The 110350-nt window shown below is 53.6% G+C and carries 119 protein-coding genes and 6 pseudogenes (2 of these 125 running past the window's edge); 39 read left to right on the top strand and 86 right to left on the bottom strand.

Annotated elements, in window-relative coordinates; all coding sequences use genetic code 11:
• Together znuB and znuC are read right to left on the bottom strand one after the other, a co-directional pair.
• Positions 1-500, bottom strand: the 5' portion of a protein-coding gene (gene znuB, locus KTJ90_RS08005) for a zinc ABC transporter permease subunit ZnuB (RefSeq protein ID WP_003849211.1). Its footprint begins 286 nt before the window's first position; 500 of the gene's 786 nt are visible here — the first part of the coding sequence; its start codon is at positions 498-500; its stop codon lies off the left edge, out of view.
• A complete protein-coding gene (gene znuC / locus KTJ90_RS08010; RefSeq protein WP_003849212.1) occupies positions 497-1252 on the bottom strand; it encodes a zinc ABC transporter ATP-binding protein ZnuC in 756 nt (251 codons plus the stop codon). The genes znuB and znuC overlap by 4 nt, the downstream gene beginning before the upstream one ends.
• 77 nt (positions 1253-1329) lie before the next feature.
• On the opposite strand from znuC, the gene znuA reads away from it, so the two are divergent.
• The 3 genes from znuA (at position 1330) to lpxM (ending at position 4722) form a co-directional block, all read left to right on the top strand.
• Complete coding sequence (znuA, locus tag KTJ90_RS08015) at positions 1330-2277, top strand: zinc ABC transporter substrate-binding protein ZnuA (protein WP_003849214.1); 948 nt, start codon at positions 1330-1332, stop codon at positions 2275-2277.
• A gap of 13 nt (positions 2278-2290) precedes the next feature.
• Positions 2291-3622, top strand: coding sequence for a murein DD-endopeptidase MepM (mepM, locus tag KTJ90_RS08020; RefSeq protein WP_003849215.1), 1332 nt, complete (start codon positions 2291-2293; stop codon positions 3620-3622).
• A 125-nt stretch (positions 3623-3747) separates the two neighbouring features.
• Positions 3748-4722 (top strand): lauroyl-Kdo(2)-lipid IV(A) myristoyltransferase, encoded by a 975-nt coding sequence (gene lpxM / locus KTJ90_RS08025; RefSeq protein WP_499026196.1) that lies wholly within the window; start codon positions 3748-3750, stop codon positions 4720-4722.
• A gap of 125 nt (positions 4723-4847) precedes the next feature.
• Here the strand turns inward: lpxM and KTJ90_RS08030 are convergent, their stop codons facing one another.
• The 3 genes from KTJ90_RS08030 to KTJ90_RS08040 form a co-directional block, all read right to left on the bottom strand.
• Positions 4848-6080: an MFS transporter gene (locus KTJ90_RS08030; protein WP_003849218.1), complete on the bottom strand. Its 1233-nt coding sequence runs from the start codon at positions 6078-6080 to the stop codon at positions 4848-4850.
• 84 nt (positions 6081-6164) lie between these two features.
• Positions 6165-7607 (bottom strand): pyruvate kinase, encoded by a 1443-nt coding sequence (gene pyk / locus KTJ90_RS08035; RefSeq protein WP_003849220.1) that lies wholly within the window; start codon positions 7605-7607, stop codon positions 6165-6167.
• 107 nt (positions 7608-7714) lie between these two features.
• Positions 7715-8593, bottom strand: a complete 879-nt coding sequence (locus KTJ90_RS08040) for a MurR/RpiR family transcriptional regulator (RefSeq protein ID WP_499026199.1) — start codon at positions 8591-8593, stop codon at positions 7715-7717.
• Positions 8594-8956: 363 nt separating this feature from the next.
• On the opposite strand from KTJ90_RS08040, the gene zwf reads away from it, so the two are divergent.
• Entirely contained in the window at positions 8957-10432 is a 1476-nt protein-coding gene (gene zwf / locus KTJ90_RS08045; RefSeq protein ID WP_003849222.1) for a glucose-6-phosphate dehydrogenase, read from the top strand.
• A 214-nt stretch (positions 10433-10646) separates the two neighbouring features.
• Entirely contained in the window at positions 10647-11285 is a 639-nt protein-coding gene (locus KTJ90_RS08050) for a bifunctional 4-hydroxy-2-oxoglutarate aldolase/2-dehydro-3-deoxy-phosphogluconate aldolase (RefSeq protein WP_499026201.1), read from the top strand.
• A gap of 34 nt (positions 11286-11319) precedes the next feature.
• Here KTJ90_RS08050 and purT read toward each other — a convergent pair whose 3' ends face one another.
• Complete coding sequence (purT, locus tag KTJ90_RS08055; RefSeq protein WP_033761624.1) at positions 11320-12498, bottom strand: formate-dependent phosphoribosylglycinamide formyltransferase; 1179 nt, start codon at positions 12496-12498, stop codon at positions 11320-11322.
• Positions 12499-12663: 165 nt separating this feature from the next.
• Between purT and KTJ90_RS08060 the strand changes: the two genes are divergently transcribed.
• Positions 12664-13320: a tellurite resistance TerB family protein gene (locus KTJ90_RS08060; RefSeq protein WP_039660047.1), complete on the top strand. Its 657-nt coding sequence runs from the start codon at positions 12664-12666 to the stop codon at positions 13318-13320.
• 125 nt (positions 13321-13445) lie between these two features.
• Positions 13446-15509 carry a prolyl oligopeptidase family serine peptidase gene (locus KTJ90_RS08065; RefSeq protein ID WP_154926359.1) on the top strand — a complete coding sequence of 688 codons (2064 nt, stop codon included), beginning with the start codon at positions 13446-13448 and terminating at the stop codon, positions 15507-15509.
• On the opposite strand, the gene exoX is transcribed toward KTJ90_RS08065, so the two are convergent.
• Entirely contained in the window at positions 15503-16174 is a 672-nt protein-coding gene (exoX, locus tag KTJ90_RS08070; RefSeq protein WP_499026203.1) for an exodeoxyribonuclease X, read from the bottom strand. The genes KTJ90_RS08065 and exoX overlap by 7 nt on opposite strands.
• Positions 16171-16404, bottom strand: a complete 234-nt coding sequence (locus KTJ90_RS08075) for a DNA polymerase III subunit theta (protein ID WP_008925353.1) — start codon at positions 16402-16404, stop codon at positions 16171-16173. Before KTJ90_RS08075 ends, exoX begins: the two co-directional genes overlap by 4 nt.
• Positions 16405-16554: 150 nt before the next feature.
• Between KTJ90_RS08075 and copC the strand changes: the two genes are divergently transcribed.
• The 3 genes from copC to KTJ90_RS08090 are packed head-to-tail and all read left to right on the top strand — an operon-like array spanning position 16555 to position 18188.
• The gene (copC, locus tag KTJ90_RS08080) at positions 16555-16932 is read left to right on the top strand and encodes a copper homeostasis periplasmic binding protein CopC (protein ID WP_003849236.1); all 378 of its coding nucleotides are present in this window, start codon (positions 16555-16557) and stop codon (positions 16930-16932) included.
• Positions 16933-16936: 4 nt separating this feature from the next.
• The gene (gene copD, locus KTJ90_RS08085; RefSeq protein ID WP_078804481.1) at positions 16937-17812 is read left to right on the top strand and encodes a copper homeostasis membrane protein CopD; all 876 of its coding nucleotides are present in this window, start codon (positions 16937-16939) and stop codon (positions 17810-17812) included.
• A 28-nt stretch (positions 17813-17840) separates the two neighbouring features.
• The gene (locus KTJ90_RS08090; RefSeq protein WP_003849240.1) at positions 17841-18188 is read left to right on the top strand and encodes a YebY family protein; all 348 of its coding nucleotides are present in this window, start codon (positions 17841-17843) and stop codon (positions 18186-18188) included.
• A 300-nt stretch (positions 18189-18488) separates the two neighbouring features.
• Here the strand turns inward: KTJ90_RS08090 and KTJ90_RS08095 are convergent, their stop codons facing one another.
• From KTJ90_RS08095 to KTJ90_RS08135, 9 genes are all read right to left on the bottom strand, one after another.
• The gene (locus KTJ90_RS08095) at positions 18489-19553 is read right to left on the bottom strand and encodes a site-specific integrase (protein ID WP_499026206.1); all 1065 of its coding nucleotides are present in this window, start codon (positions 19551-19553) and stop codon (positions 18489-18491) included.
• Between the two features lie 105 nt (positions 19554-19658).
• Positions 19659-19874, bottom strand: coding sequence for an ogr/Delta-like zinc finger family protein (locus tag KTJ90_RS08100; RefSeq protein WP_069026604.1), 216 nt, complete (start codon positions 19872-19874; stop codon positions 19659-19661).
• Positions 19875-19953: 79 nt separating this feature from the next.
• Complete coding sequence (locus KTJ90_RS08105) at positions 19954-21129, bottom strand: phage late control D family protein (RefSeq protein ID WP_499026209.1); 1176 nt, start codon at positions 21127-21129, stop codon at positions 19954-19956.
• Complete coding sequence (locus KTJ90_RS08110; protein ID WP_499026211.1) at positions 21126-21653, bottom strand: phage tail protein; 528 nt, start codon at positions 21651-21653, stop codon at positions 21126-21128. The genes KTJ90_RS08105 and KTJ90_RS08110 overlap by 4 nt, the downstream gene beginning before the upstream one ends.
• 3 nt (positions 21654-21656) lie before the next feature.
• Entirely contained in the window at positions 21657-24119 is a 2463-nt protein-coding gene (locus KTJ90_RS08115) for a phage tail tape measure protein (RefSeq protein WP_499026213.1), read from the bottom strand.
• A complete protein-coding gene (locus tag KTJ90_RS08120; RefSeq protein WP_111207766.1) occupies positions 24109-24234 on the bottom strand; it encodes a GpE family phage tail protein in 126 nt (41 codons plus the stop codon). Before KTJ90_RS08120 ends, KTJ90_RS08115 begins: the two co-directional genes overlap by 11 nt.
• A gap of 32 nt (positions 24235-24266) precedes the next feature.
• Entirely contained in the window at positions 24267-24545 is a 279-nt protein-coding gene (locus KTJ90_RS08125; protein WP_499026215.1) for a phage tail assembly protein, read from the bottom strand.
• A 58-nt stretch (positions 24546-24603) separates the two neighbouring features.
• Positions 24604-25113 (bottom strand): phage major tail tube protein, encoded by a 510-nt coding sequence (locus tag KTJ90_RS08130; RefSeq protein WP_010246672.1) that lies wholly within the window; start codon positions 25111-25113, stop codon positions 24604-24606.
• 12 nt (positions 25114-25125) lie between these two features.
• Entirely contained in the window at positions 25126-26295 is a 1170-nt protein-coding gene (locus tag KTJ90_RS08135; protein ID WP_499026217.1) for a phage tail sheath protein, read from the bottom strand.
• A gap of 187 nt (positions 26296-26482) precedes the next feature.
• On the opposite strand from KTJ90_RS08135, the gene KTJ90_RS08140 reads away from it, so the two are divergent.
• On the top strand, positions 26483-27430 hold the full coding sequence (locus KTJ90_RS08140) for a hypothetical protein (protein WP_499026219.1): 948 nt from the start codon (positions 26483-26485) through the stop codon (positions 27428-27430).
• Between the two features lie 232 nt (positions 27431-27662).
• On the opposite strand, the gene KTJ90_RS08145 is transcribed toward KTJ90_RS08140, so the two are convergent.
• From KTJ90_RS08145 to KTJ90_RS08170, 6 genes are read right to left on the bottom strand one after another with little or no spacing between them, the layout of a single operon-like run.
• Positions 27663-28253 (bottom strand): tail fiber assembly protein, encoded by a 591-nt coding sequence (locus KTJ90_RS08145; protein WP_499026221.1) that lies wholly within the window; start codon positions 28251-28253, stop codon positions 27663-27665.
• Positions 28253-29266, bottom strand: a complete 1014-nt coding sequence (locus KTJ90_RS08150; protein WP_499026223.1) for a phage tail protein — start codon at positions 29264-29266, stop codon at positions 28253-28255. Before KTJ90_RS08150 ends, KTJ90_RS08145 begins: the two co-directional genes overlap by 1 nt.
• A complete protein-coding gene (locus tag KTJ90_RS08155) occupies positions 29263-29871 on the bottom strand; it encodes a phage tail protein (RefSeq protein WP_499026225.1) in 609 nt (202 codons plus the stop codon). The genes KTJ90_RS08150 and KTJ90_RS08155 overlap by 4 nt, the downstream gene beginning before the upstream one ends.
• Positions 29864-30772, bottom strand: coding sequence for a baseplate assembly protein (locus KTJ90_RS08160; RefSeq protein WP_499026227.1), 909 nt, complete (start codon positions 30770-30772; stop codon positions 29864-29866). The genes KTJ90_RS08155 and KTJ90_RS08160 overlap by 8 nt, the downstream gene beginning before the upstream one ends.
• A gap of 4 nt (positions 30773-30776) precedes the next feature.
• The gene (locus tag KTJ90_RS08165) at positions 30777-31127 is read right to left on the bottom strand and encodes a GPW/gp25 family protein (protein ID WP_499026229.1); all 351 of its coding nucleotides are present in this window, start codon (positions 31125-31127) and stop codon (positions 30777-30779) included.
• A complete protein-coding gene (locus KTJ90_RS08170; protein ID WP_499026231.1) occupies positions 31124-31708 on the bottom strand; it encodes a phage baseplate assembly protein V in 585 nt (194 codons plus the stop codon). The genes KTJ90_RS08165 and KTJ90_RS08170 overlap by 4 nt, the downstream gene beginning before the upstream one ends.
• A 107-nt stretch (positions 31709-31815) precedes the next feature.
• On the opposite strand from KTJ90_RS08170, the gene KTJ90_RS08175 reads away from it, so the two are divergent.
• Positions 31816-32433, top strand: a complete 618-nt coding sequence (locus KTJ90_RS08175; protein WP_499026232.1) for a hypothetical protein — start codon at positions 31816-31818, stop codon at positions 32431-32433.
• A gap of 16 nt (positions 32434-32449) precedes the next feature.
• On the opposite strand, the gene KTJ90_RS08180 is transcribed toward KTJ90_RS08175, so the two are convergent.
• The 11 genes from KTJ90_RS08180 to KTJ90_RS08230 form a co-directional block, all read right to left on the bottom strand.
• Positions 32450-32902 (bottom strand): phage virion morphogenesis protein, encoded by a 453-nt coding sequence (locus tag KTJ90_RS08180; protein ID WP_499026234.1) that lies wholly within the window; start codon positions 32900-32902, stop codon positions 32450-32452.
• Complete coding sequence (locus tag KTJ90_RS08185) at positions 32899-33366, bottom strand: phage tail protein (RefSeq protein ID WP_157353732.1); 468 nt, start codon at positions 33364-33366, stop codon at positions 32899-32901. The genes KTJ90_RS08180 and KTJ90_RS08185 overlap by 4 nt, the downstream gene beginning before the upstream one ends.
• On the bottom strand, positions 33299-33571 hold the full coding sequence (gene lysC, locus KTJ90_RS08190; protein WP_418797863.1) for an Rz1-like lysis system protein LysC: 273 nt from the start codon (positions 33569-33571) through the stop codon (positions 33299-33301). Before lysC (KTJ90_RS08190) ends, KTJ90_RS08185 begins: the two co-directional genes overlap by 68 nt.
• Positions 33468-33890 carry an Rz-like lysis system protein LysB gene (gene lysB / locus KTJ90_RS08195; RefSeq protein WP_499026237.1) on the bottom strand — a complete coding sequence of 141 codons (423 nt, stop codon included), beginning with the start codon at positions 33888-33890 and terminating at the stop codon, positions 33468-33470. The genes lysC (KTJ90_RS08190) and lysB (KTJ90_RS08195) overlap by 104 nt, the downstream gene beginning before the upstream one ends.
• Positions 33887-34396, bottom strand: coding sequence for a lysozyme (locus KTJ90_RS08200; protein WP_010256694.1), 510 nt, complete (start codon positions 34394-34396; stop codon positions 33887-33889). Before KTJ90_RS08200 ends, lysB (KTJ90_RS08195) begins: the two co-directional genes overlap by 4 nt.
• On the bottom strand, positions 34380-34598 hold the full coding sequence (locus KTJ90_RS08205) for an HP1 family phage holin (RefSeq protein WP_010255079.1): 219 nt from the start codon (positions 34596-34598) through the stop codon (positions 34380-34382). Before KTJ90_RS08205 ends, KTJ90_RS08200 begins: the two co-directional genes overlap by 17 nt.
• 2 nt (positions 34599-34600) lie before the next feature.
• On the bottom strand, positions 34601-34804 hold the full coding sequence (locus tag KTJ90_RS08210) for a tail protein X (RefSeq protein WP_499026240.1): 204 nt from the start codon (positions 34802-34804) through the stop codon (positions 34601-34603).
• Complete coding sequence (locus KTJ90_RS08215; RefSeq protein WP_086905976.1) at positions 34804-35274, bottom strand: head completion/stabilization protein; 471 nt, start codon at positions 35272-35274, stop codon at positions 34804-34806. The genes KTJ90_RS08210 and KTJ90_RS08215 overlap by 1 nt, the downstream gene beginning before the upstream one ends.
• Positions 35275-35366: 92 nt before the next feature.
• Positions 35367-36035 (bottom strand): phage terminase small subunit, encoded by a 669-nt coding sequence (locus KTJ90_RS08220; protein ID WP_499026242.1) that lies wholly within the window; start codon positions 36033-36035, stop codon positions 35367-35369.
• Between the two features lie 3 nt (positions 36036-36038).
• Positions 36039-37148: a phage major capsid protein, P2 family gene (locus tag KTJ90_RS08225; protein ID WP_499026244.1), complete on the bottom strand. Its 1110-nt coding sequence runs from the start codon at positions 37146-37148 to the stop codon at positions 36039-36041.
• A 52-nt stretch (positions 37149-37200) separates the two neighbouring features.
• Positions 37201-38049: a GPO family capsid scaffolding protein gene (locus tag KTJ90_RS08230; protein ID WP_499026247.1), complete on the bottom strand. Its 849-nt coding sequence runs from the start codon at positions 38047-38049 to the stop codon at positions 37201-37203.
• Between the two features lie 144 nt (positions 38050-38193).
• On the opposite strand from KTJ90_RS08230, the gene KTJ90_RS08235 reads away from it, so the two are divergent.
• On the top strand, positions 38194-39957 hold the full coding sequence (locus KTJ90_RS08235) for a terminase ATPase subunit family protein (RefSeq protein WP_499026249.1): 1764 nt from the start codon (positions 38194-38196) through the stop codon (positions 39955-39957).
• Positions 39957-40991: a phage portal protein gene (locus KTJ90_RS08240; RefSeq protein WP_499026251.1), complete on the top strand. Its 1035-nt coding sequence runs from the start codon at positions 39957-39959 to the stop codon at positions 40989-40991. The genes KTJ90_RS08235 and KTJ90_RS08240 overlap by 1 nt, the downstream gene beginning before the upstream one ends.
• Before the next feature lie 38 nt (positions 40992-41029).
• Here KTJ90_RS08240 and KTJ90_RS08245 read toward each other — a convergent pair whose 3' ends face one another.
• The 10 genes from KTJ90_RS08245 to KTJ90_RS08290 all read right to left on the bottom strand — a co-directional run bounded on the left by KTJ90_RS08245 (position 41030) and on the right by KTJ90_RS08290 (position 46783).
• Positions 41030-41626 (bottom strand): hypothetical protein, encoded by a 597-nt coding sequence (locus tag KTJ90_RS08245; RefSeq protein WP_499026253.1) that lies wholly within the window; start codon positions 41624-41626, stop codon positions 41030-41032.
• Position 41627: 1 nt separating this feature from the next.
• Entirely contained in the window at positions 41628-42008 is a 381-nt protein-coding gene (locus KTJ90_RS08250) for a hypothetical protein (RefSeq protein ID WP_499026255.1), read from the bottom strand.
• 293 nt (positions 42009-42301) lie between these two features.
• Positions 42302-42478, bottom strand: a complete 177-nt coding sequence (locus KTJ90_RS08255; RefSeq protein WP_182685716.1) for a hypothetical protein — start codon at positions 42476-42478, stop codon at positions 42302-42304.
• A gap of 109 nt (positions 42479-42587) precedes the next feature.
• Complete coding sequence (locus tag KTJ90_RS08260) at positions 42588-44816, bottom strand: replication endonuclease (RefSeq protein ID WP_499026257.1); 2229 nt, start codon at positions 44814-44816, stop codon at positions 42588-42590.
• Positions 44816-45040 carry a TraR/DksA family transcriptional regulator gene (locus KTJ90_RS08265; protein ID WP_182685720.1) on the bottom strand — a complete coding sequence of 75 codons (225 nt, stop codon included), beginning with the start codon at positions 45038-45040 and terminating at the stop codon, positions 44816-44818. Before KTJ90_RS08265 ends, KTJ90_RS08260 begins: the two co-directional genes overlap by 1 nt.
• Positions 45040-45270 carry a DUF2732 family protein gene (locus KTJ90_RS08270; protein ID WP_499026259.1) on the bottom strand — a complete coding sequence of 77 codons (231 nt, stop codon included), beginning with the start codon at positions 45268-45270 and terminating at the stop codon, positions 45040-45042. The genes KTJ90_RS08265 and KTJ90_RS08270 overlap by 1 nt, the downstream gene beginning before the upstream one ends.
• Before the next feature lie 67 nt (positions 45271-45337).
• Positions 45338-45679: a DUF5347 family protein gene (locus tag KTJ90_RS08275; protein ID WP_499026261.1), complete on the bottom strand. Its 342-nt coding sequence runs from the start codon at positions 45677-45679 to the stop codon at positions 45338-45340.
• Complete coding sequence (locus tag KTJ90_RS08280) at positions 45643-45831, bottom strand: phage filamentation protein Fil family protein (protein ID WP_499026263.1); 189 nt, start codon at positions 45829-45831, stop codon at positions 45643-45645. Before KTJ90_RS08280 ends, KTJ90_RS08275 begins: the two co-directional genes overlap by 37 nt.
• A gap of 9 nt (positions 45832-45840) precedes the next feature.
• Complete coding sequence (locus KTJ90_RS08285; protein ID WP_499026265.1) at positions 45841-46350, bottom strand: phage regulatory CII family protein; 510 nt, start codon at positions 46348-46350, stop codon at positions 45841-45843.
• A gap of 31 nt (positions 46351-46381) precedes the next feature.
• Entirely contained in the window at positions 46382-46783 is a 402-nt protein-coding gene (locus KTJ90_RS08290) for a hypothetical protein (protein WP_003854592.1), read from the bottom strand.
• Between the two features lie 108 nt (positions 46784-46891).
• Here KTJ90_RS08290 and KTJ90_RS08295 point away from each other — a divergent pair, with 108 nt between their 5' ends.
• From KTJ90_RS08295 to KTJ90_RS08305, 3 genes are all read left to right on the top strand, one after another.
• Positions 46892-47731, top strand: coding sequence for a phage repressor protein CI (locus KTJ90_RS08295; RefSeq protein WP_499026267.1), 840 nt, complete (start codon positions 46892-46894; stop codon positions 47729-47731).
• Between the two features lie 98 nt (positions 47732-47829).
• Positions 47830-49041: an HNH endonuclease gene (locus KTJ90_RS08300; protein WP_499026269.1), complete on the top strand. Its 1212-nt coding sequence runs from the start codon at positions 47830-47832 to the stop codon at positions 49039-49041.
• Positions 49042-49303: 262 nt separating this feature from the next.
• Positions 49304-50812: a P-loop ATPase, Sll1717 family gene (locus KTJ90_RS08305; protein WP_499026271.1), complete on the top strand. Its 1509-nt coding sequence runs from the start codon at positions 49304-49306 to the stop codon at positions 50810-50812.
• A 143-nt stretch (positions 50813-50955) separates the two neighbouring features.
• On the opposite strand, the gene KTJ90_RS08310 is transcribed toward KTJ90_RS08305, so the two are convergent.
• Positions 50956-51195 carry a hypothetical protein gene (locus KTJ90_RS08310; protein ID WP_499026273.1) on the bottom strand — a complete coding sequence of 80 codons (240 nt, stop codon included), beginning with the start codon at positions 51193-51195 and terminating at the stop codon, positions 50956-50958.
• Here KTJ90_RS08310 and KTJ90_RS08315 point away from each other — a divergent pair.
• From KTJ90_RS08315 to KTJ90_RS08325, 3 genes are all read left to right on the top strand, one after another.
• The gene (locus KTJ90_RS08315) at positions 51182-51514 is read left to right on the top strand and encodes a hypothetical protein (RefSeq protein ID WP_499026275.1); all 333 of its coding nucleotides are present in this window, start codon (positions 51182-51184) and stop codon (positions 51512-51514) included. The two genes, KTJ90_RS08310 and KTJ90_RS08315, sit on opposite strands and share 14 nt — an antisense overlap.
• Before the next feature lie 589 nt (positions 51515-52103).
• On the top strand, positions 52104-52724 hold the full coding sequence (locus KTJ90_RS08320; RefSeq protein WP_261766303.1) for a hypothetical protein: 621 nt from the start codon (positions 52104-52106) through the stop codon (positions 52722-52724).
• A gap of 72 nt (positions 52725-52796) precedes the next feature.
• The gene (locus tag KTJ90_RS08325; RefSeq protein ID WP_003854558.1) at positions 52797-53237 is read left to right on the top strand and encodes a WapI family immunity protein; all 441 of its coding nucleotides are present in this window, start codon (positions 52797-52799) and stop codon (positions 53235-53237) included.
• 54 nt (positions 53238-53291) lie between these two features.
• Here KTJ90_RS08325 and KTJ90_RS08330 read toward each other — a convergent pair whose 3' ends face one another.
• The 6 genes and pseudogenes from KTJ90_RS08330 to KTJ90_RS08355 all read right to left on the bottom strand — a co-directional run bounded on the left by KTJ90_RS08330 (position 53292) and on the right by KTJ90_RS08355 (position 57358).
• Positions 53292-53684 (bottom strand): tail fiber assembly protein, encoded by a 393-nt coding sequence (locus KTJ90_RS08330; protein ID WP_008925349.1) that lies wholly within the window; start codon positions 53682-53684, stop codon positions 53292-53294.
• Complete coding sequence (locus KTJ90_RS08335; RefSeq protein WP_499026278.1) at positions 53684-54916, bottom strand: phage tail protein; 1233 nt, start codon at positions 54914-54916, stop codon at positions 53684-53686. Before KTJ90_RS08335 ends, KTJ90_RS08330 begins: the two co-directional genes overlap by 1 nt.
• On the bottom strand, positions 54913-55521 hold the full coding sequence (locus KTJ90_RS08340; protein ID WP_008925347.1) for a phage tail protein I: 609 nt from the start codon (positions 55519-55521) through the stop codon (positions 54913-54915). Before KTJ90_RS08340 ends, KTJ90_RS08335 begins: the two co-directional genes overlap by 4 nt.
• Positions 55514-56422 (bottom strand): annotated as a pseudogene (locus KTJ90_RS08345) (baseplate assembly protein). The gene KTJ90_RS08340 and the pseudogene KTJ90_RS08345 overlap by 8 nt, the downstream one beginning before the upstream one ends.
• A gap of 4 nt (positions 56423-56426) precedes the next feature.
• Positions 56427-56777, bottom strand: a complete 351-nt coding sequence (locus KTJ90_RS08350; protein ID WP_499026280.1) for a GPW/gp25 family protein — start codon at positions 56775-56777, stop codon at positions 56427-56429.
• Complete coding sequence (locus tag KTJ90_RS08355; protein ID WP_499026282.1) at positions 56774-57358, bottom strand: phage baseplate assembly protein V; 585 nt, start codon at positions 57356-57358, stop codon at positions 56774-56776. Before KTJ90_RS08355 ends, KTJ90_RS08350 begins: the two co-directional genes overlap by 4 nt.
• Positions 57359-57448: 90 nt before the next feature.
• Between KTJ90_RS08355 and KTJ90_RS08360 the strand changes: the two genes are divergently transcribed.
• Entirely contained in the window at positions 57449-58519 is a 1071-nt protein-coding gene (locus tag KTJ90_RS08360) for a hypothetical protein (RefSeq protein ID WP_499026284.1), read from the top strand.
• A 4-nt stretch (positions 58520-58523) separates the two neighbouring features.
• Here the strand turns inward: KTJ90_RS08360 and KTJ90_RS08365 are convergent, their stop codons facing one another.
• From KTJ90_RS08365 to KTJ90_RS08415, 11 genes and pseudogenes are all read right to left on the bottom strand, one after another.
• Positions 58524-58967, bottom strand: a complete 444-nt coding sequence (locus KTJ90_RS08365; RefSeq protein WP_499026286.1) for a phage virion morphogenesis protein — start codon at positions 58965-58967, stop codon at positions 58524-58526.
• A complete protein-coding gene (locus KTJ90_RS08370) occupies positions 58964-59431 on the bottom strand; it encodes a phage tail protein (RefSeq protein ID WP_499026288.1) in 468 nt (155 codons plus the stop codon). Before KTJ90_RS08370 ends, KTJ90_RS08365 begins: the two co-directional genes overlap by 4 nt.
• Entirely contained in the window at positions 59364-59636 is a 273-nt protein-coding gene (gene lysC / locus KTJ90_RS08375) for an Rz1-like lysis system protein LysC (protein WP_499026290.1), read from the bottom strand. Before lysC (KTJ90_RS08375) ends, KTJ90_RS08370 begins: the two co-directional genes overlap by 68 nt.
• A complete protein-coding gene (gene lysB, locus KTJ90_RS08380) occupies positions 59533-59955 on the bottom strand; it encodes an Rz-like lysis system protein LysB (RefSeq protein ID WP_499026292.1) in 423 nt (140 codons plus the stop codon). The genes lysC (KTJ90_RS08375) and lysB (KTJ90_RS08380) overlap by 104 nt, the downstream gene beginning before the upstream one ends.
• Positions 59952-60461: a lysozyme gene (locus KTJ90_RS08385; RefSeq protein ID WP_499026294.1), complete on the bottom strand. Its 510-nt coding sequence runs from the start codon at positions 60459-60461 to the stop codon at positions 59952-59954. The genes lysB (KTJ90_RS08380) and KTJ90_RS08385 overlap by 4 nt, the downstream gene beginning before the upstream one ends.
• The gene (locus KTJ90_RS08390) at positions 60445-60663 is read right to left on the bottom strand and encodes an HP1 family phage holin (RefSeq protein ID WP_010255079.1); all 219 of its coding nucleotides are present in this window, start codon (positions 60661-60663) and stop codon (positions 60445-60447) included. The genes KTJ90_RS08385 and KTJ90_RS08390 overlap by 17 nt, the downstream gene beginning before the upstream one ends.
• A 2-nt stretch (positions 60664-60665) precedes the next feature.
• Complete coding sequence (locus tag KTJ90_RS08395; RefSeq protein ID WP_182630319.1) at positions 60666-60869, bottom strand: tail protein X; 204 nt, start codon at positions 60867-60869, stop codon at positions 60666-60668.
• Positions 60869-61318 (bottom strand): annotated as a pseudogene (locus KTJ90_RS08400) (head completion/stabilization protein); the annotation flags it as partial. The gene KTJ90_RS08395 and the pseudogene KTJ90_RS08400, both read right to left, overlap by 1 nt.
• Positions 61319-61436: 118 nt before the next feature.
• The gene (locus KTJ90_RS08405; protein ID WP_499026296.1) at positions 61437-62105 is read right to left on the bottom strand and encodes a phage terminase small subunit; all 669 of its coding nucleotides are present in this window, start codon (positions 62103-62105) and stop codon (positions 61437-61439) included.
• A gap of 3 nt (positions 62106-62108) precedes the next feature.
• On the bottom strand, positions 62109-63188 hold the full coding sequence (locus tag KTJ90_RS08410; protein WP_499026298.1) for a phage major capsid protein, P2 family: 1080 nt from the start codon (positions 63186-63188) through the stop codon (positions 62109-62111).
• Between the two features lie 52 nt (positions 63189-63240).
• Positions 63241-64089 carry a GPO family capsid scaffolding protein gene (locus tag KTJ90_RS08415; RefSeq protein ID WP_499026300.1) on the bottom strand — a complete coding sequence of 283 codons (849 nt, stop codon included), beginning with the start codon at positions 64087-64089 and terminating at the stop codon, positions 63241-63243.
• A gap of 144 nt (positions 64090-64233) precedes the next feature.
• Here KTJ90_RS08415 and KTJ90_RS08420 point away from each other — a divergent pair, with 144 nt between their 5' ends.
• A complete protein-coding gene (locus tag KTJ90_RS08420; protein ID WP_499026481.1) occupies positions 64234-65997 on the top strand; it encodes a terminase ATPase subunit family protein in 1764 nt (587 codons plus the stop codon).
• Positions 65997-67040: pseudogene (locus KTJ90_RS08425) on the top strand (phage portal protein). The gene KTJ90_RS08420 and the pseudogene KTJ90_RS08425 overlap by 1 nt, the downstream one beginning before the upstream one ends.
• A 30-nt stretch (positions 67041-67070) precedes the next feature.
• Here the strand turns inward: KTJ90_RS08425 and KTJ90_RS08430 are convergent.
• The 5 genes and pseudogenes from KTJ90_RS08430 to KTJ90_RS08450 form a co-directional block, all read right to left on the bottom strand.
• On the bottom strand, positions 67071-67370 hold the full coding sequence (locus KTJ90_RS08430; protein ID WP_003854584.1) for a DUF1493 family protein: 300 nt from the start codon (positions 67368-67370) through the stop codon (positions 67071-67073).
• On the bottom strand, positions 67364-67822 hold the full coding sequence (locus KTJ90_RS08435; protein ID WP_039660063.1) for an STM2901 family protein: 459 nt from the start codon (positions 67820-67822) through the stop codon (positions 67364-67366). Before KTJ90_RS08435 ends, KTJ90_RS08430 begins: the two co-directional genes overlap by 7 nt.
• Positions 67823-68227: 405 nt before the next feature.
• A complete protein-coding gene (locus KTJ90_RS08440; protein ID WP_008925343.1) occupies positions 68228-68404 on the bottom strand; it encodes a hypothetical protein in 177 nt (58 codons plus the stop codon).
• Positions 68405-68513: 109 nt separating this feature from the next.
• Positions 68514-70742: pseudogene (locus KTJ90_RS08445) on the bottom strand (replication endonuclease).
• Entirely contained in the window at positions 70742-70915 is a 174-nt protein-coding gene (locus KTJ90_RS08450; protein ID WP_071778541.1) for a TraR/DksA C4-type zinc finger protein, read from the bottom strand. The pseudogene KTJ90_RS08445 and the gene KTJ90_RS08450 overlap by 1 nt, the downstream one beginning before the upstream one ends.
• 336 nt (positions 70916-71251) lie before the next feature.
• Here KTJ90_RS08450 and KTJ90_RS08455 point away from each other — a divergent pair, with 336 nt between their 5' ends.
• Entirely contained in the window at positions 71252-71692 is a 441-nt protein-coding gene (locus tag KTJ90_RS08455; RefSeq protein ID WP_008925341.1) for a WapI family immunity protein, read from the top strand.
• Positions 71693-71745: 53 nt separating this feature from the next.
• Here KTJ90_RS08455 and KTJ90_RS08460 read toward each other — a convergent pair whose 3' ends face one another.
• On the bottom strand, positions 71746-72072 hold the full coding sequence (locus KTJ90_RS08460) for a tail fiber assembly protein (RefSeq protein ID WP_105099113.1): 327 nt from the start codon (positions 72070-72072) through the stop codon (positions 71746-71748).
• 32 nt (positions 72073-72104) lie between these two features.
• Positions 72105-72465: pseudogene (locus tag KTJ90_RS08465) on the bottom strand (phage baseplate assembly protein V); the annotation flags it as partial.
• 1489 nt (positions 72466-73954) lie between these two features.
• Between KTJ90_RS08465 and adhP the strand changes: the two are divergent.
• A complete protein-coding gene (gene adhP, locus KTJ90_RS08470) occupies positions 73955-74977 on the top strand; it encodes an alcohol dehydrogenase AdhP (RefSeq protein ID WP_003852659.1) in 1023 nt (340 codons plus the stop codon).
• A 426-nt stretch (positions 74978-75403) separates the two neighbouring features.
• Here the strand turns inward: adhP and KTJ90_RS08475 are convergent, their stop codons facing one another.
• From KTJ90_RS08475 to betI, 7 genes and pseudogenes are all read right to left on the bottom strand, one after another.
• On the bottom strand, positions 75404-75589 hold the full coding sequence (locus tag KTJ90_RS08475; RefSeq protein WP_003852661.1) for a hypothetical protein: 186 nt from the start codon (positions 75587-75589) through the stop codon (positions 75404-75406).
• Positions 75590-75819: 230 nt separating this feature from the next.
• Positions 75820-76962, bottom strand: coding sequence for an acyltransferase family protein (locus KTJ90_RS08480; protein ID WP_499026305.1), 1143 nt, complete (start codon positions 76960-76962; stop codon positions 75820-75822).
• A gap of 199 nt (positions 76963-77161) precedes the next feature.
• A complete protein-coding gene (gene mdtI / locus KTJ90_RS08485; protein WP_105099115.1) occupies positions 77162-77491 on the bottom strand; it encodes a multidrug/spermidine efflux SMR transporter subunit MdtI in 330 nt (109 codons plus the stop codon).
• Positions 77478-77828: pseudogene (gene mdtJ / locus KTJ90_RS08490) on the bottom strand (multidrug/spermidine efflux SMR transporter subunit MdtJ). The gene mdtI and the pseudogene mdtJ overlap by 14 nt, the downstream one beginning before the upstream one ends.
• Positions 77829-78261: 433 nt before the next feature.
• Complete coding sequence (betA, locus tag KTJ90_RS08495) at positions 78262-79944, bottom strand: choline dehydrogenase (protein ID WP_003852665.1); 1683 nt, start codon at positions 79942-79944, stop codon at positions 78262-78264.
• 23 nt (positions 79945-79967) lie between these two features.
• Positions 79968-81440 (bottom strand): betaine-aldehyde dehydrogenase, encoded by a 1473-nt coding sequence (betB, locus tag KTJ90_RS08500; RefSeq protein ID WP_003852666.1) that lies wholly within the window; start codon positions 81438-81440, stop codon positions 79968-79970.
• 14 nt (positions 81441-81454) lie between these two features.
• Complete coding sequence (gene betI / locus KTJ90_RS08505) at positions 81455-82048, bottom strand: transcriptional regulator BetI (protein ID WP_110411350.1); 594 nt, start codon at positions 82046-82048, stop codon at positions 81455-81457.
• Positions 82049-82303: 255 nt separating this feature from the next.
• Here betI and KTJ90_RS08510 point away from each other — a divergent pair, with 255 nt between their 5' ends.
• The 4 genes from KTJ90_RS08510 (at position 82304) to KTJ90_RS08525 (ending at position 87108) form a co-directional block, all read left to right on the top strand.
• A complete protein-coding gene (locus KTJ90_RS08510) occupies positions 82304-84334 on the top strand; it encodes a choline transporter (RefSeq protein WP_003852668.1) in 2031 nt (676 codons plus the stop codon).
• 141 nt (positions 84335-84475) lie between these two features.
• A complete protein-coding gene (locus tag KTJ90_RS08515; RefSeq protein ID WP_078804473.1) occupies positions 84476-85825 on the top strand; it encodes an MFS transporter in 1350 nt (449 codons plus the stop codon).
• 145 nt (positions 85826-85970) lie between these two features.
• On the top strand, positions 85971-86183 hold the full coding sequence (locus tag KTJ90_RS08520; protein WP_003852670.1) for a DUF1272 domain-containing protein: 213 nt from the start codon (positions 85971-85973) through the stop codon (positions 86181-86183).
• A 277-nt stretch (positions 86184-86460) separates the two neighbouring features.
• Positions 86461-87108 (top strand): metallophosphoesterase, encoded by a 648-nt coding sequence (locus tag KTJ90_RS08525; RefSeq protein ID WP_003852671.1) that lies wholly within the window; start codon positions 86461-86463, stop codon positions 87106-87108.
• Between the two features lies 1 nt (position 87109).
• Here KTJ90_RS08525 and rsmF read toward each other — a convergent pair whose 3' ends face one another.
• The 3 genes from rsmF to yebS form a co-directional block, all read right to left on the bottom strand.
• Positions 87110-88537: a 16S rRNA (cytosine(1407)-C(5))-methyltransferase RsmF gene (rsmF, locus tag KTJ90_RS08530; protein WP_197711772.1), complete on the bottom strand. Its 1428-nt coding sequence runs from the start codon at positions 88535-88537 to the stop codon at positions 87110-87112.
• 304 nt (positions 88538-88841) lie between these two features.
• Positions 88842-91475 carry a PqiB family protein gene (locus KTJ90_RS08535; protein ID WP_003852673.1) on the bottom strand — a complete coding sequence of 878 codons (2634 nt, stop codon included), beginning with the start codon at positions 91473-91475 and terminating at the stop codon, positions 88842-88844.
• On the bottom strand, positions 91444-92688 hold the full coding sequence (yebS, locus tag KTJ90_RS08540; RefSeq protein WP_003852674.1) for a membrane integrity lipid transport subunit YebS: 1245 nt from the start codon (positions 92686-92688) through the stop codon (positions 91444-91446). The genes KTJ90_RS08535 and yebS overlap by 32 nt, the downstream gene beginning before the upstream one ends.
• A 213-nt stretch (positions 92689-92901) precedes the next feature.
• On the opposite strand from yebS, the gene KTJ90_RS08545 reads away from it, so the two are divergent.
• From KTJ90_RS08545 to htpX, 4 genes are all read left to right on the top strand, one after another.
• Complete coding sequence (locus tag KTJ90_RS08545) at positions 92902-93402, top strand: free L-methionine (R)-S-oxide reductase MsrC (RefSeq protein WP_003852675.1); 501 nt, start codon at positions 92902-92904, stop codon at positions 93400-93402.
• A 96-nt stretch (positions 93403-93498) separates the two neighbouring features.
• Positions 93499-94203, top strand: coding sequence for an RNA chaperone ProQ (gene proQ / locus KTJ90_RS08550; RefSeq protein ID WP_003852676.1), 705 nt, complete (start codon positions 93499-93501; stop codon positions 94201-94203).
• A gap of 19 nt (positions 94204-94222) precedes the next feature.
• Entirely contained in the window at positions 94223-96262 is a 2040-nt protein-coding gene (gene prc / locus KTJ90_RS08555; protein ID WP_003852677.1) for a carboxy terminal-processing peptidase, read from the top strand.
• A gap of 244 nt (positions 96263-96506) precedes the next feature.
• Positions 96507-97388, top strand: coding sequence for a protease HtpX (gene htpX, locus KTJ90_RS08560; protein ID WP_003852678.1), 882 nt, complete (start codon positions 96507-96509; stop codon positions 97386-97388).
• A gap of 352 nt (positions 97389-97740) precedes the next feature.
• Here the strand turns inward: htpX and KTJ90_RS08565 are convergent, their stop codons facing one another.
• On the bottom strand, positions 97741-99111 hold the full coding sequence (locus KTJ90_RS08565; protein ID WP_008925327.1) for an MFS transporter: 1371 nt from the start codon (positions 99109-99111) through the stop codon (positions 97741-97743).
• Between the two features lie 187 nt (positions 99112-99298).
• Here KTJ90_RS08565 and kdgR point away from each other — a divergent pair, with 187 nt between their 5' ends.
• Positions 99299-100090, top strand: a complete 792-nt coding sequence (gene kdgR / locus KTJ90_RS08570; RefSeq protein WP_003852680.1) for a DNA-binding transcriptional regulator KdgR — start codon at positions 99299-99301, stop codon at positions 100088-100090.
• 30 nt (positions 100091-100120) lie between these two features.
• Here kdgR and KTJ90_RS08575 read toward each other — a convergent pair whose 3' ends face one another.
• Entirely contained in the window at positions 100121-100357 is a 237-nt protein-coding gene (locus KTJ90_RS08575) for a YobH family protein (protein ID WP_003852681.1), read from the bottom strand.
• Between the two features lie 202 nt (positions 100358-100559).
• Here KTJ90_RS08575 and KTJ90_RS08580 point away from each other — a divergent pair, with 202 nt between their 5' ends.
• The 4 genes from KTJ90_RS08580 to rlmA all read left to right on the top strand — a co-directional run bounded on the left by KTJ90_RS08580 (position 100560) and on the right by rlmA (position 103659).
• Positions 100560-100832: a YebO family protein gene (locus tag KTJ90_RS08580; RefSeq protein WP_008925326.1), complete on the top strand. Its 273-nt coding sequence runs from the start codon at positions 100560-100562 to the stop codon at positions 100830-100832.
• Between the two features lie 18 nt (positions 100833-100850).
• Positions 100851-101861, top strand: a complete 1011-nt coding sequence (locus tag KTJ90_RS08585) for an MBL fold metallo-hydrolase (RefSeq protein ID WP_008925325.1) — start codon at positions 100851-100853, stop codon at positions 101859-101861.
• A gap of 641 nt (positions 101862-102502) precedes the next feature.
• Positions 102503-102712, top strand: coding sequence for a transcription antiterminator/RNA stability regulator CspE (gene cspE, locus KTJ90_RS08590; RefSeq protein ID WP_003852684.1), 210 nt, complete (start codon positions 102503-102505; stop codon positions 102710-102712).
• Between the two features lie 137 nt (positions 102713-102849).
• Positions 102850-103659 (top strand): 23S rRNA (guanine(745)-N(1))-methyltransferase, encoded by an 810-nt coding sequence (gene rlmA / locus KTJ90_RS08595; protein WP_008925324.1) that lies wholly within the window; start codon positions 102850-102852, stop codon positions 103657-103659.
• Here rlmA and KTJ90_RS08600 read toward each other — a convergent pair.
• The 4 genes from KTJ90_RS08600 to manX form a co-directional block, all read right to left on the bottom strand.
• Entirely contained in the window at positions 103656-104114 is a 459-nt protein-coding gene (locus KTJ90_RS08600; protein WP_003852686.1) for a DUF986 family protein, read from the bottom strand. The two genes, rlmA and KTJ90_RS08600, sit on opposite strands and share 4 nt — an antisense overlap.
• A 91-nt stretch (positions 104115-104205) precedes the next feature.
• Positions 104206-105051, bottom strand: coding sequence for a PTS mannose transporter subunit IID (locus tag KTJ90_RS08605; RefSeq protein WP_003852687.1), 846 nt, complete (start codon positions 105049-105051; stop codon positions 104206-104208).
• A gap of 15 nt (positions 105052-105066) precedes the next feature.
• Complete coding sequence (locus KTJ90_RS08610) at positions 105067-105867, bottom strand: PTS mannose/fructose/sorbose transporter subunit IIC (RefSeq protein ID WP_033743088.1); 801 nt, start codon at positions 105865-105867, stop codon at positions 105067-105069.
• A 63-nt stretch (positions 105868-105930) separates the two neighbouring features.
• The gene (gene manX, locus KTJ90_RS08615; protein WP_003852689.1) at positions 105931-106893 is read right to left on the bottom strand and encodes a PTS mannose transporter subunit IIAB; all 963 of its coding nucleotides are present in this window, start codon (positions 106891-106893) and stop codon (positions 105931-105933) included.
• Between the two features lie 509 nt (positions 106894-107402).
• Here manX and KTJ90_RS08620 point away from each other — a divergent pair.
• On the top strand, positions 107403-108983 hold the full coding sequence (locus KTJ90_RS08620; protein ID WP_003852691.1) for a TerC family protein: 1581 nt from the start codon (positions 107403-107405) through the stop codon (positions 108981-108983).
• Positions 108984-109072: 89 nt separating this feature from the next.
• On the opposite strand, the gene pdeD is transcribed toward KTJ90_RS08620, so the two are convergent.
• Positions 109073-110350 carry the 3' portion of a cyclic di-3',5'-guanosine monophosphate phosphodiesterase PdeD gene (gene pdeD, locus KTJ90_RS08625; RefSeq protein WP_003852692.1) on the bottom strand. The gene runs 285 nt beyond the window's last position, so the window shows 1278 of its 1563 coding nt (coding positions 286-1563); the start codon falls outside the window, past its right edge; the stop codon is at positions 109073-109075.

The following is a 110350-nucleotide window of genomic DNA, read 5'->3' on the forward strand; positions in this document are numbered from 1 at the left end:
CGCTGGATATTGACGCCATCGACCTGCGCCAGCTCCGGGCTGATGGTCATCGACAGCAACGACCGCCACTGCCACGCCATCACCAGCAGCACGATCACCACGCCGCCACCCATCATCCAGAGATCGTCGGGTGTGACCGCCAGCAGGTCGCCAAACAGATACGCCATCAGATCGACGCGCACGTTCTTCATCAGGCTGACCACCACCAGACCCAGCGACAGCGCACTGTGCGCCATAATGCCCAGCAGGGTATCAATAGCCAGATGCGGACGACGCTCCAGCCAGACCAGGCCTAGCGCCAGGCAGACCGTGACCAGAATCACCGCATAGTAAGGATTCACATTTAACAGCAGGCCAAATGCCACCCCGAGCAGAGAGGCGTGCGCCAGGGTATCGCCGAAATAGGACATCTTGCGCCAGACCACAAACGAACCCAGCGGACCGGCAGCCAGCGCTAACATCACACCGCCTATCCAGCCCGGTAATAGCAACTCAATCATGATGAACCCTGTCCTTTGCGTAAAACGATACGTCCCTGAAGGTCGTGACGGTGATTATGATGATGACGGTAAATCGCCAGCTCTTCTGCGCCCCGCGGGCCAAACATCGCGATGAATTCCGGATGTTGCGAGACCGCTTCCGGGGTACCGGAACAGCAGATGTGGTGGTTAAGGCACAGCACTTCGTCAGTTTTTGCCATGACCAGATGCAGATCGTGGGAGACCATCATCACGGCGCAGTTCAGTTCCACGCGTAACTGATTAATAAGGTCATACAGCGCAACCTGACCGTTCACATCCACACCCTGCGTTGGCTCATCAAGCACCAGCAGCTGAGGCTGATTCAGCAGCGCGCGGGCCAGCAGCACACGCTGAGTTTCCCCACCCGACAGTTTTTGCAGCGGCGAATGAAGCAGGTGGCCCGCCTGCACCCGTTTCAGGGCCGGCAGAATCTCCGCGTTTTTACTGCCACGCGTCAGGCGCATAAAACGCTCTACTGTTACCGGCAGAGTAGGATCGATGTGCAGCTTCTGAGGGACATAACCAATACGCAGGCCGGGATCACGCTGAACGGAACCGGACGTCGGGGCAAGCAGGCCAAGCACCACACGCACCAGTGTTGATTTACCGGCACCGTTGGGACCCAGCAGAGTGAGGATGCGACCAGGCTGCAGGGTCAGGCTGACGCCAGACAGCACATTGCGCTGGTTAAACTTTATCGAAACGTTATCGAGTGTGACAAGTGGGGTCATAGTATTTACAGGTTGCACAGAATTTCGAATGTTATAATATCACATTCCACCTCATGGTCACGATGGAATGACGCAATATGTTACACAATAAAAAGGGCGCAATTTTCGCCTTAGGGGCTTTAACTGTTTCAGCTTTATTAACCCTTCCTGCCCAGGCAAATGTCGTGGCTTCACTCAAACCGGTAGGTTTTATCGCTGCGGCCATCGCCGATGGCGTCACGCCGGTAGAAGTGCTGCTGCCGGACGGGGCATCTGAACACGATTACTCCCTGCGACCTTCTGATGCAAAACGCTTAAAAAACGCGGACTTAGTTGTCTGGGTCGGGCCTGAAATGGAAGCCTTTATGGCGAAATCTGCAGCCGAACTTCCAGCCCAAAAAAACCTCGCCATGGTGAACATCGACGGGGTAAAACCGTTATTGATTAGCGGTGGTGAAGATGAAGAGGAACATGCAGCGGAAAAATCCGAAGATCAGGACGCAGATGCTCATCACCATCATCACGGCGAGTTTAATATGCACCTGTGGTTGTCGCCAGAGATTGCGCGCAAAACCGCGGTTGCAATCCATGGAAAATTATTGGAACTTATGCCGCAAGATAAAGCCAAACTTGACGCCAACCTACAGCAGTTTGAGGTAGCTTTGGCGGACACGGACAAACGCGTTAGCGCACAACTTGCTCCGGTTAAAAATAAAGGATATTTCGTTTTTCACGACGCTTACACGTACTTTGAAAAGCACTACGGTCTTTCGCCCACCGGGCACTTTACCGTCAATCCTGAAATTCAACCGGGCGCTCAGCGTTTACACCAGATACGAACACAGTTGGTTGAGCAAAAGGCGGTCTGCGTCTTTGCTGAGCCACAATTCAGGCCAGCAGTCATCGATGCTGTCTCCCGTGGAACGCAGGTGCGTAAAGGCACACTCGATCCTCTGGGCACAGACATCAGCTTAGCCAAAGACAGCTATGTGAAATTCCTCTCACAACTGTCGAGCCAGTATGAAAGCTGCCTGAATGGAGCATGAGGAATAGGTAAAAGTGCAGCAGATAGCCCGCTCTGTCGCCCTCGCATTTAATAATTTGCCGCGCCCCCACCGCGTAATGCTGGGATCGTTAACTGTCGTCACTCTGGCCGTCGCTGTCTGGCGGCCTTACGTTTATCATCCCACGGATGATGTGACGCCCATCGTTAAAAACATTGAGCTGGATAAGAACACCCTCCGCACGCTGTTGCCGGAAGCCAGTGAGCCGATCGATCAAAGCACACCGGAACCGGACGAAGAGCTGCCAGCGGACGATGTGGACACCGACGCGCCGGAAACGGCTGGGGTTCACGACTACACCGTCTCATCCGGCGATACCCTGAGCAGCGCACTGAATCAGTATGGCATCGACATCAGCGACATTAACGCGCTGGTGGTAAGCGACCGGGATCTGCGTAATCTGCAGGTGGGTCAGCAACTGAGCTGGACGCTGGATGATGATGGCGGCCTGAAAACCCTGAGCTGGGAAATTTCCCGCCGCGAAACCCGCACCTATGAGCGCACCCCATCGGGTGGCTTTAAGATGGAAGCGGAGATGCAGAAGGGTGAATGGCGCAACAGCGTAATGCAGGGTGAAGTGCGCGGCAGTTTTGCCGCCAGCGCCATGCGGGCGGGATTGAGCAGTGCCGAAGCCAGCGCCGTCATTAAAGCGATGCAGTGGCAGATGGACTTCCGCAAACTGCGTGCGGGAGACCAGTTCAGCGTTCTGATGTCACGCGAAATGCTGGAGGGTAAGAGTGCACAGAGCCAGTTGCTGGGTGTGCGCCTGCGTAGCGGCGGGAAAGACTATTACGCCTTCCGCGCTGAAGATGGCAAGTTCTACGATCGCAACGGCTCCGGTCTGGCGCGCGGCTTTATGCGTTTCCCGACGGTTAAGCAGTATCGTGTCTCATCGAACTTTAATCCGCGTCGTCTTAATCCGGTGACCGGTCGCATTGCGCCGCATAAAGGCGTCGACTTTGCGCTGCCAATCGGTACGCCCGTGCTGGCAGTCGGGGATGGTGAGGTTGTCGTGGCGAAGAACGGCGGCGCTGCGGGTAACTATGTAGCTATCCGTCATGGCCGTCAGTATATGACCCGCTATATGCACATGAAGAAAGTGCTGGTGAAACCCGGTGAGAAAGTGAAGCGTGGCGACCGTATCGGGCTGTCAGGTAATACCGGACGCTCTACCGGCCCGCATCTGCATTTCGAAATCTGGATCAACAATCAGGCGGTTAACCCATTAACGGCGAAACTGCCGCGCATGGAAGGTCTGACCGGCAAAGATCGCAGTGATTATATGGCGCAGGTGAAAGCCTGGTTGCCTCAGCTGGGTCTGAAGTAAGCGAATTTCGTCAAATCGCACAAAAACCGACGGCATCTCCGTCGGTTTTTTGCTATCTGGCGCAGGATGATTGCAAATTTTCAGGTCGTCACTATCATAAGCCGGTCATTGCTTGAGGCGAGTGCATGGAAACCCGTAAAAAAAATAACACTGAATTTATTCCCGTTTTTGAACGTTCTTTTCTCAAACCTAAGTACTGGGGCAGCTGGCTGGCAATTGGTGCGCTGGCGGGTCTGGCTTATTTACCGCCGAAAGTGCGCGATCCGCTGCTGGGCCGTTTAGGCCGTTTTGCCGGTAAGCTGGCAAAGGGTGCACGTCGCCGTGCACTGATTAACCTCTATTATTGTCTGCCGGAACTGAGTGAAGCGCAGCGGGCAACGCTGGTCGATGAGATGTTTGCGACCGCACCGCAGGCAATGGCAATGATGACCGAGCTGGTGCTGCGCGATCCGGCGAGTATCCGTGAGCGTGTTGAGTGGCACGGCCGTGACATTATCGATCAGATGATGGCTGACCAGCAGAATGTGATTTTCCTGGTGCCACACGGCTGGGCGGTGGATATCCCCGCGATGTTGCTGGCGTCAGAAGGGCAGAAGATGGCGGCGATGTTCCATAATCAGAGCGACCCGCTGATGGATTATGCCTGGAATACGGCACGTCGCCGTTATGGAGGCCGGTTGCATGCCCGCAATGACGGGATTAAGCCGTTTATCAGTTCGATTCGGCAGGGGTACTGGGGCTACTATCTGCCCGATCAGGATCATGGCCCGGAGCACAGCGAGTTCGTCGATTTCTTTGCCACGTACAAAGCAACATTGCCTGCAGTCGGTCGACTGATGAAGGTGTGTCGTGCCCGCGTGGTGCCACTGTTCCCGGTTTATAACAGCGACGCGCACAAGCTTGAGATTTATGTGCGTCCACCGATGGATGACCTGCTGGAAGCAGATGATCGTCAGCTGGCGCGCCGGATGAATGAAGAGGTGGAAGTGTTTGTCCGTCCGCATCCCGAGCAGTACACCTGGATCCTCAAGCTGCTGAAAACCCGCAAAGAGGGTGACATCGAACCTTATTCGCGCAAAGAGCTTTATCCGCGCAAATAGATAAAGGCCGCTCTCGCGGCCTTTTTTGATCATGAAGTTTGCGCTACGGAGCATGCTTTGCACTAGGCCTATGCTCCATCGCTTTGGCCAGGGTCGCCGTCTGAGAAAAACGACCGCGCAGCTTGTTATAACGCCTCGAGCCGGCTGCGGCGTTTACGCTCACGCATAAACAGAATAACCAGCCCAAACCACAGCACGCCGCTGATAAAGTTAATCAGACAGAACCACAGCGTGCCGCCACTGAAATAGCCACTTTTCGCCAGTTCAATTCCTACCGCCAGCGTCAGAATACTGATCATACCCAGCATCGCGGCTACGCTACCTTTACCTTCATTACTGGCGTAAAGCGTCAGGCGATACAGCCCGGCATTTACCATTCCGGCACCAAAAGCGTAGAGACTCAGGCCGGCGGTAATCAGCAGATAACTATGACTGTTGAGCAGGCTTGCGGCCAGCGCAAGACTCAGGCCAATCAGAATGGGCCAGGCGGCGAACTTCACCGGCTGTTCAATCGGCACCCGTCCCGCCAGCTTACTCAGCGTCAGGTTACCGGCGATCATCGCCAGAAACACCGGCAGCTGCAGCAGGGCGTACTGCATGCGTGACAGACCTTCATCATGCATCAGGATCACCGGCGAAAGGGCAACCCAGGTGAGGATTGGAATAAACACCAGCCCGATCGCAAAAGAGCCAGACACCACCAGACGGTCTTTCATTAACCGGCCATAGTTGCGCGCCAGATTGGGCAGGGCGATAGAATGACTGCGGTCGCCTGCAGTTTCGGGCATCACACGCCACAGCACCACAAAAGCGACCAGGCTGCAGGCGGCAAACAGCCAGAACATGCTGCGCCAGCTGCCAACAGTGAGCCAGGCGGCACCAGCCAGTGGGCCTGCCAGCGGAGCCAGTAACGCTACGTTAGCCATCAGCGCCATCATCCGCACCGCCAGCGCCTCATCAAAGGCTTCCTGGATCGCGGCATAGCCAACTGCACCGATAAAGCAGAGGCTGATGCCCTGAATGAAGCGCAGGCTGACAAATTCCTCAATCGAGCTGACCCAGTGCGTCAGCATGCAGGCGACAGCAAAAAACAGGATGCCAGACAGCATCACCGGTCGCCGGCCAAACTTATCAGAGAGCGGACCCAGCAGCCATTGCAGCACTACACCACCAATCAGGTAGGCGGTTAGCGAAGTAGAGACCCACTCAGGGCCAACAGAGAACTCACTGGTGACGATCAGCATACCAGGCTGGATCATGTCGTGAGCAATATAGGTAGCAAACTCGAATAGCACTAACGCCAGAGGAAAAAGTAAAATTCGGCCGGTAAGCTGGCTGATAGGCTGGAAACGGGGCATCTTGCCTCCTTGTCAGAAAAGAAAACGCGACTGCCTGGCAGTCGCGTCATTGATTCTACACCGACAATGTCAACCCAGACTCAATTAATCCACGCGAAGCACACGGGTGGTGTTGGTGGTGCCGGTGGCGCCCATCACATCACCCTGCGTCACGATGACCAGATCGCCGGAGACCAGGAAGCCTTTATCACGCAGCAGGTTAACCGCGTCGTGTGCAGCAGCGACGCCGTCGTTGTTGCTGTCGAAGAACACCGGCGTGACACCGCGATAGAGTGCGGTAAGGTTCAGGGTGCGTTCATGGCGCGACATCGCAAAAATCGGCAGGCCTGAAGTGATACGCGAGGTCATCAGCGGCGTACGGCCAGACTCGGTCATGGTGATGATGGCGGTCACGCCCTGCAGATGGTTCGCAGCATACATAGAAGACATAGCGATCGCTTCTTCGACGTTGTCGAACTGCACATCCAGACGGTGTTTGGAGACGTTAACGCTTGGAATCTTCTCTGCACCCAGGCAGACCTTCGCCATCGCTGAAACGGTTTCAGCCGGATACTGACCTGCGGCGGTTTCCGCAGACAGCATCACGGCATCGGTACCATCCAGCACGGCGTTTGCCACGTCCATAACTTCTGCACGGGTCGGCATCGGGTTAGTGATCATCGACTCCATCATCTGGGTCGCGGTAATGATAGTGCGGTTAAGCTGGCGGGCACGGCGAATTAACGCTTTCTGAATGCCGACCAGTTCCGGATCGCCAATCTCAACGCCCAGGTCGCCACGCGCAACCATCACCACGTCAGAGGCCAGAATGATGTCATCCATCGCTTCCTGGCTGGCAACCGCTTCGGCACGTTCCACTTTAGCCACCAGTTTGGCGTCGCAACCGGCTTCACGCGCCAGGCGACGTGCCAGGTTCATATCTTCACCACAGCGGGGGAAGGAGACAGCCAGATAATCGACACGGATTTTAGCGGCGGTGATGATATCCGCTTTATCTTTTTCGGTAAGCGCTTCAGCCGACAGGCCGCCGCCCAGCTTGTTAATGCCTTTGTTGTTCGACAGTGGGCCACCGACAGTAACTTCGGTGAACACTTTCATCTCCTGAACTTCCAGCACTTTCAGCTGCACGCGACCATCATCCAGCAGCAGAATATCGCCTGGCACCACATCTGCAGGCAGGCCTTTGTAGTCGATTCCGACACGCTCTTTATCGCCTTCGCCTTTACCCAGATTGGCATCCAGCAGGAAACGGTCGCCGATATTCAGGAAAACTTTGCCTTCTTTGAAGGTTGAAACGCGAATTTTTGGGCCCTGAAGGTCACCGAGGATAGCCACATGGCGACCCAGTTTTGCCGCGATTTCGCGCACTTTATCAGCACGCAGCTGGTGGTCTTCTGGCGTGCCGTGAGAGAAGTTGAGTCGTACAACGTTCGCGCCGGCAGCGATGATTTTTTCCAGGTTATTATCACGATCGGTAGCCGGGCCGAGGGTTGTAACGATTTTGGTTCTTCTGAGACGTCTTGACATCGAGGACTCCGTAAACATTTAAGCGTGTCATGGACAGTGGACACAGCAAGGTTATCTATTCTATATGATCGATGGGTTGTGATACGACTCACATTGTAAATGTGATGTTAATTTTTTTGCTGATCATCCTTTTCCCGAAGGGTGTTCTTTTCGTAACGCGACGCTTTCAACGCCTCTTTCACGCGTTTCAGGTTTTCCCGGAAGGGCGCACCCCGTTCCAGAGTAAAACCAGTCGCCAGCACATCAATCACGGTCAACTGCGCCAGGCGCGACACCATCGGCAAATAGACATCAGTATCTTCCGGTACATCAAGCACTAAAGCTATCGCTGCTTCATGAGCAAGGGGTGAATCGGGAGAGGTGATGGCAATAACGGTGGAACCGTTTACACGGGCCAGGCGAGCCAGTTCTACCATATTTTTTGTGCGTCCAGTATGCGAAATAAGAACAAATACGTCACCGGCTCGACTATTTATGCAACTCATGCGCTGGATCACAATATCGTCCGACCAGATGACCGGCAGATTAAAACGCAGAAATTTGGTGAAAGCGTCATGCGCCACTACAGCGGACGCACCGAGCCCGAAAAAGGCGAGTTTATCGGCCTGCGCGAGCAGGGTTACCGCCTGTTGCAGATGCGCGCTGTTCAGCTGATCGCGCACCCGCTGCAGTCCTGCAAGCGCTGAGTCGAAGATTTTGTGGCTGTAGTTCTCTGCTGTGTCGTGGTCTTCAACGCCCCGGCTGACCCAGTTGCTGCCCTTCACCAGGCTCTGCGCCAAATGCAGTTTAAAGTCGGGAAAGCCCCGTGCACCCAGTCGGTGGCAAAAGCGGTTCACGGTGGGTTCACTGACGCCGGCAATGCCGGCGAGTGTTGCGATGCTGGAGTGCATCGCCGCCTGCGGTTCAGCCAGAATCTGCCGGGCGACTTTCATTTCCGCTTTGCTCAGCGCTGCATACTGCGCCTCAATTTTTTCCAGCATATTCATAAGCTGATGACCATAATCACTTTTATCATTTCAATTATCACTGTCGCAGGAGCCGATTAACAGAGACTATATCGCGCCAGCACCTGGCAAGCGCAACGGCTGACAAGTTGATTGCTCTTTTTTTTGGGATACTTTGACCGGTGCCAGATTTTCCTGACACCAACAGAAACAGAAAAAAACGGCAATCCGCACGTGTCATCACACGTGTTTAGCACATCCGGTACAGAGTTAATGCGGTTGACCCGGCGAGTCGGTTTACCTGGCGCAGGGAAAAAAGTACATTGTGCTGAAAGAAAATAATAACCTGGACCCGGTGGCAGAAGATGCATCACCACCGGATTATCCTGCAACGAGGAGAGGAAAATGGCGGTAACACAAATAGCCCAGGCATGCGATCTGGTGATTTTCGGTGCCAAAGGCGATCTTGCACGCCGTAAACTGTTGCCTTCACTGTACCAGTTAGAGAAAGCGGGTCAGATCCATGAAGAAACCCGCATTATTGGTGTCGGCCGTGCTGAGTGGGATAAAGCGGAATACACCAAAGTGGTACGTGAAGCGCTGGAAACCTTCATGAAGGAGAAGATTGACGAAGCGCTGTGGGATAAACTCAGCAACCGTCTCGACTTCTGCAACCTCGATGTTAATGACACCACGCACTTCCCGAAACTGGGCAAGATGCTGGATCAGAAAAACCGCACCACCATCAACTATTTTGCGATGCCACCCAGCACCTTTGGCGCGATCTGTCAGGGCCTGGGCACGGCGAAGCTGAATGCCAAACCGGCGCGCGTGGTAATGGAGAAGCCGCTGGGCACCTCACTGGAAACCTCTCAGGAGATCAACGACAGCGTTGGCGAATACTTTGAAGAGAGCCAGGTGTTCCGTATTGACCACTATCTCGGCAAAGAGACCGTGCTTAACCTGCTGGCGTTGCGCTTTGCTAACTCCATCTTCGTCAACAACTGGGATAACCGCACCATCGACCATGTGCAGATCACCGTGGCCGAAGAAGTGGGCATTGAAGGCCGCTGGGGTTACTTCGATAAAGCGGGCCAGATGCGCGACATGATCCAGAACCATTTGTTGCAGATTCTGACCATGATTGCGATGTCGCCGCCGTCCGATCTCAGCGCCGACAGCATCCGTGACGAAAAAGTGAAAGTGCTGCGCTCGCTGCGCCGCATCGATCAGACCAACGTACGTGAGAAAACCGTGCGCGGTCAGTACACCGCTGGCTTTGTGCAGGGCAAAAAAGTGCCGGGCTACCTGGAAGAAGAGGGCGCCAATAAAACGAGCGCAACAGAGACGTTCGTGGCGATTCGTGTCGATATCGATAACTGGCGCTGGGCAGGCGTGCCGTTCTACCTGCGTACCGGTAAGCGCTTACCGACCAAGTGCTCTGAAGTTGTGGTTTACTTCAAAAACCCTGAGATGAACCTGTTTAAGGATTCCTACTCAGAACTGCCACAGAACAAGCTGACGATTCGTCTGCAGCCGGACGAAGGTGTGGATATCGAGATCCTGAATAAAGTGCCAGGCCTCGATCACAAGCACAAACTGCAGACCACCAAGCTCGATCTGAGTTACTCCGAGACATTTAACCAGTCGCACCTCGCTGATGCTTATGAGCGTCTTCTGCTGGAGAGCATGCGCGGTATCCAGGCGCTGTTTGTGCGCCGTGATGAAGTGGAAGCCGCATGGACCTATGTCGATTCTATTATCGAAGCATGGGCTGCGGATGGCGATTCCTCCAAACCGTATCAGGCGGGCACCTGGGGTCCGGTGGCTTCGGTCGCGATGATCACCCGCGATGGCCGGTCGTGGAACGAATTTGAATAACTAAAGTGATGATAAAGCCCGCAACGCGGGCTTTTTTTTCGCCGTTAAACCGGGCCAGAGCATGCAGATAAAATTGAACTGCTGTTTCAAAATGGTCGCAGGGTGATAGACGCTCAGGAAGCGGATCATGTATGGTAGTGACGCAATTTACAGGGCAGGAGCCGATGCTCCATGACCGGGTCATAATCCCGGTGTTATCAAGCAAGGGGAACTGATGAAAAACTGGAAAACGAGTGCTGAACAGATTCTGACCACCGGACCTGTGGTGCCGGTCATCGTGGTGAACAAACTCGAACACGCGGTGCCGATGGCGAAAGCACTGGTGGCGGGCGGTGTCAGAGTGCTGGAAGTGACGCTGCGCACACCGGTGGCGATGGATGCCTTACGGGCGATGATCAAAGAAGTGCCGGATGCGATCGTTGGTGCGGGAACCGTAATTAACCCGCAGCAGTTACAGGAAGTGACCGATGCCGGTGCGCAGTTTGTTATCAGCCCCGGCGTCACCGAATCGCTGTTGAAAGCGGCGGTTGACGGGCCGGTTCCGTTGATTCCGGGTATCAGCACCGTTTCTGAGTTAATGACGGGTATGGACTACGGTCTGCGCGAGTTTAAGTTCTTCCCGGCAGAAGCGAATGGTGGCGTTAAAGCGCTGCAGGCGATTGGCGGACCTTTCCCGCAGGTGCGTTTCTGTCCGACCGGCGGTATCTCCCCGGCCAACTATCGTGACTATCTGGCGCTGAAAAGCGTGCTCTGCATCGGGGGTTCATGGCTTGTGCCTAACGATGCGCTGGAAGCGGGCAACTGGGATCGCATTACCCGCCTGGCACGCGAAGCTGTGGAAGGCGCGAAGTAAGTAATGGCGGTGAGCATTTGCTCACCGCATAACGTCAACCCTGAACCGTGACCGCGGCTGCGCTGGCAACCGCACGCGCAATCGCCTGTTCGGTGCTATCACCGCTGGCGAGCGCCACACCAAGACGACGCTGACCGCTGATCTCCGGCTTGCCGAACAGTCGCAGTTGCAGCCCTGCACCCAGTGCTGCTTCGACATTCACAAACTGTACGTTCTGGCTGGTCAGTTGCGGCAGGATAACGGCGGAAGCAGATGGACCATACTGACGAATCCCGCCAACAGGCAGACCCAGAAACGCCCGCACGTGCAGCGCAAACTCAGACAGATCCTGCGAGATCAGCGTCACCATGCCGGTGTCGTGTGGGCGCGGTGATACTTCACTGAACACCACCTCATCTCCGCAGACAAACAGCTCAACGCCAAACAGACCATAGCCGCCAAGCGCCTTAACGACCTCTGCGGCAACATCCTGTGCCCGCTGCAGCGCCAGCTCACTCATCTGCTGCGGCTGCCATGATTCACGGTAATCGCCATCTTCCTGACGATGACCAATCGGTGCGCAGAAGTGAATGCCATCGACGGCGCTGATAGTGAGCAGGGTGATCTCAAAATCGAAGTTGACGACTCCTTCCACAATGACGCGACCGGCTCCGGCGCGACCGCCCTGTTGTGCGTAGTCCCAGGCTTTATCAAGCTGGCTGGCGTCGCGGATAAAGCTCTGGCCTTTACCCGATGAACTCATCACCGGCTTCACAATGCAGGGAAAGCCAATCTCTGCAGCGGCTTCGTCGAAGCGCGCCTTGCTGTCGGCAAAGCGATAACAGGAAGTTGGCAGTGACAACTCTTCAGCCGCCAGGCGACGAATGCCTTCGCGGTTCATCGTCAGGCGTGCGGCACGGGCAGTCGGAACCACGCGCTGGCCTTGCTGCTCCAGTTCAACCAGGGTATCCGTGGCGATGGCTTCAATTTCCGGTACCACAAAATCCGGCTGCTCTTCCGCTATCAGCGCAGCCAGGGCTGCGCCATCCAGCATGTTAATCACATGGCTGCGATGGGCGACATGCATCGCCGGGGCATCGGCGTAACGATCAACCGCGATCACTTCCACCCCCAGACGCTGACACTCCAGCGCCACCTCTTTACCCAGTTCACCTGAACCCAATAGCATTACACGCGTCGCCGCCGGACGCAGTGCTGTTCCGAGAGTTGTCATACATTCCCCTAAGCAGTCAAAATTCGCGCGCAAGTATAAACGAAAACGTTTGCGTTCTCATCTTCCATCCATGTGACACCGCTTTTTGCCGTACTTTTCCCGCTCTGACGTTTCCTGACATCCTTTTGGTCAGGATAACGGCTGACATCCTGAAAGGAGTGAATGATGAATAACTGGTTGCAACAGATTCAGTCGGTGCTGACAAAGAAGAGCGGTGAGAGCAAACCGGGCGGCGGCTTAAGTGACATGCTGGCACCCGGCGCGCTGGGCGGTCTGGCTGCGATGCTGATCTCCAGTAAGTCGTCGCGCAAACTGCTGACCAAATATGGCGGCAAAGCCCTGATTGTGGGAGGGGGTGCGGCAGCAGGCGCGGTACTGTGGAACAAATACAAGCAGCGGGTTAGCGAAGCGCATCAGAATGAGCCTGACTTTGGTGTGGCACAGACGCCCGTGGACCTGCGCGCTGAGCGTCTGGTCACTGCGCTGGTGTTTGCTGCTAAAAGTGACGGGCATATCGACGATCAGGAGCGAGCCGCGATTGAGCAGAACATTCATCAATCCGGTTATGGTCAGGATGCAGAGCAACTGATTCAGAAAGCGATGAATCGCCCCCTGGATCCGCAGTGGCTGTCGGCTGATGTGAAAAATGAAGAGGAGGCGCTGGAGCTTTATTTCCTGAGTTGTGCCGCTATCGACGTCGACCACTTTATGGAGCGCAGCTATCTCTCCGCCCTGGGCGACGCCCTGAAAATTCCTCAGGATGTTCGTGATGGCATTCAACAGGACCTCGAGGCCGAAAAAGCCCGTCTGCCTGCCAGTTAAACCTTCGATTCTCCGCCAGCGGGTCACTGAAGATGTTCCGCTGGCGGCAGCTTCTCACCCTATGTCTGGCTTCCCGCTGCTGAAGTGTTACGCTTACAGATCATTACGTTGATGGAGACGGATGGATGAAAGCACCCATCGCAAAAAAAATACCCCACGAGATGACGCTGCATGGCGAGACCCGCGTTGATAATTATTACTGGCTGCGCGACGACAAACGCGAAAACAGCGAGGTTCTTGATTACCTCCGAGCCGAAAATAATTACGGCAAAAAAATCATGTCGTCGCAGCAACCGCTGCAGGACCGGGTGTTAAAAGAGATTATTGATCGGCTGCCGCCGGAAGATCACTCCGTGCCTTATGTCAAAAACGGTTACCGCTATCAGAGCCGTTATCAGAGCGGTAACGAATACCCGGCCTATTACCGTCAGCCTGCAGCAAGCGATGAATCGGGCGAATGGAGCCTGCTGCTGGATGCCAATCAGCGCGCCTCGCACAGCGATTTCTACACCATGGGCGCGCTGCATATCAGCCCGGATAACCGGGTCATGGCGCTGGCGGAAGATTTCCTGTCGCGGCGGCAATATGGCATCCGGTTCCGTAACCTGGAGAGTGGCAGCTGGTATCCCGAAGTACTGAGCAACGCCTCATCCAGCTTCGCCTGGGGCAATGACTCACGCACCCTTTACTATGTGCGCAAGCACCCGCAGACGCTGCTCTCTTATCAGGTCTGGCGACACGAACTCGGTTCGCCGCAGTCCGATGATAAGCTGGTCTATGAAGAACGCGATGACACCTATCATCTCAGCGTGCACAAGAGCACCTCCAAGCAGTTCATCATGATTGCGCTCTACAGCACTAACACCAGCGAAATCCAGTTAATCGATGCGAACTTCCCTGATGCGCAGCCGCATGTGTTTTTGCCCCGCCGTCGCGATCACGAATACAGCATCGATCATTACGATCATCAGTTTTTCATTCGATCAAACCGTGACGGGAAAAACTTCGGGCTCTACCGCAGTCGCTATCTGGATGAGTCACGCTGGGAAACGCTGATTCCTGCGCGGGAACAGGTGGTGATGGAAGATTTTCAGCTGTTCCGCGACTGGCTGGTAGTGGAAGAGCGTCAGCGCGGCTTAACCAGTCTGCGTCAGATCAACTGGGCCAGCGGCGAGACCAGCGGCATCGCCTTTGACGATCCGACCTATGTGACGTGGCTTGCTTATAATCCCACGCCCCGCACCAGCAAACTGCGTTATGGCTACTCGTCCATGACCACGCCGACCACGCTGTTTGAACTGGATATGGATACGGGTGAACGTCGCATTCTGAAACAGAGCGCGGTGAAAGGCTTTAACGCGGAAGATTACAAAAGCGAGCACCACTGGATCAAAGTCAGCGATGGCACCGAAGTGCCGGTCTCGCTGGTTTATCACCGCAAGCATTATCAGCCCGGTCAGAACCCGATGCTGGTCTATGGCTACGGCGCTTATGGCAGCAGCATGGATGCCGATTTCAGCGTCAGCCGTCTGAGCCTGCTGGATCGCGGCTTTGTCTATGCCCTGATTCAGGTACGCGGTGGCGGTGAGCTGGGACAGCAATGGTATGACGGTGGTCGTCTGCTGAACAAAATGAACAGCTTTACTGATTTTATTGAGGTGACGGATGCGCTGGTGGCACGCGGCATCGGCCACCCGGAGCGGCTTTATGCCATGGGCGGTAGCGCAGGCGGGCTGTTGATGGGCGGGGTCATTAACCTGGCACCAGAACGGTTCCACGGCGTGGTGGCTCAGGTGCCATTTGTGGATGTGGTTACCACGATGCTGGATGAGTCGATCCCGCTGACCACCGGTGAGTATGACGAGTGGGGCAACCCCAATGATCCTGAATATTACCGTTATATCCGCCAGTACAGCCCCTATGACAATATCGAGGCGAAGGATTATCCCCATCTGCTGGTCACGACTGGTCTGCACGACTCACAGGTGCAGTACTGGGAACCGGCCAAGTGGGTGGCGAAGCTGAGGTTGATGAAAACCGACAATAATCTTCTGCTGCTCTGCACCGACATGGATGCCGGCCACGGCGGCAAGTCCGGACGCTACAAAGCCTACGAAGGGATCGCGATGGAGTACACTTTCCTGCTCGGACTGGCGCAGGGTACCTTGCCGCCAGCCCAGGATTACTGAGATTCAGAGAGGTATTTATTCAGCGCCTGCCGCAATGGCGGGCGCAAATCACTGACATTATTCAGTACCCACTTCAGGTAGCCGGGATCTTTTCTGGCAATTACGGCAATCGCCTGGCCGCGATATTTGCCGAACGGCAGAATGTCGTAGCGCTGGGCCGCCGGTTGCGAACGCACAATCATTTCGGAGGCACTCCAGCCGGAGGTCTCCATGATACGGATCAGCAGCGCCGCCGTGACATAGCAGTCATACAGTGCGCGGTGCGCATGAAGCTCAGCGGGTGGCGTGACATCCAGCTTCAGCGAATGACGTAACGCCTGGTTGCCATATTTAATGCCCGGCCAGAGCTGGCGCGCCAGCTGCATGGTGCAGATCCATTCGCCGTACATTTCAGGCAGCATCCGCCGATCAAAACTGGCGTTGTGCGCGACATAAAAAGCGCTGCCGTAATAGCGTGGAATCGCTTCTTCAATCGTGGGTTTACCGGCGACCATTGCTTCGGTGATGCGATGTACAGCCATCGCCTGACGGCTGATCGGGCGGTCCGGTAGGGTCAAATCGCTCATTGGATTCACAATTCTACCGTCGACCACATCCACGGACGCAACTTCAACTACGCCGCCCTGCAGGCCGCAGGTTTCGGTATCAATAACGCGGAACATCATTGCTTCATCTTCGGTTCATAAGGAAGGCGCGACAGGCTGAGTGATGCCTGACGGTATTGCATCAGACGCTGACGAAACCAGTCACGCAGCGCTTCAGGCTGCTCCTGCGCCACCATCTCGGCGACGACCGGCATGTTATAGCGCTCTTTAAATGCCACGCCTGCGGCCGCCAAATCGACATTTATCTTGTCTTTCTCTTCCTGGGACAGCAATGCAAGGTTACGGCTCATAATTATCTCCTGACGATAGCCGGCAAAAGTAATGTTTTCGTCGGTCTGAATCAAGGATAAAGGATCGCATCGCTGGCCTCGACAGTGTAAAACCAGCAGCGTATCCTTTTGCCACGTTTACGCCCTGGCGGCGGTTAAAAGGATGATCTTATGCAGAAAAAAACTATTTCCCGCATGATTATAGCAGTGACGGCCGCGGGCATGATGGCCTTCAGCTCGCTGGCGGGGGCGCATGCACACCTCCAGTCTTCTCTCCCGGCGGCCAAAGCGCAGGTTACGACATCCCCTGATGCGCTGACGCTGAACTTCAGTGAAGATATTGAAGCGGCGTTCAGTGGCGTGACGCTGCTGGACAGTGCACAGAAGCCCGTCGTGACCGCCAAAGCCCGCGTTGAGTCTGACCAGAAAAAACGCCTGATTGTTGGCCTGCCGCAGCCGCTAAAAGCGGGAAGCTATCAGGTTAACTGGCATGTGCTGTCGGTGGATGGACATAAAACCGCTGGAAGCTATCGCTTTAGTGTGAAGTAACCCGGTGACAACCCTCTGGATCCTGCTGCGCGCGCTGCATTTTACTGCCGTGATGTTGCTGACCGGCAGCGCCTGTTACAGTGCGCTGCTGGCGCCCAAACGCTACCGATCCCTGTTGGCGATTCAGTTAAATCCGCTGGTGAAGGGGAGTGCCTGGCTGGCGCTGCTCAGTGCGGTGGCGATGCTGGCCTGCCAGAATGTGTTAATGAGCGGCACCAGCACTAACCTGACCGACATCGATATCTGGCTGGCAGTGTTGGGCACGCACTTTGGTGAAGTGTGGCAGTGGGAAATCATTTTCGGCGTGCTGGCTGTTGGCGCGCTATTACTGACCGGAAGCCTGCGTCAGCAGGTGTTACTGCTGGCTGGCGTTCTGCAACTGGCCTGCATGGCGCTGATAGGCCATGCTGCGATGCGCGATAGCTGGCCCGGCGATCTTCAGCAGATTAACCATGCACTGCATCTGATTGCGGCGACGTTCTGGGCAGGTGGATTACTGCCACTGTTGCTGTTGATGCGCGAGGCACGGCAGATTGATCGCCGCACCGATGCGATTCGCACTATGATGCGTTTCTCACGCTATGGTCATCTGGCGGTGGCGTTAACGCTGCTCAGCGGGGTGATAAACAGCGTAATGATCGCGGGCTGGCCGCTGATGTGGCACGATTCACGCTACGTTATATTGCTACTGTGCAAAGTGCTGCTGGTTGCTCTGATGGTTCTGGTGGCGCTGATTAATCGATACTGGCTGGTGCCGCGATTCCGCCTGGCGGGCAGCGGGGCGCAGCAAAAATTTATTCGCATGACGCAGCTTGAACTACTGCTGGCATGCGGCGTGGTTGGGCTGGTCAGCGTATTTGCCACGCTGTCGCCAGCCTGAATGTAGTTTAAGAGAGAAAAGGGTAGTTATGTTGCTGAAGAAAGTGATTCCCGCAATCCTGTTGTTATCCGTATGCGGCCAGGCGCTGGCGGCGCAAATCATTACCGTCAGCCGCTTTGAGATCGGTAAAGATAAGTGGCCCTTTAATCGTGAAGAGGTGATGCTGACCTGCGAGAAAGATGGTGCGATGTTTGCCATCAATCCGAGTACGCTGATGACATACCCGCTGAACGACATCGCTGACACACTGTTTAAAAACAAGCAGGTGAAAGCCCAGCCGATCAGCGTGATTCAGGCCGAAGACAAAGCCCATCCGGGCCAGATGATGAGCCTGCAGCCGATTATCGAACGCACTCAGGCGCTGTGCGGAAAATAGGCCTTTCGGGTGCAGCCTCGCGCTGCGCCCACTCTCCGAAATTTTGCCGTTGCGATCACAATCTGATCCAGTTTATGGCCCTGATTCCCGCGTTTGCTGGCATTTCCACCGCGCTGTTCTAATCTTAAATGGCAAGGCGACACCGCCTTCATAAATGCCAACTTTTAGCGCACGGCTCCTTGAGAGCCATTTCCCTGGACCGAATATAGGAATCGTATTCGGTCTTTTTTTGGTCGGCATTTAAAAACAACAACTTAGATTAAAATCAAAGAGTTAAACGCCACCCTGTTGCCTTCTGTTCTACTCTGCTGGACTCTGTGCCGCCACTTTGTCGCCATTTTTCTTCGCCATCAACGCCAGCGGATTACAACGAATTGCATCCTCAAGATGGTCTGGCGCGAAGTGCGCATAACGCATCGTCACCCTGATGTCGGAATGCCCGAGAATACGCTGCAGCACGATGATATTTCCTCCGGCCATCATAAAGTGGCTGGCAAAGCTATGGCGCAGTACATGGCTCATCTGGCCTTCGGGTAATTCAATACCGGCCTGGCGAATGACCCGATAAAACTGGCGATAGCACTCTGAAAAAAAACGGCCCTCTTTGTCTTTTAATTCTTTATACAGGGCATTGTCGATGGGTACCGAGCGGTTCTTTTTGCCTTTGGTATTGATGAAGGTGATTTTGTTTGGAGACAATTGTGAGGCTTTAAGATTCGCGGCTTCACTCCACCGGCACCCGGTTGAAAGGCAGATTTTGATAATCAGCGTCAGATCAGGGTTATCGTGAACTTTGCAGGCGGCAAAAAGCTTTTGTATCTGGGTTTCAGTCAACCATGCCATTTCTTTCTCTGGCTGATCAAACTCCCGTATATTTTTAAGTGGGTTGGGGTAGCTGATTTCGCCAAGCCGTTCCAGCTCATTGAAAAGAGCGCGAAGGAATGCATGTTCACAGTTAATGGTACCCGGTGAGACCTTTAACGATTTATCACTGGTTTTGTATCCGTTCTGTATGAGGCCCTGTAAACGCCGATCCCGATAATGTGCCCAATCCTTCGAAGTGATAGAGGCAGCAACGGGGTTTCCCATGCCATTGCAAATAATATTGAGTTTGCCGAGTCGGCCTTTTCTGTCACTTAGCGAGCAACCGTGCAGTTTGTACCATAGCTCGATAAGTTCGCTAAGCTTGCGGTTATCCTCTTTATCAGCCAGCCAGGGTTTAGCCTTCATTTCGTCCTGAGTGTATTGCTCAAAGGCAATGGCTTCGGCACGGGTCCTGAACTGTCGTCTCACTCGTTTACCATCCCTTCCATTGAGATAGCACTCGCAGAGCCACTTACCTGTATTTAATTTCCTTATTGCCATGCAGTCCCCCTTGATAAAAGGGGATTAAATTACTGTATATAAAAACAGTATTCAATGTTTGATTATGGATTTTCAAACATGAAAAAGCCCGCTTAGCGGGCTAAATTAATGCAGCAGGGAAGGTTGCTGTTGGCTGGTGTAGAGTGGCACCTTATTGATTTGCCCTGGCGAGACAATCATTCCAGTAACGGTCTCGTGTGTTTTGAATGTGCAGCTGCAATTAATATTCTGGCACTGGTGATAACGTTCTTTTGTTTCTTTTGAGACATAGCGGCTGCTTTTTGCATGGGCTGCTGTTTGGCATAAAGGGCAGTGCATCATGATTAATATCCTCGAAAAGGGGCAGGGGAGAGCCACTTAGTTTGAATATGCAAATCACGATTTGCAAATTACACCCTGATTAAGCAGTTTCCGTTTCACCCTCTGTTTCTGACTGATATTCAATATCTGAAAGCAGAACCTCAAATTCAAGCGCGGTTGTATATCCGCTGCCGCTCAGGCTATGTGTGACCTTGCTGATAATCCACGGCTGAGCATCAATCACCGACTTAAAGCCGCTCACTCTAACCGGCGTCTCCGGGTACAGGTCGGCGCGTCCCATCGCGAGCGTAATCGAGAACTCAGCGACGCCGCGCTGTAGCTTATCCCACTTTGCTTTAGCCGCCCGCATTGCTGCCGCCTTAGTCGCATACACGGTCGTCAGCGTAAATATGTTGTCTTCCGTGCCTGCCAGGTAATCACCCTCCCTGGCCTCCGGCGTTTTAGTCGCGGTCGCCTTTTTCTTTTTAGCCGCCGGGTGCTCCAGCGCGCGCAGGTGCTTTTCTTTCGGCTTGCGCTTTACCTTAACTTTCTTAGGCTTAGGGTCTTTGGTATGCAGCCATCTCGCCGATACGCCGGTATATGCGCCACGGTCAGCAATGCTGAAGCTGTGCCGGTCGCCATCCTGTCGCGTGATCGTCATCTGCGGGATTGGCTTGCCGCTGGCGGTGACGCCGTTACCGGGCTTTATAAACAGAAGCCGCCCGGCCTTCACTGCCGCAACCGCGCCGTAAAGCGTGGCGAGGCGCGTCAGGAATTTAGCGTCAGTCTCCTGCGTCTGGTCGATGTGAGCCACGGCAAGTCCGGCGAATCCATCAGCCAGCATGGGCTTTAAGTTATTGCGCGCGGCTATCTGCGTGACAACTTCCCCCAGTGTTGTGTCGTGATAGGACACCTCCCGGCGGGAATTGAGCGAGCCACGAAAATCAGCACTGCGGGCGCGAATGGTCATGGTGTCCGGCGCGCCGTGGTGCTCTACCTCATCAACCGTGAAATCACCTTTGCCGAAAAGCGTCTGGCCTTTCCAGCCGAGAAAAATCGTTAACACTGCGCCTCGTACCGGCATCGCCAGCTGCCCGTCGGCGTCGTCCAGCTCAATATCCAGCTGGTCAGCCTCAAAGCCGCGATTATCGGTCAGTGTCATCGAGATAAGGCGATCCCGGATATTGGTTGTGACGTCCTTAGAGTTAACCTTCAGCATGAAATCCGGCGTCAGCTGCGCCCCGGCCTGTACCGGCAGGCTGCTTATTCCGATCATCCCAGCAGCCCCCCTGCAGATGAAATCAGGCTACCGGCCGCCGACTTCACGCTGTCCATTGCCGACGTGAGCTGCCCTGGCAGATTGCCGGAACCACTGATAAGCCCGTCAGCCTGCTTTTTCAGATCGCCAAACATGGACGTCAGGGATTCATCAACGCGCTTAAGGCTTAGCGTGAACATGATTTTGCTGGCCGTTCCGTTGGGGTAAAATTCGCTGAAGGTGTTAGAAATATTTTCGATCACGTACATACCGTAAATCATGCCGCTGCCGCCAATCAGCGGCCACGCCATCCCCTCGTCGGCCATCAGACGGACGGTCATCAGCGACACCGAACCGCCCGTAATTTCCGGGCGCAGCTCCCCGGAAAGTGTGATTTTTTCATCACCCGGCCCGATAAACTGCGCCGATGGACGCTGCCCGAACCGGCTGTTAGTGGGCCAGCGGTAGTCGATATTCTGCTGCATATTCCCGTAAGGCAGGGTCTGCCGCATGAACGGCATCATGCCGTAAATCATCATCATCGGTTAATCCTCCCAGCCCATTTTGCTGCGGTTCTGTGCCTGCCGGTTGCGCTGCTCTTTCGCCTGGTGCTGCGCCATCAGTGCCATTGCGTCGTCTTTGGTCATACCCTCATGCATGTTAATTTCATACTGATAGGTATTCTGGCTGCGGTCGGTGAATCCGCCCCCGGCTGACGGTGAGGAAACTGGCCGGTAAGGCGCGCCACCGTAAGCGATGTTGTATTGCAGCCCGCCGGTATCTGCGCCCGCGCCGCCGGTCGCAACCGGATCAGGCGACGGCACCTTGTCTTTCAGGCCATCGGATTTCGTGTCGATAATGCCGAGCTTATCCAACACCCAGTTAATGCCGCCCATAAGCTGATCGAGCGCGTAGCTCGGAATTTTCAGCGCCTCGGCCAGCATGTTGCCGAACTTTTTACCCATGTCTCCGGCGGCGGCAAGTTCGGTCTGCGTGGATTTTACCGGCTCCAGCAGTTTGCCGAACCAGTCCCACAACTCTTTAACCTTGCCACCTACCCACTCAAAAACCGGCTTCAGCGAGCCAAAGGAATCACTGATCGGCCCCATCGCTGCGGTAAAGCCTTCGGCCACGCCCGCTATAAAGGCGCTGATGGGTTCCCAGTATTTACGCACCAGTAGCGCCCCGGCCACGATTGCCGCTGCGACGGCCACAACCGGCAGAGTGATAGCGCCGAGCGCGGCCGTAATGGCTCCGCCCGCGATGCTGAATGCCGTGCCGAGGAAGCCCGCCCCGGCAATCAGGGTATTCACGCCCGCAATCACCGGCCAGGCTACCAGCCCGATTGCGCCCAGCGCCCCGGCTAACATCAGCCCGCCCATGACAACTTTTGCCATACCGCCTGCCAGCTCCGGGTTAGCTTTAATCCAGCTATCAACCTTTAGCAACAGCGCCGCCGTGTCCTGGGTAAGCGTGCGCAGGCTGCCATCGTTCTGATCAAACAGGTCGGTGCCGATAGCCTCATAAGCAGACTGCAGCTCTTTCAGGTCGCCGCCGAGATTATCCTGCATGACCTGGACCAGCTCGGCGGTTTTACCATCAGAGGCTTTAAACGTGGCGGTCAGATGATCGAGCTTGCCGGTTGAGGCAGCGGTCATCAGCACGGCGGCCGATGAACTGGCCTCCTCGCCGAAAATGGTTTTCATGTACTCGGCGCGCTGGCCGGTTCCCAGCTTGTGACGGTCAAAGCTCGCCTGCATTTCTTTCAGGATGGTGAAGATCGGGCGGGTATTTCCTTTGCCGTCTGCGGTTTTAATTCCCAGCTCTTTGATAGCCTTGAATGATTCGCCAGTCGGCGCCTGCAGCCTGCTCAGTACGGCGCGGCTTCCCGTACCGGCCATTGAGCCGGTTATTTTGGCATCGTGCAGAGCGCCGACCATCGCCGCCGCCTGCTCGATGCTGACGCCCGCGTTTTTCGCAACCGGGGCAACGTAGGTCAGCGAGTCGCTCAGCCCGTCAAAGTCAGCGGCGGTTTTATTCATGGTCATCGACAGGACGTCGCCGATGTGTGCCACCTTATCGTTTGAAAGCTGGAAGGCTGACTTCATCCCCATCAGCAGCCCGGCGTTTTCCTCCATCGTGCGCTTGTTTGCCAGCGCCATGTTGAGCGTAACCGGTGTAACGGCCTGAACGGCAGCGGCATCGCCGCCGCCTTTGGCGATAACGATTTGCGCGCCTGCGGCATCATCGGCAGAGGCGGCGGTTGTATCGCCCAGCTGACGCGCCTGCGCACGCAGGGCTTTCATTTCCGGCGATTCTTTTCCCACGCCGAGCACGGCCTGCAGCTCGGAATTCTTCTGTGCGAAATCAAACCCCGGCATCAGCAGCGACGTAGCCGCCATGCCGCCAACCGTGGCGGCACCGATACCGGCTGCGCCCATGTTGCGCACCTTACCCGACAGCTCCTGCCCTTTGCGGTAGCGCTCGCTGGTCTGGTTCAGTCGCTCCTGCTGTGCATTCAGCCGCTGCAGCTCCATTTTCTGGCGGCTCAGGCTGACAGTTGCCTGCGCCGAGGCGGATTTCAGGCGCTGCTGCTCGCTGCTCAGAGCTTTGGTTGATATCCCCGCTGCGTTAAGTGCCTCGCGCTGCTGCTGCACCGAAAGGCGCAGGCTGTTGGACTTCGTCTGCAGCTCAGAAGCTGCCTGCCGGGCCTTTTCCAGTGCGCGGGCCTGCTGTGTCGTCGGGCGCTCCGTGTTTTTAAACTGCACGGCCAGCGCTGCTACCTCCTGCTTTGCATCTTTGAGGTTCTGCTGCGTGACGGCCAGCTGCGCACTTGCCTTGCGGAAGCCATCAATTTTCCCAGCCTGCGCGTCCAGTTCCTTAATCGTCGTCTGCGTCTGGCGTATATCAGACGACAGATTTTTGGCAGCGGTCTGCACGGCTTTGAAGGGGCGCGAGGCTTTGTCTACCGCATTCAGCAGCACCTGCACTTTAAGGTTATTGCTCATCCGGGGTTGCTCCGCTGCGGATAAAGGCTTTATGCCGCCAGTCCATCAGCTCTGCCAGCGGCATGTCGTACATCTCGGAGGGTTGCCAGTGGAATATTGTGGCAATGTCGGCCATCAGGTCGTTGACAGTCAGGCCGTGCGGCCAGTCTATTCGTCCGACTTCGACTGCAAAAAACCAATCACCTTTCCGCCCAGCGCAATCAGGTCAACCGGATCGAGGGCGTTACATTCGGCCTTTGTCAGGGTCGGCACGGTAATGCGGGGCAGCACGGTCAGCAGGGCGTCAACATCCGACTGGCACAGATCGGCCAGGCGCACGCCGCGCAGGCTTCCGGCCGTCGGCTTAATCAGCTCCACGCTTTTGATTTCGGTTTCGCCGCGCAGCAGCGGGGTTTCAAACTCAACAACGTTATCTTTCTTTTCCATGATGGTTCTCTGTTCACTGTAGTCAGGTAAAGCCAGCGGCGGGCGCTGGCGTCAGGGTTTATACCAGGCCGAGGTTTTTACGGCGCTGTTCAAGGCGATCAACGCCGTTAACCTTCTCCACCATGTTGATGGTGTCGATTTCGATCAGCTCTTTGCCGTTAAAGGTCAGCTTGTAATAGGTGTTTTTACTGGTGATTTTGGTTTCGGTGTCTTCGCCCTGTTTGGCTTCGCCGAAATCAAACGACTGATGCTTGCCGCGCACCTCAATCTCTACCGCGATTTCCTCGCCGGTATCATCGCGCTGGTAAGAGCCGGTAAAGCGCAGGGGAATGTCAGACGCACCCCACTGCGTGAGTACCAGCTCATCAATACCGCCGATGCTCCACTCAACATCGAGCGCGTCATCTTCCAGACCGTTATCAATGAAGGCCGCGCCACTCATGCCGCCCGCGCGGAACGGGTCGAGCTTGCGCGCCAGCTTCGGCAGGGTCACGGCGGTGACGACGCCCTGATAGCTGTTGGCGTTATTGAAAAGGTTCATGCCCTTTAATTTGCGTGGCAGTGCCATTTATCCGGCTCCTCAGCTGTTAACGGATGCGGCGAAGTTCGCCAGATAGGTGTCGGTAATGCGCTGGCGCAGGGTTAAATCTTCCAGCGGCGGAACCGGCGTATAGTCGTAATCAATAAAGAGCTTGCCCGCCTTCAGGGTGTCTTTATCGTTGGCGCTTTCGTCATACCAGGCTGATGCACCCAGCAGATAACCGGCGTTAACCAGCTCGCGGAATTTCGCGTTAATACCCGCGATAATCTCGCGCACCAGAACCGGCGTCAGCGGCTTATCAACCGCCCACATGTGCACCTCGGCCATCGTGTCGGCCAGCACCTGCGCGGTGCGGGTGTAGTTCTCAAACTGAAACAGCGGGTCATCACTGCAGGTGCGGTTGCCCCAGAAGCGGAAGCCGTCTTTACGGATCAGCGTGGTGACGTCGGCCTCGTTGAGCAGGTCGGCGTCGGTGCCGGTCTGCTGCAGATCCCAGAACACGGATGCAGAAATACCGGTCACGCCGTTGACGCCGACGTTAGACAGGGTTTTATGCCAGCCTGTGTCGTTGTCGATTTTTGCGCGCAGGCCCAGCGCGCGCGCGGTTGCAAAGGCGGTATCGGATTTGCTCGTCGTGGTGTTCCAGGCGAGAAAGTCGGGCCAGATAACCATGATTTCACGCTGGCTGAAGTTCTGGCGGTACAGGCGGGCTTCGGAAATGGTTTTACATTCCCATGCTGACACGTAGGCAAAGGCGCGCAGCTGCTGCGCAATGCTGGCAAGCGCGGTTGCCACCGCCATAGAATCCAGCCCCGGCACGCCGAGGATGCGCGGTTTAACATCGAGCTGGGTCTGCGCGGCGAGCAGCGCTTTCATGCCGGTATAATGGCCGTTTTCATCCGTGCCGCCGATGATATTGGACGTGGTTTCGGCTTCGTCGGCTCCTTCAGCGACGCGCACGACGACGGTCACGGGTTTTGACTGGTCAGCAATGGCCTGCAGCGCAGCAGCAAGCGTGCCTTTTTTACCGGCCTTGCCGACAGCGGCCTGCACGTTGGTGATAAGTACCGGCGTATTGAGCGGGAAGGTTGCCGCATCCGCATCCTGCGCGGTGCAGACCATGCCGACGATTGCAGTTGATACGGTTGTAATGGTGCGCGTGCCGTCATTAACTTCGACGACGCGAACACCATGATGATAATCAGACATCTGATGCACTCCATTTTGAGGGTGTGCTCAGGGTGACTTCTTTTTTGTATAACAACAGCTCATTTATGTTTGCTAAGACATCAAAGGACATTAGCTCGAAATTGTTTTACTGTTATAATTAGCAAAACCTTTTTGAAGAAAAGTATTAGATTTAGCGATGGACATAAATTTTTATGGAGAAGAGTTGATGTATAGGATTTTTATATTTTTTTTCATTTTTATATCTGCTTGCTCAGCACCTGCGCAAGTCAATAAAAAGGAAGTTACAGAGCTATATACTGTCGATCCATTAAGCGCAAGAAAACTTTCATCTCTAGAGAGTCACCTAATTAAAATTAATTTCGCGATAGATGAAGCCTTTAAAGAGGAAAGAAAGGTTGGAGTCGACGCTAAATCATTTAAAGAAGGGTTAAGAGGTATCAAACTCTTGAGTGAAGGTTTTGAAGAGTTTAGAATTCAAAAATATCACAACGATATAACTATCGCATCTCAGCAACTAGGTGAAAAGCTAGACGGAATAAAGGGCCAGTTAGTCAACATAAGTAACACTCTATATAATAACTACAACAAGGATAGCTGGAAAGAAGTTGTAAAATCCATAGCTCCCATTGTTGCAGGTATATTTATATTTATATGGAGCTTAATGAATCTAACTATTTCCGAAGCTAGAGCTAAAATGAGTTACATTTCTCCATTAATAGATAAATCATCATCAGCGATTGTGATGGCCTATGAGAAAATAGGGAAACGTAGCCCTTTAGAAAATGAAGACATCACAAAGATAATTGAGCCAATAATACGCATCGGGCCATTCTTTAATGAAGATAACTTCGTTGAGTTGATTATACAATCCAATGAAAAATCTTTTGTTTTAATGAAGATGTGTTTGCCTTCAAATATTATAACTGAAATTGAATCTAGAGATCTTTTAAATACTTATCTTAACTCTGGCGTTGGCTCATCTACAATTCAATCAATAAGGACCACTCTAGTGAGACAATATGATTCAGCTTTAAATGATTTCATCAGGAGTGATAAAAAAGTAGCGCCTTTGAATGTTAGGGTTAAAAGATGGCTGATTTTATTTTTTTCTACTGGCTTGCTTGGGGTTTTCTATTACGCATCCCTGTCATGATCTTTGTCAAAACACATAATTTGAGTTTGAGATGAAATTTGCGTGATGTATGGCAACCTAAGGTTGCGATATGATATATTAATATAGATGGGTTAGTCTTTTTAACCTAGGCTGAAAAGCTTGCTGCGTCAATATTTTTGTAGAATTGACAGTAGTCTTTTTAAAGAAGTCACTTATATTTTGGGTTCTCTATTCTTCCTATCTATGAAGATTAAAGAACCCTCGTTTTTTATTACAATGGTTTGTTAGGCCAAACTATTGTTGTTTTTTTGCTCAAGTCTAATTTTTGTAATTTTTGAATGTACTTCATCCACTCGATAAGCAATGCTTTATCGTCATCCGTAATAATGCCCAGCAGCAGCTGCGTCTGCCATGCCTGGGTGATGTCATTGGCCTCACTCACGCGCGCCGACTTTTCGCTGGCTGCTGCGTCAAGTAGTGACTGCTGCTGCGCATCGTTGTCGGTTACCCACTTTTCACCGTCCCACTTGTCGAACGTGGTTGCCGGAGCCTGCGTTGTGGTGTCTGCGGGATAGTCGCCGAGCGCAGTAATCTTCACCGGCGCGCCGCCGTAAACAGGGTAAACCGTTTCGCCGCGATGGTCCGGCACGCTCAGCCAGCCCCCGTCCTGATGCACGGCCACCATGCCCGACTGCGCGGCAGGCGGTGCGCTCAGGCAGGCGCAGGCGGGAAGGCCGACACCCTGCGGAAGAAATTCCTGCACCGCGCCGGTAAACTCCCCGGTCAGCGCGTCATACCCGTATACCGTCAGCGTGCCGTCGGCTTCTGCCAGCCCGTTTTTATCAAGTGTCACCTTAGCCATTATGCAGCCCTCACGATGTAGTTAAACGCCACGTTGCGCGGGCGGTTCTCCGCCGCCACCGGCACTACGCGCGAGGCGTCAAAATAAATCTTCTCGCCCATAGACTGCCCGTTTGATAAGTTGCCGACAGGAGGCCCGTCGGTAATAGCTGATCCGTCGGGGTAAATCCCTTCGTTAGCATTTTTACCATTGTTATAAAACACTCCGTCTGACTTTCCGTTGTACGGCACGGCAAGGGACTGAACGCCGGTCATGTTCCTGATGGCGTCGCCCTGCGCGGACAGCAGCGCACGTCCGCTGTCCGCACCGCGCCCGTCGTCCCAGCCGCGGATAAACTCACCGCGCAGGTCGGGCAGTTTCAGTGACGGATAGACTTTCGCCAGCGCCGGGTAGGCAGAGGCGCTGAAGGATGCGCCGTTGCACTTAAGCCAGCCTGTCGGGGGTGTTGCGGCCGGCCACGGCTGAGGAATACCAACCGGCAGCGCCGAGCCGTCAGCGGCAAGCAGATACTGTCTGTGCGGATTAGCGGCGGCAATATGGTCAGACATAACCTTATCCACATACTGCCGGGTCGCCAGCACAACAGCCGGGTCTATCTTCAGCGCAACATCATTGGTGCTGCTGACAATCAGGATCATGCGCACGGTCTGCGTCCGGCCGCTGCCTTCAGCCAGTTGCGGCTTGTAAGTCTCCGGGCAGTTAGCAACGGCAATCAGCACGCCGTCGGCGTCATACAGGCCAATCTCGCGGATCCAGAATCCGCCCTCGCTTTCCGGGATAATCTGCTCCGCGATAATCTGGCTGCTGTTTGCTGCGTCAACGGTCAGGGAATTTAGCTGCGCGCGTCGCTTCTCGCCGATGAGCTTTGTCTGTGCCGCGTCAGGCGTTGGCAGCGTGCCTCCACCGTCGCCGACACCCATAGCGGCGATGTTCACCTTCGTGCCGAGTGCGGCAGCATTCGCCAGCTTCGCCGCGCCCTGATTAGTCAGCAGGGCAAAATATTTTGTCGTCATGCGCTCACTTCCGTCAGGTCAATAAGATGCACCGCCACGCCGGAATAACCCGGCCCGCCGACGCTGATAAGTTCAGGGGTGTAGGGATAAATGGTCAGCTCATCCCCGCTGTAGCTGGCAACGGCAACCGGCAGCGCGCCGTTCGCGTCCAGATTGATGGACAGGCCGATGAGGTGTCGGCTGCAGGGCTTCGCGTCGGCTATCAGGCGCTCCAGCTCGTTATACATTTCCTCGGTAATGCCGGTATCCAGCACGCCCACGTCAAGCCGGAACGTGCCTGGCGCTTCATTGGTTTTCCACCACTCAATTATCCTGATGAGATAGCCCAGCGGCTCAACGACGCGGCGGATAGCGCCTATCGTTCCCTTGTGCCGGTGCACGTACTGCGAGGCGGCAACCACGGCGCGCTTTGTCGATTCCGGCCAGGCTGAATCCCAGCGGTCAACTGACCACGCCCACGCCAGATAGGGAAGAAGCGCCACCGGGCAGGTTTGAGGGTTCCATAACTGGCGCAGCGGCACGCTCATCGCGCCGGGTCTTGCCAGCGCCTCAGCGGCGGCAACCTCAAGCGCTGATGAGCCGGTCGGCAGCAGGCGATCACTCATCCGAGCCTCCCACGGTCAGCGTGTAGCCTGTGCAGTAAGCGGCCTGCGTTTTGTCGAGCACTACGTCAGCAGAAGGCTTGATAAGGTTGACGCGCTGCACGCCCTCAACGTGCATGGCGGCATAGAGCGCAGACAGGCGAATGTCGCGGCCGAGGCGCTTTTGTGCGCTGACAAAGGCGGCGAGCTTTGCCTCAGAGGCGGCGCGGATCGGTTCAGCTTCCGGCCCCGGATAGAGGTACAGCTCGGCCTCGATTTCGTAACTAACAATCTTCGCTGACTGCACGCTCACCCGGTCGGCAACCGGGCGCACGTCTTCGTCATTGAGCGCAGCGTTAACCACGGCCAGCAAATCGTCGCCCGCCACGCCGTTGCCCTCACGCGCGAGCACTGTCACCGTGACCACTGCAGGCGACGGGCTGATGGCTGATGCATCGGCTACGCGGCCGTCTGCGCTTCTGGCGTGATACTCATATGCACCGGTCGGCCCGGCAACGCTAAGCCCCTCAAACGCCGAGGCAATGCGCAGCCGGAAATCGTCGTTACTTTCCATCACGGCGGCGGTCGGCGGCATGGCTGTATCATCGGCCGGGGTAATCGTCAGGCGGGTTACGCCATTGTTTGCGCCGAGCTGGTCAAGGTCGCCATCCAGTGCATACGCCACCATTACCGCCTGTCCCGCCTCGTTGATGCGCTGGCGCAGGATCAGCTCGCGGTAAGCGTTTTCCTGCAGCAGCTTAACGATGGGTTCTGATTCAAGTGTCAGCGTGCGGGTGACGGCCTCCTGCTGGTCAGCAGGATAAAGGGAAATCAGCGTCGCCTTTCGCTCGGCCAGCAGGGTTTCATAGTCCAGCGCCTCCAACACGTCAGGCGCGGGCAGCTGGCTCAGGTCGATAGTTGCCATAGTCTCAGCTCACAGGAACGGTTAAGGAAAAAGGCTGCGCGCTGTCGGTGCGGTTGCCGGACAGCTCAACCACCATTGCGCCGTTGATATCCGACTCAAAGCTGATGGCATTCAGCTTTACGCGAGGCTCCCACTTCAGGATCGCCAGATAGCAGGCCGACATAATCTGCAGGCGCAGCGCCTCGTTTTGAGGCTGGCCAATCAGAGCGGATAAAAGCGAGCCATACTGGCGACGCATCACCCGGGTGCCGACAGGAGTCAGCAGAATGTCGCGCACTGACTGGCGGATATGATCAAGATCGGCCAGCGCGCCGCCGGTTTCCCGGTTCATGCCGATATATTTGGCGGTTGTCATACTGGCGCTCCTGTTTTGCCACCGCTGTCGCCCGGATGGATATGCGAATGCAGCACCTTGCCGTTTGAGGACAGACTGCCGTCGGTATGTGTAATGTCGCCTTTCATCGTTCCGCCCTTAGTGACTTCCAGCTGCGCAGTTTTGAGCAGCGTTGTGCATTCCACTTCTGGCGAGTCGAACATGATTTTTACCGCCGCTTTAATGGTTGCGGTCTGTATGCCGGTTGCGGACAGTGCGCCGGTTTCCGGCTCGTACTCGATCACCGCGCCGTCAGGAAATGACCAGTGCAGCGCATCGGCCGAGGCTGACGGAGCCGGATTGTCATCGGAGAAAATACCCGGCAACACAAAGCCGGTATCGAGTTCGCCGCCGAGGCAAAGAACAAGCACCTGCTCACCCACTGACGGCGCATTCCAGGAGCGGGTTTTACCCGCGCGGGCGCTCAGCCAGTGCAGCCAGCCGGTCGTATTTTTTCCCGTATCGACACGGCACAGCCCACCGTCGAGATTGACGGCCGACACGGTTCCGATGCGGATTAGGTTGCGCAGCAGGCGCTGAATTTCTGCGAGTTGTTCGTTCATGGAATTATCTTGAAGACAAGGTGACTTAAGGGCTAATGTGTTATGTCTGGTGGTTTACTAACAAACACTGGACTTTGAAACGTTCCGTTTTAATACAAGGAAGATTTATGGCGTGGGCAGAAATTATTAGCTTTTTAAAAGATGTTGTTGTGGTGGCTGCACCGGCAACAGGTGCAATAGTTGCGGTCAAAGGTTTAAGTACGTGGAGGCGGCAACTTAAAGGGCAGTCAGATTATAACCTCGCTAAAGATGTGCTGATCAACTTGTATAAATATCGCGATGCATTATTTTTTGTCAGGCACCCTTTAATAACAGGTGCTGAATTGAAGTTACCCGAAGGTGTTGAGGAAAAAGAATTAAAGTATGCTGAAGTTAATTATTTGCGAACTGAATCAGCATATCAGAACAGGTGGGATAAAGTAGTAGAAGTGCGCTCAAAGCTTCTGACTAACATCGTTGAGATAGAAGCTCTTTGGGAAGCGGACTTAGCACTGCAACTTAAAAATATGTTCGCGCACGAAAAAGACTTGATGTTTAATATTTCCTGTTATCTAAGGGTAATAAATCCATCCATTGACGCAGAGGACAAAAAGTTTGATAGGGAACATGTTGACCGCCAGATGCTATATGACACTTTAAAGGATGAATCAGACACATTCAGAATGGCATTTAAAAAAACACTAACCCCCCTAGAAAATGCACTACGAGATAAACTTAAAAAATAGTATTACCGGGCACAACTTAATGTTGTGCCAGTGCATTTATAATAATGTCCTCGATAACTTGATAATCATCATTACTTAAGCCCAACAGGGGACGGGCCTCATACTTCACCTCCTTACCTTTACGCGATGGACGGTCGCGCAGCCCGTAGTGATGCACGCGGGCCATGCGCTGCACGTTACCCGCAAACTCGATCACGGCTTCATTCGGGCTGGCCTGCGTCTTCATGTACTTAGCGGTGCGCAGCTTAACGAACATCTCGCGCTTTATCCGGCCCTTTTTGCTGCGCACCGGCTGCGTTTTGCGGGGCTTAAACGGCGTGCCGTCAGGTGCCTGCTGGCGCTTGATGTTCTGCTGCTGACTCGCGCGCAGCTTGCGGCCAATACTGCGCGCCATTTCTTTACGCGCCGGGGCTGACAGGCTGTTGATAAGCGCCTCCAGACGGTCATTTACCAGCTGCAGCTCGCTCATGTCTGTAACTCACTGACCAGCTCACCTTTAACGTAAAGCTGCACCGGCCGCGCGTCATTCTCCGGCAGCGGGTTCTCGCCGACGTGGGTCACGTGCAGCCCGTCGTCGGCCTGCTTCACGATCACGCGCTCGCTCAGCTGCAGCTCAATGCTGATATCGCTGGCCGTGTCGCTGATAACATCCGCCTCAAAGGTGAAGCCTGTCCGGCGCTTTTCCTCGCTTGCCATAATGTCGGGTTCATTCGTTCGCAGCCAGGCAAGCAGCGGCACGATCAGCAGGTCGATGTTACCGGCGTAGTCGGTAATAACCATGTTAAGCCGATACTGGTATTCAAACGACAGCGAGCTGGCAAGCGTCGAGACGATGCGCCCGCTGTCGATAAACACGTTCAGCGCGTCAGGATTTCGCTGCAGCTCCGGCACGCTGTCGGTCAGCGCCTGGCGCAGTTGTTGTGGTTTCAGCATCGTGTTGTTCCTGGCAGTCTTTGATTATTTCGACCTGCAGCCCGCAGGCGGCGAGTGCGGCCTCAAGCTGACGATTGTCAGCCGCCAGATCGCCAGCGGTTTTAAGGCTGTTTCCCGGCACCGGGCAGCTTGTCACGCGCGGACACCCAATCCAGATAATCTCTGGCGCTGGCGAAGGCCGGGCGGGCGTGCAGCCGGATAACATCGTCAGGCAAAGCAGCAGCAGACCAGTCACGCAGTATCGGATTCGCATCGGTTTCTCTCTGTATGGTCATTTCACGGTTAAGCGCGGCCGTGCTGGCGCGTCCCTGCATCAGCCGCAGCTCGGCCTCACGTTTCTGGCTGGCCCTCGCATCGGCATCCAGCCTGGCTATCGCTTTATCGCGGCTTTCGATACCGGCCGACAGCGTGCCAATAATGCGCTGCGCACTGTTCAGATCGTCTTTGGCGACTTTCCACTGCCAGCCAGTCACGCCCAGCGCCAGCAGAGCCACCGCCAGAAGCAGAGCTATCAGGCGCGTCATTTGACACCCCGCAGGCAGTAGGCTGTTTCCGCAGCGCGGCGGTTTTCCAGCCCGCGATTTTTCACGCCCTTAACGAACACCCAGCGCCGCAGCTCATTACAGGCATCAAGCCAGTGCTGCATCATGATGTAACGGGCAAATGTCGAGCTGCAGGCCGCGCGCACGCCGACGTTAAAGGCGAATGAAACGGCCGTGTCATAGACCGGCTGTGGCATATCGCTGCGCATACAGGCATCGATCCCGCGCTCGACGCGCATCACGTCATACACCAGATTGACCGCCGCCTGTCGCTCGCTGATCTGGCTTTGCGGCGTCACGCCCTCTGTGTGACCGATTCCGTTAGTCCAGACTCCGGCGCTGCACTGATAAGGCGAAGTGCGGCACCCCTCGGCGTTGGCGATAAGCGCAAGTCCGGCCTCGGACGTTTTCAGGGTTTTAAACTGTGGCAGCAGCGCGGCAATTGCCAGTACGGCCACCACGGCGCAGCGTTTAACGGTCTGGCTCAAGGCTCACCCCCCGCAGGCGCTGCAGCTCGTAGGTTTTACGGCGGTAATGCCAGTTGATAAAGAACGTCGCCACGTTAGTAATGAGCGTGATAACGGCCACGCCGGAACCGACCATAAAGGCGATATCCTGTGGCGTATGACGGCCGAACCACATCAGGATGAGGCCAATCAGGTAGTTGATCACAGAGCTGATTTTTTCCATTTTTAGTCCCACAGGTTGACGGTTTCACCTGCTGAAGATTCCGGCAGATCAGGCAGCGTCACCTCGCAGCCGTGCGGCAGTACCGGCCCGCTTTCGGCGAGGCCCGGATTAGCCGCGTAAACCAGTTCGATGGCCTGACCGGTACGCCCGTAATAGCGCTGACAGATTTCATCAACGGTATCGCCCTGCTGCGCGTAAACGTTCATCAGAGCAGATCCACAATGCAGCCAGGCTTACCGGCGATGCGGCTGATACTGAATCGCGCATCGCGCCAGTACTCGTCGGCGCTCGCCTCGATTTCGCCCGCTTTTTTCGTGCCGCTGGCGTCATAGCCGCGATAGCGCTCGACGATGGTGGCGGCAGTCAGCGCGCTGACAGCGGCAAGGTACGCAGTGACCTTTTCGCTCTCGCCGTCCAGTGATTCCGCAGGCACCTCGGCCAGCACCTTAAAGCCCGCCGCAATCTGCGCGGCGCGCCAGTCGTACAGCTCGGCGTTTACCTCAGAAATTGCCGTCTTCACGGCAAGGCGCAGGCGCTGCGCCGTGACCGTTCCCTCATAGCGCAGCGAATCGCGCAGCTGCTGCAGGTCAACGTCAGGCCAGAAAAACGTATTCTTTACCGGCGGCTCGGCAACGTCTGCCGGTCGCGGGGCGGGGATAACAACCGTGTTATTCATAATCGGCCTTTGAAATAGGTGGGCGGTGGAGGACGGCGCAGACACTGAAAGTGCGTTGCCGTCCTGCCGCCCGTGCGCGGGGTCGCGTTCGGTCAGCGGCGGGCGATAGCTTCTTTTTTCATTGCCGTTCCCAGCCGCTCAATGTCTTTTTTAACGCCGCAGCCGTCGTGCAGCTGTTGCGCCCTTACAAGGTGGGTCATCGCCTCCGAAGCCCTGCCCGCATCGCGAAGCACATATCCGGTTATCTTGTGCAGCTTGGCGCGCACCTGATCGGGCATGTCTTCGGATTCCGTCATCGCAATGGTTGCCAGCAGCGGGTCAACATCGACCGGCGCTTTTGCCGTCCAGGCGCGCGTTGCCGCGCTGGCGACTTCCTCGGCCAGCAGATAAGGCAGGCTGGCGCGCTTAAAGCCATCAGGCGACACAAGGCCATGCTTCAGCGCGTACCGGGCAATTTCCAGCGCGCCGGGCACGTCGCCCGCATCGAGCCGCCAGATCATGACGGTCATCAGTACGGCATCCTGTGCGCCTTTGCCTTTCTCCAGCACGCCTGACACCCACGGCAGGTACTCCGGCAGCAGCTGACGCTTCATTTCCGCCTTGCGCTCGTTGGAGTGCACTTTCTTCAGGCGGCGCTTGTCGTCGTTGAGCTTGATGAGCATCTGCTCATAGCCGCTGGCGTGGCGCAGCGGGTTGTCGGCACTCTGCGAGGCTTCGATAGCCTGCTGGCGCATGCGGTGACGTCGGGCAGGGCTTAACATGCGTTACGCCTCCGCTGTTGCAGTGCCAGCAGCGCCGCTTTCTGTCGCTGCTTCCTGCGTGGTGGCTGCAGGTGCAGCGAACACGCCGACCTCGATGTTTTCAACCAGGCAACCGGCCGCGTAATCCTCGATCACGTAGTCCTCGTTAATGGACTCATAGTTTTCGATGCGGTCGCGCTTCGGCACTTCGTCAATCAGGCGGCGATGCGTGCCTTCCTGGAAGTAAATCGACAGGTTATCGGTGCGGGTGATAAACATGGCGTCGGCCGGGAAGTACGGCACGCGCACCGCTGGCAGACCGCCGATGCGCTTCTGACTGATAATGACGTCAGCGGCCAGCTGCTCGGTGTTGGCCTGCGACTGGTTGACGATCGGGAAGTATTTATCAGCCAGCAGCTGACGGCCCACGATAACAACCAGCTCCGGGTCTTCCTGATACCACGGCTCGATCAGGGTGTTGGTGGCATCCATCACCAGCGCGTCGAGGCTGGCATAGTCGCCATTTTTGCCGACGCGGATTTTTTCAGAAATGACGGTGCCGTCTTCCTCGGTGACTTTGCTCATCACGCGCGCCGGGGCATCGTTGCGGTACTTCTGCAGCCAGCCGACGGCCACGTCCTGCAGCATAGGGAACTTGGCGCGGTTCGAGGTTTTGGCGCGGGTCACGCCGTTGAAGCCAATCATGATGCGGTCAAGCGCCTGCCGCTTCACGATGGCATCACGCAGGCGGGCCTGAAAATCTTCATAGCGCGCCCACAGGTCGAGCGTGTTATAGCGGATATGAAAGTCGTAGTTGACCTGCACGCACTCGTAGCCCTGCTTATCCAGCGCAGCAAAGTCAGCGGTTTCGCGCTCGTCGCCGCCTGCCGTGTCGGTCACGCTGGCAATCGAGCCGGATACGCCGATCCCGATTTTCTCGCCCTTCATTTCGGACACCGGCACGATGTTGATGCGGGTCAGGAAGTCGGAAGACTCCTGCACGCGGTTCATCAGCGTCTGGGTAACCGTCGGCTCAACGGTAAATTTCTTGTTCATGTCGTCGGTTTCGACGCCGTTCAGCTCGGCGAGGCGGGTCATGAACTGGTTAAACTTAAAGCGGGTATTCTTGCGCATTGGCGTTCCTGTTTATCTCTGTGTTGGGTTTTAACGTTCAGGCAACGCCTGATTAGCAGTCGGTCTGCGCGCCGGACTTCGGATCGCTGCCGGTTGCCGCCGGGCGGCGGTTAAAGCTGCAGTCGGTCTGCGAAAGCTGGCCCTGCAGCGCAGCGAATGCGGCGCGGTCTTCCCCGGCCTGCTGCTCGATGGCCTCCAGACGTGCGGTGACGGATTGCTCCAGCGCCGACAGCTCCTGCGTCTGGCTCTCCGCGTTCAGCTGCACCTGCTCAGCAACAGCCGTTACCGCCGCGCTGACGTCCGCGAATTGCTCACTACTGGCCTTTTTCTGGCCGGTAAACATGGCGGTGATACGCGTCAGAAGGGACGGCGACGGCTCGGCCACTTCTTCAAACTCAATGACAGTTTCTTCAGCGGCGCTGAAAAGGTTATCTTTATGCTGCTTGCGGGATTCCAGCGGGTTAGTGTTCGCCGAGGCGCTGAAGCTCAGGATTTCCGTGCCGAGGCTGGCCGGATTGTCGGTAACAGCCAGGCCGATTAGATATGCCTCACCGGTATCCGCGAACTTGGGGTTGTACTGAATTGAGGTATAGATTTTCTGGCGTGCTTTGGTCATAGCAACCAACTCATCTGTTGGATCGATATCTCCGTATAGCGCCAGCTTGCCTTTTAGCGGCCCGTCAGCAATTTCTTCAGCTGACAGCGCCACCACGTCACCAAAACGGCGAAACGGGCTGTCAGGCGTGATGCCTTTGATGTGCTCAAGGTCAATTCGCGCCCCGTACATCGTCGGGTCATAGTTTTTCGCCATTTGCGCAATGTGCTCACGCGGAATTGCGCGGCCATCAGTGGTTGCGCCTTCAACTGCGATACGAAAACGCTTTGCTTTGATTGCTGCCATTAATCAGGCTCCGGTCAGGTGTTGGGTCGGTTCGGGGCCAGTTTCCCCGTCGCCACACAATCCCTCAACGAATGTCAGCCCGCTGCTGCATCAGCAAACAGAGACAGCAGGCGCGCCATTTTCGGCCCCGGTAGCCTTGCCGGTATGAACATGACACCGACAACCATCATCAGCGATCCGCGCCGTCAGGCCGCGCTGCTTTACTGGCAGGGGTATTCCGTGCGCCAGATTGCGGAGACGCTCGGACAGAAAACGCCAACCGTGCAGAGCTGGAAGCTGCGCGACGCGTGGGACAACGTTGCGCCCATCAGTCGCGTGGAATCCAGCATGGAAGCCCGGCTTATTCAGCTCATCATGAAAGAGGTAAAAGGGAATGGTGATTACAAAGAGATAGACGCGCTCGGCCGTCAGATTGAGCGCCTTGCCCGCGTTGAGCGCTACCGCAGCAGCGGCAACGAGGCCGACTTAAACCCCAACGTGCGCAATCGCAACAGAGGGGAGCGCCAGCCGGTCGTTAAAAATGAGTTCAGCGACGAACAGACAGACAAGCTGACCGGCGTGTTTATTGATAATTGCTTTGAGTATCAGCTCAACTGGCATAAAGCCGGGCTGACTCACCGCATCCGCAATATCCTGAAGTCGCGCCAGATTGGCGCAACGTTCTACTTTGCCCGCGAGGCACTGATAGACGCGCTGACCACCGGCCGCAACCAGATATTTCTTTCAGCCAGCAAGGCGCAGGCGCACGTCTTCAAAAAATACATCATCGACTTTGCCCGCCAGGCTGACGTTGACCTGAAAGGCTATCCCATCGTGCTGCCGAACGGCGCGCGCCTGATATTCCTCGGCACCAACGTGCGCACCGCGCAGAGCTACACCGGCAATCTGTACCTTGATGAGTATTTCTGGATCCCGAAATTCCAGGAGCTGCGCAAGGTTGCCAGCGGCATGTCGCTGCACAAGAAATGGCGCACGACCTATTTTTCCACGCCGTCAGCTCTTTCACACAGCGCCTATCCGTTCTGGTCGGGTGAGCTGTTTAACAAGGGACGGCGCAGCAAAGATGATCGCATTGAGATAGACCTGTCGCATTCACACCTGGCAAAAGGCGCGCTGTGCGGTGACGGCCAGTGGCGGCAGATCGTCACGGTTGAGGATGCGCTGACCGGCGGCTGCAACCTGTTCGACATTGATCAGCTGCAGCTTGAATACAGCCCGGCGGAATATCAGAACCTGCTGATGTGTGAGTTTGTCGATGATGAGGCCAGCGTGTTCCCGTTTGCCGAGCTGCAGACCTGCATGATCGACAGTCTGGAAGAGTGGGAAGACTTTAACCCGTACCTGCCGCGCCCGTTTTCATTCCGACCGGTCTGGATTGGTTATGACCCGTCGCACACCGGCGACAGCGCAGGCTGTGCGGTTATCGCGCCGCCGCTGGTTGCGGGCGGAAAGTTCCGCGTGCTGGAGCGTCACCAGTGGCGGGGCATGGACTTTGCCGCGCAGGCGAAATCTATCGAGGACTTAACGAAAAAATACACCGTTGAATATATCGGCGTGGATGCCACCGGCATCGGCCAGGGTGTTTTTCAGCTGGTACGCCAGTTTTACCCGGCCGCGCGGGAAATCAAATATTCACCTGAAGTTAAAACCGCAATGGTGCTGAAGGCGAAAGACACCATCAGCAGCGGGCGGCTTGAGTATGACGCCGGGGCTACAGACATCACGCAGTCGTTTATGGCTATCCGTAAAACCATGACGGCCAGCGGCAACCGCTCAACCTACGAGGCGAGCCGAAGCGAAGAGGCCAGCCACGCTGACGTCGCCTGGGCCATCATGCACGCACTGTTAAACGAGCCGCTTACCGCAGCCAGCGGCGGCGCTAATCCCTCAATTCTGGAATTCTACTGATGAGCAAACGCAGAGGCCGCAAGGCTCATACCGCCATCGCGCAGCCGTTACAGGCAGCCGCACCGCAGCAGCAGCACGCCGAGGCGTTTACCTTTGGCGATCCGACACCGGTCATGGATAAGCGCGACATTCTGGATTACGCCGAGTGCATCGGTAACGGGCGCTGGTTTGAGCCGCCGGTCAGCTTTAGCGGGCTGGCGAAAAGCCTGCGCTCGGCCGTGCATCACAGCTCGCCAATTTACGTGAAGCGCAACATTCTGGCTTCAACGTTTATTCCGCACCCGATGATGAGCCAGCAGGAGTTCAGCAAGTTCGCGCTGGATTACCTGGTCTTCGGCAACGCTTTTGCCGAGCTGCGCCGTAACAGCCTGGGTAAGCCGCTGCGCCTTGAAACCACCCCGGCCAAATTCACCCGCAGAGGCGTTAAAGATGGCGTTTACTGGTTTGTGAATGACTGGAAGGAGCCGCACGAATTTTCGGCCGGGAGCGTGTTTCATCTGCTGGAGCCAGATATTAATCAGGAACTCTATGGCCTGCCGGAATACCTCAGCGCGCTTAACTCCGCCTGGCTGAATGAGGCGGCGACACTGTTCCGCCGCAAGTATTATCAGAACGGGGCGCACGCCGGTTACATCCTTTACATGACCGATGCGGCGCAGAGCAGCAGCGACGTTGACCGGATGCGCCAGGCGATGCGCGACACGAAAGGGCTGGGTAACTTCCGTAACCTGTTCATGTACGCGCCAAACGGAAAGCCGGACGGGATCAAGATTCTGCCGCTTAGTGAAGTGGCGACGAAAGACGATTTCTTTAACATCAAGAAGGCCAGCCGCGACGACCTATTAAGTGCGCACCGCGTACCGCCGCAGATGATGGGGATTATCCCGGATAACTCCGGCGGATTTGGTGATGCGGTGAAGGCGGCGCAGGTCTTTGTTCGTAATGAGCTGACGCCGCTTCAAGAAAGATTTAAAGAGATAAATACATGGCTCGACATAGAAATTATAAAGTTTAAAGATTATTCATTATTATAATCTGGATTAAATGCACTTAGGTTTTATTCAAAGTGTATTTAATCAATAGCTACATCTTTGTCAACTTGAGTATGTATATTCTCAAGAGGATCTGGTTGAATTAAGACTTCTCCTCGCACTGCAATATCAGGATTTTGCATTACCTTGTTTACATTTTTCCTGATTGCACTTTTGACACTGTCGTTAGCCTCATTGACCATCTTTTGTGCCTGTAACTGAGAGTTAGGAATAATATTTCCAAATTCGTCTAAAACTCCTGCTGGCTTAGGTAAGTATCTTGTATTGGCCATCAAGCTAACAACGTTTGCAACATCCTTACTTCTTAAGAAGAGAGCTGAATCCATTCTAACAGTCACTCCATCAGGAGTTTGGACTATCTCAAATGGTTCCTTATCCGAGAGTTGCCCCCCTCTAAAGGTCAATAAAAATACTACAAAGCTAACTATTCCAAACAATCCGCTTACTATAAATGGGCCAGGCATGCCTTCTTTTTCAAACCATAAAAAGAGGCAGCCTATAAAAGAAAAAATACCGCATAACGTAGCAAATACAATTACTATAGCTAAGTTTTTTTTAGGGCTTAATTTAATTGAAGCATCTAACCTTGCTTTAAACTCAGAATTTAACAGAGCCATATCATGCCCCTATGGTCAGAGTGCCATCTTCATTTTTAGCAGCAGCAAAACCCGGTGTAGCAGTTCTGGCCCATTCACTACCTCGATTGTAAAGCTGTATGATATTTACCGAAGTACCCATGTAATAAATAATATTTGTATTATCGATAAAACACCGTTCAATCACAAAGTTACCGGTACTCACATGAATTTTACAATTATCGAATCGGCATGAGATGAACTTCCATCCGTCTAGGTAAATTTCTTGATTGTTAAACCAAAGCCCTCGAGATTCGGGCAAAACTAAACCTGACCTATTGCTAAGTTGAGACAGTCCAAGTCCTAAACCATGTGAGTTAGGTTGTTGGGGCGCAGGTGGAACTGGATACACTTCTTTAACCATTGAGATTCACTCCTTTACCTTAGATATTTTTATACTAAGTTCGACAAATTAAAACTACAACATTAAACATGTTTGCACCCCTGCGCGCAATGCTATCCCCGCCACGCCTGCCCGCTTTATGCATCGCTTTTCATGCATGTGCATGTACCACCTCTGAACGCGCCAGCTCTGGACTTACAGACGCTTAGCGATCCAATCTGGATCATGCGGATTCATGCAAGCATATGCACTTTGATGCAGAAGCAAAAAGCCACCTGAAAGGTGGCTAGAGAAGGGTAGGGAAGGGCAATTAATCATTCTGCCTGGCAGTATATGGCAGCTTCGAAAACAGATGTGTCGATTGTGCCTGCCATGTCACTGATCATCGACAGTGCCATTTTTAATTCATCTTCTTTGCAGTGTGCGATCAGTGATATGTCAGCAACGAACTGGATGCGTGCGACCGTTTCACTTAGATTATCTATGTTCATCAAATGATTAACTCCTTCTAGTCAAAATATACTGTATGTATAAACAGTATCATGGTGACTTCAAATCGTAAAGAATCGTGCGGCTCAGATTAGTCCGACTGCCGTTTTATTAATCAGGCAGTTGTAAGCCTCTTTTTCTCGCGAGTGCTATGAAGCGCTCTAATGGAGTGGGATTTTTGCGCCGTCTATGAAAGAGGTAGCCGCTTGTGCCGCTCCAGTAAGAAAGCTCCCCAACCTTGATGGTATGTCCTTTCATCATGCGTACAGCTTCACCGTCGGACAGTGTTAACCTTGAGATCTCAAAGAAACTCTTTTTCAGCGCCTCCCGTTCTGAGTAATGACTCACTTCAGGTGGATATTTATCCGGCTCAAGTTGCTCCTGCGCTGGCTTTTCTTTAAATCGCTTAATAATCCTTCTTCGCTCGGCGCGAGTAGGGGGCTTTGTGAAATCGATAGCGGCTTCAGAGCCTGTCGGCTCCGTACAGTTATTGACAGAACTCCGAGAGGACGCGGACGCGTCCTTAAATTCAAAACCCAAATCAACGGCACGCTTCGGGACAATTTTCCATTGCATCAGACGAGTTAGAATTGGTGTATCGTCGCCAACTTCAGTCGCGTAAACACCCTTGATACGCACGGTTTCCTCGCCGTACTCATTCATGTCTTCGCTTCCCTGATACCAGGTGCGCACAGCCAGCTCGTCACGGCGCACGAACGGGCCACCCTGTGCGTTAACATATCCAGCCCAGTCTCCTGCGTCGGCGGCGTCATGCGCGGCCGCAAACTCAACGCTCAGGCCGTGCGCAGTTTCGCTGTCTGCCATGCGGCGCAGCTCGCGGTAAACCGTGACCGGCGCACCGCCGACAAACTGAAATTGCCGGATGTGCCAGCGTGCCGCCCAGGCGGAAACGGCCGAGGCAGTTTCTTTCAGATCTTTGCCGCTCTCGTCGTCTGTCTCACCATCGAGCGCATAACCATCAATATTTTTTGAAATGTATTTAGCAACGTAACCCGTTGCGCTGCCTTTCTCCGGGTCGATAGCCTCGGCGTGAAAACGGGCCTTACGGGCCTTGTCGGTCGTCAGCTCGCTGCTGTCTTCCTGCCAGGCGTAGTCGCGCATAATCTCGCGCACGCGCTCAGCCTGTTCCGGGCGCATAAACATCAGCATGTGCCAGTGTGGGGTCGCGTCGTGATGAGGCTCAGCAACGCGGATCCCGAAGATGCGGATTTCTTCGCGGTGCAGCTTGGCGCGGATTTTCTGCCATACGCTGCAGAGATAACGCTGCGTGTCGGCCGGGCTGGTACCATTCCATTTACGGTTGCGATGGCCAGTTTTTATTGTGGCGTGATAGCGCGCAGGGGCAGTCAGCGTGTAGAACTCGCCGATAAAGCCCATCTCGTTGCAGATGTTTTCAAAGCCGCGAATGCGGGTCATTAGCTCGCAGCGGCGGATCGCCGGATTAGCCACGCTGCCGTCATATTTCTCGATCAGGCTGATGCGATTGCCTTCCTCGTCTTCCAGCTCCATTCCCTTTAAAAACTCACGGGTACGGCGCTTCTGCTCACGCCACTCTGAAACGGTCATGGTGCTGGCGTAGGGGGTGTGCTTTTTACTGACGTTAGCCAGGGCAATCTGAAGATGTTCACGCCATGATGCGGCCACGCGACGCAGCCTGCCTTTCCACCACTTTTCCGTCTGCATACGCAGGATTGCCGGAGTAACTTCCTCCGGGGCAAAAAGACGCGACGTGACCTTTTCCCACAGTGGAGGCGTCTGGCTCAGCTCGCGGGTGATGGTGGCAGCGGTCATGTAAACACGGTGCGTGTATTTGTAATCTGACTCGTCGCTGGCCTGCGCGTGCGCCTGCACCAGCTCGGCGAGGATGAAATTAGCAACATCCCCGGCCAGTAGATCGACGTCGGTGCGCGCCATGTCAGGCAGTCGGTTGAAGCGGCGCATTAGATTGAAAAGCTGACCACCTGCTACAGCCGTGTTGTCACGCTCAGTTGCGTTACCCCCGAGTAACTTTAATGTGCTCCCCTTCATTACCCCGACACGATATTGAGCGTTAACGGTTTCAACGCGTGGCAATGTGCGCTCAACAAATGTTTTTGTTAAGTACGCATTGGCGCGGGCTGTTCCCTGTTTCTTTTCCAGATCGCTGACGCGGCGTTTAACGTCGAGCTGTATCAGCGTCGGCTGTTTTTCGAGTAATTCCTGCGCACCCACTAAAGCCGCAATCATCTGACTGCGGCTGTGCATTTCCTCATAAGTGGGATAGGGGCTGGCAATGGCTTCCCGTGGAGCATTCCACGGGTAAGCAAATTCCTCATGCATCAGGAATTACCCTGCCGGTGTTTACTGCGATGTTCCTCAATTTCCTGGCAGGAAACACAGCGAGTTACACCCAGATACGCGCGCCGGCGCTTTTCAGGAATTGGGGCATCACAGTCTTCACAAAATGAGGCGCTTATAGCAGGCGCGCGATTGACGATATTGGCGATATTTCGAGCCAGCATTTCATCGGTGCGCTGCTGCACGATGTCCATTGAGTCAGCCATTAGTGCGCCTCCTCAATCTGAGCCTGGATTTTTTCCGCTTCATGATTAAGTAGCTCGGCTGCTTCGATGTGTGTCATTCCATCACTACGGATCTTCCATGCCAATACATTGAGGCGTGAGGCCATAAGTTCTGCACGAGCAAGACGCTCTTCCTTGCGAGCATCATTCAGCATCATATCGAGTTCAATATATGAAGCAGGTTTATTGGTAGCAGATGATTTATTCAGCATGTGATTTTCCTTTCTTCAGGCAAAGCGAATCCCGGCGGGTTTACGCCAATTAATTGCTTTGGGTTATTTAGCTTAAAAGAGTCATTCGTTTGGGAAACAAACTCACAACGGCTTTCAGCTGGTTCATTGCGCGAATCAACGCGTTTCTTTCATCAGTAGTGAGATCAGTAAAATCGGCTGAGTGCCGGTCTTTACCGATGTTTGCCAGAAAGAAAATGGCACTTAAAGCACGCCTGTTATCCTGATAATTGCTGTCAGTCACATCGCGCATTTCAGCAATAAAACGGGCTACATCTTTTTCACAATTACCGCCCATCAGTTGAGCCCGAAGCAGAGCTACATGATTCAACGCGGCAACACGTTGACCGGCTGTTAGTTCGACCAGCATGGAATCGCCTTCGATAGCCATGATTTGCTCCTCTTAAGTAATGCCTGTGCTTTGATTTCTGAAGCTGACGGCGTTACTGGATTCCAGCGCTTACCGTTTTCTCCCATGATCCAGCCGTGTCCATAAGACATAGATGGGCTTTGGCGTTTAAGCCTTGCTGCCAATGAGATCATGATTACCACTCAACTCATGCCAAATGATGCACCGATGCCGCTGATGGCATCGACAGTTGAGGACAGTGCCGGGTTAGCCTGAATACGCGCTTGTACTGCCATTGCGGCCAGTGTTAAGCAGCGAATACCGCTATTAACATTTTGCAGCAGGCCGCGTTTACAGTTGGCAGTCATAGGTTCTGTAGAGGTTGCACCAGCTGCTAACTGGCCTACTTCTGCGGTGGCTTTCATGACATATAGGGGAAATTTTTCATCTGCGACTTCATTTACCGGCACACAGGGGAGGCACTGGATTTGCGCCAACAGGCCATCAACCAACGTTGCATCCTCAGTGACATCGGTAAGGGCTAAAACCTCTAAGACGGTAAGCTGATGTGACTGGTCTGGATTCAGTTTGTTACGTAGCGTTTGCGCACGCATGCCGGACTGCTTAGCGACGTCTTCCATGTTGTGAGCTAAGGCGAATTTACGACAAGCATCGTCGTAATGGGTATGGGTAGAAACCTTGAAATCAAACATGCTCAGATCCTTCTTAACTTGCAAAATCAAGTTATGGTTTGATGTAGCGGCATTTGATTGCTTGTTGGCGGTTCTTCTCACGCCATGCAGCAACATTGATAAGCGGATTGCCATGTTTCGTCATGGTGGTTTCTACCACTTCGCCGGTCTTACGATTAGTGCGGTTCTGCGTGTAGGTGAAAGATGGAGTAGGGGCAAGCAAGACAACGCCATTAGCAATCCATTTCTCCAGCACAGACAGGCTGATGCGGTTGGCTGCAGCAAAGTCCTGCTTAGACATGGTTGGGGATGTGGCGAGCGTGACGGCTTTGTTTACGGCGTCGTTTACCGCTTCGCTGATGGCTGGCATCAAAATCGCTGCGACATTGGCAATAAAATCTTGAGATTGCACTAAGTCAAATGCGTTCTGGCTGTTTGCATTTTCAGTATGCATAACGCAATATCTCCAGTTAAATAACGTGTTCTACGGTGTTACATGTGGTGTGCACATACGTTAGATCACAATTGTGCTCATGTAAACTACTTTTGTGGTTGGTTATGTATGCCTAACTTAGAGTCAAATGCCCAAGAAGTGATTGAGAGGTTACTTTCGGCTTATGGTGTAACGACACAGCGTGCATTGGCTGAAGCCCTCAATGTTCCCTCAAATAACGTAAGTGCATGGTCACAACGTAATAGCGTGCCTGGTAGCGCGATTATTAAGTGCGTGCTTGATACCGGCGTAGATCTGCAATGGCTTTTGAATGGAAAGCTTGCAAATGCAAACTTGGAGCGAACTATAGAGCTGCCTTCTGGCGAAGCTCTTTTGAAGGAAATCACATCCAATGGTGGCAAAGCAGTGCTGCGCAGAATCATGGATGCATATGGTTTCACCCTTCAAAAGCAACTTTGCGATCTGCTTGGCATATCATCCGGCACAGTAAGTACGTGGGTACGCAGAAATTATTTTCCTGGAGATGTAGTAGTGACTTGTGCACTCGATACAGGTGCCTCATTAGAGTGGCTCGCTACAGGGAAGGGTAAGCATCACAAAAATTTTCTTAAAGATTTAAGTGGTCATGAGATCCCGCATAAGAATTTGGCAGCAGGTGTGTTAATTGATAGCGGGACTTGGTTAGCAGATTTTAGCTTCATTAAACAACCAATTATTGAACCAATATTTATTTCAGGTAACGTCGAGGCATGGATAGTAGACCAGAGTGTTAAAGACATAAGTAACGGCCGCTGGCTAATTGGCATTGATGATAAATATGATATCTATGATATAGCATTATTGCCGGGCCGAAAGTTAAACGTGACAGGTAAGGGCAATAATTTTACATGCGGTGTCGAGGAAATAAAAGCTGCTGGTAAAGTGGTGTTAACACTGACTTATAATTAACATGAATTGCAATTTTCATTCAGGCTTGTTCTGCTAATGTTCCAATGAATTGATAGCATGAAAAATAAAAACAACTTTTAAATTGGAGGTGCATCAAGATGGATTATTTCTGGATCACACAAAAACCGAAATCTCAGCTTAAAGAATTGGAAGAGGGCTACATTAACTCGCGGCCCTCTGTAAATTACAGTTATTATAGGGAATCAGTCAAGGATATAAGAAAAGGAGATGTGTTATTCTTCTGCTCCAAAGGAATAATTTCATATATTGGAATTACAGAAAGTTCAGTTATATATAGTGAAGATAAGGAAGGCGAACTATGGAGAGTAAAGTTTAAGCATTTTAAATTGGAAAATCCCGTTTCGATTTTAGAGCATAAAGAGTATTTGGTGGATAATAAAAAAATAAAGTACTCACCAATAACTTCTGAAGGAAAATCCCAAGAGGGTTACTGCTCTAATATCCCAGCTAATGTGGCTAATTTTTTACTCTCAAGAGCAGGCGTTTTTTTATCTAATGGTAAAGCAGTTGCATTGAAAAAAGGTTTGAACAACCGAGTGCATAACCTTGCTGAATTGCTGGTTGAACTTAAACGAAATGATGTTTTGAATGTTATAAAAAGCTATAACACATTGAATAAATCGCATTATAAATATCAGCAATCATCAACTTATGATCTTAAGTATGGACTTGAACTTTTTGCGCCAAAGGTTATATTTGGCTTTGCAGCAGCCAAAGTAATAAACAGGCCATTGTTTTCAGACGAGTTTTCAGGTGGTAATGGTACGCCGTGTTTTGAGATTTTGAAAAAATTGGGTTTTGAAATTATTGATAAAGCGGTTCCTGATGTACAAAAAAATGATGTTGAGATAAGTGAGATAAATAAAGATATTTCAGAAATTGAAGAAAACATAAACATTCCTGTGACCGAGCGCCAACAGCTTGTCGATGCAAGAATAGGGCAGGGTAAGTTTAGGCAGGATGTAATTGCATTACATAAAAAATGTATTGTAACTGGAATTGAGCTTCCTGATTTGTTGAGAGCGAGTCACATTAAACCTTGGAAAGACTCAACGAATCAGGAAAGATTAGATCCTGGAAATGGCTTACTTCTATCCGCCAGTATTGATGTTCTTTTTGATAGAGGCTTTATAAGCTTCAAAGATAATGGCCAAATGCTCTTTTCGGATAAATTACGGGGAACTGACATTTTAGAAAAATTAGGTGTTGATCTTGAAAAAAAATTCTTAATTAATCCCAATAATGCTAAGTATCTTAGTTGGCACAGAAATAAATATTTCTATCAGTGACTACATTTGAGAGATTACTGGATCCATGATCAGCGCTGGAGATGCCGCCATATCCTAGCCTCGCACCACTATAAGTCTTTTGTTTTTACATTTACTCTTAGTATGATATATATAATGTAGGAACTTTGCCCGAAAAAAAACTCTCAATGTAAAAGAAGCAGTCTAGAGTGTGATGTTAAAGATGTTTTACCAAAGAAAAGGTTATTTTAACGATGGAAAAAAATTTCTGATTGAAGACTAACAACTCAATGGGTGAATGAATATGAAATCTTTAAGTAGTATCAAAACCTTTGGCGGGACAGATGCAGATAATGATGAGATTCTTTTAAAGGCCTTTGAAGACCATGAAGCATATGAAGATATTATTAACTTTGAAAAGTTTCTTGTTGTAGGCAAGAAAGGAAGTGGTAAAACTGCTATTTTCAAAAAAATAATTACTACAAGACAGCACGATGTTTTTTCATATGGGCATACGTTTTCCGACTACCCGTGGCATTTTCATCAAGAACAAGCAAGAGCAGGAATACCTAACGATGATAAATACACACATAGCTGGAAGTATTTAATTCTGATTTCGTTGGCTAAAATTGTGCTGAATCAAGACCAGTCGCTTCCATGCAACGACGTGTCTTTAGAAAACTTGGAAAAATTAGAAGCATTTATAATTGATGCTTATGGTAGTAGGGATCCAGATATAACTCAGGTTTTCAATCCTCAAAAACAAATAAAAATTAAGCCTCATTTCGAACTGAACTTCAGCGTGTTTAAAGGTGGAGCATCGGCAGAAACCATTCCTATGTCAGAGTTACCTACAATAATACAAGAGGTGAATGCACAGTTGCTAACGAGGGCCTTAAAATCTGTTAATCCTGACCATAAATATTTTATAGCTTTCGATCAGTTAGATTTAGGATTTGATATTAGTTCTGAAGATTATATAAGTAGACTGATCGGTCTACTTTTGGCCGCTCGATCTGTTAATATTGCTGCAAAAGAAGCTGGTGTTAATTTTATAGTTGCTATTTTCCTTAGAGATGATATTTACAATATACTCAGATTTGAAGATAAAAACAAAATAACTGAAAACTTCTTATCGTTAATTGAATGGGATACAGTTAGAACACAAAAGACACTGAAATCTTTAATGGAAAAAAGATTCTCAATTCTACTAGGTGATGGTTCTTCTTCGGAGGAAGTTATACCATGGGAATCTGTATTTAATGAAAAGCGTGAGATGCCTGGACATCAGACAAAATATGACCATATGAAGGATAGGACATATTTGCGCCCTAGAGACATGATAAAGTTTGCCAATAGTGCATTGGCGAAGCATAGAGAAAGACTAAGTCAAAATAACGACCAAAGTCAGGATGACTTGTTAAAAATTGATAACATAGATATTCACAGTGCTAGAGTAGATTATAGTGAGTACTTCCTTAGGGAAATTGATGACGAGGTCCATAAGCATTTTCCAGATTATGAAAAGTATCTTGACGTACTGAGAGCCATAGGAACATGGCAGTTTGATAAAGATATATTTGAAAATACCTGTAAGACGGTTTATCCATCTTCAGGAAAAAGTTTTAATGAGTCATTAGAAGCATTGTATGATTATTCTTTTATTGGCTTTTATAAAGCTGGTGGTAGTGGCTACGGTGGCTCGGAATACATATTTAGATATCGTGATAGCAGAACATCTTTTTCTCACACAGCCAACAGGTTCAGGATTCATCCCGGGTTGATTGAGGTATTAGGTGTTAAGAAACTTTGAATTTTAATATTCACATAGCCACTGGTAAATGCCATAATAAATTTTGGCATTTACCTAAGCTTCAATTATCTTTAATTCATGTGAGAAAAATTTTAATAAAAAAATACGAGGCTGAAATGTTATTTAGTTATGGTGTAAGATATTTAAGAGGTATTCTTAACAAGCTTACCATTATTAGTAAGTAAAATAATAGTCTCATCGGTTGGTAAACTTTGCTGATATGTATCAGCTCCAAACACACTTAATTGCTCGATCAAGGTTGTCTGAAATGAGAATGAAAGGTTTTTACCGGTAAGAATAGTTATTCCACTATTAATAAAAACAACAGCAAATTTAATTCTTTTCATTAAAGGGAGTTTGTCACTCAAGATGAATAATTTCATTGAATCAATCCATTGTCGTGCAAGATGGAACATTATAGACGAGATTAAGGATGAACTCGATAAGTTAGGGCAAAAAAATGACAGAGGGCCTTTATGTTTTTCTGCTGGTAATCTTGAGTACATAAATATTGCGTTGCCAATAGCGACTGCTCTTATCGGCGGAGTGGCAGGCATACTAGTAGCTTTTGTTAATCGTGGTAAGAAAGTGCGGATTGTTTTTGATGGAGATAAAGTAAAAGAAATCGACGCATCAAACTGCAATCCTGATGAGATTGTTGCCACAATTCAAAAGATCAAATCTATAGATATTTTAGAATAAAAATTGCTCCAAGCATTGAAGAGCCATTCCATCGCCATTTTAGACCGTAACTATATGAAAATAAAGATAGAAAATAGTATTCGGTCTTTTTTTGGTTGGCACTTCGTATCAATGACTTAACGTGAAATCAATCAGTTAAGCCCGCTCCTGTTACTTCCTGTTCTACTCTGCTGGACTCTGTGCCGCCACTTTGTCGCTATTTTTCTTCGCCACCAACGCCAGCGGATTGAGTTTATTGAACCTGTCGTTTCTATCCTTTAGTAAATAACTACGCAGCCTGCTTATACCCTGTCGCAATAAGTACGCTTATGTTGCATTTTCAGCATCAATATCCTGAACGATTTAGAACATTTTACGATAGTGGTAGAAATTGTGCGCCTGGCATCGTTGACTCAGACGATGCGGACACCATAAAGATAATCAGGCATTTGATGCATGCTGTTTTAAGGGAGTGCTCATGGTCTGACATCAGGGAAAGGGGCACACGCAGTTGCCGTCTGTTAACAGGAGCACGGGCATCTATGGGAAATGATTGTTTTATCTTCCTGTGGCACTATAAACAGCCATTGTCATGAACGAGGGATTGAGAATGATTTCAGGAACAGCAGCAAAACAGGAACCCGGACGTTACTACACATTTGAGTCGAGACTGCCTCAGGGCGTTTTTTTTGAGATTCGGCCCGACCATTTGCCCCAAAATGCAAAGCCCGTAACAGATGAAGCCAGCGGAATGTGTATCGGTAACTCAGTAGCACAGGCTCCGGGTTTGTGGCAGATTTATGATGTTCAGGGGCATTTTGTCAGGCTGGAAGAAGCGCCGCTTGAAACACCCCTGATCGATCCCACTGATATTGCCCTGTTTGGCTTGGGTATTTTTCGTATCCTTGGTACAGGGCGGGTGCTGTTTGAATCAGGGGCACGTGCCGCTGTTTATGCGAAGCTCAGTCACTCCACTATATCCTTTCTGCGCAGCAGACTTAAACTCGGGCTGCATGCACGTAACCTTAAAATGACCGAGACTGCTGCAAAACATATGTATGAACCGAGTCGCTATGTCCCTCTGCAAATTCAGGAAAGAGCGATTCGCTATGGCAGGCGGATGGCAGATCCCCGCAAAGGTGAAGGTATGTTCAGATATGAGACCAGATTGTTTAAACTACGCTTTAATAAGCAAACAATGGAATATGAGTATAAAGAATACACGACTTGAAGTCGTCGTGCGTGAGTCAGACTGGACGATATCGCATTTTAAATACATGGATTGACAGACTGGACAACTTGTATGTTTGATTTGCGCAATGAAGATTTCACATTTGTAATTTCTCCCTTTGAAAGAATCTCAGACGATGAGGCCGACCCGGTTGATCATCTATGGGACTGGATCCAGTCCTGGATTGAGTTCTCTGTTAGCGGCCTTAAAATGCAGTTTCAAACTGAATTTACCATCGGCGAGCTAAAGATTTTAAAGGATGAGTTTTTCGCACATTACCAAGCACTTATCACGCAGCGTGAATTAAAACCTTTTAATTTTCGCAGCGAACGTGGCCAGCTCAATATGGTTATCAGAAAAGTTACGGGTAAAGAAGGTGTTATAGTGGAGTTTGATATCCGCCCTGAACCACACGCCGACAGCGTTCAGGTTAAAGGTGACTTCAGCCTTAATGAAAGCTATTTTCCTGACATTCTGAAGCGGCTTGATGAAATGATTCAATGGCAGAATTAAACATTTTGCCATTGAGAATTTTTAACTGAAAACTTCGGGCGTAAAATGAATTTTTTATTCAGGCTTATCTGGCCAGCTGATATCTGGCGCGGTCGTGATATCCGTCCGACTCAGCATAACGCGGTATCTTTTCCATGCAGCCAGTCGCGTTAGTTCCTCGTCAGTTGCAATGCTGATATCAACCGCATCCTGCAAAGGGGTTATAGTACGATTAGCTTCGTCCATTTCTGCCGACAAACGGCTGCTGGCCAGAAAGCCAGCATCTTTGGCATCCACAAATGGCGCTGTAAATACGCCGTCACTGTAGAGATAATTACAGCCGGGCTGTTCAGACAATGCGGTAATATCTACCCACTCCAGTGACGGATGATAGAGTTTCTCTGGCTTGACACTCATAGAGACAATTTCCGCAACTCGCTTATCTTCAATCCGGGCGTAGGTTTTCATCAGCTGAACTCCTCAATATAAATAATACCGTCAGATCCATAACTTCCGATAAAGGGATCGGTACGCGTTGTACCTCCGCCGCCTGCACCATAGGTATTTTTTTTGCCTGATGATGAGCTTTCCCCGCTACGGCTACCGCCGCCCCAGTAACTGACGCCGCCGTCACCAGAGCCGCCCCGGTAAGGGTTGCTTGAGGCCGTAATCAGTCCGGGCGCGTCGCTGCCATCACCCCCCTGTATATTTAACAATCCGCCTATGGCCGAGCCGCCAACGCCACCGGCATCACCGGAAGTCGTATTATAGCCATTGCCCGCTGTCAGCTGACCGTTAAAGGTACTGCTAGTCGCGCCGTCGGTTTCGTTACTGCCTCTACCGACTACGCCAGGATAATTTTTTGTCTCATCCACGTTCAGCCAAGCGATTACCGTTCCGCCTGCTCCCCCGCCCGCACCACGGGAAACATAACTCGATCCCCAGGCAAGATAACCATAACCCCGGCCACCACCTCCGGTCAGGATAATCTTGATTCGTTTCGTTCCCGGCGTGGGTTTGTAGTTAACTGCTCCGGGCGTGGTGAAAATCTGGTACCCGATAAAACGGCCGGAAAACTTATCGCTGATGCCAAGATTTTTCAGAACGTCAGGCAACAGCCCGGCATCGGCCATTTCCTTTAATGCGTTTTCAATTAACGGGTACTGACCATGCGGATTAGCGCTTTTGAGATGCTTTGCCATCACCTCGTCAGCGTAGGCTTTCACCTCGATCACAGCGTCATCAACATACTTACGCGTTGCCAGCACCACTGACGGATCAATTTTCAGCGTGACGGCGGTTGTGCTGTTCACGATTAAAATCATGCGCACGGTCTGCGTCCGGCCGCTTCCTTCGGCCAGCTGAGGCTTGTAAGTCTCCGGGCAGTTAGCAACGGCAATCAGCACGCCGTCAGCGTCATACAGGCCGATTTCACGGATCCAGAAACCGCCCTCGCTTTCCGGGATAATCTGCTCTGCGATAATCTGGCTGCTGTTTGCCGCGTCAACGGTCAGCGAATCAAGCTGCGCGCGTCGCTTCTCGCCGATGAGCTTTGTCTGTGCCGCATCAGGGGTCGGCAGTGTGCCGCCACCGTCGCCGACGCCCATCGAGGCGATGTTTACTTTCGTGCCGAGTGCGGCGGCGTTCGCCAGCTTAGCCGCGCCCTGATTGGTCAGCAGGGCAAAATATTTTGTCGTCATGCGCTCACTTCCGTCAGGTCAATAAGATGCACCGCCACGCCGGAATAACCCGGCCCGCCGACGCTGATAAGTTCAGGGGTATAGGGATAAACGGTCAGCTCGTCGCCGCTGTAGCTGGCAACGGCAACCGGCAGCGCGCCGTTCACGTCAAGATTGATAGACAGGCCGATAAGGTGACGGCTGCAGGGCTTCGCATCGGCTATCAGGCGCTCAAGCTCGTTATACATTTCCTCAGTAATGCCGGTATCGAGTACGCCCACATCCAGCCGGAACGTGCCAGGCGCTTCGCCGGTTTTCCACCACTCAATGATTCTGATGAGATAGCCCAGAGGCTCAACGACGCGGCGTATAGCGCCAATCGTTCCCTTGTGCCGATGCACGTACTGCGAGGCGGCAACCACGGCGCGCTTTGTTGATTCCGGCCAGGCTGAATCCCAGCGATCAACTGACCACGCCCACGCCAGATAGGGCAGAAGCTCAACCGGGCAGGCTTGCGGATTCCATAACTGGCGCAGCGGCACGCTCATCGTACCGGGGCTTGCAAGAGCCTCGGCGGCAGCAACCTCAAGCGCTGACGAGCCGGTCGGCAGCAGGCGATCACTCATCCGAGCCTCCCACGGTCAGCGCGTATCCTGTGCAGTAAGCGGCCTGGGTTTTGTCTAGCACCACGTCAGCGGAAGGCTTGATAAGGTTGACGCGCTGCACGCCCTCAACGTGCATGGCGGCATACAGCGCAGACAGGCGAATGTCACGGCCGAGACGCTTTTGTGCGCTGACAAAGGCGGCGAGTTTTGCCTCTGAAGCGGCACGGATTGGCTCCGCTTCCGGCCCCGGATAGAGGTAAAGCTCGGCCTCGATTTCGTAACTAACAATCTTCGCTGACTGCACGCTCACCCGGTCAGCAACCGGGCGCACGTCTTCGTCATTGAGCGCAGCGTTAACCACGGCCAGCAAATCATCACCGGCCACGCCGTTGCCCTCACGCGCGAGCACAGTCACGGTAACAACGGCGGGCGACGGGCTGATGGCTGATGCATCGGCTACGCGGCCGTCGGCACTTCTGGCGTGGTATTCATATGCACCGGTTGGCCCGGCCACGCTCAGCCCCTCAAAAGCCGAGGCGATGTGCAGCCGGAAATCGTCGTTACTTTCCATCACGGCGGAGGTCGGCGGAATTGTTGTATTGTCAGCCGGGATAATGGTCAGGCGGGTTACACCATTGTTAGTGCCGAGCTGGTCAAGGTCGCCGTCAAGTGCATATGCCACCATGACGGCCTTTGCCGCCTCGTTGATGCGCTGGCGCAGGATCAGCTCGCGATAGGCGTTTTCCTGCAGCAGCTTGACGATGGGTTCTGATTCAAACGTCAGCGTGCGGGCGACAGCCTCCTGCTGCTCGGCCGGGTAAAGGGAAATCAGCGTTGCCTTTCGCTAGGCCAGCAGGGTTTCATAGTCCAGCGACTCCACCACGTCAGGCGCGGGTAGCTGGCTCAGGTCGATAGTTGCCATAGTCTCAGCTCACAGGAACGGTTAAGGAAAAAGGCTGCGCGCTGTCGGTGCGGTTGCCGGACAGCTCAACCACCATTGCGCCGTTGATATCCGACTCAAAGCTGATGGCGGTCAGTTTTACGCGCGGCTCCCATTTCAGGATCGCCAGATAGCAGGCCGACATAATCTGCAGGCGCAGCGCCTCGTTTTGCGGCTGGTCAATCAACGCGGATAAAAGCGACCCGTACTGGCGACGCATCACCCTGGAGCCGTGCGGGGTCAGCAGAATGTCACGCACTGACTGCCGGATATGATCGAGGTCGGTCAGCGCGCCGCCAGTTTCCCGGTTCATGCCGATATATTTTGGGGTTGTCATACTGGCGCTCCCGTTTTTCCGCCGCTGTCGCCCGGATGGATATGCGAATGCAGCACCTTGCCGTTTGAGGAAAGGCTGCCGCCGGTATGCGTAACGTCGCCTTTCATGGTGCCGCCCTTTGTGACTTCCAGCTGCGCAGTTTTGAGCAGCGTTGTGCATTCCACTTCTGGCGAGTCAAATAGGATTTTTACCGCCGCTTTAATAGTTGCCGTCTGTATACCGGTTGCGGTCAGTGCGCCGGTTTCCGGCTCGTACTCGATCACCGCACCGTCAGGAAATGACCAGTGCAGCGCATCAGCCGAGGCCGAAGGAGCCGGGTTGTCATCAGAGAAAATACCCGGCAGCACAAAGCCGGTATCGAGTTCGCCGCCGAGGCACAGCACAAGCACCTGCTCACCCACTGACGGTGCATTCCAGGAGCGGGTTTTACCCGCGCGGGCGCTCAGCCAGTGCAGCCAGTTAGTTGTATTTTTTCCGGTATCGACACGGCACAGGCCGTCAATGCGATTGACTTCAGAGACGGTGCCGATGCGGATGATATTGCGCAGCAGGCGCAGGATTTCTGTAAGTTGTTCGTTCATGCAGGCATAATGAGACGTACTGTATTAGCAAACCACACAACTATGCTTGTTCATGAGCCAGCAAACAGTTGAAAAACCCCGGTAACATTTATGAAAATTTATTTTGCAGATGAAAATATCAAAGGTATTATTTCTACTTATTTGAAAGAACTAAAGAAACTTGATTTCTCAGATGACTTCGAAAAAAATCGAGCAGGCTTCACAGCACTTATTCTTGGTTCAATGGTAAGAGACTGCGAAGATTGGGATGTTAATTCTCAGTTCAATATTCACCATTTTTCTGATCAACTGACATCTAACTTGGATAAAAATTATCGGGAAAGCTTAGATGCTGCAAATATCAATTTAATATTTGTATTGGCTTTTAGATTCTACAGCGAGTTTCAATTGTACACAGCACATGATTCAACGGGGCCGTATGACGCAATCAGAATGTTCATCAAAGAAAATTTAGCGCGATTTCCGAAAAAGCTATCAGAGCACATTAATTATACTTTGTATGATATGCCCTCAGCCATCCTAAAGTTTATGATGTCTGGACAAGACTTTGGTGTCATGAGGGAGTTTTTAAAAGCAAAAGCAATAGCAGCACAACATAAACAAATTTGGGATGGCGAACTTATTAAAAAGAAAGGTGAGGTTGATAAGTTACGAGAGGCCCTTGAGAAATATAAAACAGGCTTTAATTTCGTTGCACTTTATGCCGGTTTTAACGAACTAGGCAGACAAAAAAAAGTAGAAATCCGCTGGGCAAGAACATTTATGCTATTGATAGGTTTTACCATCCCTTTAATAATGGCGTATAGCCTTTATCACTTTGTGAACAAAACATATGCTTTTGCAAGTGTAAATGAGCTAGTGATTTTTCTGCCTGCTTCTGCAATCACCTTGGTTATGCTGTATTACTTCAGGGTCTCATTAGCCAACTACAATTCTATCCGAGCGCAGTTAATGCAGATTGAATTAAGGAAAAGCTTATGTCAATTCATACAGGATTATTCAAAGTATAGTAGTGAAATATCTAAACAAAACGCTGGGCTATTGAGTAAATTTGAAGATATTATTTTCTCAAACATAATGACCTCGGAAGAAAAAATACCATCAACTTTTGATGGGTTAGAACAAATTGCCACATTAATCAAAGCAGTCAAAGTTAAGTGATTATTCAAAAAAGTGATATTACAGCCTCTTCAATTGCGTGAATATCTTCATTGCTTAACCCCAATAACGGGCGCTCTTCATAACGGACTTCTTTACCTTTGCGCGATGGCCGGTCGCGCAGCCCGTAATGATGTACGCGGGCCATGCGCTGCACGTTGCCCGCAAACTCGATCGCGGCTTCATTCGGGCTGGCCTGCGTCTTCATGTACTTAGCTGTGCGCAGCTTAACGAACATCTCGCGCTTTATCCGGCCCTTTTTGCTGCGCACCGGCTGCGTTTTGCGGGGCTTAAACGGCGTGCCGTCAGGTGCCTGCTGGCGTTTAATGTTCTGCTGCTGACTCGCGCGCAGCTTCTTCGCGATGGTTCGCGCCATCTCTTTGCGTGCCGGGGCAGACAGGCTGCTGATAAGCGCCTCCAGCCTGTCATTTACCCGCTGCAGCTCGCTCATGACTGCCACTCGCTGACCAGCTCGCCCTTAACGTAAAGCTGCACCGGCCGCGCGTCATTCTCCGGCAGCGGGTTCTCGCCGACGTGCGTCACGTGCAGCCCGTCGTCGGCCTGCTTCACGATCACGCGCTCGCTCAGCTGCAGCTCAATGCTGATATCGCTGGCCGTGTCGCTGATAACGTCAGCCTGAAAGGTAAAGCCCGTCCGGCGCTTTTCCTCGGTTGCCATAATGTCGGGCTCATTGGTTCGCAGCCATGCCAGCAGCGGCACAATCAACAGGTCGATGTTACCGGCGTAATCGGTAATGACCATGTTAAGCCGGTACTGGTATTCAAACGACAGCGAGCTGGCAAGCGTCGAGACGATGCGCCCGCTGTCGATAAACACATTGAGCGCGTCAGGGTTTCGCTGCAGCTCCGGCACGCTGTCGGTAAGCGCCTGGCGCAGTTGTTGCGGTTTCAGCATCGTGTTGCTCCTGGCAGTCTTTGATGATTTCGACCTGCAGCCCGCAGGCAGCGAGTGCGGACTCAAGCTGGCGATTATCCGCCGCCAGATCGCCCGCCGTTTTAAGGCTGTTTCCCGGCAGCGGGCAGCTTGTCACGCGCGGACACCCAATCCAGATAATCTCTGGCGCTGCTGAAGGCCGGGCGGGTGTGCAGCCGGATAACATCGTCAGGCAGAGCAGCAGCAGACCAGTCACGCAGTATCGGATTCGCATCGGTTTCTCTCTGTATGGTCATTTCACGGTTAAGCGCGGCCGTGCTGGCGCGCCCCTGCATCAGCCGCAGCTCGGCCTCACGCTTCTGGCTGGCCCTGGCATCGGCATCCAGCCGGGCTATGGCTTTATCCCGGCTCTCGATACCGGCTGAAAGCGTGCCGATAATGCGTTGTGCGCTGGTCAGGTCGTCTTTGGCTTCTTTCCACTGCCAGCCGGTTACGCCCAGCGCCAGCAGAGCCACGGCCAGAATCAGCGCTATCAGGCGCGTCATGTCGCACCCCGCAGGCAGTATGCTGTCTCATTCGCGCGGCGGTTCTCCAGCCCGCGATTTCTCACGCCCTTAACGAACACCCAGCGTCGCAGCTCGTTACAGGCATCAAGCCAGTGCTGCAGCCTGATGTAACGGGCAAAGGTCGAGCTGCAGGCCGCGCGCACGCCGACGTTAAAGGCGAATGACACGGCCGTGTCATAGACCGGCTGTGGCATATCGCTGCGCATACAGGCATCGATCCCGCGCTCGACTCGCATCACGTCATACACCAGATTGACCGCCGCCTGTCGCTCGCTGATCTGGCTTTGCGGCGTCACGCCCTCTGTGTGACCGATGCCGTTCGTCCAGACTCCGGCGCTGCACTGATAGGGCGAGGTGCGACACCCCTCAGCGTTGGCGATGAGCGCCAGTCCGGCCTCGGACGTTTTCAGGGTTTTGAACTGTGGCAGCAGCGCGGCAATCGCCAGCACGGCCACCACGGCGCAGCGTTTAACGGTCTGGCTCAAGGCTCACCCCCCGCAGGCGCTGCAGCTCGTAGGTTTTACGGCGGTAATGCCAGTTGATAAAGAACGTCGCCACGTTAGTAATGAGCGTGATAACGGCCACGCCGGAACCGACCATAAAGGCGATATCCTGCGGCGTATGACGCCCGAACCACATCAGGATGAGGCCAATCAGGTAGTTAATCACAGAGCTGATTTTTTCCATTTTTAGTCCCACAGGTTGACGGTTTCACCTGCTGAAGAGTCAGGCAGATCGGGCAGCGTTACCTCACAGCCGTGCGGCAGCACCGGCCCGCTTTCGGCAAGGCCCGGATTAGCCGCGTAAACCAGCTCGACGGCCTGCCCGGTTCGCCCGTAATAGCGCTGGCAGATTTCGTCAACGGTATCGCCCTGCTGTGCGTAAATGTTCATCAGAGCAGATCCACAATGCAGCCAGGCTTACCTGCGATTCGGCTGATACTGAATCGCGCGTCGCGCCAGTACTCGTCGGCGCTGGCCTCGATTTCGCCCGCTTTTTTCGTGCCGCTGGCGTCATAGCCGCGATAGCGCTCAACGATGGTGGCGGCGGTCAGCGCGCCGACGGCAGCAAGGTAGGCCGTAATCTTTTCGCTCTCGCCGTCCAGCGATTCCGCAGGCACGTCGGCCTGCATCTTAAAGCCCGCCACCATCTGCGCGGCGCGCCAGTCGTACAGCTCGGCGTTCACTTCTGAAATCGCCGTCTTCACGGCAAGGCGCAGGCGCTGCGCCGTGACCGTTCCCTCATAGCGCAGCGCATCGCGCAGCTGCTGCAGGTCAACGTCAGGCCAGAAAAACGTATTCTTTACCGGCGGCTCGGCAGCGTCTGCCGGTCGCGGGGCGGGGCGGGGATAATAACCGTGTTATTCATAATCGGCCTTTGAAATAGGTGGGCGGTGGAGGAGGGCGCAGACACTGAAAGTGCGTTGCCGTCCTGCCGCCCGTGCGCGGGGTCGCGTTCGGTCAGCGGCTGGCGATGGCCTGCTTTTTCATCGCAGTTCCCAGCCGCTCAATGTCTTTTTTGACGCCGCAGCCGTCGTGCAGCTGATGCGCCCTTACAAGGTGGATCATCGCCTCCGAGGCCCTGCCCGCATCGCGAAGCACATACCCGGTTATCTTGTGCAGCTTGGCGCGCACCTGATCGGGCATGTCTTCGGATTCCGTCATCGCAATGGTTGCCAGCAGCGGGTCAACATCGACCGGCTCTTTTGCCGTCCAGGCGCGCGTTGCCGCGCTGGCGACTTCCTCGGCCAGCAGGTAAGGCAGGCTGGCGCGCTTAAAGCCGTCAGGCGGCACAAGGCCATGCGTCAGCGCGTACCGGGCAATCTCCAGCGCGCCGGGCACGTCGCCCGCATCGAGCCGCCAGATCATGACGGTCATCAGCACGGCATCCTGTGCGCCTTTGCCTTTTTCCAGCACGCCCGCTACCCACGGCAGGTACTCCGGCAGCATCTGGCGCTTAAGCTCCGCCTTGCGCTCGTTAGAGTGCACTTTCTTCAGGCGGCGCTTATCGTCGATGAGCTTGATGAGCATCTGCTCATAGCCGCTGGCGTGGCGCAGCGGGTTGTCGGCACTCTGCGAGGCTTCGATAGCCTCCTGGCGCATGCGGTGACGTCGGGCAGGGCTTAACATCCGTTACGCCTCCGGGGTTACTGCTGCCGGGGCTTCTGCAGCCGCGCTGAACTCACCGACTTCGATGTTTTCAACCAGGCAACCGGCCGCGTAATCCTCGATCACGTAGTCCTCGTTAGTGGACTCATAGTTTTCGATGCGGTCGCGCTTCGGCACTTCGTCAATCAGGCGGCGATGCGTGCCTTCCTGCCAGTAAACCGACAGGTTATCGAGGCGGGTGATCATCAGGGCGCTGGCCGGGAAGTAAGGCACGCGCACCGCTGGCAGGTTGCCGATTCGCTTCTGGCTGACGATAAGGTCGGCTGCCAGCTGCTCGGTGTTGGCCTGCGACTGGTTGACGATCGGGAAGTACTTGTCAGCCAGCAGCTGACGGCCACAGATCACAACCAGCTCTGGGTCTTCCTGATACCACGGCTCAATCAGGGTGTTGGTGACATCCATCACCAGCGCGTCGAGGTTGGCATAATCGCCGCCTTTGCCGACGCGGATTTTCGCCGACACCACGGCACCGGTTTCGTCGGTGATTTTGCTCATCACGCGCGCCGGTGCATGCTCGCGGTACTTCTGCAGCCAGCCCACGGCCACGTCCTGCAGCATCGGGAACTTCGCACGGTTCGAGGTTTTGGCGCGGGTCACGCCGTTGAAGCCAATCATGATGCGGTCAAGCGCCTGGCGCTTCACGATGGCGTCACGCAGACGGGCCTGAAAATCCTCATAACGCGCCCACAGGTCGAGCGTGTTATAGCGGATATGAAAGTCATAGTTGACCTGCACACACTCATAGCCGTTAGAGGCCAGCGCGGCAAAATCAGCGGTTTCGCGCTCATCGCCGCCTGCCGTGTCGGTCACGCTGGCAATCGAGCCGGACACGCCGATCCCGATTTTCTCGCCCTTCATTTCGGACACCGGCACGATGTTGACGCGGGTCAGGAAGTCGGAAGACTCCTGCACGCGGCTCATCAGGGTCTGCGTGACCGACGGCTCAACGGTAAATTTCTTGTTCATGTCGTCGGTTTCGACGCCGTTCAGCTCGGCGAGGCGGGTCATGAATTGGTTAAACTTGAAGCGGGTATTCTTGCGCATTGGCGTTCCTGTTTATCTCTGTGTTGGGGTTTAACTTTAAGGCAACGCCTGATTAGCAGTCGGTCTGCGCGCCGGACTTCGGATCGCTGCCGGTTGCCGCCGGGCGGCGGGTAAAGCTGCCGTCGGTCTGTGAAAGCTGGCCCTGCAGCGCAGCGAAAGCGGCGCGGTCTTCCCCGGACTGCTGCTCAATAGCCTCCAGACGTGCGCTGACGGACTGCTCCAGCGCCAACAGCTCCTGCGTCTGGCTCTCCGCGTTGAGCTGCACCTGCTCGGCGACGGCTGTTACCGCTGCGCTGACGTCGGCGAACTGTTCGCCATCGGTTTTCTTTTTCGCGGAGAACATCGCCGAGATGCGCGTCAGCAGGGACGGTGACGGCTCGGCCACCTCTTCAAACTCGATCACGGTTTCTTCGGCGGCGGTAAAGAGGTTGTCTTTGTCCTGCTTGCGGGATGCCAGCGGATTAGCTTTGGCCGTGGCGCTGAAGCTCAGGATTTCCGTGCCGAGGCTTGCCGGGTCGTCGGTGACGGCGATACCAATCAGGTAGGCTTCGCCTGTGTCGGCAAACTTCGTATTGATTTCAACGGAGGTGTAGATTTTCTGACGCGCCTTAGTCAGCTCAACCAGCTCCGGCGCCGGGTTGATATCCCCGTAAAGCGCCAGCTTGCCCTTGAGCGGCCCGTCGGTAATTTCTTCGGCGGTCAGCGCGGTAACGTCACCGTAGCGGCGGAACGGGCTGTCAGGGGTATAGCCCTTGATGTGCTCCATGTTGACGCGGGCACCGTACATCGCCGGGTCATAGTTTTTCGCCATCTGCGAAATCCAGTCGCGGGAAATGACGCGGCCGTCAGTGGTTGCGCCTTCAACGGCGATACGAAAACGCTTTGCTTTGATTGCTGCCATTAATCAGGCTCCGGTCAGGTGTTGGGTCGGTTCGGGGCCAGTTTCCCCGTCGCCACACAATCCCTCAACGAATGCCAGCCCGCTGATGCATCAGCAAACAGGGACAGCAGGCGCGCCATTTTCGGCACCGGTAGCCTTGCCGGTATGAACATGACACCGACAACCATCATCAGCGATCCACGCCGTCAGGCCGCACTGCTTTACTGGCAGGGTTATTCCGTGCGCCAGATTGCGGAGACGCTCGGACAGAAAACGCCAACCGTGCAGAGCTGGAAGCTGCGCGACGCGTGGGACAACGTTGCGCCCATCAGTCGCGTCGAATCCAGCATGGAAGCCCGGCTGATTCAGCTCATCATGAAAGAGGTAAAGGGGAATGGTGATTACAAAGAGATAGACGCGCTCGGCCGTCAGATTGAACGCCTTGCCCGCGTTGAGCGCTACCGCAGCAGCGGCAACGAGGCCGACTTAAACCCCAACGTGCGCAATCGCAACAAAGGAGAGCGCCAGCCAGTCGTTAAAAATGAGTTCAGCGACGAACAGACGGATAAGCTGACCGGCGTGTTTATGGATAACTGCTTTGAGTATCAGCTCAACTGGCATAAAGCCGGACTGACTCACCGCATCCGCAATATCCTGAAGTCGCGCCAGATTGGCGCAACGTTCTACTTTGCCCGCGAGGCACTGATAGACGCGCTGACCACCGGCCGCAACCAGATATTTCTTTCAGCCAGCAAGGCGCAGGCGCACGTCTTCAAAAAATACATCATCGACTTTGCCCGCCAGGCTGACGTTGACCTGAAAGGCTATCCCATCGTGCTGCCGAACGGCGCGCGCCTGATATTCCTCGGCACCAACGTGCGCACCGCGCAGAGCTACACCGGCAATCTGTACCTTGATGAGTATTTCTGGATCCCGAAATTCCAGGAGCTGCGCAAGGTTGCCAGCGGCATGTCGCTGCACAAGAAATGGCGCACGACCTATTTTTCCACGCCGTCAGCTCTTTCACACAGCGCCTATCCGTTCTGGTCGGGTGAGCTGTTTAACAAGGGACGGCGCAGCAAAGATGATCGCATTGAGATAGACCTGTCGCATTCACACCTGGCAAAAGGCGCGCTGTGCGGTGACGGCCAGTGGCGGCAGATTGTCACGGTTGAGGATGCGCTGACCGGCGGCTGCAACCTGTTCGACATTGACCAGCTGCAGCTTGAATACAGCCCGACGGAATATCAGAACCTGCTGATGTGTGAGTTTGTCGACGACGAGGCGAGCGTGTTCCCGTTCGCTGAGCTGCAGAGCTGCATGATCGACAGCCTGGAAGAGTGGGAAGATTTTAACCCGTACCTGCCGCGCCCGTTTGCATACCGGCCGGTCTGGATTGGCTATGACCCGTCACACACCGGCGACAGCGCAGGCTGTGCGGTTATCGCGCCGCCGCTCGTTGCGGGCGGAAAATTTCGCGTGCTGGAGCGCCACCAGTGGCGGGGCATGGACTTTGCCGCGCAGGCGAAATCTATCGAGGACTTAACGAAAAAATACACTGTGGAATATATCGGCGTGGATGCCACCGGCATAGGGCAGGGGGTTTTTCAGCTGGTACGCCAGTTTTACCCGGCCGCTCGCGAAATCAAATACTCGCCCGAAGTGAAAACGGCAATGGTGCTGAAGGCGAAAGACACCATCAGCAGCGGGCGGCTTGAGTATGACGCCGGGGCGACTGATATCACGCAGTCGTTTATGGCTATCCGCAAAACCATGACGACCAGCGGCAACCGCTCAACCTATGAGGCGAGCCGCAGCGAAGAGGCCAGCCATGCCGACGTCGCCTGGGCAATCATGCACGCACTGTTAAACGAACCGCTTACCGCAGCCAGCGGCGGCGCTAATCCCTCAATTCTGGAATTTTACTGATGAGCAAACGCAGAGGCCGCAAGGCTCACACCGCCACCGCGCAGCCGGTACAGGCAACCGCACCGCAGCAGCACGCCGAGGCGTTTACCTTTGGCGATCCGACGCCGGTAATGGATAAGCGCGACATTCTGGATTACGCCGAGTGCATCGGTAACGGGCGCTGGTTTGAGCCGCCGGTCAGCTTTAACGGCCTGGCGAAAAGCCTGCGTGCGGCCGTACATCACAGCTCGCCGATTTATGTAAAGCGCAACATTCTGGCATCAACATTCATCCCGAACCCAATGATGAGTCAGCAGGAGTTCAGCAAGTTTGCGCTGGATTATCTGGTCTTCGGTAACGCCTTTGCCGAGCTGCGCCGTAATGGCTTGGGTAAGCCGCTGCGCCTTGAAACCACCCCGGCCAAATTCACCCGCAGAGGCGTGAAGGATGGCGTTTACTGGTTTGTGAATGACTGGAAGGAGCCGCACGAATTTTCGGCCGGCAGCGTGTTTCATCTGCTGGAGCCGGATATCAATCAGGAGCTGTACGGCCTGCCGGAATACCTCAGCGCGCTTAACTCCGCATGGCTGAATGAGGCGGCGACGCTGTTCCGCCGCAAGTATTATCAGAACGGCGCGCACGCCGGTTACATCCTGTATATGACCGACGCGGCGCAGAGCAGCAGCGACGTTGCCCGGATGCGCCAGGCTATGCGCGACACGAAAGGGATCGGCAACTTCCGCAACCTGTTTATGTACGCGCCGAACGGTAAGCCGGACGGGATCAAGATTCTGCCGCTCAGCGAGGTAGCGACGAAGGACGATTTCTTTAACATCAAGAAGGCCAGCCGCGACGACCTGCTAAGCGCACACCGCGTGCCGCCGCAGATGATGGGGATTATCCCGGACAACTCCGGCGGATTCGGTGATGCGGTGAAAGCGGCATAGGTGTTTGTGCGTAACGAACTGACACCGCTGCAGGAACGTCTGAAGGAAATCAATAACTGGCTGGGCGAAGAGGTGATCGCCTTCCGCCCTTATTCGCTGGAAGCGGCAACAAACTGAAGATGTAACGCCTGCCTGTGCAGGCGTTAGTTATTTACCCAACCAGCGCCCGGCCTGTGCAGACTCAACCAACAAACGGAGAGTAAGCGGATCATGCGGTGCGGTGAAATCTTCCGGGAAATAGTCGTTAAAAGAGATGGTGCCGGGGTCAATGCCAAAACTGTCAGCATACCGCTCAAGTAATTCATAAGCGTCGATGGGATCCATGCGAAAGTCGTTGTTCAGATCAGTGTCCAGCTCAAGCTTGTAACGTTTTAATGTAAACAAGCTTCTGCCGTTATAATCTTCAACCAGCGCAAATACTGCCTTCTCTATATCCTCACTTACCATATTCTGTCGTCCTTATGGGCAATAAGGTTGTATTTTACCGTAGTTTTCCAGCCTATCTCCGCCACATCAGCGGCCATAATTACCCATCCTAAAACCGGTATTGTGCGACCGACGAAAGTACCCAATTTATGGGTCATCAACATTTTAATTTGGAATGGTTTTTTAGGGTTTTGTATCCACGTAGGCAACCTGAACGGGAGACGGTAATCGCGCAACAGCTTGCGAGAATACACCGAGGCATAAGAGGTACCTTTCCAGGCACCCTTTAACTTTCCTGACACGTCAATCGTATTCTGTCCCGAGTAAATTGCAGCTATGGCTATGATATCCTTTGCACCGCTAAAATGCTCAGCGGTCACATCAATCATAATCCAGAAATAAAGCTCTGCCGGGGAAAGGTTGGTAAGCCCGCCATAGAAGTAAGTCCCGTTTAACTGTTCAGTTGTATCCATATAATTCCCTTACATGGTTAACCGTGTTGGTCAAAACTTTATCATATTGATTCCGGTCAGTGCCATACTTCATCTGCCGCTCTCAGACCCGATTTGCGAGGCTCAAATCCTCTTCACCAGTTCAATCTCATCAAACCCTTGCGTGCGCCTCCGTGCCGCTGGCGCAACCTCCGAATACATGTTTACACCCCTCGCGCGCAATGCTATCCCCGCCACGCCTGCCCGCTTTGTGCATCGCTTTTAATGCAGTTGCATGTACAACCTCTGAGCGCGCCAGCTCTGGTCTTACAGACGCTTAGCGATCCACTTTGGATCATGCGGATTAATGCAAGCATATGCACTTTGATGCAGAAGCAAAAAGCCACCTTAAAGGTGGCTAGTGAACGGTAGGGAAGGGGCAATTAATCATTCTGCCTGGCAGTAAATAGCGGCTTCGAAAATAGCTGTGTCGATTGTCCCTGCCATGTCGCTAATCATCGACAGTGCCATTTTTAATTCATCTTCTTTGCAATGTGCGATCAGCGATACGTCAGCAATGAACTGAATGCGTGCAACCGTTTCACTTAGATTATCTATTTTCATCAAATGATTAACTCCTTTTAGTCAAAATGTACTGTATGTATAAACAGTGTCATGATGAACTAAAATCGTAAACAATCGTGCGGCTCAGATTAGTCCGACTGCCGTTTTATTAATCAGGCAACTGTATGCCTCTTTTTCTCGCTAGTGCATTGAAGCGCTTTAATGGGGCGGCATTTATGCGACGTCTATGGAACAGATAGCCGCTTGTTCCGCTCCAGTAAGAAAGCTCTCCAATCTTGATTGTGTGGCCTTTCATCATGCGCACAGCTTCACCGTCGGACAGTGTTAACCTGGAGATCTCAAAGAAACTCTTTTTCAACGCCTCACGTTCTGCGCAATGACTCCGTTCAGAGTGATATTTGTCCGGCTCAGGTTGCTCCTGCGCTGGCTTTTCTCTTAATCGCTTAAGAATCCTTCTTCGCTCGGCGCGAGTAGGGGGCTTTGTGAAATCGATAGCGGCTTCAGAGCCTGTCGGCTCCGTACAGTTATTGACAGAACTCCGAGAGGACGCAGGCGCGTCCTTAAATTCAAAATCCAAATCAACGGCACGTTTCGGGACAATCCTCCATTGCATCAGACGGGTTAAAATTGGCGTATCGTTGCCAACTTCAGTTGCGTAAACACCCTTGATACGCACAGTTTCCTCTCCGTACTCATTCATGTCTTCGCTTGCCTGATACCAGGTGCGCACAGCCAGCTCGTCGCGGCGCACAAATGGGCCACCCTGCGCGTTAACGTATCCGGCCCAGTCTCCTGCGTCGGCGGCGTCATGCGCGGCCGCAAACTCAACGCTCAGGCCGTGCGCGGTTTCGCTGTCTGCCATGCGGCGCAGTTCGCGGTAAACCGTGACCGGCGCACCGCCCACAAACTGAAATTGCCGGATGTGCCAGCGTGCCGCCCAGGCAGAAACGGCCGAGGCAGTTTCCTTAAGGTCTTTGCCGCTTTCGGCGTCCGTCTCGCCGTCTAGCGCGTAGCCGTCGATATTCTTGGAAATGTATTTAGCAACGTAACCCGTCGCGCTACCTTTCTCCGGGTCGATAGCCTCGGCGTGAAAGCGGGCCTTACGGGCTTTGTCGGTTGTCAGCTCGCTGCCGTCTTGCTGCCAGGCGTAGTCGCGCATAATCTCGCGCACGCGTTCAGCCTGCTCCGGACGCATAAACATGAGCATGTGCTAGTGCGGAGTCGCATCATGATGAGGCTCAGCAACGCGGATCCCGAAGATGCGGATTTCTTCGCGGTGCAGCTTGGCGCGAATTTTCTGCCAGACACTGCAGAGATAACGCTGGGTGTCGGCCGGGCTGGAACCGTTCCATTTACGGTTACGATGCCCGGTTTTGATTGTGGCGTGATAGCGCGCGGGGGCGGTCAGCGTGTAGAATTCGCCGATAAAGCCCATTTCATTGCAGATATTTTCGAAGCCACGAATGCGGGTCATCAGCTCGCAGCGGCGAATAGCCGGATTGGCCACACTGCCGTCATATTTCTCGATCAAGCTGATACGGTTGCCTTCTTCGTCTTCCAGCTCCATTCCCTTCAGAAACTCACGGGTGCGGCGCTTCTGCTCGCGCCACTCTGAAACGGTCATGCTGCTGGCGTAGGGGGTGTGCTTTTTGCTGACGTTAGCCAGGGCGATCTGAAGGTGTTCACGCCATGATGCAGCCACTCGCCGCAGTCGGCCTTTCCACCACTTTTCCGTCTGCATACGCATGATCGCCGGGATAACTTCCTCCGGGTCAAACAGCCGTGACGTGACTTTATCCCATAATGGCGGGGTCTGGCTCAGCTCACGGGTAATGGTGGCGGCGGTCATGTAAACGCGGTGCGTGTATTTGTAATCTGACTCATCGCTGGCCTGCGCGTGCGCCTGTACCAGCTCAGCGAGAATGAAATTAGCCACATACCCGGCCAGCAGATCGACATCGGCGCGAGCCATATCCGGCAGGCGGTTAAAACGGCGCATTAGAATGAAAAGCTGACCACCTGCTATAGCCGCATTGTCGCGCTCAGTTGCGTTACCGCCGAGTAAACTTAATGTGCTCCCCTACATCACGCCGAGACGATATTGAGCATTAACGGTTTCAACGCGTGGCAATGTGCGCTCAACAAATGTCTTTGTTAAGTACGCATTGGCGCGGGCTGTTCCCTGTGTCTTTTCAAGATCACTAACGCGGCGTTTAACGTCGAGCTGTATCACAGTCGGCTGCTTTTCAAGTAGCTCCTGCGCACGCACTAAAGCCGCAATCATCTGAGTGCGGCTGTGCATTTCCTCATATGTGGGATAAGGGCTGGCGATGGCTTCCCGTGGAGCATTCCACGGGTAAGCAAATTCCTCATGCATCAGACATTGCCCTGCCGGTGTTTATTGCGATGTTCCTCAATTTCCTGGCAGGAAACGCAGCGAATTACACTCAGATATGCGCGGCGGCGCGTTTCAGGAATTGGGGTATCACAGTCTTCACAAAATGAGGCGCTTATAGCAGGCGCGCGCGCGGCTGTTACAGCCAGAATCAGTCAAGGGACCATATCTCTTTTGCGAGGGCGGCTTAAAATCGGGCTGCATGCGCGCAATTTGAAAATGACCGAAACAGTAGCAAAACATATGCTTGAACCCAGTCGGTATATACCTTTGCAGATTCAGAAAAGAGCTATTCGTTTTGGTAAGCGAATGCCAGACCCTCGTGAAGGAAAAGGAATGTTCCGGTACGAAACGGATATTTATAAACTGCGCTACGATAAGCAGCGAAGGGAATATGTTCATCAGAAATACAAATTTGAAGTAATAGTCAGGGAATCAGACTGGACAATATCTCATTTTAAATATTTTTATTAGCTGACAAGGAAATTTCAATGTTTGATATCAGGAATGAAGAGTTTACATTCGCAATCGCTCCCTTTGAACGCGTAGTGGATAACGAAGCCGATCCTGTTAACCATCACTGGGACTGGATACAGTCCTGGGTGGAGTTTTCGGTAAGCGGCCTGAAAGTGGCATTTAAAACGGAGTTCACCGTTGGAGAATTGAAAATGCTGAAAAAAGAATTCTCAGCTTTTCATCAGGCGCTTATTAATCAGCAAAAGATCAGGTCGTTTAACTATCAGAGCGATATTCATCAACTGGACATGATACTGACCAATGAAAAAAGTATTGATGGCGTAACTGTTGATTTCATTCTTCGCCCGGAACCACATGCCGACAGCGTCCAGGTTAAAGGCAGCTTTGGCCTTGATGAAAGCTATTTCCCCGACATTCTGAATCGACTTGATGAAATGATTCAATGGCAGAATTAAACATTCTGCCATTGAAAATTTTAATAGAAAGCTACGGGCGTAAAACGAATTTTCTATTCAGGCGTTTTCGGCCAGCTGATAGCTGGCGCATTTGTGATATCTGCAGCCTGTACCGCCTGCACGTACTTCATCCAGGTGGTCAGCGTGGCTTTATCCGCATCAGTAATGATGCCGGGCAGCAGCTGCGTCTGCCATGCCTGAGTAATTCCGTTGACCTCACTCACGCCCGCTGACTTTTCGCTGGCCGCTGCGTCAAGCAGTGACTGCTGCTGCGCATCGCCGTCGGTTACCCACTTTTCGCCGTCCCACTTGTCAAACGCGGTTGCTGGAGCCTGCGTTGTGGTGTCTGCCAGATAGTCGCTAGGCCCCGTAATATTCACTGACGCGCCCCGGAAACCGGGTAAACCGTTTCGCCACGATGGTCCGGCACGCTAATGTTGGCTTTCATCGTGCCGCCCTTTTTGACTTCCAGCTGCGCAGTTATGAGCAGCGTTGCGCATTCCACTTCTGGCGAGTCAAAGAGGATTTTTACTGCCGCTTTAATAGTTGCCGTCTGTATGCCGGTTGAGGTCTGTGCGCCGGTTTCCGGCTCGTATTCGATCACCGCATCGTCAGGAAATGACCAGCGCATCGGCCCAGGCAGACGGAGCCGGATTGTCATAAGAGAAAATTCCCGGCAGCACAAAGCCGGTATCAAGTTCACCACCGAGGCACAGTACAAGCACCTGCTCACCCACTGACGGCGCATTCCAGGAGCGGGTTTTACCCGCGCGGGCGCTGAATGTCTTCGGGTTGTTCATTCATGATTTAGATTTTATTTTCCCCACAAGCTAAAGCTAACATCAGTTACGCATAGCCAGCCCGTTGCGGCAGGAAAATGGCTACGCCATGCGCGTTATAACATCTCGTCCTGTCTGATTGGATGTTTCTTCTGACATTCTATATGCTTATTGGATATTAAAATGATCATGACACTATTTCACGTAGATGCAGTGTTTACAACGAATAAAAATCAGATGCTATAAATGAGAGGTTGAATAATTGAAGCGTGTATTTTTATGGCTCATGCAATCATTTATCTATTTAATTCCTGCTGTTTTGATTGTTGCAGGAGTTTATATTTTCATTCGATTTATTTCTGAACATGCGGCGATTATTAGCATAATATGGGTGATGGTTGTTTCTTATGTGTGTATTAAATACTATCGATGGTATTAGGTTTGTTAAGAGATCTTCGTGATCCTGATTTAATCGATAGCGTTAAAGTGTGAAGTGTGACGAAAAAAATGATCTCCTTAGTGAGGTTGGCTGCCATTTAGCGATTATATAATCTGGTTTCTCTGGTTAAGTCCTGTCTGAGATATGATTGAATCAGGCTCGCGCTATTTCTTATTTTCTGATATGTAAATCATCTTAATAACTGCTCTGTTATTCTTACTTTGGGTCCCCTTAATACTCATGATACCCCCCATTTTACTGCCAGCAGAACAGAGGCTTTCCGGACGCTTCTCCTCAAAATTGATCTCAATCAATATATCTAAACATCTTCCCCGAACGGTCCTCCACGTTTATTTAACGTATAAAAACCACGTCGTAACCTGCCCCGGTGATTTTTAACCAGGGTTTGTTATGTTCTTAAAAAAAGTTATTCCTTGTGCGCTCGTAGCGTTAGCGAGTGCATCCATGTCTGGTTGTGTGATGGCAGAGGGAGGATACCATCGCGGCCCATCATCTGAATGGCATCATCACCATGCGTCTTATCAGGACCAGCAAAATGATAATGGCTGGAGCCACCCACCATGCCGGACCAGCCGCATCAGAAAATAACGCTTCTCAGCATCTGGGGCCACCGCCAGCGACGTATAGTGCAGCCCAGCATCTGGGGCCACCGCCAGCCTCGGATGATTCTACTGAACACAGGGGACCGGCAACTGACAGTGGCATTCACCGCTGGCAACCGAGCGACTCCGCTGAGTAATTGATACGAAGCATTTAGATGAACAGGGGCGCTATCGCCCCTTTTAACCGGTAATCGCCGTCTGAAAAGGTTCTTCACGATAAACGTGCTTCACGCATCCAGTAAGTCACTCATGATTTCCAAAGCTTTAACACGCAAAATCCCTTTAGTAACGCACCTCAAAACTGACTTCACTCACAAAGGCAGCAACAACTCTTTCTGTCCCGCACCCAAAGCTAATCTGTAATCTTGCCATCATTCCCGTATGGCATATTCTTGAGATTCAATCAAAAGGAGTAACGTTTATGAAAGCGGCAATTGCTAATAGTGAACACAAGGTTGAAGTTGTTGAGAAGACGCTGCGTCCTCTCAAAACCGGTGAAGCCCGGCTCAGGATGGAATGCTGTGGTGTATGCCATACCGATTTGCATGTTAAGAACGGTGATTTCGGCGATAAAACGGGTGTGACCCTGGGTCATGAAGGGATCGGTATCGTTGAGGAAGTCGCACCGGATGTGACGTCACTCAAGCCTGGCGATCGGGCCAGCGTCGCCTGGTTTTTCAAGGGCTGCGGTCACTGCGAATACTGTAACTCCGGTAACGAAACCCTCTGCAGATCGGTAATCAATGCCGGTTTCACAGCCGATGGCGGCATGGCTGAAGAGTGCATTGTCGTTGCAGATTACTCGGTCAAAGTCCCTGATGGACTTGATCCTTACGCTGCCAGTAGCGTCACCTGTGCCGGTGTCACCACCTATAAAGCGGTTAAGGTGTCAGAAGTTAAACCGGGACAATGGCTGGCCATTTATGGTCTTGGCGGGCTGGGAAATCTCGCGCTGCAATATGCAAAAAATGTCTTCAACGCCAAAGTGATCGCGGTTGATGTCAGTGATGGTCAGCTGGCACTGGCGAAGGAGATGGGAGCCGATCTGGTGGTCAATTCGGCCAGCGAAGATGCAGCGCGCATTATTCAGGAGAAAACCGGTGGAGCACATGCTGCTGTGGTGACGGCGGTGGCTAAAGCGGCCTTTAACTCGGCGGTGGATGCGGTGAGAGCAGGAGGGCGCGTCGTGGCTGTCGGACTGCCGCCGGAAGCGATGAGTCTTAATATTCCCCGTCTGGTACTTGATGGCATTCAGGTGGTGGGATCACTGGTCGGAACGCGAAACGATTTGGCAGAAGCCTTCCAGTTTGCGGCAGAAGGGAAAGTCGTGCCTAAAGTGACCAAAAGGAAGATTGGTGAGGTCAATGACATCTTTGATGAGATGGTGCAGGGCAAAATCCGTGGCAGGATGGTAATCGACTTCACCGGTCACTCTGCTGATTAAAGTTCATCTGACTCCTGCAAAGGCCCGCATCCTGCGGGCTTTTTAATATCGTTAAGATCTCTCTGAGCCCTTCAGAGCACAATCCTTCTAACCATTAATAAGCCAGTCTTTATGTTTCATGATGTGATTTTGACTTGAACTTTACCGGTAACATTATAGTTTATGGGGTGAAAGGTTATTACACACACGTGAAGGAGGGTTATTTATGGCGAAGCATCACTTACTTAAATCGATTGAAATAACAGCGATTGTGCTCTTTGTTCTGATACTGGCATATCTGATTTTGACAGGGTTACTGTCATCAACAGGCGTGGATCATGCCTGGCCTTATCCCAATCAGTAACTGAGTGCCACACCAGGGAAAGCATTAATAAAATGACCCTCTCACAGGGCAAACAACCCCGCGATGGCGAGGTTGAATTGACGTTATACCAGACTCACTGACAGCAGTATCAGCTCTTCGGTTTCCAGCGACAGACTTTTTTTGGTTTCGAACATAAAGGTTTCCAGCGCCTCCTCGACATCGTCACCCTCAATAAAGGCGTGAGTCGTGACATGATTTTCACCTTTTGGCTTGATCACGTAAGAAACAAACCACTTCTTCTTTTCCATAATGCTTATCCTCGTTTTAAATCCTGATACCGCGTTTTGGCAATGGTATATTTTTATGCCAGACATTTAGCGGGTGGTGTGGAGTTCGACCAGCAAAGTCTAGTTCACCTCAGCAGGCGTGCTGGCGACGGCATGTGATAAACACCTGTTCAGAGCAGATAGATTGTGTAAGCGGCAATAAAAAAGCCCCATCCGGGGCTTTTAAAAAAAGAACGGCCGGTGTTAAAAACTCAACTGGTCTGATCGGCCAGCTTCGGCTTCAGCACGCGTTTACCCATCTGAATGCCGGGCTTCTCAACATACTTATAGAGTAAAGAGGCCAGGGCATAGGTTAGCGGGATGGTTGAGACACAGACGATCAGGAAGCGCATCATGTCGCTCTTAAACTCAATGTCGGTGTGAGTGAGCAGCAGCGCAATCATCGGGATCACAATCAGCAGGTGCAGCAGGTAGACCGAGAACGAGACGTCACCCAGCCAGGTGCTGAGACGGTTGTTCAGCAGCTTACGTGGCAGAGCAATCAGCGTTGCCATCAGGCTGCCCTGTGGGTATTGCCACAGAATTGCTGCCATCCCGACAATCATCAGCGCTTCCATTATCACCTGCAGCTTGATCGCGCCCATTCCCATTGCCACGCTGACGACCGGGCCGAGCAGCGCGAAGGCGACATAGAGCAGGGATTTACGGCGAATTGCTTCCGCCAGCAGCATGCCCGCCAGGAACATATTTAGCTTTATCAGAATCATGGAAGGCATTTCAAACGCCTCATAATAATCTGCCAGCACATACCGTCCGGCGCAGCAGAGCGCCATAATGCCTATCAGTGAGGCCGCATAACCAAAGCGCAGCGTCACCAGCATAATGAACGGAAACAGCACATAGAACTGCATCTCCAGCCCGATGCTCCAGTCAGGCAGCACGGTATTGAAACCATATTCGGGCAGCAGGCCGAACAGGAAGCTGAAGTGAGTGAGGATGTTTGCCAGCGACTGATCGGTGTAACGCGACGATTCAGTGGCGGTGCCGGAATAAAAATGGGCGATAGTGTCACGCATCTCGCCAAACCACGGGCCATAAATCAGCGCGATGATTAAAAGCAGATAGTAGAGCGGGGCGATACGGAAGAAGCGACGGATCCAGAACTTTTTAATGGTCTCCATGCTCTGCCACGGCTCTTTCTGCTGACGTTCAACATAGTTTTTCGCCATCAGATAACCCGATAACAGAATAAACAGATCGACCCCGATGCCAGGCGATGAAATCAGTGTGATGTGGCAATGTATCAGTAAGGTGATATGGCCAACCAGTACCCAGAGAGAGGCGATGCCGCGTAACCCCTCCAGCTCCGTGGACCAACCTCGTGTTGCAGACATAACTCTTCCTCGTTTTTATCCGACTTTTGGCGCTCACTAAGCCTTAAGACAACAGATATGTAAACGGGTCTTTACAAAAGTGAGAAGATTCCGACGCGGTCGGGAAGGGGAAATCAACTGAAACTGGAGAAGAGAGCACGGAAAGTTAAGGGTGTACGAAGGCACACCCATAACAAAAATAACTGAATCAAAATGCCTGTTATGCCAGCTTTAACAGGATCATGCCGGCCAGCAGCAGGGTCAGGCCAGCCCAGCCTTTACGATTCAGCCGTTGATCGAACAATACCCAGCCGGTCGTGACAGTCGCGATAATTCCAAAACCACCCCAGACCGCATAGGCCATCGACAGATCGATACCTTTTACCGCCTGAGTCAGTGCGCTGAACGCAAGCAGGACACAGCAGAGTGAAAGCAGACCGTGCAGCGGTCTTTTAAACCCATCAGAATATTTAAGGAATATATTGGCGGCAATCTCCAGCACGATAGCCAGCGCCAGCCAGGCTGCGTGGGCGAAATCAGCGATGACCATGATTAACCTCCGCTGATGAGTGCATGCCGGTTTTGATCAACACAATTCCAGCGACCAGCGTCATCAGTCCGCAGACTTTCATCGCAGACAACACTTCATCAAACAGCTGTACGCTGAATTATGTAATCAGCAGGATGCCAGCGCCTTCCCACAGGGCGTAAGCCACGCCCAGAGCTATACGTTTAATGGTGAAGCTCAGCAGGATATAAGAACAGGCAATCATGCCCAGCATCATCAGGTAGCCTGAGTGGCTGCCGTTGAGGCTGGACCATTTCATAAAAAGGGTGCCAATAATTTCAGTGATAATCGCGAGTGACAATAAAACCCAGGCGCGCATGGGAACTCTCCAGCAACGAAAAATGACGACCTGCCATAACGCACAGTGTGCAGGCAGACTCAAAACAGTATCGATGTGGTGAGGAAACTACAGGGCGTTACGCCAGAGCTGATCGGCGGCATTCCAGCAAGAGGGGAAAGCGGGGAAGAGGCAGGACATGAACATTCTGCTCATAAAATTTACAACGCATCCACATTGTTGCTTCTCATCAGTGGACGAATAGTGTCTCCGGTAAAACAGATGCTGGGTTTACAGCATTCTGCAAATCATTAAATCAACAGCAGATACTGCCTGGTTTGATTGCGGTTAAGGTTCAGGGTTTACCGGGGCGAGTTTAGAAAATGATGGCGTGTAATAATAAGTGCGATAAATCGGGCAAAAAAAGTGCCGGACAACAGTCTGCCCGGCACCTTATAAGTGACACTGTAACTAACTATTCAGCACGCTGGGGGACTGTACGAACCGGGGCGTCACCAGCAACATAGTATGAAGCGGTGCTGCGTGGCAGTGGGTCGCGTCCACGGATCTTATCGGCAATCTTCTCGCCAATCATGATGGTGGTCGCATTCAGGTTACCGGTGATGATCAACGGCATAATCGACGCATCCACCACGCGTAATCCTTCCAGCCCATGCACGCGACCTTCGCCATCAACGACAGACATTGGATCGTTACCCATCTTACAGGTACCGCACGGGTGATAAGCGGTTTCGCCGTGATTACGGACGAATTCGTCCAGCTGTTCATCCGTCTGGCAATCCAGGCCCGGACTGATTTCACGTCCACGATACTTATCCAGCGCTGGCTGATTGATGATCTGGCGCGTGATGCGGATAGCATCGCGGAACTCATGCCAGTCCTGCTCATGCGACATGTAGTTAAACAGAATGGCCGGATGACGACGCGGATCGCGTGACTTCAGGCGCACATGACCGCGGCTTGGCGAACGCATCGAGCCGACGTGACACTGGAAGCCATGCGCATCAACGGCGTTAGAACCGTTGTAATTAATCGCTACCGGCAGGAAGTGATACTGAATGTTCGGCCAGCTGAACTCTTCGCGGCTGCGGATAAAACCACCCGCTTCAAACTGGTTACTGGCGCCGATACCGGTGCCATTAAACATCCACTCTGCACCGATTTTCGGCTGGTTCCACCACTTAAGGGCCGGATAGATTGAAACCGGCTCTTTACACTCATACTGAAGATACATCTCCAGATGGTCCTGCAGGTTTTCACCCACGCCCGGCAGATCGTGAACCAGTGGAATATCGAACTGCTTCAGCAGCTCCGGTGAGCCCACGCCAGAACGCTGCAGGATCTGCGGCGAGGCAATAGCACCGGCACACAGCAGCACTTCACGGCGAGCGGTCACTTTATTAATGGTGTTGCTGTCGCCCTGCAGATATTCCACGCCGACTGCGCGTTTGCCATCGAACACAATGCGATCGGTGGTGGCATGAGTAATGATCTTCAGGTTTGCACGGCCTTTGGCCATGTCGAGATAGCCACGTGCGGTGCTGGAACGGCGACCGTTTGGTGTTACGGTACGATCCATCGGACCAAAACCTTCCTGCTGATAGCCGTTGAGGTCATCAGTGCGCGGATAACCCGCCTGCACGCCTGCCTCAATCATGGCTTCAAACAGCACGTTATTGCCGGCTTTAGGCGTGGCGACGCACACCGGGCCATCTCCACCGTGGAAATCGTTCGGGCCGATATCACGGGTTTCCGCTTTACGGTAATAAGGCAGGCAGTCCAGATAGCTCCAGTTCTCCAGCCCTGGTTCACTGGCCCAGTTATCGAGGTCCATTGCGTTACCACGGATGTAACACATACCGTTAATCAGTGATGAACCGCCCAAGCCTTTTCCGCGACCACATTCCATGCGGCGATTGTTCATGTACGGCTCTGGCTCAGTCTCATACGCCCAGTTATAGCGTTTTCCCTGCAGCGGGAAGGCGAGGGCAGCAGGCATCTGAGTGCGAAAATCAAAACGGTAATCCGGGCCGCCCGCTTCGAGCAACAGAACGCTGACGTTGCTCTCTTCGGTCAGGCGGGTAGCCAGAACGTTTCCTGCGGATCCGGCGCCAATAACAATGTAATCATATTCCATTCGTCGTTCCTCAGGTTAAGTGATTAAAAGACTGACTGAAAACGCGTCAGCTCAACCTGCACGGACTTCACCTGGGTGTAGCTCTGCAGTGTCATCAGGCCATTCTCACGGCCAATGCCGGAGTGCTTATAGCCACCTACTGGCATCTCTGCGGCTGATTCGCCCCAGGTATTAATCCAGCAGATTCCTGCTTCGATCTGATGAATCACGCGGTGCGCTTTATTAAGATCCTGCGTCACCAGTCCGGCGGCCAGACCAAATTCGGTGTCGTTAGCACGGCGAATCACTTCTTCTTCGGTTTCATAGCTCAGGATCGACATGACCGGTCCGAAGATCTCTTCACGGACGATCTTCATCTCATCACGGCAGTCGGTAAACACAGTCGGTGCAACCCAGGCACCCTGGTCGAAATCACCACCGGTCAGACGTTTACCGCCGCACAGCAGGCGTGCGCCTTCAGCAATGCCCGATTCGATGTAGCGCATCACGTTATCGCGATGGCTGAAGCTGACCAGCGGGCCAAAGTTGGTGGCGGGATCACGCAGATCGCCGGCCTGAATACGGGCAACGCGTTCGCTGATTTTGGCTTCGAATGCCGCTTTCAGTTTTGCAGGAATAAAGACGCGGGTGCCGTTGGTGCAGACCTGTCCGGAGCTGTAGAAGTTCGCCATCATGGCGATGTCGGCGGCCAGATCGAGATCGGCATCATCAAAGATAATCAGCGGGGATTTACCGCCCAGTTCCATGGTGACTTCTTTCAGCGTTGAACCCGCTGCATTCGCCATTACTTTTTTGCCGCTGACAACGCCGCCGGTGAAGGAGACTTTGTCGATGCCAGGATGCTCAGTGAGCAACTGGCCGGTGACCGAACCGATGCCCGGCAGCACGTTAAATACGCCATCCGGCACACCTGCTTCGGTGTAGATTTCAGCCAGCTTCAGGGCAGTAAGCGGCGTCACTTCGCTGGGTTTGAAAATCATTGCGTTACCCGCAGCCAGCGCTGGGGCTGATTTCCACAGGGCGATCTGAATCGGGTAGTTCCAGGCACCGATACCGGCGACTACGCCCAGCGGTTCACGGCGTGTATAGACGAAAGAGGTTTCACGCAGGGGGATCTGCTGACCTTCCAGCGCCGGAACCAGGCCCGCGTAATACTCCAGCACGTCTGCACCGGTGACGATATCGACCGCTGAGGTTTCGCTGTAGGGCTTACCGGTGTCGAGCATTTCCAGCTCAGCCAGCGCATCATTCCGCTCACGCAGAATATCAACAGCGCGACGCAGGATGCGCGAACGCTCCATGGCGGTCATCGCGGCCCAGACTTTCTGGCCTTTTCTGGCGGCAGCAACGGCGCGATTGACATCTTCCTGGCCGGCGGCATGAACCTCTGCCAGCACTTCGCCGTTGACCGGATTAATCGTCTGGAATGTTTCGCCAGACGCTGCGGCAACATAAGCGCCATCAATGTAGAGTTTCTGCTCGGTAAATCGGGACATGTTTTCTCCTTCCGTTATTCGTGCTCGCCAGCCAGTTGCTGACGGATGAATTGGGTGGTCAGTGTACGGGCGATGACCGGGCTGAAGGGCTTTCCACTCAGCGCGGCGCGGAGCCAGAGACCATCTATCAGGGCGGCCAGACCATGTGCGGCCAGTCGTGCCTTTTCCAGTGGCAGTTCACGCTGGAACTCGACCACCAGCGTAGAGTAGAGTCGCCTGCTGCTGACCCGCTCCAGGCGGTTGAGCTGGGGTTGATGCATGCTGCTCGACCAGAAGTCGAGCCAGGCTTTCATCACTGCCGTGTGCACCTGAGTTTCATCAAAATTCCCGTCAACGATGGCACGCAGGCGCTCTTCTGCCGGTGCATCGCGAAGCGGTTGTAACCGCGACAGTACTGCCTCACGGAGCTGGCGCGTGACATCACGCATTGTTGCTTCCAGCAAACCGTTCTTATCTTTGAAATAGTGACTGATGATGCCGGTGGACACACCCGCCCGACGGGCGATCTGGGCGATAGTGGCATCATTAATCCCTACTTCATTAATCGTGCTCAGGGTCGCATCAATCAGTTGCCGACGTCGTATCGGCTGCATCCCTACCTTTGGCATTGCTCCAGCTCCACCCTCAAATCGAGCCCCTATTTAAACTTTTTTTGATTGCACGTTCAATATAAAAAGAAACTTTGTTAGGATGCTGTTCTTAAAATGTAGCAAAAGCGAAACGGCAATGAGTGCTAAAATAGGCTGGTTTGCTGCACGCTCTAACAGGAAGTCACAGATAGAAACATAGCCGCACGGCCCGTAGTCCGGGGGCGGCACAACGTATCCATTGCGTATTTTCAGGACATAAACCAGAGGTAATCGATGAATAATCCACCTGCCGGTGAAAAAGACAGACTCAATCCCGTTGTATTTTATACCTCTGCCGGATTGATTCTGACGTTTTCACTTGTGACGATTCTCTACAGTGAACTGGCCGCGAGCTGGATCCTCAAGGCGGTAAACTGGGTCTCCGCCACCTTTGGCTGGTACTACATGCTGGCTGCCACGCTCTATATCGTGTTTGTGCTCTACATGGCCTGCTCACGCTTTGGCTCGATCAAGCTCGGGCCTGAGCACTCCAAACCCGAGTTCAGCGTGCTCAGCTGGTCTGCCATGCTGTTTGCCGCCGGGATCGGCATCGACCTGATGTTCTTCTCGGTCGCTGAACCGGTGACGCAGTACATGCAGCCACCGGAGGGCGCAGGGCAGACCCTTGAAGCGGCCCGTCAGGCGATGGTCTGGACGCTGTTCCACTACGGACTGACCGGCTGGTCGATGTATGCACTGATGGGCATCGCACTGGGCTACTTCAGCTATCGTTATAATCTGCCACTGACTATCCGTTCGGCGCTCTATCCTATTTTTGGTAAACGCATCTATGGCCCGATTGGTCACACGGTGGATATCGCAGCCGTGGTCGGCACCATTTTTGGTATCGCCACCACATTAGGGATAGGGGTCGTACAGCTGAACTACGGCCTGAAAGTGCTGTTTGATATTCCGGAAGGCCTGACCGCACAGGCTGCGCTGATAGTCCTTTCCGTCGTGATCGCTACAATCTCTGTCACATCAGGCGTCGATAAAGGAATTCGTTTTCTCTCTGAGCTCAACGTGATCATGGCTCTGGGGCTGATTCTGTTTGTGTTGTTCTTTGGCAACACCGAGTTCCTGCTGAATGCGCTGGTACTGAACGTCGGCGATTACATCAACCGCTTTATGGGCATGACGCTTAATACCTTTGCCTTTGATCGTCCGACCCAATGGATGAACAGCTGGACGCTCTTCTTCTGGGCGTGGTGGGTGGCCTGGTCGCCATTTGTCGGCCTGTTCCTGGCACGTATCTCACGCGGTCGTACCATCCGTGAATTCGTACTGGGCACGCTGATTATTCCTTTCACCTTTACGCTGCTGTGGCTCTCTGTGTTCGGTAATGCCGCGCTGTATCAGATCATTCATGGCAATACCGAGTTTGCGCAGGAAGTGATGAATCATGCAGAACGCGGCTTCTATAGCCTGCTGGCGCAATATCCGGCGTTTAAACTCAGCGCATCGATCGCCACCATCACCGGTATGCTGTTCTATGTGACCTCGGCGGATTCCGGTTCGCTGGTGCTGGGTAATTTCACCTCACGCCTCAAAGACATCAACAGCGATGCGCCCAACTGGTTGCGTATCTTCTGGTCCGTGGCGATTGGCGTTCTGACCCTGAGCATGCTGATGACCAACGGTATCACTGCCTTGCAGAACACCACGGTGATTATGGGGCTGCCGTTCAGCTTTGTTATCTTCTTTGTGATGGCCGGGCTGTTTAAATCTCTGAAGATTGAAGACCACCGTCGGGCCAGCGCCACGCGCGACACTGCGCCTTATCTGGCGCATGCCACCGATCGTCTGACCTGGAAGAAACGCCTGTCGCGTCTGATGAACTATCCTGGGTCGCGCTATACCCAGCAGATGATGGAAAAGACCATTTATCCGGCGATGCAGGAGGTCGCGAAGGAGCTGGAGTTGCGTGATGGCCGCGTGACGCTGGAAAGCGTTGAGGCAGATGAGGCTAACCCGATTGGCTATCTGGATCTGCGCGTTCATCTGGGCGAAGAGCAGGACTTTGTCTATCAGGTCTGGCCGCAGCAATATTCGATCCCGGGCTTTACCTATCGCGCCCGGAGTGGTAAGTCGACCTACTACCGCCTGGAAACCTTCCTGATGGAGGGCAGTCAGGGCAACGACTTGATGGATTACAGCAAAGAGCAGGTAATTATCGACATACTGGATCAGTATGAGCGACACCTGAACTTCATCCATCTCAACCGTGAAGCACCGGGCAGCAACATCAGCTTCCCGAGCGTCTGAATCAGGGCCCGTCAGTGAGCAATTGCTGGCGGGCTTTTTTTTCGCTACCGTCGTACTGAACTAACCGTCTTCACCTGACGAAATCGACTATCTTTAGGGCTTTCTGGCCTGATGCCAGAAAAGCACAGACAGGGAGTCATGATGGGAAAAATATTCAGTACGTTTCTGCCGCTTTACACGACCACGTTGCTGATGCTGCTCGGTTCCGGTTTGCTGACCACCTATGTCTCATTACGGCTGGCCAGCGAGCATGTCAACGGCGCGCTGATTGGCTCAATCATTGCGGCCAACTACATCGGACTGGTGATCGGCGGCAAAGTGGGGCACAACCTGATAGCCCGCGTCGGCCATATACGCGCCTACGTGGCCTGTGCCGGGATCATTACCGCGTCTGTGGTTGGTCACGGGCTCACCGACTTTATTCCGCTGTGGGTCTTTCTGCGTCTGATTATCGGGCTCTGCATGATGTGTCAGTACATGGTGCTGGAGAGCTGGCTTAACGATCAGGCGGAATCATCCCAGCGCGGCATGATTTTCGGCTTATACATGGTCGCCACCTATCTTGGACTCAGTGGCGGACAGGTGATACTGAGCCTGCAAACGGGCTTTGGCGTCAGCACCCTGCTGATTGTGGCACTCTGTTTCGCACTCTGTCTGGTACCAATTGCCCTGACGACCCGCACTCACGTCAGGCCGATGACACCTGCGCCGATGGAGCTGGGCTATTTTATCCGCACTATCCCCAAACTTCTCGGCACCACACTGGTGACCGGTATGGCCATTGGCGCGTTCTACGGCCTGGCACCGGTCTACGGCAGCAGTAAGGGATTTACTACCAGCCAGACCGGCTATTTTATGAGTCTGACGATTTTTGCCGGTCTGGTATCGCAATTTCCGCTGAGCTGGCTTTCTGACCGCTTCGATCGTCAGCGACTGCTGTTTATCATTGCCATCCTGTTTGCCGTAGCCTGTGTGCCGCTGGTGGTGTTGCCGCACCTGACCTTCCACTGGATGATCGGCATCGCCTTTGCTGCCAGCATGATGCAGTTTGCGCTCTATCCGTTGCAGGTGGCGCTGGCCAACGATCAGGTTGCCCCCGAGCGTCGTGTCTCGTTAACCGCCTGTCTGCTGATGGCATTTGGTATTGGCGCCAGTATCGGGCCGCTGGTGGTGGGCGCGCTGATGGAGCCGCTCGGCAGCAATATGCTCTATCTCTTCTTTATGCTCTGCGCGCTGGTGATCGGCGGACTGAGCTTTGTCCGAGCGCCTGGCCCGCTTCCGACGACCGAAGTGCCGCTGCCGCACGTGGTGATGCCTGACAGTCTGGCGACCTCGCCACTGGGTGCTGCGCTGATCCCAACGCTGGAAGAGGAGGTGATTCATGCGTCAATGGGCGGTCAGGAGCCGGAAGATGAACGCGAAAGTGACGAAGACACGAGGGTCGAAGAAAATTTGACGGATGATATCCCTGAGAATCAGCAACATAAATAGCGCCCGCATGGCATTGCGACGCTCGCCGCTGTCTGTACGGTTTAAGCAGGATGTCCGGATCTGGCGCACACCTGTCCGTTTACTGGCTCGACATTCAGGCCAGTAACCGCGATGCTGACGGATACGCTTCTTCAGGAGATACACCATGCTGGAACTTCGCCCCAACTGTGAACGCTGCGATGTTGATCTTCCGCCATCCTCTCTGGCGGCTCGCATCTGCTCGTTTGAATGCACATTCTGCGCTGACTGCGATGAGCATCTCGCGCATATTTGTCCCAACTGCAGCGGCGAACTGGTGCGCCGTCCGGTGCGTCCGGCAGAGAAGTTGCAAAAATACCCGGCTAAACTGCGCAGTTGATCTCAAATGACAACGAAAATGTTTCGGACAGAATAGCCTGTCGTCTCTGATGTCGTTATCATAAATTACGTCCCTTACAGAGCTACCACCTTAACTGAGTGCCGGAGATAAGCGCCGGAAGGGACGCACTTCTTGACCACCATTATTTCTCTTTCCCCAATAGCCTTACACTCTCTGCCTGCTTCCTTTGCACTCTGCTTTCCTTTTCCCCATGCCGGTTCAGGTTGAGCTCTGACTATACTTTGGGGATATTTTCAGCAGAGAGGCGGGGGCAGCGATGTGTTACCACGTCCTGAATGGCGCGAAGTGGCGGCGGATCTGGGTCGTTGGCGATCTGCATGGTTGCCGTCGCGAACTGGATCTATTGCTGGAGCAGCATAAGTTTGATCCGCAGCAGGACTTACTGATTTCGGTTGGCGACATTATCGATCGCGGGCCGGACAGTCTGGGTTGTCTGGCGCTGCTGCAGGAACCCTGGTTTCGCTGCGTACGGGGAAATCATGAGGAGATGGCGCTGTCGGCGTTGCAGGGCCAGGAGATGGCGCTCTGGCAGATGAACGGGGGAGACTGGTTTTTTCGTCTGCGTGGCGCGGCGCTGATCGCGGCACGTCACGCGCTGCGCCGCTGCCGCGAGCTGCCGCTGATCCTTCATCTGCAACTCGGCGAGCGCATTATTGTCATTGCTCATGCGGATTATCCTGCTCAGGAATACGCGCTCAATAAGCCACTCGACTGGCAACAGGTGGTCTGGAGCCGTCAGCGGCTGGAGGGTATTGAGTCAGGTGAACAGGCTGGCATCCGTGGCGCGGACGCCTTTTACTTTGGGCACACGCCACTAAAACAATCGCTGACGATTGCCAATCTGCACTATATCGATACCGGTGCAGTGTTTGGCAATCATCTGACCCTGCTGCGACTCAAGTGAGTTACCGGAACAGGCGTCCGTCGCGAACCAGTTCACGTGGGTAGCTGTTCTTGATGCGGGTACCGACTTTCTTTGCCAGCCCCAGCGGCTGGTGCTGATACGTCACAATCATCTCGTTGTTTGCGGGTGCGGTTTCCGGATAGATATCCCGGCCGCGATACCACTCTTCCGCCTCTGCCGCCGTTAGCTCAAAGGTCTGCGTCGTATCGGGCTGCGCCAGTGCAATCACCGCTTCATGTTGCCAGCGATAGCCTTTGGCAAACGTTTCTGCCAGCTTCAGGCCAATGCGTGAAAACCGCACTTTGCCAAGCAGCGGGGTGACGGCTTTAGGGAATAGCCAGATCTCTTTATCACGCTGCCACAGCTCCAGTGAGTCATCCCATCTTATAGAGACGGCCGCGGCGGCCTGCGCTATCTCACTTTCCAGTTTGCGGCTAAGGTGAGAGAAGGGCAGCTTACCGACTTTATAACCTGGCACTGGAAGGGGCTCGACCGATGCGGTTTTACGCAGACGGGCCACGAAGAAACCTTCGCTGTCGAACATCTGCGGGAAGACATGCAGATAACCTTCTGGCGTCGCGGCCTTTTCGGCACCGCTAAACAGCCCCTCCAGCGGCACGACCTCAACTGCATCCGGGTAGCGCTGCAACAGCCAGTCAATCACCTGCTGATTCTCAATCTGGTTCAGGGTACAGGTCGAGTAAACCAGCGTGCCGCCCGCTTTGAGTGCGTGAAAGGCGCTGTCGAGCAGATCGCGCTGAGTATCGGCGATCGCTTCTGTGCTGGCCAGCGACCAGTTTTTCAGCGCGTCAGCATCTTTGCGAATCACCCCTTCGCCGGAGCAGGGCGCGTCGAGCAGGATGGCGTCGAACTGTTCCGGCAATGCTGGGCCAAATACCCGCGCGTCAAAGTGCGTTAAGGCACTGTTGCTGACGCCGCAGCGGCTGATGTTGGCGTGCAGCACTTTTACCCGGCTGGATGAGAATTCGTTTGCCAGGATAATGCCCTGATTGCCCATCCGCGCAGCGATCTGGGTGGTTTTAGAACCCGGCGCCGCCGCCATATCCATCACCGCGCTGACCTCTGGCTGAGCGTCAAACAGGGCGGTTACCGGCAGCATGGAGCTGGCTTCCTGAATGTAGAACAGGCCGCTGAGGTGCTCAGCGACGCTGCCCAGCGGCAGGCTCTCATCTTCCCGGCTGATCCAGAATCCCTCTTCGCACCACGGCACGGGCGTCAGCTGCCAGCCATAACCTGCAGTCTGACTCAGGAAATCGGCCACGCTGATCTTCAGGGTATTGACGCGAATACTGCGGCGCAGGGGTTGCTGACTGTACGCAATAAATTGCGCGAAGCTCGCCTCATCGGGCAGGCTCTGACGCATTAACGAGAGAAAATCGGCGGGGAAAAACGAAGAAGCTTCGGACACGGGCACATTCCAGTTAAGGCAAAGGCGGCAGTGTATCATGCGGAAAGGAAACGGGTAGCCTGGCTGCCCGTTTGAGGCTGCTGACAAATCCAAATCAGGGTGAATCTGACCGCAACGGATAAACTCAACGCGCAGGGAACACGGGCAGAAGAGGAAAGCGTCCCGCGCCAGAGATGGCGAGGGCCGGGCATCCCTGGCATGCTCAGCGCGGCCCATCCCTGGGCCGCGATGCTTTGCTACAGGCGTATACTCCCATCGCTTTACGTTTTGAGCCGTCTGAAAGAAGCGGCCCGTTCAGACTCAATTAACGCGGAGACGGAATCGCCGTTCCCCAGTTACGCCACTCTTTCGGCGCTTCATCCTGCAGCAGGAAGTGTTTATCCGGATTCGCCTGCGGTGCCAGCGGCACCGTCGGCGGCGTCGCAAACTGAATGCCACCCCGAATAAACTGCTGGAAGGTACCGGTTTTCACCACGCCGCCCACCAGGCCGAAGTCGAGGTTGTAACCGGACGCCTGCCAGAACACCGAGTTATTACGCACCAGATGCTGGTACTTCTTACTGATGCGCAGGGCGATCTGCACGCGATCTGCCATCGTACCCAGCGAGGTGCCGGTCACCGTACCCACTTCGACACCGCGGAACAGCACCGGCGTGCCCAGCGACAGCGAGCCTGCCTCCGTGGCATCAACATAAATGTTCAGGCCATTCAGGTAACGTGAATCGGTGATCGTGCTCTCCTGCAGCTCGAAGGTGCGCACCGCACCGCCTTTGCCTGGATCCACGTTAACGTAAGGCTGCAACAGGGTTTCCAGATGATTCACTCCGGTGGCGGAAATCTCTGGTGAAACCACGGAGAAACGGCTGCCGAGACGGGCGAAATCATTCACATACTCCGGATAGAGCACCGCTTTCGCTACGACCTGGTTGTTATCTTTGCTCAGCGACAGTGACTCCACCTGGCCGACATTAATTCCCAGATAACGAATCGGCATACCGGCCGAGAGCTTACTGGCGTCGTAGGTGTGCAGCGTAATCTGACTGCCCACCGCGCGTGCCGCCGTCTCAGACGGATAGAGCACGCGTTTTGCCCCTTTGGCCGACTGCGCACCACTCATATTGTCGAAGCTGATTGCGCCTTTCAGCGCACGGTTAAGCGGCGATGCCTGCACCGTCAGGCCGCTGCCGTTAAGGCTCACACGCGCGCCGCCCTCAGCCCAGAACACGCTCTCGCTGGTCAGTAGCTTGCGATATTCCGGCTGGATATGGACCGCAATATCAAAGGCATCCGCGCGCGGTGTGACTTTGACAATTTCACCCACCTGATACTTGCGATAAAGCACGACAGAACCGGCCTGCACGTCGGGCAGACTGTTGGCGGTCAGCGTCAGCGTTGTAGAAGGGCCATCACCCGTGATGCCTTCTTCCGCTTTTTCAGCATCAGCGAACAGCGGATAGGCACTTTTCGGCTCACCTTTTTTGCCCGGATCCAGCCGGATACCGCCATCCACCCACTCACGGGCGCTGGCGCCTAACACTTGCATGCCATCAAGGCCAAACTTCACATCAAGCCGGCTGTTAACGATAAATTTGCTGTCGCCATGCACCAGATCGCGATTTTCAGGATTAACCGCCACCACGAAGTTAACGCCATTTTCATCCAGCGAACGTGATATCACCTGGCCAATCTGCATACCGTGCAGCATCAGCGGCTGGCCCTGGTCGATACCATAACTCTCCGGTGCACTGAGTTTGACCGTCAGCACGTTAGGTTTCTGCAGCAGGGTCTCGCTGGATGGCAGCACGGTGAAGTGCTGTTGCGGCTCGCCTTCGCCAGGCACCAGTTCCAGCGTGTTGCCGGTCAGCAGGGAGCTGAGGCTGGTATCGGTCAGGCTGATTTTCGGGCTGTGCATCTCAATGCGGGTGCCGCTGCGCATCAGACCCACCACGGAAGGATCGATGGTCAGCTCGCCGGTGACTTTGCCGCCATCCAGCAGGTTCAGTTTGGTCAGTGTGCCGACCTCCAGGCCCTGATACATCAGCGGAGTGCTGTCTGCCTTAAGATTTTTTCCGTCAGGCAGGTCCAGTGTGATCTGAACGCCACGCTGACTGTGTGCCAGATCGGGATAGAGCCGGTAATTCTGCTCCGCTTTGGCGGTTTCCGAACCCTGAGGGGAGTCAAACGCAATTGCACCATTCACCAGCGCTGCAAGGCTCTCAAGCTGGACTTTAGCGCCGCTCAGGCTGACGTCAGCATTGACGCCCGACACGTTCCAGAAGCGGCTGTTGGTCTTCACCAGATTGATAAAGCGACGGTCAATCAGTACATCAATTGCCACACCATCAGCCTTATTATCAATGCTGTAGTCATAAACACGGCCAACCGGAATTTTGCGGTAATAGACCAGCGAGCCGGTATTGAGCGAGCCAAGATCCGGCGCATGCAGATGAATCATCAGTTCGCCGGTATTCACGCGATATTTAGGCTGAGTATCCAGCGCGGTAAACGCCTCGCTGGGTTTACCTTTGCCTGGCATCATCCCGATATAGTTACCGCCGACCAGCGCATCCAGCCCCGACACACCTGCCAGTGAGGCTTTAGGCGTCACCAGCCAGAACTGCGTGTCTTCACGCAGCGCGTCGCGCATATCGCTTTTGATGCTGGCTTTAATCTGAATGCGGCGATAATCGTCGCTGAGATTAATGCCCTGCACGGTGCCCACTTCCACACCCTGATACCGGATCGGTGTGCGGCCCGGCACGATACCATCCGCCGTCTGGAAATTGATGGTGATGGTGGTGCCGCGCTCCTGATAGTTAGCCCAGAGCAGCCAGCCTGCGATGAGCATCGCAATGATCGGCAGCAGCCAGAAAGGCGAAATTTTACGCTTATTGCGCAGCGTGGCGTTAGTCGGTGTAGTCGGCGTTTCCTGTTGCATGTGCATCCCAGAGCAGGCGGCTGTCCAGCCACTCAACAGACATAATGGTCAGGATGACGGCCGCGCCAAAAAACAGCGCCGCCGGTCCCATGGTAAAAGCCAGCAGCTGATCACGGTTGACCAGCGACATGGTTAACGAAATGACAAACAGATCGAGCATTGACCAGCGGCCAACCCAGGTGACAAAGCGCAATAACCGTATGCGGGTTCTCAGCCCCTGTTCACAGCGAAAATGAATACTGAGCAACAGCGTCAGCATCACCAGCACCTTGATAAAGGGCACTAAAATACTGGCGATAAAAACAATTGCTGCCACCGGAATGTTGCCTTCAGCCAGCCCCAGGATGCCGGAAAAGATCGTGTCTTCACGCCGTGAACCATTCAGATAAACCACGGAAATGGGCATCAGGTTCGCAGGAATCAGCAGCACAATCGAGGCGATCAGTGCGGCCCAGGATTTCTGAAGGCTGTGACGGCGCCGGAAGTCGAGCGGCGTATGGCAGCGCGGGCAGCGGCCCCGTTCATCGGCTACGCCCGTGTTGTGACAGTTCAGACAGACCTGCATCTCGTTGCGGGCCATATTGCCGGGACGTTGCGGGTAGAAATGCTCCCACAGCTGCTCAATATTCAGGTGGATCATCGTGAGCACGCTCAGTACCGTCAGGGCAATGTAAGCTGCCAGCCCGTAACCGATCTCCAGCGACGCATAGTCCTGCACTTTAATCGACGCCACGGCGATGCCGATCAGATAGATATCGAGCATGACCCACTCTTTCAGCTTCTCCAGCATCAGCAGCACCGGTCGCAGGTTCATACCAAGCTGATGACCAATGCCGAGATAACAGATGCCAGCCACCAGCGTCACCGGTGCGCCGATGGTGCAGAACGCCACCATTGAGGCGGTCAGTACATCACCCTGCTGGGTCATCTGGATCACGCCTTCCAGCACGCTGGCATTGATGCGCATGCCAAGCAGCCGGATATCCACCAGCGGCAATGAGAATGCAAAGGGCATCAATACCATCATGGTGGCGGCCATCGCCATAAGGCGAGTCATTGACCAGTCCCGACCACTGAGAATCTCGGCGTTACAGCGCGGGCAATAAGCCGACTGATGCGATTTCACATCCGGTAAGGAAAAAAGGGTATCGCATTGCGGGCAACGCTGATAACGTGCGTGAGGCAATGTCTGGCTGATAGCGTGAATTTTCATAGGGTGATGCAATCTTCGCTCTTCAGAAGTAACAGATATCGGTCATTAAGACATTGTCTGTGTGCCTGTCTCGGGCATCACGCTTCGATCCACAGAATGCTAAGGGTATAGCAACTAACGCTATGATTCACCTTGTGGCTCTGGATATTTAAAACTTATTTTTAACGAACGGTCTGTATCTCCTGTACAGATGTCATTGGTAACGGTTGGATAATGAACAAAACTGCCTTTTACGCCGATTTGAATCGCGATATGCGCGCCTTACTGGCGGGAGAAACGGCGTTCCTCGCCGCGATGGGAAACTTCAGCGCGCTGCTGTATGAACGTCTCGATGGCGTGAACTGGGCGGGTTTCTACCTGCTGACGGAAGCCGATACGCTGGTGCTGGGTCCTTTCCAGGGCAAAATTGCCTGTGTGCGGATTCCGGTCGGTAAAGGTGTGTGTGGCACGGCGCTGGCAGAAGAAAAAGTGCAACGCGTTGACGATGTGCATGCCTTCCCGGGCCACATTGCCTGTGACGCTGCCAGCAATGCTGAGATTGTGATTCCTCTGAAAGTGAATGGCACGGTGGTTGGCGTGCTGGACATCGACAGCGTGACATACAATCGCTTTGACAGCGAAGACGAATCGGGGCTGGTCACACTGACTGATGGGCTTTGTGAAGTGCTTGCGAACAGCGACTTAGAAAAATATCTGCAGCTGACGCGCAGCTAATCGACTGGATCACATGGCATTTAGCGATGTTGTCATTATAATGTCGCCTGTTCATGCCTGCGCTGGTCGGCAAACCCGTTGTAATCAGGAAATTTCATGGAAAATCAACCTAAGTTGAATAGCAGTAAAGAAGTCATCACTTTTCTGGCGGAGCGCTTTCCGCACTGCTTTAGCGCTGAAGGTGAAGCGCGTCCGCTCAAAATCGGTATCTTTCAGGATCTGGTCGAGCGTGTTCAGGGCGAAATGGGTCTGAGCAAAACACAGCTGCGTTCCGCGCTGCGTCTTTATACGTCAAGCTGGCGTTATCTGTACGGCATTAAAGCCGGTGCTATCCGTGTCGATCTCGACGGCAACGCCTGTGGCGTGCTGGATGAGCAACACGTAGAGCATGCACGCAAGCAGCTGGAAGAAGCGAAAGCCCGCGTCCAGGCGCAGCGTGACCAGCAGCGCGCTGCACGTCGTGAAGCCGGTGAAAGCGAAGAGGGCGCAGCACCGCGTCGTCCACGCAAGCCCGCGGCTCGTAAGCCTGCAGAAGGTGACGCTGCGCGTAAACCGCGTCCGCAGACCACTGCAGCACCGCGTGCGACCGCTTCACAGCATCGCAAGCCAGCCCCACGTCCGGAGCAGGAAGCCCGACCCATCACTGATACCTCAACTTTGCAACCCGGCCAGAGTATTAAAGTTAAAGCAGGCAAAAGTGCGATGGACGCTACCGTTCTTGAAGTATCAAAAGACGGCGTTCGGGTCCAGCTCGCTTCCGGCATGGCAATGATTGTGCGCGCAGAACACTTGCAGTTCTGAAACGGAGGCTAACCCCGGCATGAACACCCTTTTTAAAGTTGGACTTATTGCGGGCCTGCTATTAGCAGGCCCATCCTTCGGCGCAGAGAACATTACGCGCGCCGACCAGATTCCCCAGCTTCACGAAGACCCGCAGGATCCCACTGTCAGTGAGCGCGTCACGTCGCGCTTTACCCGTTCCCACTATCGCCAGTTCGATCTGGATCAGAACTTTTCAGCGAAAATTTTTGATCGCTATCTGAACATGCTCGACTACAGCCACAATGTGCTGCTGGCATCGGATGTGGCGCAGTTTGCCAGCAAAAAAACCACCGTGGGCGATGAGCTCCGCAGTGGCAAGCTGGATCTTTTTTACGATATTTATAATCTGGCGCAGAAGCGCCGTTTTGAGCGCTATCAATATGCGCTGACGGTGCTGGCGCGTCCGATGAATTTCAGCGGCAATGACACTATCGACATTGACCGCGCCAAAGCGCCATGGCCGAAAAATGAGGCTGAACTAAACGCGCTCTGGGATGCCAAGGTTAAATATGACCAGCTGAGCCTGAAGCTGGCCGGTAAAGACGACAATGAGATTCGCGACGTTCTGACTAAGCGTTACAACTTCGCGATCCGCCGTCTGGCCCAGAGCAACGGTGAAGATGTTTTCCAGCTGGTGATGAACGCTTTCGCCCGCGAAATCGATCCCCACACCAGCTATCTGTCGCCGCGTAACACCGAGCAGTTCAACACGGAGATGAGCCTCTCTCTGGAAGGCATCGGTGCGGTTCTGCAGATGGATGACGACTACACCGTGATCAACTCAATGGTGGCAGGCGGTCCGGCAGCGAAAAGCAAAGCCATTACCGTTGGCGATCGCATTGTGGGTGTCGGGCAGCCAGGCAAGCCAATGGAAGATGTTATCGGCTGGCGTCTTGATGATGTTGTTGCAAAAATCAAAGGGCCTAAAGGCAGCAAAGTGCGCCTGGAAGTTCTGCCAGCCGGTAAGGGCACGAAAACCCGTACTGTCACGCTGACGCGTGAGAAAATCCGTCTGGAAGACCGTGCGGTGAAGTTGACCATTAAAAATGTCGGCAAGCAGAAAGTCGGCGTGCTCGATATTCCTGGCTTCTATGTCGGTCTGACCGACGACGTGAAGGTCCAGTTGCAGAAATTGCAGAAACAGAACGTCGACAGCGTGGTCATCGACCTGCGTACCAACGGCGGCGGCGCGCTGACCGAAGCGGTATCCCTTTCCGGCCTGTTTATTCCGAGTGGTCCGGTGGTGCAGGTTCGCGACAACAATGGTCGGGTGCGCGAAGACAGCGATAACGACGGCGTTGTTTACTATAAAGGTCCGCTGGTGGTGCTGGTCGATCGCTTCAGCGCCTCAGCCTCTGAGATCTTCGCTGCCGCGATGCAGGATTATGGTCGTGCAGTGATTGTTGGCGAGCCAACCTTTGGTAAAGGCACCGTTCAGCAGTATCGCTCTCTGAACCGCATCTATGATCAGATGCTGCGTCCGGAGTGGCCAGCGTTAGGCTCCGTTTCTTATACCATCCAGAAGTTCTATCGTATTAACGGTGGCAGTACACAGCGCAAAGGCGTCACGCCGGATCTGCTGATGCCAACCGGCGTAGAAGCGGCTGAAACCGGTGAGAAATTTGAGGATAACGCACTGCCGTGGGACAGCATCAAAGCGGCAACCTACACCAAAACCGGTGATGTTAAACCGCTGGTTGCGCAGCTGACGAAGCAGCATGCTGATCGCATCGCACAGGATCGCGAGTTCCAGTACATCATGAAGGACATTGCCCGTTACAATGCCCTGAAAGATAAGCGCAATATCGTGTCACTTAATCTTGCTCAGCGCGAGAAAGAGAACCACGAAGATGATGCATCACGACTGGAGCGCATCAACGCGCGCTATCAGGCAGAAGGCAAAAAACCGCTGAAAAACCTGGATGAGCTGCCGAAAGATTATAAAGAGCCGGATCCGTATCTCGACGAGACGGTGAAGATCGCAAATGATCTTGCCCAGCTGGAGAAATCCCAGCCAGACGCACCCGCGGCGAAATAAGCCGCTGTTGCCAGAAAAAGCACCGCTAAGCGGTGCTTTTTTTTGCGTCCGTAAAAGTTTCCATTAACCAATGATTAGCGCGCGAGAAGCCGCCTGCAGGCTGGGTTGCTCATCAGGCATGTCAGAATGTAAAGTTATGTCTTTTTAGGCACTTAAACGTTAAGGTTGCTTGAAAAGCAGCCCAATGCCCATAGGATATGGATCCGCGTATAGGCGCGTGAACTACTGAGGAAGATTACCAAAAATGATGCGTATTGCTCTTTTCCTGATGACCAACCTGGCTGTGATGTTGGTATTCGGGCTGATTCTCAGCCTGACAGGGATCCAGTCAAGCAGTGTTCAGGGCCTGATGATCATGGCAGGCCTGTTTGGCTTCGGCGGTGCGTTTGTTTCACTGCTGATGTCGAAGTGGATGGCGCTGCGATCGGTTGGCGGTGAAGTGATTGAACAGCCACGCAACGAAACCGAGCGCTGGCTGGTGGATACTATTGGCCGTCAGGCCCAGCAGGCGGGCATTGCGATGCCACAGGTCGCAATCTATCACGCACCTGACATCAACGCCTTTGCGACCGGCGCACGACGTAACGCCTCACTGGTTGCTGTCTCAACCGGTCTGCTGCAAAACATGAGCCGTGATGAAGCGGAAGCGGTACTGGCACACGAAGTGTCGCACATCGCTAATGGCGACATGATCACCATGACGCTAATCCAGGGCGTGGTGAACACCTTTGTGATTTTCGTTTCACGCATTCTGGCGCAGATCGCGGCAGGCTTTATGTCCGGCAACCGTGATGGTGAGGAGAGCAGCAACGGCAATCCGCTGGTCTACTTTGCGGTGTCGATGGTGCTGGAACTGGTGTTTGGTATTCTCGCCAGCATCATTACCATGTGGTTCTCCCGTCACCGTGAGTTCCATGCCGATGCCGGTTCAGCGAAGCTGGTTGGTCGTGAGAAGATGATTGCGGCGTTACAGCGTCTGAAAACCAGCTATGAACCGCAGGAGCCGAGCAGCATGATGGCGTTCTGCATCAACGGCAAAGGCAAATCATTCAGTGAGCTGTTTATGTCGCATCCGCCGTTAGATAAGCGTATTGAAGCACTGCGCAGCGGTCAGTATCTGAAATAGCACTAAGCAGAGCAAATAAGGCGACCCGCGGGTCGCCTTTTCTGTTTTAGAAATCAGCATCAGATTGAATCTGACAGCAATATCTTAGCTCCAGTATCTTAGCTCAAAGAGCAGGGAACCCAGAGAGAGGAGGATAACGTCCCGACGCCTGTACAAAAACGCCGGGAGCGTTTTTAAACAACGCAAAGCGTTGGCCCGTTTATGGGCGCACATCAGGGATGAGGTGCGTAATCGTGCAGGACGACCGTCTTGGATGACAGTAGTTTTTCCGATCTGTCTGGGCTCCCTGTGCAGACCCGGCCTTACAGCGAATCGGTTCACATGCTGTAAGGCGTTCGCTTTTTCGCTGCCATCAGGCGCGGGTCTGCGTCATGCGCGACACGCTTACCAGCGCCGCCACGGCGGCAAAGCTGCCCGCCAGCAGCAGCGAAACGTGCGTGCCACGCTCATCAAACAGATTAAACATCAGCGCAACCAGCGCAGCACCCATACTCTGACCCAGCAGGCGCGCGGTACCCAGCATGCCGCTGGCAGCGCCGCTGCGGTTACGTGGAGCAGAGGTGACAATTGTGTGGTTGTTAGGTGACTGGAAAAGCCCAAAACCGGCACCGCACAGCATCATGCGCCAGATAATATCACCATCGCCAGGGTTTGCTGGCAGCCAGGCGAGCAGGAACAGCCCCAGGGCGAACATCGCCAGCCCGATTCCTCCCAGCAGCCCGGCATGCACCCGCTCAATCAGCCGGCCGGCTATTGGCGCAAACACCATGGTCGCCAGCGGCCAGGGCGTCAGAAGTAAACCGGTTGCCACCTCATCACGCTGCAGGACGTTTTGCAGGAAGAAGGGCAGTGAGACCATCGCCAGCATCTGCGCGCAGAAGGAGCAGACCGACGTGCCCATCGACAGGCTGAAAATGGGGATACGCAACAGATCAACCGGCAGCAGCGGCACCGCCATGTTTAACTGACGACGAATAAAGAACCAGCCTGTCACCAACAGAACAACGACCTCCGACAGCACCAGCAGATGACTCTGACCCTGCGCAAAACCGCTCAATGCGGAGATGATCAGACCAAAGAACAGGGCATTCATGATCGCGCTGGGCACATCAAATTTCTGTGCGGTGGCTTTTTGCGGATTATCGGGCAGTGTGCGCAGCGCCAGCCACAATGCAATAGCACCCAGCGGGACGTTAATCAGAAACAGCCATTTCCAGCTCGCCACTGACAGAATCGCAGCCGCTACTGTCGGGCCTGCCGCGGTCGACACCGCCACCACCAGCGAGTTAATTGCCATGCCGCGTCCCAGATAGCGCTGGGGATAAATAATGCGTATCAACGCAGTGTTCACACTCATCAGCGCGGCGCCACCTAACCCCTGCAGCACGCGGGCAAAGGTCAGCATGGTTAGCGTGGTCGAGAAGGCGCAGAACAGCGAGGTGGCAATAAACAGCGCCAGGCCGGCCTGGTAGACGCGCCGATAGCCCAGCATATCGCCCAGAAACGAGAGCGACAGCAGCGAGACGATAATCGCAATCTGATAGGCATTCACTATCCAGATTGACTGCGCCGGGCTTGCATTGAGTTCACGCGAAATGGTCGGCAGGGCGACGTTGGCAATCGCGCCATCCAGCACCGCCATGGTCAGCCCGATAGCGATTGTGGCAATAGCCATATAGCGCTGACGGCCTGGTAATCCATCCTGCGGAGGAGAAAGAGTCATAAGTTAATTACTAAAGAGGGTGAATATCATCATGCTAATGAAATTAACGCTGAAATGCAGCGATCGAACGGATAAAAAACTGTCTTAAAATATGACGCATGGGTTAAAGCATTGCTGCCATGCTGCGCCTCACTCTATACTGACTATCCGTTCCATTTTTTTTGAAACAGGTTTAATAAGGTGCGCGATGTCCATTGGTGAAAATGATAAACAGCCTGATTCGGTCTCTTCTGTTCTTAAAGTGTTTGGCATTTTGCAGGCGCTGGGCGAAGAGCGCGATCATGGTATTACTGAGCTCGCGCAGCGCGTCATGATGTCAAAAAGCACCGTCTACCGTTTTCTGCAGACCATGAAGTCGCTGGGCTATGTCACGCAGGAAGGCGAGAGCGAGAAGTACTCACTGACGCTGAAGCTGTTTGAGCTGGGTGCAAAAGCATTACAGAACGTTGATTTAATCCGCAGCGCGGATGTGCAGATGCGTGAGTTGTCGCGTCTGACCAAAGAGACGATTCATCTGGGCGCGCTGGAAGAGGACAGTATTGTCTACATCCACAAAATCGACTCGCTCTATAACCTGCGTATGTATTCACGCATTGGTCGTCGTAATCCGCTGCATACCACTGCGATCGGTAAAGTGCTGCTGGCCTGGCGCGACCGAAGCGAAGTGGAGGAGATTCTACGGGATGTGGAGTTTAAACGTAGCACGGCCAATACGCTGTTAAGCGCGGAGGCGTTGATTACGACGCTGGATCAGGTCAGAGCGCAGGGTTATGGTGAGGATAATGAAGAACAGGAAGAGGGATTGCGCTGCCTCGCCGTGCCGGTATTCGACCGATTTGGCGTGGTGATTGCGGGACTCAGTATCTCTTTTCCCACCATTCGTTTTTCAGAAGATGCCCGTCAGGATTACGTGGCCATGCTGCATCGTGCGGCGCGCACGCTTTCATCAGAGATGGGCTATCACGACTACCCGTTCTGAAAACAGCGGGCCATCCGGCCCGCCATTCTACTAGTTATCGATCACTTCTCCGCTTTTCTTCAGCAACGGGCAATCCGTTACGCCCACTACACCACTGTCAGTGTGCAGATACTGCGCGCTGATCACGCCGCGAGCGGTCAGATAACTGCATTGCAGGCCAAGTCCGGCTGCATTTTTAGTGCTGCCGGTTAATACGCCATAGCCGGTAAACAGCATCGCCAGCCAGATCACCGCTAGCAAGCCTATCGTGCGAATCAACAGTTTCATTATGTCTCCTTGTGAAAGATAACTCAGCGCACAACCTGGTGCTGCCGGTTATGATGATATCAGCATGCCTCGGTTTTCAGGCAGGATCGATCAGAGATAACTGAAACGGCAAAATCTGCATTGACGTGATCCCCATTATCTTTTGTGATGGCTAAAGGTAGAATAGGGGGTTGGCGTTTTCACTTTGTTTTATGAGGCAGTTATGAATGAGTTAGCCGCAAATCCGGGACCGCTGGTCAGTTATGGCCTGATGGTCATTATTTTAATTGTGGCGTTTATTGCCTGGTTCTTTGTTAACCGGGCCAGCGTTCGCGCCGGAGAGCAAATTCACTTACTGGCGTCGTTGCTGGAAGAGCAGAAGAAACAGAACCAGTTGCTGCGCCGTCTGATTGAGATGCAGCCCGTCTCCGAGGTCAAAAAAACCGATGAAGATGCGGAGAAACGGGACTTTATCCGGTTAATTCCGGAACGTTAATCACAGCAGAGAGGCAGGATGGCCTGGAAAAATCCGTGGTATGACAGCAGTAAAGCGCACCATACGCCCGAGGGGTTCTGTAGTCCAGAACCGGAGCAGCGCCAGCCAGGCGATCTGCAGCGCTGGCGCAGAGAGCGTAAGGCTCAGGGACTGCCGCATCCTCCACAGCAGGGCTATGCGGCGTTCACCGATCAATGGTGGCAGCCAGCCGACATCCGCGGCAGTGACGATCGCATCTGGTGGCTGGGGCATGCTGCCGTGCTGTTGCGGCTGAACGAGCAATATATCCTGATCGATCCTGCACTCGGCTCACGCGCTTCGCCGTTCTCATTTGCCGGACCACAGCGAAAAACACCTGCGCCGCTCAGTATCGCTGATCTGCCGCGTCTGGATGTGGTGCTGATTTCTCATAACCATTACGATCATCTTGATCGGACGACCGTTAAAGCTATTGTCCGGCGTTTCCCTCAGGCAACCTTTATTGTGCCGCTGGGTCTGGCTAAGTGGTGCAGGGCGCGGGGCGTGAAACAGGTGCATCAGCTCGACTGGTGGCAGCAGACTGCGGTCAATGGCCTCTGTTTTGATGCCGTTCCGGCACGTCACTGGAGCATGAGAACGCTACGCGATCGAAACCGTTCGCTCTGGTGCGGCTGGGTTGTGCGGTCTGCCTCCGTACGTTTCTGGTTTTCGGGCGACAGCGGTTATAGCGACAGCCTGCTGGACATTCCAGGCAGACTGGGGCCGTTCAACCTGGCCGCTTTGCCGATTGGCGCCTATGCACCTGAATGGTTCATGGCAAGCCAGCATATGAATCCCGATCAGGCGGTGGCGCTGTGGCAGGCAGCCGGCAGGCCGTTAACGCTGCCGATCCACTGGGGTGTGTACGAACTGGCCGATGAGTCACTGGATGCGCCACCAAAAGAACTGGCAGATGCGCTGCTGCGGGCAAACGAGCGAAACGACGGCTTCACGCCCTGGCGAATAGGTGAAAGCCGAAGGCTGAATAATGACGCCCAGGAATTATCCTAAACCCTGATGGATAAATAAAAGCCAGTACTTTTTTATCTGATATCAATTTTTCAAATCGAAAGTTAAATTATTAATAAGAAAAATTGTCTTCGATGCTTTTATTTGACGCAAGGCTAATGTGTTACTCATGGTTTTGGTGCAAAAAAATGTTGTTTGTACAAAAATAAACAGCGGTGTACAGGATTGACGTCAGATTTCTGATATCTTCAAACGTTACCGCTTCGCTTAATCATTCTGCAATTGCCATATTTGTGAAATATTAATTTCTTATGGTATCCATCGAATTCATACTGGCAGCCGCAACGTGGCACCGCGCTGGCCGGGCAGGGGCCTTATTCGTGCAGACATGCGTAAACCCACCTGACAGGCAATGTGAGCCTTTTGGCAATTATGTGCACAGGCTCTCTGAGCCCCTAAAAATGGCTTGCCATTATTTTTAGGATATGTGATAACAATTCCTGAGTTAAACGAGGTACAGTTCTGTTTATGCATGGCATCTTCAGTAAAGAAGTACGAGTAAAGACGTTGACGTTGAATACCGCTTCCTTGCCGAACCTTAATTAGTGCCTCATGCAGTAATGTCTCTGGTTTTTCTGTATGACAGCCTTCGGGCTAAATAAACATCTAAAGGAATTTGCAAAATGGCAAAGATTAAAGGTCAGGTTAAGTGGTTCAACGAGTCTAAAGGTTTTGGTTTTATCACCCCTGCTGACGGCAGCAAAGATGTGTTCGTACACTTCTCTGCTATCCAGGGCAATGGTTTCAAAACCCTGGCTGAAGGCCAGAGCGTTGAGTTCGAAATTCAGGACGGCCAGAAAGGCCCGGCAGCAGTTAACGTAACTGCTATCTGATTCGACTCCGCCTCGGTGCGTCGCACCCTGACACGGAATCTCAAAGCCCTGGCTTCTCAGCCGGGGCTTTCTTTATGCTTCCGATGCGTAAACGATAAGGTTACACTGCGCCGCGTTATCTGATGCCGGAGCACCTTATGTCCCTGATTTGCCCTCTTTGCCACTCACCTCTGACCTTCACAAACCGCAGCTGGTGCTGTGAAAATCGCCATCAGTTTGATCAGGCGAAAGAAGGCTACGTCAATTTGCTGCCCGTTCAGCACAAACGCTCACGGGAGCCAGGTGACAGTGCAGAGATGATGCAGGCACGGCGGACGTTTCTTGAGGCAGGCTACTACCAACCGCTTCGTGATCAGGTGGTCAGCCTGCTCAGCCCGGCACTGACCCAGCCGGCGTGCAAAATTCTTGATATAGGCTGTGGCGAAGGCTACTACACCGCCGCACTGGCTGAGGCGGCAGGCGGAGAGGCACAGATTTATGGGCTGGATGTTGCCCGAATGGCAATCCGTCTGGCGGCAAAGCGCTATCCTGCGGTGCGCTTCTGCGTCGCCTCCAGCCAGCGCTTACCCTTTGCCGATCAGGCCCTGGATGCGGTGGTACGCATCTACGCCCCCTGCAATGAAGCAGAACTGGCACGCGTGCTGAAGCCGGGTGGCCTGGTATTGACGGTCACACCTGGCCCGCATCATCTGCAACAGTTTAAAGCGCTAATTTACCGCGAAGTGCAGTTGCATGTGCCGGAGCAGAAAGCGTACCCCGGATTCACGCAGGTGACACAGCAGGCGCTGCGTTACCCGATGGCATTAACCAGTGCAGCCGCGACGACCCTGCTGCAAATGACGCCATTCGCCTGGCGGGCGCGGGAGGAGGTCTGGCAAACGCTGAAGCAGAGCGAGCAGTTCAGCTGCGATGCCGACTTTAGCCTGACGATGTGGCAGCGCGACTAACGCGCTTCTACCAGGGTGTTATAGATGCGCTCCAGATCGTCGAGTTGCTGCACCGCGATCAGCAGTCGACGCTGTTCAAGCTGAATCACCAGAATGCCATCCTCAGAGAGATTCATCCCCTGAATCCGCCGGTAATCGATCCAGACACCGGCGTAAAACAATCCATCATTCTTCATCAGTAGCGTAGGTTTTCGCAGCCAGAAGAGCCAGAATGCCAGAAAACTCAGCATCATCAGCAGAGAGGTGGTGAGCTGCGGGCCGTGATGACTGACGTTGTTCCACAGCAAAATCAGCAGCAGACCGATAAAAATCAGGCTGTCGAGTTTATGCTGCCTGCGCAGCGTGACCCTTAAGCGGGTGGGGCCATGCCGACGCGGCAGAATCGCCTCATGGTAAACGGCAAACCCCATCAGGGCGGCGATACAACACGCAATCAACGCGTCAGTTAAAGACATCACATCTACCTCAAACAGGGTGAGCTCAGCCGGTTGTGGCTCAGCTCACCACGCTTAAAAGCCGGGAGCGCAGGCTCCCGGCCGGGTGAAATTACAGACCGAGCAGGCCGATCCAGTAACCAAAGATACCGATGGCGAAGAAGCCGACGATAATCCACAGCGCGTTCACTTTACGACGCAACAGCCACATACAGCCAAAGGTCAGCAGCAGCGGCACCACGCCCGGCATCAGTTGATCAAGGATCGACTGAACCGTGGTGACGGTGGTTTTACCAGTGGAGTCGGTGATGCGCGAGACGACCAGCGGGATGTTAACGTGCGTCCACTTGTTGACCAGCGCCCCCATGACAAACAGGCCCAGAATCGAGGCGCCCTCCGTGAGCTTCTGCAGAAAACCGCCGCCCATGTCGCTGACAATGTCGATTCCTTTACGATAGCCATACGCCACGCCGTAGTAGCGGGTTAGCAGACGCGCCAGGTTAAACAGCACAAAGAACAGCAACGGCCCCAGCAGACTGCCGCTCATTGCGATACCGGCACCCAGCGCGGCAAACACCGGACGTACCGTGCCCCAGAAGATCGGGTCGCCGACACCGGCCAGCGGTCCCATCAGGCCGACTTTCAGGCCGTTAATCGCCGCATCGTCGATGGGTGCGCCGTTGGCACGCTGCTCTTCCATCGCCATGGTGACGCCCAGTACCGGCGCGGCCACATAAGGATGGGTGTTAAAGAACTCCAGATGACGCTTTATTGCCTGCTTACGCTCATCGTTGTTCTCCGGATAGAGACGGCGGATCACCGGCACCATAGAGAAGCAGAAGCCCAGCGCCTGCATACGTTCAAAGTTCCATGAGCCCTGGAACAGGTTCGAGCGCATAAAGACGGCGCGAACATCTCCGGCTGTCAGTTTCTTTTCGACTTTCGTAATATCAACCATGTGCTCACCTGTTCCTTAATCGAGTTCGTTATCAAGATCGTTTGCGGTTGCTGCACCATTGGGTGCGCCTGCTACACGGTTGTATTTCGGGCTGAGCTGGATGTAGAGCACGGCCATGACCACGCCAATCACGCCCAGCGCCACCAGGTTAAAGTTGGTAAACGCCGCGGTGACGAAGCCGAGATAGAAGAACGGCATCAGGTAGCCTGCGCGCATCATGTTGATGACCATCGCGTAACCGACGACCACAATCATGCCACCCGCGATATTCAGACCGTTGGTGACGACTTCAGGGATAGAACTGAGCAGGGCGTGAACCGCACTGGTGCCGACCGAAATCGCCACAATCAGCGCCGGAATAGCGATACGCATCGCCTGCAACAACAGGGCAGAGACATGGATCCAGGAGATGGCCGTGAGGTTACCTTTTTCGGCGGCTTTATCAGCTGCGTGCTGGAAGGCCACAGTCAGGGTACGCACGATAATGGTCAGCACCTGTCCGGCCGCCGCCAGCGGAATGGCCAGCGCGATACCGGCACCCACACTCTGACCGCCGGCGATCACCAGGATGGTCGAGATAATGGAGGCGAGGGCGGCATCAGGGGCCACGGCGGCACCGATGTTCATCCAGCCCAGTGCAATCATCTCCAGCGTACCACCGATGATAATGCCGGTTTTCATATCACCCAGCACGATACCAATCAGAGTACAGGCCACCAGCGGTCGGTGAAACTGAAACTCATCCAGAATCGACCCCATACCGGCAATGCAGGCGACAATAAAAATTAAAATAATTTGTAGCGAGGTTATTTCCATCATACTTCTTGTCCTCAGCAGGATAACGACGAGCCCGGAAACGCAGGCGCAGAAGTGCTTCTGTTACGCGTTAACTTTCGCAATCAGATCCATCATTTTCAGTTTCTGGTCACTGGAAACTTTACGCACTTCCAGTTCAATATTGCGTTCGTTGAGTTTTCGGAAGGCGGCAATATCTTTTTCATCAACCGAGATTGCATTATTCACCTGGGTTTTTCCCTGGCGAAATGCCATCCCGCCGATGTTCACCGTTTTAATATCCACACCCTGTTCCACGACGCGCAGAACATCGGTGGGATTGGTAAACAGCAGCATCACGCGATCCTGACCATACTTCGGGTTATTCCACACCCGCACCATTTTATCGACATCCACCACATGGGCTGTCACGCCGGGCGGGGCGACCTGCGTCAGCAGGGTTTTACGCACGTGGTCGTTGGCCACTTCATCACTGACCACGATAATGCGTTGAACGTTGGTCTCTTTCGTCCAGCGTGTCGCGACCTGTCCATGAATCAGACGGTCATCTATGCGCGTCAGTCCGATTTTCATGTGATCGCCAGGTGCCATCGGTTTAGCCGGTTGCGCTGCAGCGGCCGGTTTTACCGCAGCCGGTGCCGGTGCTTCTTCTTTGGCTTTCAGGGCTTTAACCCCTTCACGGCCAGTTTCGACCGCGACGGCGACCAGTTCGTCAAATCCGGGATCGTCATCGCGCGCCATCAGGGTTTCGACCAGCATCGGGATATTGACCCCGGCGATGACCTCATACTGGGGCTTATCGACGACGATACGGCTGGCCGCATTAAACGGGCTGCCACCCCAGGTATCGACTAAAAACAGGACCCCTTTGCTGGTATCCAGTTCTGCCAGTCGTGCATTATATTTTTCAATCAGCGTTTCTGCATTTTCACCAGGGACAAAATCTATCCAGCCGACATTGTCCTGCTCGCCCAACAGCATTTCTGCTGTTTTCAGCAGTTGTTCCGCTGCCCAGCCGTGTGTACCAATTACAATCGCAATGGTCACGTGCTACCTCCGTTCGCTAGAGATGCTCATCTGAGTCAATGAACTGTATTGAGTCATGCTTTGGTTATTGTTTTAACCGGGTGATTCGATTAATCGGTTTAGCGTCGAAAAAACATGGGTTAATGACGTTAAGGCGATAAAGTCGCGATTTATTTTAGTGATCGAAAAAATAAATTATGTGATGTCTGTCAGCTATTCACCCTGTGAAGAGGCGAGTCACCCTTTTTATGCGCCCGATCATCCGCTCTGCAGATTGTAAAAATAAGAAAATTTTTTGACGCAAATCACCGACCTGATACATTAACGTTCTGTTTAATACTCAGGAGTAACGGGCTTCAGCCCACCTTTATGGATCGTCACCGACGTCGCTTAACCTGTTCTTTGCGCCTGCTGGCGCGTCACCCTTCGCCTCGCGGCGTTTTCAACGCTTTACCGACCATCCGGATGTCACGTTTCACTGCGCTGATACGCACCGGCTCAATCTGTTCCCTGTTCTGGAGTCATAAATAATGGAATTTTTATTCGACCCCTCAATCTGGGCGGGTTTACTGACGCTCATCGTGCTGGAAATCGTACTCGGCATCGATAACCTGGTGTTTATTGCCATTCTGGCCGACAAACTGCCGCCAAAGCAGCGTGACAAGGCCCGTTTGATTGGCCTGTCGCTGGCACTGATTATGCGTCTGGGCCTGCTGTCACTGATTTCCTGGATGGTGACGCTGACAACACCTCTTTTCAGCGTAGGCGGTTTCAGCTTTGCGGGTCGTGATTTAATTCTGCTGGCGGGTGGTCTGTTCCTGTTATTTAAGGCGACGATGGAGTTGCACGAGAGGCTGGAGAACCGGCAGCTCGACGGATCAGGTAATCGGGGATATGCCAGTTTCTGGGCAGTCGTGACGCAGATTGTGGTGCTGGATGCGGTCTTCTCGCTGGATGCTGTGATTACGGCTGTAGGTATGGTCAACCACCTGCCGGTGATGATGACGGCTGTGGTGATTGCGATGGGTGTGATGCTGCTGGCGTCTAAGCCGTTAACTAACTTCGTTAACGCGCATCCGACCGTGGTGGTGCTCTGTCTGAGCTTCCTGTTAATGATCGGTCTGTCACTGGTAGCAGAAGGCTTCGGCTTCCATATTCCTAAAGGTTATCTCTATGCGGCAATCGGCTTCTCAATTCTGATTGAGATGTTTAACCAGATTGCGCGTCGAAACTTTATCCGCCATCAGTCCAACCGTCCGATGCGTGAACGTACCGCAGAGGCGATTCTGCGCCTGATGGGAGGCCGCAATCGTGCCCAGATGGCCAGTAACAGCAACACCAGCAGCAGCGAAGAGGCTGCGCTGGCGGAAGCGATGCCGCAGGAAGCGTTTAAAGATGAAGAACGTTACATGATTAATGGCGTACTGACCCTGGCGTCACGTTCAATTCGCAGCATCATGACGCCGCGCGGTGAAATCTCCTGGGTTGATGCGAATCGTCCGGTGGATGAGATTCGCGGTCAGCTGCTTGATACCCCCCACAGTCTGTTTCCGGTCTGCCGGGGTGAGCTGGACGAAATTGTCGGCGTAGTGCGCGCTAAAGAGCTGCTGGTGGCGCTGGAGCATGGCGTGGATGTGGCAACCTTTGCGGCCAATAGCCCGACCATTGTGGTGCCGGAGACGCTGGATCCGATTAACCTGCTTGGCGTGCTGCGCCGTGCCAAAGGTAGCTTCGTTATCGTCACCAACGAGTTTGGTGTGGTCCAGGGTTTGATCACGCCACTGGACGTGCTGGAAGCGATCGCGGGTGAATTCCCGGATGAAGATGAAACGCCTGATATTGTGGCGGACGGTGATGGCTGGTTAGTTAAGGGCGGGACCGATCTGCATTCGCTGCAGCAACTGCTCGATTTCCATGAGCTGGTCGATCCGACAGAGGACCACGCCTCGCTGGCCGGTCTGCTGATTGAGCAGAAAGGGCAGTTACCGCTGCCTGGCGATGTAATTGATATCACTCCGCTGCACTTCCAGATCATCGAAGCGACCGACTACCGCATCGATCTGGTGCGTGTCACCAAAGATAAACCGCATGACGAAGATGAAGAGGGTTAATTCTTCACGTTGTTGCTAAGGCGCGGCTGGCATAACCGGCCGCGGTAAATCTTCCCGACAGCCGCTGCTTCAACGTCGCGGCTGTTTTTTTATCTGTGGGTATCGGCCTGGTGCAGTAACAGCCACGCCGGAAAATCCTGCAGCGGCATCGGACGGGCAAAATAGTAACCCTGCAGATGATCCACGCCGCGTTCGCGCAGATAAGCCGCCTGCACAGCCGTTTCCACGCCCTCAGCAACCAGACTGATGTTCAGGCGCTGGGCCAGCGAAATCACCATATCCGTTACCGTCGCGTTGATGGCGTCAGTGCCGATAGCTGCTGTGAAAATTTTGTCTATTTTCAGCACGTCGGGCTGCAGGTCTTTCAGATAGGAGAGTGAACTATGACCGGTGCCGAAGTCATCAATCGCCAGCTGAACGCCGATATCGTGCAGCTGCGTAATGACCGATTGATCCACCACCGGGAGTGCATCCCGCTCGGTGAGCTCCACCATCAGTGTCGGCACTGGCGAGGCGGGCCACCACAGCTTTTGCAGATCTTCAATAATTGCGCCGTCCCGGAAATGACTGGCAGCCACGTTGATAGCGATATGGAAGCCGGGATCCGTGGGCAAGAGCGGTAGCTGACTCACCACTTCATTCAGCACAAAGCGCGTCAGCGGCTTGATCAGATTCTGGCGCTCAGCCAGCGGAATAAAAACATCCGGCGCAATCCAGCCCTGACGGGCATTATGCCAGCGCATCAGTATCTCAATACCGTCGCACTGACCACTTTTGCTATTGATCAGTGGCTGGCAATAAACCATAAACTCGCGGGCGGTAATGCCATAACTGATTTGCCAGCTCAGGCTCATGCGATTTGCGGTTGCCAGCCAGACGATATAGCCCATAAGCAGGCTCAGCAGCACTGCCAGCGGCAGCTGTGAGGGAAGCGTTGCCAGCGCCGATCGGGTAGGTGAGGGGCCATAGAGTGTAAGCGTGAATGGATAGCGCAGCGAGCCTTGTTCATAGCTCACCTCATCGTCTGCAGCGACTGTCGACTCGATCAACGGATTACCATACTCCAGGCTCTGTCCGTTAACGTTAAACACGGCGCGTTCAACCCAGGGTAACTGCGGCTCCAGCAGATAATTGCTCATCATTTCGATGTTAATTACCTGCAAAATGCCTGAGCGGTTATCCGGGCTTTTTGGCGTCCACAACATTAAAATCGGTGAGCCTTTGAGAAGATAATCATCGGTTGAGAGGGTCATACGCTCGCCATTATAGGCAAGGTCGGGCCAGGTCTGGCTAAAAGGAATCGCGCGGGGTCCATAAACACTGGAGCAGTAAAGTACATCGTTATCCACCAGCAGAATCGCCCGGAG

This window comes from Pantoea jilinensis, from assembly GCF_019104105.1.
GTDB lineage: Bacteria > Pseudomonadota > Gammaproteobacteria > Enterobacterales > Enterobacteriaceae > Pantoea > Pantoea eucalypti.

Excerpts from the sequence above, each read along its gene's own strand:
- znuC (WP_003849212.1), bottom strand. The coding sequence starts at position 1,252 with ATGACCCCACTTGTCACACTCGATAACGTTTCGATAAAGTTTAACCAG.
- znuA (WP_003849214.1), top strand. The coding sequence starts at position 1,330 with ATGTTACACAATAAAAAGGGCGCAATTTTCGCCTTAGGGGCTTTAACT.
- lpxM (WP_499026196.1), top strand. The coding sequence starts at position 3,748 with ATGGAAACCCGTAAAAAAAATAACACTGAATTTATTCCCGTTTTTGAA.
- KTJ90_RS08030 (WP_003849218.1), bottom strand. The coding sequence starts at position 6,080 with ATGCCCCGTTTCCAGCCTATCAGCCAGCTTACCGGCCGAATTTTACTT.
- pyk (WP_003849220.1), bottom strand. The coding sequence starts at position 7,607 with ATGTCAAGACGTCTCAGAAGAACCAAAATCGTTACAACCCTCGGCCCG.
- KTJ90_RS08040 (WP_499026199.1), bottom strand. The coding sequence starts at position 8,593 with ATGAATATGCTGGAAAAAATTGAGGCGCAGTATGCAGCGCTGAGCAAA.
- zwf (WP_003849222.1), top strand. The coding sequence starts at position 8,957 with ATGGCGGTAACACAAATAGCCCAGGCATGCGATCTGGTGATTTTCGGT.
- KTJ90_RS08050 (WP_499026201.1), top strand. The coding sequence starts at position 10,647 with ATGAAAAACTGGAAAACGAGTGCTGAACAGATTCTGACCACCGGACCT.
- purT (WP_033761624.1), bottom strand. The coding sequence starts at position 12,498 with ATGACAACTCTCGGAACAGCACTGCGTCCGGCGGCGACGCGTGTAATG.
- KTJ90_RS08060 (WP_039660047.1), top strand. The coding sequence starts at position 12,664 with ATGAATAACTGGTTGCAACAGATTCAGTCGGTGCTGACAAAGAAGAGC.
- KTJ90_RS08065 (WP_154926359.1), top strand. The coding sequence starts at position 13,446 with ATGAAAGCACCCATCGCAAAAAAAATACCCCACGAGATGACGCTGCAT.
- exoX (WP_499026203.1), bottom strand. The coding sequence starts at position 16,174 with ATGATGTTCCGCGTTATTGATACCGAAACCTGCGGCCTGCAGGGCGGC.
- KTJ90_RS08075 (WP_008925353.1), bottom strand. The coding sequence starts at position 16,404 with ATGAGCCGTAACCTTGCATTGCTGTCCCAGGAAGAGAAAGACAAGATA.
- copC (WP_003849236.1), top strand. The coding sequence starts at position 16,555 with ATGCAGAAAAAAACTATTTCCCGCATGATTATAGCAGTGACGGCCGCG.
- KTJ90_RS08090 (WP_003849240.1), top strand. The coding sequence starts at position 17,841 with ATGTTGCTGAAGAAAGTGATTCCCGCAATCCTGTTGTTATCCGTATGC.
- KTJ90_RS08095 (WP_499026206.1), bottom strand. The coding sequence starts at position 19,553 with ATGGCAATAAGGAAATTAAATACAGGTAAGTGGCTCTGCGAGTGCTAT.
- KTJ90_RS08100 (WP_069026604.1), bottom strand. The coding sequence starts at position 19,874 with ATGATGCACTGCCCTTTATGCCAAACAGCAGCCCATGCAAAAAGCAGC.
- KTJ90_RS08105 (WP_499026209.1), bottom strand. The coding sequence starts at position 21,129 with ATGATCGGAATAAGCAGCCTGCCGGTACAGGCCGGGGCGCAGCTGACG.
- KTJ90_RS08110 (WP_499026211.1), bottom strand. The coding sequence starts at position 21,653 with ATGATGATGATTTACGGCATGATGCCGTTCATGCGGCAGACCCTGCCT.
- KTJ90_RS08115 (WP_499026213.1), bottom strand. The coding sequence starts at position 24,119 with ATGAGCAATAACCTTAAAGTGCAGGTGCTGCTGAATGCGGTAGACAAA.
- KTJ90_RS08120 (WP_111207766.1), bottom strand. The coding sequence starts at position 24,234 with ATGGCCGACATTGCCACAATATTCCACTGGCAACCCTCCGAGATGTAC.
- KTJ90_RS08125 (WP_499026215.1), bottom strand. The coding sequence starts at position 24,545 with ATGGAAAAGAAAGATAACGTTGTTGAGTTTGAAACCCCGCTGCTGCGC.
- KTJ90_RS08130 (WP_010246672.1), bottom strand. The coding sequence starts at position 25,113 with ATGGCACTGCCACGCAAATTAAAGGGCATGAACCTTTTCAATAACGCC.
- KTJ90_RS08135 (WP_499026217.1), bottom strand. The coding sequence starts at position 26,295 with ATGTCTGATTATCATCATGGTGTTCGCGTCGTCGAAGTTAATGACGGC.
- KTJ90_RS08140 (WP_499026219.1), top strand. The coding sequence starts at position 26,483 with ATGTATAGGATTTTTATATTTTTTTTCATTTTTATATCTGCTTGCTCA.
- KTJ90_RS08145 (WP_499026221.1), bottom strand. The coding sequence starts at position 28,253 with ATGGCTAAGGTGACACTTGATAAAAACGGGCTGGCAGAAGCCGACGGC.
- KTJ90_RS08150 (WP_499026223.1), bottom strand. The coding sequence starts at position 29,266 with ATGACGACAAAATATTTTGCCCTGCTGACTAATCAGGGCGCGGCGAAG.
- KTJ90_RS08155 (WP_499026225.1), bottom strand. The coding sequence starts at position 29,871 with ATGAGTGATCGCCTGCTGCCGACCGGCTCATCAGCGCTTGAGGTTGCC.
- KTJ90_RS08160 (WP_499026227.1), bottom strand. The coding sequence starts at position 30,772 with ATGGCAACTATCGACCTGAGCCAGCTGCCCGCGCCTGACGTGTTGGAG.
- KTJ90_RS08165 (WP_499026229.1), bottom strand. The coding sequence starts at position 31,127 with ATGACAACCGCCAAATATATCGGCATGAACCGGGAAACCGGCGGCGCG.
- KTJ90_RS08170 (WP_499026231.1), bottom strand. The coding sequence starts at position 31,708 with ATGAACGAACAACTCGCAGAAATTCAGCGCCTGCTGCGCAACCTAATC.
- KTJ90_RS08175 (WP_499026232.1), top strand. The coding sequence starts at position 31,816 with ATGGCGTGGGCAGAAATTATTAGCTTTTTAAAAGATGTTGTTGTGGTG.
- KTJ90_RS08180 (WP_499026234.1), bottom strand. The coding sequence starts at position 32,902 with ATGAGCGAGCTGCAGCTGGTAAATGACCGTCTGGAGGCGCTTATCAAC.
- KTJ90_RS08185 (WP_157353732.1), bottom strand. The coding sequence starts at position 33,366 with ATGCTGAAACCACAACAACTGCGCCAGGCGCTGACCGACAGCGTGCCG.
- lysC (WP_418797863.1), bottom strand. The coding sequence starts at position 33,571 with ATGTTATCCGGCTGCACGCCCGCCCGGCCTTCGCCAGCGCCAGAGATT.
- lysB (WP_499026237.1), bottom strand. The coding sequence starts at position 33,890 with ATGACGCGCCTGATAGCTCTGCTTCTGGCGGTGGCTCTGCTGGCGCTG.
- KTJ90_RS08205 (WP_010255079.1), bottom strand. The coding sequence starts at position 34,598 with ATGGAAAAAATCAGCTCTGTGATCAACTACCTGATTGGCCTCATCCTG.
- KTJ90_RS08210 (WP_499026240.1), bottom strand. The coding sequence starts at position 34,804 with ATGAACGTTTACGCGCAGCAGGGCGATACCGTTGATGAAATCTGTCAG.
- KTJ90_RS08215 (WP_086905976.1), bottom strand. The coding sequence starts at position 35,274 with ATGAATAACACGGTTGTTATCCCCGCCCCGCGACCGGCAGACGTTGCC.
- KTJ90_RS08220 (WP_499026242.1), bottom strand. The coding sequence starts at position 36,035 with ATGTTAAGCCCTGCCCGACGTCACCGCATGCGCCAGCAGGCTATCGAA.
- KTJ90_RS08225 (WP_499026244.1), bottom strand. The coding sequence starts at position 37,148 with ATGCGCAAGAATACCCGCTTTAAGTTTAACCAGTTCATGACCCGCCTC.
- KTJ90_RS08230 (WP_499026247.1), bottom strand. The coding sequence starts at position 38,049 with ATGGCAGCAATCAAAGCAAAGCGTTTTCGTATCGCAGTTGAAGGCGCA.
- KTJ90_RS08235 (WP_499026249.1), top strand. The coding sequence starts at position 38,194 with ATGAACATGACACCGACAACCATCATCAGCGATCCGCGCCGTCAGGCC.
- KTJ90_RS08240 (WP_499026251.1), top strand. The coding sequence starts at position 39,957 with ATGAGCAAACGCAGAGGCCGCAAGGCTCATACCGCCATCGCGCAGCCG.
- KTJ90_RS08245 (WP_499026253.1), bottom strand. The coding sequence starts at position 41,626 with ATGGCTCTGTTAAATTCTGAGTTTAAAGCAAGGTTAGATGCTTCAATT.
- KTJ90_RS08250 (WP_499026255.1), bottom strand. The coding sequence starts at position 42,008 with ATGGTTAAAGAAGTGTATCCAGTTCCACCTGCGCCCCAACAACCTAAC.
- KTJ90_RS08255 (WP_182685716.1), bottom strand. The coding sequence starts at position 42,478 with ATGAACATAGATAATCTAAGTGAAACGGTCGCACGCATCCAGTTCGTT.
- KTJ90_RS08260 (WP_499026257.1), bottom strand. The coding sequence starts at position 44,816 with ATGCATGAGGAATTTGCTTACCCGTGGAATGCTCCACGGGAAGCCATT.
- KTJ90_RS08265 (WP_182685720.1), bottom strand. The coding sequence starts at position 45,040 with ATGGCTGACTCAATGGACATCGTGCAGCAGCGCACCGATGAAATGCTG.
- KTJ90_RS08270 (WP_499026259.1), bottom strand. The coding sequence starts at position 45,270 with ATGCTGAATAAATCATCTGCTACCAATAAACCTGCTTCATATATTGAA.
- KTJ90_RS08275 (WP_499026261.1), bottom strand. The coding sequence starts at position 45,679 with ATGGCTATCGAAGGCGATTCCATGCTGGTCGAACTAACAGCCGGTCAA.
- KTJ90_RS08280 (WP_499026263.1), bottom strand. The coding sequence starts at position 45,831 with ATGATCTCATTGGCAGCAAGGCTTAAACGCCAAAGCCCATCTATGTCT.
- KTJ90_RS08285 (WP_499026265.1), bottom strand. The coding sequence starts at position 46,350 with ATGTTTGATTTCAAGGTTTCTACCCATACCCATTACGACGATGCTTGT.
- KTJ90_RS08290 (WP_003854592.1), bottom strand. The coding sequence starts at position 46,783 with ATGCATACTGAAAATGCAAACAGCCAGAACGCATTTGACTTAGTGCAA.
- KTJ90_RS08295 (WP_499026267.1), top strand. The coding sequence starts at position 46,892 with ATGCCTAACTTAGAGTCAAATGCCCAAGAAGTGATTGAGAGGTTACTT.
- KTJ90_RS08300 (WP_499026269.1), top strand. The coding sequence starts at position 47,830 with ATGGATTATTTCTGGATCACACAAAAACCGAAATCTCAGCTTAAAGAA.
- KTJ90_RS08305 (WP_499026271.1), top strand. The coding sequence starts at position 49,304 with ATGAAATCTTTAAGTAGTATCAAAACCTTTGGCGGGACAGATGCAGAT.
- KTJ90_RS08315 (WP_499026275.1), top strand. The coding sequence starts at position 51,182 with ATGAATAATTTCATTGAATCAATCCATTGTCGTGCAAGATGGAACATT.
- KTJ90_RS08310 (WP_499026273.1), bottom strand. The coding sequence starts at position 51,195 with ATGAAATTATTCATCTTGAGTGACAAACTCCCTTTAATGAAAAGAATT.
- KTJ90_RS08320 (WP_261766303.1), top strand. The coding sequence starts at position 52,104 with ATGATTTCAGGAACAGCAGCAAAACAGGAACCCGGACGTTACTACACA.
- KTJ90_RS08325 (WP_003854558.1), top strand. The coding sequence starts at position 52,797 with ATGTTTGATTTGCGCAATGAAGATTTCACATTTGTAATTTCTCCCTTT.
- KTJ90_RS08330 (WP_008925349.1), bottom strand. The coding sequence starts at position 53,684 with ATGAAAACCTACGCCCGGATTGAAGATAAGCGAGTTGCGGAAATTGTC.
- KTJ90_RS08335 (WP_499026278.1), bottom strand. The coding sequence starts at position 54,916 with ATGACGACAAAATATTTTGCCCTGCTGACCAATCAGGGCGCGGCTAAG.
- KTJ90_RS08340 (WP_008925347.1), bottom strand. The coding sequence starts at position 55,521 with ATGAGTGATCGCCTGCTGCCGACCGGCTCGTCAGCGCTTGAGGTTGCT.
- KTJ90_RS08350 (WP_499026280.1), bottom strand. The coding sequence starts at position 56,777 with ATGACAACCCCAAAATATATCGGCATGAACCGGGAAACTGGCGGCGCG.
- KTJ90_RS08355 (WP_499026282.1), bottom strand. The coding sequence starts at position 57,358 with ATGAACGAACAACTTACAGAAATCCTGCGCCTGCTGCGCAATATCATC.
- KTJ90_RS08360 (WP_499026284.1), top strand. The coding sequence starts at position 57,449 with ATGAAAATTTATTTTGCAGATGAAAATATCAAAGGTATTATTTCTACT.
- KTJ90_RS08365 (WP_499026286.1), bottom strand. The coding sequence starts at position 58,967 with ATGAGCGAGCTGCAGCGGGTAAATGACAGGCTGGAGGCGCTTATCAGC.
- KTJ90_RS08370 (WP_499026288.1), bottom strand. The coding sequence starts at position 59,431 with ATGCTGAAACCGCAACAACTGCGCCAGGCGCTTACCGACAGCGTGCCG.
- lysC (WP_499026290.1), bottom strand. The coding sequence starts at position 59,636 with ATGTTATCCGGCTGCACACCCGCCCGGCCTTCAGCAGCGCCAGAGATT.
- lysB (WP_499026292.1), bottom strand. The coding sequence starts at position 59,955 with ATGACGCGCCTGATAGCGCTGATTCTGGCCGTGGCTCTGCTGGCGCTG.
- KTJ90_RS08390 (WP_010255079.1), bottom strand. The coding sequence starts at position 60,663 with ATGGAAAAAATCAGCTCTGTGATTAACTACCTGATTGGCCTCATCCTG.
- KTJ90_RS08395 (WP_182630319.1), bottom strand. The coding sequence starts at position 60,869 with ATGAACATTTACGCACAGCAGGGCGATACCGTTGACGAAATCTGCCAG.
- KTJ90_RS08405 (WP_499026296.1), bottom strand. The coding sequence starts at position 62,105 with ATGTTAAGCCCTGCCCGACGTCACCGCATGCGCCAGGAGGCTATCGAA.
- KTJ90_RS08410 (WP_499026298.1), bottom strand. The coding sequence starts at position 63,188 with ATGCGCAAGAATACCCGCTTCAAGTTTAACCAATTCATGACCCGCCTC.
- KTJ90_RS08415 (WP_499026300.1), bottom strand. The coding sequence starts at position 64,089 with ATGGCAGCAATCAAAGCAAAGCGTTTTCGTATCGCCGTTGAAGGCGCA.
- KTJ90_RS08420 (WP_499026481.1), top strand. The coding sequence starts at position 64,234 with ATGAACATGACACCGACAACCATCATCAGCGATCCACGCCGTCAGGCC.
- KTJ90_RS08430 (WP_003854584.1), bottom strand. The coding sequence starts at position 67,370 with ATGGTAAGTGAGGATATAGAGAAGGCAGTATTTGCGCTGGTTGAAGAT.
- KTJ90_RS08435 (WP_039660063.1), bottom strand. The coding sequence starts at position 67,822 with ATGGATACAACTGAACAGTTAAACGGGACTTACTTCTATGGCGGGCTT.
- KTJ90_RS08440 (WP_008925343.1), bottom strand. The coding sequence starts at position 68,404 with ATGAAAATAGATAATCTAAGTGAAACGGTTGCACGCATTCAGTTCATT.
- KTJ90_RS08455 (WP_008925341.1), top strand. The coding sequence starts at position 71,252 with ATGTTTGATATCAGGAATGAAGAGTTTACATTCGCAATCGCTCCCTTT.
- adhP (WP_003852659.1), top strand. The coding sequence starts at position 73,955 with ATGAAAGCGGCAATTGCTAATAGTGAACACAAGGTTGAAGTTGTTGAG.
- KTJ90_RS08475 (WP_003852661.1), bottom strand. The coding sequence starts at position 75,589 with ATGGAAAAGAAGAAGTGGTTTGTTTCTTACGTGATCAAGCCAAAAGGT.
- KTJ90_RS08480 (WP_499026305.1), bottom strand. The coding sequence starts at position 76,962 with ATGTCTGCAACACGAGGTTGGTCCACGGAGCTGGAGGGGTTACGCGGC.
- mdtI (WP_105099115.1), bottom strand. The coding sequence starts at position 77,491 with ATGGTCATCGCTGATTTCGCCCACGCAGCCTGGCTGGCGCTGGCTATC.
- betA (WP_003852665.1), bottom strand. The coding sequence starts at position 79,944 with ATGGAATATGATTACATTGTTATTGGCGCCGGATCCGCAGGAAACGTT.
- betB (WP_003852666.1), bottom strand. The coding sequence starts at position 81,440 with ATGTCCCGATTTACCGAGCAGAAACTCTACATTGATGGCGCTTATGTT.
- betI (WP_110411350.1), bottom strand. The coding sequence starts at position 82,048 with ATGCCAAAGGTAGGGATGCAGCCGATACGACGTCGGCAACTGATTGAT.
- KTJ90_RS08510 (WP_003852668.1), top strand. The coding sequence starts at position 82,304 with ATGAATAATCCACCTGCCGGTGAAAAAGACAGACTCAATCCCGTTGTA.
- KTJ90_RS08515 (WP_078804473.1), top strand. The coding sequence starts at position 84,476 with ATGGGAAAAATATTCAGTACGTTTCTGCCGCTTTACACGACCACGTTG.
- KTJ90_RS08520 (WP_003852670.1), top strand. The coding sequence starts at position 85,971 with ATGCTGGAACTTCGCCCCAACTGTGAACGCTGCGATGTTGATCTTCCG.
- KTJ90_RS08525 (WP_003852671.1), top strand. The coding sequence starts at position 86,461 with ATGTGTTACCACGTCCTGAATGGCGCGAAGTGGCGGCGGATCTGGGTC.
- KTJ90_RS08535 (WP_003852673.1), bottom strand. The coding sequence starts at position 91,475 with ATGCAACAGGAAACGCCGACTACACCGACTAACGCCACGCTGCGCAAT.
- yebS (WP_003852674.1), bottom strand. The coding sequence starts at position 92,688 with ATGAAAATTCACGCTATCAGCCAGACATTGCCTCACGCACGTTATCAG.
- KTJ90_RS08545 (WP_003852675.1), top strand. The coding sequence starts at position 92,902 with ATGAACAAAACTGCCTTTTACGCCGATTTGAATCGCGATATGCGCGCC.
- proQ (WP_003852676.1), top strand. The coding sequence starts at position 93,499 with ATGGAAAATCAACCTAAGTTGAATAGCAGTAAAGAAGTCATCACTTTT.
- prc (WP_003852677.1), top strand. The coding sequence starts at position 94,223 with ATGAACACCCTTTTTAAAGTTGGACTTATTGCGGGCCTGCTATTAGCA.
- htpX (WP_003852678.1), top strand. The coding sequence starts at position 96,507 with ATGATGCGTATTGCTCTTTTCCTGATGACCAACCTGGCTGTGATGTTG.
- KTJ90_RS08565 (WP_008925327.1), bottom strand. The coding sequence starts at position 99,111 with ATGACTCTTTCTCCTCCGCAGGATGGATTACCAGGCCGTCAGCGCTAT.
- kdgR (WP_003852680.1), top strand. The coding sequence starts at position 99,299 with ATGTCCATTGGTGAAAATGATAAACAGCCTGATTCGGTCTCTTCTGTT.
- KTJ90_RS08575 (WP_003852681.1), bottom strand. The coding sequence starts at position 100,357 with ATGAAACTGTTGATTCGCACGATAGGCTTGCTAGCGGTGATCTGGCTG.
- KTJ90_RS08580 (WP_008925326.1), top strand. The coding sequence starts at position 100,560 with ATGAATGAGTTAGCCGCAAATCCGGGACCGCTGGTCAGTTATGGCCTG.
- KTJ90_RS08585 (WP_008925325.1), top strand. The coding sequence starts at position 100,851 with ATGGCCTGGAAAAATCCGTGGTATGACAGCAGTAAAGCGCACCATACG.
- cspE (WP_003852684.1), top strand. The coding sequence starts at position 102,503 with ATGGCAAAGATTAAAGGTCAGGTTAAGTGGTTCAACGAGTCTAAAGGT.
- rlmA (WP_008925324.1), top strand. The coding sequence starts at position 102,850 with ATGTCCCTGATTTGCCCTCTTTGCCACTCACCTCTGACCTTCACAAAC.
- KTJ90_RS08600 (WP_003852686.1), bottom strand. The coding sequence starts at position 104,114 with ATGTCTTTAACTGACGCGTTGATTGCGTGTTGTATCGCCGCCCTGATG.
- KTJ90_RS08605 (WP_003852687.1), bottom strand. The coding sequence starts at position 105,051 with ATGGTTGATATTACGAAAGTCGAAAAGAAACTGACAGCCGGAGATGTT.
- KTJ90_RS08610 (WP_033743088.1), bottom strand. The coding sequence starts at position 105,867 with ATGGAAATAACCTCGCTACAAATTATTTTAATTTTTATTGTCGCCTGC.
- KTJ90_RS08620 (WP_003852691.1), top strand. The coding sequence starts at position 107,403 with ATGGAATTTTTATTCGACCCCTCAATCTGGGCGGGTTTACTGACGCTC.